Below are 114,857 nucleotides of genomic sequence, written 5' to 3' on the forward strand. Positions count from 1 at the left end.
CAACCGGACGCGCTCATCGCCTTGCCCACCGCAAAGCCTGCGCTGATGGGTCCCGATGCCGCAGTCAACGGTATTCACTTCAACCGCATCCAGGCGATCGAGGATCCCGACGAGCGTGCCGCGTTCATCGCTGAGAAGCAGGCCGAATACGCAGACGGCATCGACGTCTTCAAGATCGCCAACGAGAACGCTGTGGAGGCCGTGGTGCCTGCCAACGAACTGCGCGCCGAGCTGACCGCACGTCTGGCGCTCTATGTCCGTCGAGACCGCACCGCACCGGCCCGTCGCAACGGCGTGACCCCGGTCTGACGTGAACTCGTCGGCCGTCAAAGGAATGTGAGCAATCATGAGACCACTGAGATCACTGCTGTTTGTGCCCGCCCATCGAGCGGGATGGGCTGAGAAGGCCGCTCGGACAGGCGTTGACGCCATCATCCTGGACCTCGAGGACTCGGTGCCCGAGGACAGCAAAGCCGAGGCGCGAATCGAGGTGGCGCAGTCGATCGAGTCGCTGCGCCGCGACTTCCCGCAGACCACGATCCTGATCCGGCCCAACCCGCTGGACACCGAGCACTTCGGCGCCGATCTGGGTGCCGTGGTAGGGCCTGGGGTGTCCGGACTACTGCTTCCAAAGGTCTACGACGACCGTGAGGTGCTCGATTTCGCCGCCCTGCTCGATCATTTCGAGATCGCCGCAGGCATACCGCGGGGAAGTACTGAGCTGATTCCGACTCTGGAAACCGCGCGGTCCCTGGTGAACTGTGAGCGTATCGCGGCCTGCCATCCGCGTGTCGCATCATTGATGGTCGCCGCTGCCCGGGATGCCGACGTCTCGCGCGAGGTCGGCTTCGAATGGACCCCCGAGGGGCTCGAAACCCTGCACTACCGCAGCAAAGCGGTGCTGGCCTGCCGTGCAGCGGGTCTGGCGCATCCGATCGTCGGACTGTGGCAGGAGATCAAGGACCTCGACGGATTGCGCGCATTCGCTGAGCAGAACCGCCGCCTGGGTTTCGCCGGGCAAGTCCTGATCCATCCGTCGCATGTCTCGACCGCCAACGACGTCTATGCGCCCGATCCCAAGGCGGTGGAGCGATTCCGGCGGATGATCGACGCGTTCGAGGACGCCCGACGTGAGGGATCAGCAGCGGTGATGTTCGAAGGTGAACACGTCGACATCGCGCACATCAAGACCGCGCGAGGGGTGGTCGACCTGGCCGACTCCATCGCGAACCCGTGACCGCGGACCACTCAGCTCGTCCACCAACCTGTTGTCTTAGGAGCTCATCATGGCCGGACTCTACTTCGAAGAACTCGAACCGGAGCTCACGCTCAAGCACGATGTGACCAGAACGGTCACCGAGACCGACAATCTCTTGTTCACCACGCTGACGATGAACGTTCAGCCGCTCCATCTCGACGCCGATTTCGCGAAATCCACCCAGCACGGCCAGATTCTCGTCAACAGCGTCTTCACCCTCGGTGTGGTCGTGGGCATCCCGGTCGGCGACACCACACTGGGCACCACACTCGGAAACCTGGGGTTCGAGGAGATCACCTTTCCCAATCCGGTGTTCATCGGGGACACCTTGCGTGTGGAGACCGAGATCCTGTCCCGCCGCGAGTCATCGTCGAAGCCGGATCGCGGAGTCGTCCGGTTCGAACATCGAGGACTCAATCAGCGTGGCGAGGTGGTCTGCACCGTTCGCCGCGCCGGGATGATGCTGCGCCGCCGGCCGGCAGAGTCCTCCGCTGCCGTCTGACGGCTCACCAGATCAGGAACGCCGACCCAGTGACACTGGGTCGGCGTTCCTGTTGTCGCGGCGCAACAATCAAGTCGTGGAACACCATTGACGCCGAGAGTGTTGTCGGTCACAATCAATTAACGAGCAAACGTTCGTCTGTATTGAGAGTCGAGGAAACCGATGAAACTGTTCACTCGTCGTCGCCTGGTGGTGGCGGCACTCGCAGCGGTCGCGGGCATAGGGATCGTGGGTTGTACGACCACCCCGCCTCCCGAGGCTGCCGGTGGTGGAGCGGCCTCCACGGGCGACGGCGGGGAAGCGCTGCCGATCGAAGAGCTCTGCGGAGACGGCCCGGTCAAGATCGCCCATGTCGCGGGGTTCGGCGCCAACTCCTGGCGCAAGATCACCCAGGCCGAGTTGACCGATGAGCTGTCGGCCTGCCCGAACGTGTCGCTGGATTACACCCAGGCCGATGGCGATCTGCAGAAATACATCACGGCCATCAACTCCTACGTCGCGCAGGGTTACGACGCGATCATCACGTACGACGACTTCGGCAGCCAGGCGCTCAGTGCTTTGCAGAACGCACATCGTTCAGGGGTGGCAGTCGTCCCTTACATCGCCGATCCCGGCGGTCAGGTGGGGGTGGACTACAACGGCTATGTCCAGTACGACTTCGACACCGAGGGCGACACGATGGCTCGGTGGTTGCAGCCGCAACTCGACCAGGGTGGGCAGGTTCTCTTCTCCGGCGGCCTTCCGGGCGGCAGTCCTTCGACCGAGGCCCTGTGGGATGGGTTCTGGGAAACCGACAAAGAGATCGGCAACCCCTTTGACTCGCTGACGCAGAACCCGCAGCCATCGAACTGGGATCCCGCCTATGAGCAGCGCGCGATGTCGGGCGCTCTGGCCAAGTATCCGCAGATCGATGCGATGGTGTCGGACTACGGCGTGGCCTCGAAGGGTGGGCTGCGTGCATTCATCAACGCGGGCAGGCCGATTCCTCCGCTCGCGACATCTGCTACCGACAACGAGCTCGGATGCATGTGGCTTCAGAATCACGAGGCGAACCCGCAGTTCCAATTGCTCACGCTGGACGGCACGACCACCGTAGTGCGAATTGCGGCACGAAAGGCCCTCGCTGCCGTCAACGAACTGCCGGACAACGAGCCGGAGCAGTTCGAACTCGAGACATTCGTCGACACCGTCAACGGCAAGCTCCCGACATGTGAGCCCGATCTGCCGCCGGATGCCGATCTGTCCTCGGACCTGTCGCCAGACGAGCTGGCCGCGGTCTTCCAGTAGGTCGACCTTGTGGCACGGGCTGCTTCGTATAGCTCGGTCACACGCCGCCGCCCCGGATTCGCATTGTCGGATCCGGGGCGGCGGCGTCGGTTTTGCGGCCCACAACGGTGTGGTGCGCGATTCGGCGCGATCGCTACAGCTCACATGTTGACGTGGCGAGTGTGCTGAGTCACAATCATTGAGAAACGAGCAAACGTTCGTCTGTAAACATCGGGTATGGCTTCCGCCGATCCGATTGCGGCGCCGGGAAGCCGGCGGCCTTCGACACCTCGGAGATAGGACAAGAACATGGTCGACATGTTGCGCGACGGCCAGACCACGGGCGCCGCGACCGCGATGTCGCCGTCTGCGGTCGAACCCGCGGTCGGCGTCGCGGACGAAACGTCCGGCAGGACTGTGCTCAGACTGGACCAGGTCGACAAGCGGTATCCCGGTGTGCACGCGATCAAGTCGGTGTCCCTCTCCGTTCGGGAGGGGCAGATCCATGCGCTCGTCGGTCAGAACGGCGCAGGTAAGTCGACCCTGGTCGGTATCGCTGCCGGCTCGGTCCACGCCGACTCGGGAACCGTCGAGATCGACGGCGAGAGCACGCAGTCGCCGACGCCGACCTGGTGTCGCGAACGGGGGCTGGCGATCGTCTATCAGGAGCCGGCTCTGCTTCCCGATCTCACGGTGGCAGAAAACATGCGGCTCGGTATGCCAGTCCATGCCCGCCCGGCCATTGGCGACCAGATCGCCTGGGCAGAGGAGATCCTGGCGCGATGGAGTTCGGTCGCGAGTATCGACGCGCGTACACCGGTGCGTGAGCTTCGCCCGGATGCGAGGTTCGTCGTGGAGATCGCGCGAGCCCTGGCCGAGCGGCCGAAGGTCATCGTGCTCGACGAGCCAACCGAGCATCTTCTGCCCCCGGCCGTGGCGGAGTTGTTCACACTGATCGCCGAACACACCGCCGCCGGCGGTGCCGTCGTCTATATCTCGCATCGCCTCAACGAGGTGAAGCAGATCGCCGACACGGTCTCGGTGTTGCGGGACGGTGCGCTCGTCGGCAGCTTCGACGCCGAGGATGTCACCGAGCAGGACGTGGTGAACCTCGTCGTCGGACGTGAACTCGACCGAACGTTCACCCGCGTCACTGGTGCCGATAGGATCATGGGCGAGGAGTTGTTCGCGGTCACCGACCTGTCGGGCAAGCGATTCGACGGGATCGACCTCACCGTGCGGGCCGGCGAGATCGTCGGGTTCGCCGGTGTGGAGGGGCAGGGGCAGCGCGACGTCCTCCGCGCACTCGGTGGCCTCGGCGGGCACTCGGGCACGGTCCGGGTCGGGGATCGCACGATCGATCCGTCCAGTCCGGCGGCCGCTCTGCACGGGGGTGTCGCGTATCTGACCCACGACCGGCATGTCGAAGGTGTGCTCTCAGGTCTGAGCCTGCGCGAGAACGCATCGCTGTCGGCTCTGGGACGGATCTCGACCGCCGGCGTCGTGTCCCGCATGCGCGAGCGCAAACTCACCGGAGAAACTTTCCGGTCGATGCGGGTCAAGGCTCCCAACGACGAGGTCGACATCGCCACGCTGTCCGGTGGCAACCAGCAGAAGGTGGTGCTCAGCCGGGTTCTGCTCAGCGACTCCGACGTCATCCTCGCCGATGAGCCCACCCAGGGCGTCGACATCGGTGCGCGCGAAGAGATCTACTCGATTCTGCGCAAGGCCGCTGCAGCCGGGAAGGCGATCGTGGTCTTGTCCTCCTCGGCGGCCGAACTCGAGCAACTCTGCGACCGTGTGTTGGTGTTCTCTCGGGGACAGATCGCCCGCGAGCTCGTCGGCGACGACGTGAACGAACACGCGATCGCGCAAGCCGCCCTGAGCGCCACGCACAGTCGCGAGAAGGCCGGCACCGGCACCGGCCGGGTGAACTTCTGGCATCGCATGTCGCGCAGCGACCTCACGCCCGGCGCGATCCTGTTGATCGCCACGATCATCCTGGGCATCATCGCTGCCACTCAGAGTGACACCTACCTCACCGGTCGCAACTTCAGTCTGGTCCTACCCCTGCTCGCCACCCTCGCCTTCTTCGCCATCGCACAACAGGTGGTGATGATGATCGGCGGTATCGATCTCTCGGTCGGTCCACTCGCCGGCTTGCTGGTGGTGGTGGCCTCATTCATTCTGTCCGCCTACCGAACACCGGTGGGAATGATCCTGGGTGTGATCGTATTGGTGGTGGTCGCCGCGGTGGTGGGTGCCGTCAACTGGTCGCTGATCACCGTGGTCCGGATCAATCCGCTCATCGCCACCCTGGTCACCTTCACCGCCCTGCAGGGACTCGCACTGTTGATGCGCCCCTTGCCCGCCGGGCAGATCGACCCGTTCTTCCTCTCCTACGTCTCCGGCGTGTGGGGTTTCGTCCCGGTGATGGCCGTCGTCGCCATCGTGGTCGCGGTGGTACTCGAATACTGTCTCTTCCGAACAACCTTCGGGATCAAGTTGCGGGCGACTGGCTCTGCCGGACCGACCGCCGAGCGCAACGGTGTGCGCACCCGTTGGGTCACCCTGGGCGCTTATGTGGGGTGCTCGGTGTTGATCGTGCCCGCGGCGATCCTGTTGATGGTGCAGTCGGGTACGGGCAACGCCAGCATCGGCGACAGCTACACACTCGCCAGCATCGGTGCCGCGGTCCTCGGTGGAGCATCGATCTTCGGCGGCCGTGGTTCCTTCATCGGCGCGTTCCTGGGCGCGGTCCTCGTGACTCAGATCAACACTGTCGTGCAGTTCCTGGGGCTACCCCTCTACTGGCAGCAATGGCTGCTCGGCGGCCTGACGATCGTCGCGGCTGCGTTCTACTCCAAGTCCCGAACCCTCACCGAGCGGAGCTGATCAGACATGTCCACCTCCACCCAGCCGACTAGCGAGTCACGCACCCGGTCACTGGATGACCTCCGCCACCGACTCCCGTCGAACCAAACGACCTCGGTCATCGCGGTGACCATCGCGCTGTTCGTCCTGAGCTGGTTCCTCGCCCCGGGAACGTTGTCGGGCAGTGCGATCGACTCACTGTTGCCCTACGCCGGCATCCTTGCGATCGCAGCAATCGGGCAGACCATCGTCGTGATGCTCAAGGGTATCGATCTGTCACTGCCCGGGATGATGACGCTTGGCGCGCTGGTGAGCAGCAAGTACGCCAACGACCACGGCAGCATCCTCATCGCTCTGGTACTGGTGGCCGTGATCGCGGTCGTCGTCGGAGCGGTCAACGGGTTCGTGGTCTCGGCGTTCTCGGTGTCGCCGTTGGTGGCGACCCTGGCGATGAATGCAGTTCTGTTGGGTGCCGCGCTGGCGTACTCCGGTGGTACCCCGACGCGCGTACCCGATGACGTCGCGCGTTTCTCGTTGGAGAAGTCCCTCGGGGTCTCCCACACGGTATGGCTCGCCCTACTCCTGATGGTCGTGATGATGTTCGCGACCGGCCGCACCACCTGGGGCCGACGAATCATCTCGGTGGGCGCCAACGAACGCGCCGCACGCGTAGCCGGTGTGCGTACCTCCGGCATCAAGATCAGCGGATACAGCGCTGCCGCACTGTGTTACGCCGGGGCCGGTGTGCTGCTGGCCGGGTACGTGAGCACGCCCAATACCGATGCCGGCAACAGCTACCTGCTTCCTGCGATCGCGGCGGTTGTCGTCGGCGGAACCGCGCTCACCGGCGGGCGGGGCAACATCCTCGGGACCGCGGTCGGAGCGTTGTTCCTGAGTCAGCTGACCCAACTGGTGTTCTCTCTCGGCGCGCCGTCGTCGACGCAGTATCTCGTGCAGGCCGCGGTGATCGCGGTCGCGGTCGCGGTCCAGCAACAGGATGTCGGCCGGCTGATCCAGACGCTGCGCGGCAAACAGTCCGCGTAAGACGAACCTCCAACTCGAGAAAGGCGAGAACCATGGAAATCGGAGTTGTGTACTTCTTCACCGATAGAGGGCCGGACCCGATCGAATTCGCTCAGGCTGCGGAGTCGTACGGATTCGAGTCGCTGTTCGTGCCCGAACACACACATTTCCCGGTGTCGCGACGCACCGAGTACCCGGTTGCGTATGGCGGACCCGGATTGCCCGAGTTCTATCTGCGCACCTACGACCAGATGACGACACTGTCGATGGTGGCGGCCCGCACCGAGACGCTGAAGGTCGGCACCGGCGTCTGTCTGCTGGCTCAGCATGATCCCATCGCCAAGGCCAAACAGTTTGCCACCCTCGACCACCTGTCGAACGGCCGCGTGATCTGCGGTGTCGGATTCGGCTGGAACGTCGAAGAGGCCGAGGCGCACGGCGTCAACTGGAAGAAGCGCTACTCGACCGTCCGCGACAAACTCAAAGTGATGCAGGCACTGTGGTCGCAGGACGAGGCCAGCTACTCCGGCGACATCGCATCGCTCGAGCCGTCGTGGGCGTGGCCCAAACCGTTCCAGGGTAGGGAGATCCGCACCTACCTCGGAGGAGCAGGGCCGACCACCATGCGCCATGCCGCCCAGTGGGCGGATGCCTGGTACGTGGTTCCGCCGGTGGCCGATCCGACATTGGAGGACACGATCCCCCAGTTCCGTCGTGTCGTGGAAGAAGCGGGGCGCGATCCCTCGTCCGCGGGTATCGCGGTGGCGTCAGCGCCACCAGATGCGGCGGTGCTGGAGAAGTACCGAGCGCAAGGCGTCGAGCGCGCCGTGCTGTGGGTCGATCCCGCGGACTCCCCGGCCGAGGGCATGCGCAACCTGGAGACCGTATCCAAGGTTCTCGCCCAGCTCGGCTGATGAGCACCTGACGTCACCGAATCACCATCAACAACAAAGGAGTACATCATGACTGCTGCAGACACCATCGACCTGACCGATCTCGCTGACCGACTCGGCCGACTCGAGGACGTCAAGGCCATCGAGGATCTGAAGTATCGCTATGCGAGCTTGTGCGACAACAACTACGACCCCGAGGGCATTGCCGCACAGTTCGCGCCCGACGGGCGCTGGGTCGTCGACGGGGAAGGCGGCTCAATGGTGGGCCGCGACGAGATCAAGGCACATTTCCGCGCTTTGAGCGAACGCATCACCTGGGCCCTGCACTATGTCATGGCGCCGCGCATCGAGGTGTCGCAGGACCGCAACACCGCGATCGGATACTTCTACCTGCTGTGCCTGTGCACCATCGAGAAGACCGACAACCCGGCCGAGAAGGACGCGGTCATCCTGACCATCAACTACACCGACCAGTTCGTCAAGCTGGATGGCAAGTGGTACTTCCAGGAACTCCTCGGCAAGACCCATCAGGTGTCCAACTGGGAAGAGGGTTGGGTCAAGCAGCCGTTTCGTGACTGACGTATCCAGTCGACTGATTCGGTCTAGGACCCACCACGTGGGCCCGACGCCTGGTCCGGCGGAAGTAGATGTGGCTGACCCAATCCTTCTGCCGGACCAGGCGTCTGTCTGTGACCGGCGCTGCCAGCGCACCTACGTCACAGATGTGTCAAGCCGCCAAGCGGTGCTGCTCGTACGTGAGATCGAGAGAGTTGCCGCAGACCTGAGATATCAGATCTCCTTGCGTGGTCGGCCGGCCCGTGAGACGTTCGCAGAACGAGAATGGCTTGACGAAGCGCAACAGCACGTTGCTCGGCTTCGTGAAAGCTACGGACTCGGTTGTAACCTTCACGGACAGTAGAGGGCTGATAGATGCTGTGGACCGTGGCCCAAGACCCCAAAACCGGGTGAAGCGAGTTCGCTACAGCGACATGCCTCCGTCGATGGGGAGGACGGCTCCGGTGATCCAGGAAGCCTCGACGGCGAACCGACCGATCCAGTCCGCGATCTCGTCAGGCTGGCCGAGCCGGCCCATCGGGTTGGCTGCAGCGCGGCTCGCGAGCATCGCGGACTCTTCGGTGTCGGTCATGCCCGCGGTGCGGAACAGCGGGGTGTTCGTCGGTCCCGGGGCCACCGCGTTGACACGTACGCGTGGTGCGAGTTCCCGTGCCCAGCAACGTGTCAGGTGTGCCACCGCAGCCTTGGATGCGGAATAGTGGGAGTTCGACGCCGATGATCGAATGGCCACCGTGCTGGCGATGTTCACCACGCTGCCGCGACTGGCTTGAAGCGCAGGAAGCAGCGACTGGGTGACGATGGAGGTGCCGACGACGTTGACGTCGAAGAGAGTCTTCACCTCGGGGATCGGCACCGTGGCGAGTTCGTCCAGCAGGAACATGCCCGCGGAGTTGACCAGAAAGTCGATGTCTCCCTCGGCCATCGCGGCCGCAGCGGCGGTGCGTACCGAGTCCTCGTCGGTGACGTCGACGGTTCGCCGGGTGACTTCTGACAGACCGTCACTTTCAAGTCGGTGCTCCGGCTGCAGATCCCATGCCTCGACGAGAATCGAATGGCGAGAGAATAATTCAACGCATGACCGGCCGATTCCGCTGCCGGCACCGGTCACGACACCGCGCATCCGCGCGTGGTGCGGACGAAGCGAGCTCTCGGTCACATGGCCTCCTGTGCTCGGGCGGGGTCAGTGGGTCAGCGTTTTCGTGGTGTCGAGACCAGCGCCAGTCAGAGCGCGCACCTGCATTTCGTCGAATGCGAGCTCGTCGGGCTTCTCGCGGCTGAGGTAACTGCCGATCACGCAGCCGAGGAACCCGGCCGGAACCGAGAACAGGATCGGGAACGCGAGAGGAAATGGTGCGGTGGTCGACAGCGAATCGGATACCAGCGGAGCCAGGCTCGGCCACACCAGGGGGCCGGTCACGATAAGCACCAGCGATGTGACGAGTCCCGACAACGCACCGACGACCGCACCGAGAGTGCGCATCCGACGCCAGAGCATCGTCATGATCAGAACCGGGAAGTTGGAGCTGGCGGCGGTTGCGGTGGCCAGTGTCGCCAGAAAGGTGACGTTTTGTGCACTGCCGATGACCAGCGTCACTCCGACGGTGATGAGGACCAGCGCCACGGCAGCGACGCGGCCGACCGTGATCTCCTCGCGTTCGGGCCGATGAAACGACTTCGCCCACAGGTCGTGTGCGACTGCGCTGGAGGCGCTGAGGACGAGCCCGGAGGCCACGGCGAGGAGCGTCGCGATCGAGATCGCCACAACCAGTGCCAGGAGTAGGTCGGCGGCGAAGCCTTCACCGCCGCCGAGCCACACGGTCAAGGCGGGAAGGGCGAGATTGCCGCCCTTTCCCGCGACTTCCTCACCGCCGGTGCCCAGCGCCGCACGCGCGGCGATCCCCAGAAATGCGATGAGAACATTGAAGCCGCCGATCAAACTGATGGCCCAGATCGCCGAGCTCCGCGCCTGCACGGCGTCGGGGACGGTGAAGAATCGCATCAGGACATGGGGGAGGCCGACGGCCGACAAGGTGACGGCCACCGCCATCGAGACGATGTTCCACGCGCCACCGAACGAGTTGCCGGTCGCGAGGTATTCGTCCAGGTAGGAGCTCTGCGCAACCGCGGATTCGATGATGTTCAACGGGTTGGGGTCGATGCGGATCAGCACCAGCAACACCAAGAGTGCGACGACCGACATCAGGGAGACGGCCTTGATGATCTGCAGCCACGTGGTCGCCAGCATTCCGCCGAAGAGCACGTAGGTCAACATGAGGACTGCGGCAATGACGACGCCCCACGTGAAATCGATGCCGGCGAGGGCCTCCATCAGGACGCCACCGGCCACCAACTGGGCAAGCAGGTAGAAGATGCAGATGAAGAGCGTCGAGATGGCCGAGACTATCCGGACAGGACCGGAACGCAGTCGGGTCGCCAATGCGTCCGCGAAGGTGAATCTGCCGAGATTGCGCAACTTCTCGGCGATCAGGAACAACACCATCAAGAAGATTCCGCACGCGAAGACGGCGTACATGACCCCATCCATGCCGTACATGTAGGCGAGCCCTGCGTAACCGAGCAGCGAGGCGGACGACAGGAAGTCGCCCGCAATGGCAATCCCGTTCTTGCGTCCGGTCATCTGACCGCCGGCAGTCCAGAATTCGGCGGATGTCCGGGTGCGGCGGGAGGCGTAGTAGGTGGCAACGAATGTGATGCACAGGAGTCCGACAGTCACTACGACCGCGGTGAAGTTGAAACCATCACGCATCGGGGGCACCTGTCTTCCGAATCTCGGTGAGACCTTCCGTCTGTGTCAGCACGTCGTCGGCGAGTTGATCCCAGCGTCGTGCGCGCCGCACGTACCACGCGCCCAGTGCCATCACGGTGACGACATACAGCAGGCCCAGCATGATGCCGATGCTCAAACCAGGGATGGGTCTGCGAGACACGATGTCGGGTGCGAACGCGACGAAGCCCAGAAGTAGGCAGAATGCTGTGGAGAACACCGACCATGCCAGTGCGAAGAAGGACCTGCGGTCATCGCGGAGGCGCCGCATCGGCGTCCCTTCCCAGATCTCACTCCAGTTTGGCTGTGGTGCGGTGGTGTCGTCCATGTCCGTGCTGCTCCTCGTGTGGGCGATGTCCAGCGACCGGCTTGCAACGGGTTTTCGTCCCGCATGTGACCGGGTTCGGTTCTGGAAGATGGCGTTGCCTTCGTCACGATAACGAACGTGCGTTTGTTTGTCGAGTGTTGGTCGAAGGCGACGTAGGACAGAGCGCACACGACCGCGGCACCCGAGTGAATCGGGTGCCGCGGTGGTGGAGGTGGTCAGCGAACAGACAGCCTCGCTGTCACGGCTGTTGCTGCGGCGGAACCACGCTTACCGGTTCCGGATCGGTCAACTTGCCGTCTTTCATGGTGAGCACGATCATCTTGTTGCCGCAGATGGCCTGCATGCCCGGGATCGCGGTGCCGTTACAGGTGAAGGTGATTCCGTCGCCTGCGGGCAGTGGTACGTCCTTGGCGTTGCGCAGTGCGTCGCCGACGGTCTGCTTGGTGACCTCACCGTTGAGTCCCTGAACAGCCCGCACGAAGCCGAGCATGCTCTGATACCCGGTGACGGCGAACCCCTCGATGGGGGTGTCGGGGGCGTATTCGGCCATGATCTCGCGGAACAGGACCGACTCGGGGTTGTCGGAGACCGAGTCGCCGCTGCTGAAGATCTTCATGTCCTCCACCGCGGCCGGGCCGACGGCCGAGACGACCTCGGGAGCCGCACACGTCTGCGGTGAGATCGGCTGGGCCGTCGATCCCAGTGTGCTCAGGGCCTTGAGGACCGAGGTGCAGACAGTGGATTCACCGTAGACGAGCACCCCCTGAGGGTCCTTGTCGAGGCCTGCGCTCACCTGCGGGGTGGCGTCGGGAGAACCGAAGGGGATGGTGATGAGCTCGAACTCCATACCGTTGGCCCGGAAGGCCGGACCGCCCATGCGTTCCAGCGATCCGGTCGCCGCCGGGCTGTCGATGCTGTAGGCGACAGCGGTCTGCCAGCCTTGTTCCTTGCCGTAGGCGGCCATCGCCTGCGACGTGTTGGACCCGGCGGTCCACACAAAGGAGTTCTCGCTCATGATCTCCGCGGGACTACCGCCGAGGGCGGTGGCGTAGGGAATGCCCGCACCGGTGATGATGGGGTTGATGATGCTGCCGAGCCCGGTGCTGGTGACCACGACTGCAGGCAGGTTCTGCTCGACCATCTGATTGGCGCAGTTGCGTGCGGCCGTGGGTTCTTCTTGTGTTTTGCACACCACCAGTTCGATCGGGCGGCCGGCGATTCCACCGAGGTTAGCATTCGCATACTCGGTGGCTGCTTCGGCAGCCTCTCGTGTTTCGGGCTGTGAGATGGCCTGCCCGCCCTCGTTGGTGATGAGGCCGATCTTCACCGGTTCACCTGAGGCGGCGTTGCCGGCGTAGGCGCCGGAGGGTACTGCGGCGCTCGATTCGCCACTCCCGCCGTCGGCGGAGCTGTCCTCATCGTCGCTGCTGCACGCGGTCATGGTCGCGAACACCACTGTTGCGGCCGCGACGGCTGCGGCCAGCCGCAGTCTCCTGGTTCGACGAGCGGTCTTCATGGGTTTACCTTTCGACGGACGGCACATGCCGTGTTTCATCTGTCATCTGGACTTGTCGTTCCGTGTGCATGCGCGAAATGAACTGCTTCGCTGGTTCTTCGGGCCAAGGTTTCTCAGGGGGATCAGGTGACGGTGTCGGCGGTGGCGGACGCGGGCACGCCGCCCTCGGGATCTGTGTCGTCCCCGAGGTAGGCCTGTTCGATCCGTAGGGGATCTGCTTTGAGCACGTCGGCGTCGTCTTCGAGTACTTTTTCTCCGTGGCGCAGAACCATGGCGGTGTCGGCGACCTCGAGCGCGAGTGCGACGTGTTGTTCCACCAGGACGATTGCCGTGTCGGTGTCATCGGCAACCTGTCTCATCACCGGGAGGAGACGTTCAACGATGACCGGCGCCAGGCCCATGCTCATCTCGTCGATGAGCAACACATTCGGATTCTGTGCCAGCGCACGGCCGATGGCCAGCATCTGCTGCTCGCCGCCCGACAGTGCACCGGCGGCGACTTTCAGTCGATCACGCAAACCGGGAAAGTAGTTGAGGATTCGGTCCCGCTCACTCGTCCACCTGCGACGACTCGACACGGCCAGCCGCAGGTTCTCGGCGACCGTCAGCGTAGTGAACAACGCCCGATTGTCGGGAACGAGAACCAGACCGGCACGCGAGGTGCCCCGCGCGTCGCCGCTCTTGAGTGCCGTGCCATCTACCTCAACCGAACCCCCGAGACTCGGGATGAGACCCGACAGGGTGAGAAGCACGGTGGTCTTGCCGGCGCCGTTGGGGCCCAGCATCGCCAGGATCTCTCCCTTGTTCAGTTCGAGATCGAGGCCGCGCACGCAGGGCCTGCCCTTCGTGTAACCGGCGGCGAGATCGTCGCATCGAAGTACCGTGGTCATGCGTGCAACTCCTGTCCGCTATGGGTGGCGCCGAGGTAGGCACGGGTGACGTCCGGATTGCGGCGTACCTCGTCGGGTGTGCCGACGGCGATGGGTCGTCCGAGATCGAGCACCACGATCCGGTCGCACACGTCGAGAACCAGTTCCATGTCGTGGTCGACCATCACGATGGTGGTGCCGTTGTCCCGGATCGCTCGGAGACGTCGGCCGAGCCACTGACTTTCGGTGGTATCGAGACCGGCTGCGGGTTCGTCGAGGAGCACCACGCGTGGCCGCCCGGCCAGAGCTCGTGCGACGGAAACCAATTGCCGCTGTCCCTGGGAGAGTTCGCGGACCGGCCGATCGATCACCTTGTCGAGGTGCAACACCTCGAAGAGTCTGGTCATCTGAGCAGAGTCCAGTGGTGGTCGACCGGATCGCCGATGCCGTGATGCTGTGGTGCCGACCTCGACGTTCTCGCCGACCGACAGGTCGTCGTACAGATCGATACCCTGGAAGGTCCGACCCAGACCGGCTCGGCTCCGTTGATGCGGCCGCATCTTCGCGAGCGGTCGGCCCTCGAGACTGACTCGGCCGTCGGAATCCGCGAACCCGCTGACCGCGTCGATGAAGGTGGTCTTACCGGCACCGTTGGGCCCGATGAGGCCGATGATCTCGCCCTCGCGCACCTCGAATGACACGTCGTCGAGTGCGGTGATACCGCCGTAGTGGACCCCGACGCCCTGGGCGGCGAAGATCACCTCGCCGACTTCGCGAGCGGGCCCCGAAGGCGTGACATCATCGGCCGCGAGAGTCACGTCGAGATCGGTGTTCGTGTCTGCGTCCGTCGACCTGCCGAAGCGCGCCTTCACCTGGTCGATCCGCTTGTAGACATCAGAGATGATGCCCTCTGGGCTGGCGATGATGGTGACCACCAACAGGATTCCCGTGATCACGTGGTAGTACTCACCGACGTTGGCCACACGGTCGAGGAACACGAACATGATGCCACCCGCACCCATCACACCCGCCAGCATGGCGCCGGATACACAGGTGATGCCTGCCAGGTAGCAGATCGCGAACATCGCGATGCCGCCGATCGCGGTGAACGCTTCCGGGACCGCCATGGTTTGTTGATAGGCCATCAGCGAGCCGCCGATACCCGCGATGAAGGCGCCGATGGCGAAGGCGACGAGCTTGATGCCGGACACGTTGATCCCCGACGCGGCGGCGGAACGCTCGTTCGCTCGAACCGCGAGCATCGACGCGCCCAGACGACTGGTGCGCAGTGCCACCACGGCCAGCGCGAGAACCACCAGGACGACGAGGCAGACGATTCCGAACGAGATACGCGGGTACGAATCGCCGACGCCGATGCCCAAATCGATGCCGAACAGCGACGGAGGTTCGACTTTGGCGCCGTCGATGCCGCCATTGAGGCTGTTGTTGCGGAACCAGAAGGCTTCCAAGAACACCGCCAGGCCCAGCGTCACGACAGCCACCGGCAAGCCCCGGATCCGTAGCGCCGGAAGGCCGACCACGACGCCGACAATCGTCGCGACGAGCGCGGCCAGAATCGGGGCGATGGGGAACGGGATACCCATGTCCATGGTGAACCTGCTGAGCATGAACGCTGCAACACCACCGAGAGTCAACTGTGCCAGCGAGATCTGCCCGGCGAACCCGGTCACGACGACCTGCGAGAGGGCGATGATGGCCAGCGTGAACGTCATGATGATCGCACCGCGATAGCTGCCCTCGGTGAACAGCAGGAATCCGAGGGCGACAATGGTCCATACGGCGGCGATCACCGCCACATTTCTCGGCCTGCGCGCGACGCCCAGGGTGTTCTGGATGATCGCTCCGCGGGTGGGCAGCGGCTTTCCGCGGAACACCAGGAACACCAGCATGATGACCAAGGGGATCAGTTCGGAGACACCCGATTGCGGAATCCAGTCGACCGTGGACTGCAGATGCGTCATCTCCGACTGCAGCACGCCGATACCGAGTCCCGCTGCGACGGCCGGTCCGATTGCGCTGAAGTTGCCGACCAGCGCGGCGGCGAGAGCCGGCACGATGAACAGCGTGTACGAGACCGGGATGAGCGGAACGATCGGGGCGATCAGGATACCCGAGAGGCCCGCGACCATCGTGCTCAACGCCCAATTGGCATAGGCGATCCGCTCCGGTGACAACCCGGTGACCAGCGCGCCGGTCTCGGTCTCTGCTGCCGCCCGGGTCGCCAACCCGAAGCGGGTGAGGCGGAACGCCAGGATCAGCAGGATGGTGATGACCACGATGAGTCCGGCGAACCAGAGCCGATCGGCCGGCACCCGGATGTCACCGATCTCGACGATGCCGGTCGGCAGGATCGGGTCGACGGTGACCGGTGTGGTGCCGATGCGTGCGGCTAGCAATGCCTGGATGGCCAGCATCAGCGCGATCGAGGCGACCGCTTTCGCGGTGGCAGGTGCCGTGCGCAGCAGTCGGAACACCGCGAAGTAGAGCAGAGCGCCCAGTCCGGCCGCGATCAGCAGCGAGATCACCATGGCCGGGAACAGACCCAGCGGCCCACCGAGATCGAGTGTGGTGGGGAACCCCGGGATCGGGATCAGCAGTTCACCACCGCGAAGGTAGGCGTAGGTGTAGGCGACATACAGTGCGACCGCACCGGTGGCGAAGTTGACGACCCCAGAACTGCGGTAGGTCATCACGAGGGCGAGAGCAAGCGCTGCGTAGACTGCGCCATTTCCCAAGCCCAGCAACAGGAATTGGATGTCTTGTGTCATCGGAACCTCTTTGAGGCTGGTAACTGGATGGGGTGTGCCGGTGTGTTACTGGCCACCGACGACCGAGGCGTCGGTCAAGGTGCCGTCCTCGAGGGTGGCGACCACCGAGCCCTTGCCACACACGGCGGGCAGTTGCGGGTTCGCGCTCCCGTCACACGTGAATGTCAGGCCGTCACCGGCCGGCAATACCACGTCGCGCGCCGACCGGATCGCGGCCGAGACCGCCGCGGGTGAGGTGTCGGTGCCGTCGAGGGACGCCGTCGCACGGACCAGTCCGAGGACGCCCTGGTAGCCGACGTAGGCGTATCCGGAGATGTCCGTATCGGGGTTGTACTGCTCGATGACACTCCGATACAGCTGGGCCTCGGGGTCGTCACCACTGGTCATCGCGGCGGTGAAGATCTTCGTTCCGTCGATGGACGGGCCGACGGAGGCGACGATGTCCGGCGTCGCGCAGGCCTGAATGCCCATCTTCTCGCCGCTGTATCCCAGTGTGCCCAAGGACTTCAGCGCCGACGTGCACAGCGTTCCCTCGCCGACGATCACGACCCCTTCCGGTGAGTCGGCCAGTCCGGCACTGACCTGCGGGGTGGAGTCCGGGGTACCCGGCGGAATCGTGACGATCTCCAGCGCCACGCCGTTCGCCTCGAAGGCGGCCTTGCCGAACGACTGGAGACCGCTCACGGCGGCCGGCACATCGATGGTGTACGCGGTGACGTTCTGCATGCCCTCGCTCTTGGCGTGTTGGGCCATCGCTTGCAGGCTCGACGGGAAGCCACCCGACCACAGGAAGGAATTGTCGCTGGTCAACTCCTGCATGCTCTGGCCCGCCGCGGAGACGTAGGGGATGTCGGCGCCGGTGATGATCGGTACCAAGATGTCGCCCTGTCCGGTCGTGGTGACCACCACGGCCGACACCTCGCTCTCCACCATGCGGTTGGCGCAGTCACGGGCAGATGCCGGTTCCTCGGCATTGAGGCAGGTGACGAGTTCGATCGGGTGACCACCGATGCCGCCGAGCTGATCGTTGGCGTACTCAGCGGCCGCCTCGGCGGCCATCCGATTGTCCGGCTCCGAGATCGCCTGCCCACCTTCGTTGTTGATCAATCCGATCTTGATCGGTGTGCCGGCTGCGGTGTTGCCGGGGAACGACGCGGACGGTTGGGCGACACCGGACTCGCTCGACGCCGAGTCGCTCTCGTCGGTGCAGGCGGCCAGGAACGTCAGCGCCACGGCCGCCGTGGTCGCGGTCAGCACTTTGCCGGGACGAAGTCCGCGAAGGGGATTCATCTGATTCCTTTTCGATTCGCCAGGTCGGACGGGCTGCGAGTCGGCGAGGCGTTGCGCGCCTCTTATCTCGCGTAGATGACCTAGATAACTATGTGTGATGAGTCACTATGGCACAACGGGCGTGAAGATGTCACCACTTTGCGCGACTTTCGCGATCTCGAACTACTTGTCGATGCCGGTGTATGCGGGGCCGAGGGTGTTGTTTCCGACGTAGCGGAAACCGGCCCCTGCTTGAGTTGTTGCAAGTTAACGTAGTCATACATGTATTGCTGAGTAGGTAGGAGTGAGACCGTGACCACAAGTGAAATCCCAGCCGTTCAGTCGGTGCAGGTTCCGTCGGGCCCGGTGGACCGACGATTTGTCGGAAAGGTTGCGCTGGTGACCGGTGCTGCTCGGGGTCAGGGTCGCGCCGTGGCGGTACGACTGGCCGCCGAGGGTGCTGATGTGATCGCGATCGACATCTGTGCGGATCTGCCGACCACGCAGTATCCGGGGTCGTCCCCGGAGGATCTGGCCGAGACGATGCGTTTGGTCGAGGAGCGCGGCCGCCGAATCGTGGCCTCGCAGACCGATGTCCGTGACTTCGCGGGCATGCAGGACGCGGTACGGCGCGGGGTTGCCGAACTCGGCCGGCTCGACGTCGTGGTGGCCAACGCGGGGATGACGACCGCTGCGCAGGCCTGGGAGATCACCCCGGAGAACTGGGAGGCCTCGATCGGGGTGAACCTGACCGGCGCCTTTTATACGGCCAAGGCCGCCATTCCGTCGATGATCGCACAGGCCACCGGGGGGTCGATCGTGTTCGTCAGTTCGACGGCGGGCCTGCGCGGGCTGCCCTTGCTGGCCGACTACGTCTCGGCGAAGCACGGGGTGACCGGCTTGGCGAAAGTGCTGGCCAACGAACTCGGTCTGTATCGGATCAGGGTGAACTCGATCCATCCGTTCGGCGTGGAGACCGGTCTCAAGGTAACCGAACTGCACCCTCAGCTCGAAGCGACTCCGGCCTACGCGCCCTTTTATCAGGGGACGCTCCCGGACCGCATCAGTCAGGCCGAGGACATCGCCGCCGCGATCGCCTGGCTGGCGTCGGATGAAGCGCGGCATGTCACAGGCGTCCAGTTGCCTGTGGATCTCGGTCGTGCCAATCGGTAGGCAAGGCAAGCTACCCAGCGTCGACCCAACGGTCTGTTGAAACGCCTAACATAGTCAACTATGTTAGCTATGTAGCTTGCCTTTGCCCGCGTCAGGAGTCATCCATGCTCACCACACGTTTCACCGAACTTTGCGGGATCGAACATCCCATCGTCCAGGGCGGGATGATGTTCGTCGGGCGCGCCGAACTCGCGGCGGCGGTCTCCAACGCCGGTGGTCTCGGGATCATCACCGCGCTGACCCAGCCGACCCCGGACGACCTCGCCGCGGAGATCGCGCGCTGCCAGGCGCTCACGGACCGGCCGTTCGGCGTCAACATCACACTCACGCTCTCCATCAACCCGCCGCCGTTCGAGGAGTACCGGCAGGTGATCATCGAGTCGGGCGTGACCATCGTGGAGACCGCCGGGTCCGATCCAACGGTTCACATCGAGCACCTCAAGCAACACGGGATCACGGTTATCCACAAGTGCACCAGCGTCGCGCACGCGCTCAAGGCGGAGCGGATCGGCGCCGATGCCGTCAGCATCGACGGGTTCGAATGCGCCGGGCACCCCGGCGAAGACGACATACCCGGTCTGGTGTTGATCCCGGCCACCGCGGACGCACTGAACATCCCGTTCGTCGCGTCCGGCGGTTTCGCCGACGGGCGGGGCCTGGCCGCCGCACTGGCACTCGGAGCAGACGGGATCAACATGGGGACGCGCTTCATGTGCACCGAGGAGAGCCCGGTGCACGACAACATCAAGCAACTCATCGTCGAGGGCACCGAGAAGGACACCCGCCTGATCATGCGCCAGCTACGCAACAGCATGCGGGTCTCGCGCAACACGGTCAGCGACGAGGTGATCGCGATCCTCGGGCAGGGTGGCCGATTCCGGGACATCAAGGAGTTGGTGGCGGGTGTGCGTGGCCGTCGGGTCTTCGCCGAAGGAGACCCCGAACTCGGCGTGTGGACGGTCGGCCTGAGCCAAGGCCTCATCCATGACATCCCCTCGGCGGGTTCCCTGGTGCAGCGGATCGCCGCCGATGCGGAGTCGGTGATCCGCGGCCTGGAGAATCGCGTCGTGGTGGCGGAAACCGCGGCCGGCCGGGGGGTGCGCTGATGCCCGACGGACCGTCGAGCGACACCGAGATACCGCTGCTCGTCGAGCGTGACGGCACCGTCGCCGTGCTGACGTTGAACCGTCCGGATCGACGCAACGCCATCAACCGCGCGATGCGCAAGGCGATCAAGAAGGAACTATGGCGCGCCGATACCGATGACGACGTGCACGCAGTCGTGATCACCGGTGCCGGAACGTCGTTCTCATCCGGAGTGGATCTGCCCGAGGCGCTGTCGGGACCGTCGCCGAGAACCGAGGGGCCCACCCCGACCCAGGTGCTGCGCGCTATCTCCAAACCCGTCATCGCCGCGGTCAACGGACCCTGCTACACAGGCGGTTTCGAATTCGCGACCAATTGCTCGTTCATCATTGCCTCCGAGAAGGCCGTGTTCGCCGACACACACGCACAGATCGGTCTGCTCAACGGATGGGGCGGCAGCGCCATGTTGCCGCGCACGGTCGGGTTGGCGGCCGCGATCCAGATCATTCTCAGCGGCGAACCCTTCGACGCGCACACAGCACTGCGGATCGGGTTGGCCAACGAGGTCGTCGACCATGAGCGGCTGATGGTGCGGACCCTCGAGATCGCTCACGCGATCGCCGATGGACACCCCGGTGCAGTGCAGCGCATGCTGCGACTGCTGAAAGACGGTGCCGGCGCGTCGGTCACCCAGGCCCTCGCGCTCGAGGCCGAGGCCGCCGTGTCGTTTCGCACCAGCGGCAACGAGATCGGAGCGCGCTACGGCAACCAACGATCGACGGCAGGAGAGTCGGCCCGATGACCGCACAGCAGGTGGCGTCGGCCGGGGAATCGTCGGCAACCGAGGTGGATTCGGGTTCCTCGTGGCGTGCGCGCCTGGCCGAACTCCTCGACGACCATCGGCGACGTCCGAGGCCGACAACGTCACAGGACCGGTTCGACGCCGCGATCGCCTGGCAGTCCGAACTGGTGGACGCAGGTCTCGCCGCGCCGGGCTGGCCGACGTCGGTGGGCGGTCTGGGCCTCGACGTCACCGATCAGCTCGATTACCACCGGATGATGACCGCGGCCGGAGCGCCGAAACATCCGTGCAGTCTGTCCTTCATCGTTGCGCCGACGCTCATCGTGCACGGAACCCCGGAGCAGCGCCAGCGCTACCTCGAACCGCTGCTGCGCGCCGAAGAGTTCTGGTGCCAGGGCTTCTCGGAACCCGGAGCAGGCAGCGACCTCGCGTCGCTGTCGACTCGTGCGGTGCGCGATGGCGACACGTATCGGGTGACCGGACAGAAGATCTGGACGACGATGGCCGACCGGGCCGACTGGATGTTCGCGCTGGTGCGCACCGGGCCGGCGGGGCGGGGAACCGCCGGGATCACGTATCTGTTGATCGCGATGGATTCCCCGGGGGTCGAGGTCCGGCCATTGCGAGATGCCGCCGGCGGTCGACACTTCGCCGAGGTGTTCTTCGATGACGTCGTGGTCCCCGTGGCCAATCGGGTGGGTGCCGAGGGGGAGGGCTGGTCGATCATGCGGACCTCACTCGGGCACGAACGCGCCACCGCCTTCCTCGCCGACGAGGTCAAGTACCGCACCACAGTGGACAAGGTCGCCCGGCTCGCGGTTGCCCGGGGCTACCGCGACGATGCGCTGGTCCGCCAAGAGCTCGCGGCCCTGGAGACCGACGTCCGCACGATCACGACCAACAGCGCGCGTGCGTTGAGCGCAGTGCTGCGCGGCGAGGATCCGGGTGCGATCGCGTCGATCAACCGACTGGTCAAATCCGAGTTCGAGCAGCGGATGCATCGACTGGCGTTGCGCCTCACCGGGGCCGGTGCGGTCCTCGGGCGTCGTTCTGCCGGCGCGGTCGACGGTGGTCGGTGGACCCACGGCTACCTGATGACGCGGGCGTCCACCATCGGTGCGGGCACCGCGGAGATCCAGCGCAACACGATCGCGGAATCGGTACTGGGGCTCCCGTCGCATCGTGGTGAAGGTCGCCGTGCCCCGACCGTGTCACCGGGCAGGCCGCTGGCCGCACCGGGTTCCGACGAGGCCGCCGTGCGCTCTGCGGTGGGCGACGTCGTCTCCTCGCTGGTCGAGACGGATTCGCTCTTGTCCGGTCGGATCGACAGGACGCAGGTGTGGAGATCGCTCGTCGAGTTCGGACTGCCCGGCTTGGCGTTTCCTGAATCAGTGGGCGGAGGTGGGGCACCGCTGGGGCTGATGTGCGCGGCGGTCGAAGAGGCAGCACATCATCTCGCACCGGTGCCGCTGGTTCCGACCATCTCGGCGCTGGCGCTGTTGTCGGCCGTCGGTGCGACTGATGCCGCCACGCGGGTGATCTCGGGGGCGCGTGCCGCGGTGGTGGTTGCACCCCAGGAGACGGTCTGGAACACCGCAGGTCCTGCCGAAGCAACGGGATCGGTGAGAATCGACGACAACGGTGTGCTGTCGGGAACGGTGAGCTGTGTTGTCGGTGCGCCCGACGCGGAGCTGTTGGTCGTGGTGGCGGCGTCGGCGGAGGCCGGAGATGCCGCGGTGGTCGTGGTGGAGCAGGCGGACGCCCGGATCATGGTGGAGGAACCTCTCGACCTCACGGCATCAGTTGGTGCGGTCGGTTTCGATGGCGTCCGCGGCGTGCTCGCCGCCACGGGTGACACCGCGAAACGTGCTGTCGCCGAAGCAGAGCGGATCACTTTGCTGGTGCTTGCCGCCGATTCTATCGGCGTGGCGACCCGCGCGGTGGCGATGGCCGTCGACTGGGCCGGGCAGCGCGAACAGTTCGGACGCCCGATCGGATCGTTCCAGGCGGTGTCGCATCGTTGTGCCGACATGCTCGTCGACGCGGAGGGTGCTCGCAATCAGGTTCAGGCGGCTGCCGCGGTTGATCCGGCATCCGACGATGCCGACATGCTCGCACGCCTGGCTGCCGCGCATGCGTTGAGTGCGGCTGTGCGTGTGAGCGAAGCGTGCATCCAGGTACACGGTGGGATCGGGTTCACCTGGGAGCACCCGGCGCACTTGCTACTGCGCCGAGCTCTCTCCAACGAGGCGTGTCGCATCAGACCCGAGGCCCTGCGGGACGAGGTGGCCGAACGGGTACTCGCCAGGATTGAATCGGAGTAACCGGTCACGACGACAATGGGGGCCGGTCGGCGATCACTCGCCGGCCGGCCCATTGCCAACCGCCCCTGTGAGAGAGGGCAACCCGGGGAACCCCTCAGTCTCCGGAAGTCGGTTCGCGGTAGAACGCCGCGAGCTGAGCGGCGGCCGCACTCAGGCCCAGCGCGAGAGATGTCAGCAGGGCACGGTCACCGGCAAGCCGCCGATCCCAGCCGAGGGCTCGGTCCACACTCCACCGTCCGGGTCCAGTACCCGCGAGAACGGCCGATGCCACCGCGAGATTGGTGACATACTCCCATCCTTCGGCGGTGATGAAAAAACCGTTGCGCAGGTGCACCGACCGAGCCGCCACCGCCATGGTCCCGATCCCGGCGGCAGCGGACACCGGTGTGGCGAGACCGAGTACGAGTGCGCCGCCGGCGCCCACTTCGACCACCGCACTGGACACCGCCTGTAACCGCGGCCGACGAAACCCGATGGAGCCGAACCATCCTGCGGTACCGCCCAGAGATCGAGCGTGCTTGATGCCGTGCGCGATCAGTGTTCCGCCGACGGCGCCGCGCAGCAGCAGCGGCGCGATCGCTCCGACACCGGACGTGGGCTCGGATCGCCGCAGGGTACTGCGCAGCACGCTCAGACGTCCCACTCGAGGAAGATGTTGCCGTTCGGACCGAGCTGTCCACCGGACTCGGTGGGATGCGAATCGGCCGCCAACCGGTAGTTCGGAATGTAGCGATGCCATTCCTCCAACGCGATCCGCAGTTCACGGCGGGCCAGGTGCGAGCCGAGGCAGCGGTGCGGACCGGCGCCGAACGCGATGTGGTTGTTGGGGCTCCGGTCGAGCTGAACCTCTTTCGCGTCATCAAATGCGGCCTCGTCCCGAGTGGCCAGGTTGAGCGGTAGGCAGACCATCTCGCCGGCCTTGACCGGACAACCGGCGATTTCGACGTCCTCCAACACCTTTCGGGAGGGGATCACGATCGCGAACGCACGCAGCATCTCCTCTATGGCCGAGGGGATCAGATCGGGGTCGTCGACGATCGCCTGCCGGTCTTCCTGGTGCGTCGACAGATGTAGGAAGGTCGTGCCCAGCGTCGCGGTGACGGTGTCGAGCCCCGCCATGAACATCAGGATGCAGAACGACTCCAGATCCTCCTGCGTCGCAGGCTTACCGTCGATCTCGAAATCGATGGCCTTGCTGATCAGGTCGTCCTGCGGTTCCTTGCGGCGTTCGTCGATGAGAACGCGGAAGTATTCAGTGAGTTCGACAGTCGCCACGCCACGGCGCCTCGCGGTCTCCTCGGCATCGCCGGAGACGTGCAGGATCTCGTCCTCCCAATGCAGGAACTTGTCGAGGTCCTCGAAGGGCATGCCCATGAGTTCGAGGAAGATGAACGACGGGTACTGCAGCGCGAAATCCTGCATGAAGTCGCAGCGGCCCTTCGTCGCGATCTCCTTGATCAGGGTCACGGCGCGTTCGCGGACCTTGTCCTCGAGGCGTTCGACGTGCTTGGGCGAGAACAACGGATTGAGCTGTTTGCGCCACTGCTTGTGTTCGTCACCGTCGAGCATCTGGGGTATCCACCGAAAAGTCGGGTTCGGATTGAACACCGTCACCGCGGTGTTGGAGAAGACCTTGGCGTTCTGATACGCCTTGATGATGTCCTCGTAGCGGGTCACGATGTAGTGCCCGTTGGCGAACTCGTTGCGGATGACGGGAGCTTCGTCGCGGAGCCGGTCGTAGCGGGCCAACTTCTCGCCGAAGTCCAGCTCGGCGTAGTGATTGAAATTGTGGACCGGGCAGGTCGGTGCCTGGTCGGATGTCTGTTCTGCGGTGCTCATGAACTCCTCCTCGTTGTCGGTTGTCTCGGTGGGCTGAAATCGGGGGGTCAGCGCACGTCGGCGGATGTAGGCGTGGGTTCGGTGCACAAGTGCATGGGGCCGAGACGTGTTGCGGCCAAGAGGTTGTCGATGTCAACTCCCAGGTCCTCCGCTGCTGAGCGTGCGGCAGCCAGGTCTTTCGCGAGGTAGTGCGTGATGCGCTCGGCGTAGGCATCGGAGTCTTCGCCGGATGTGGCGATGTAACGCGCCGCGGTCGTGCCGCCACTGGCGTCGGCGAGCACGTCGAGCAGTGTGGCTTCGCCGATGCCCAGCTTCTCCGCAGACCGCAATGCGGACAGCGTCAGTTGAGTGCATGCCGCGAAGAGAGCGTTGTTGATCAGCTTCGCCGACAGGGCGGTACCGAGTGTCCCGGTGCGATGGATCCTGGACGCGTAGGCCGCGATGACGTCGGCGGCACGATCAACCGAAGTGGCGTCACCGGCCAGGAGCACAGTCAGTTCACCCCGGCGGATGATGGCCGGGGTGCCGCTGAAGGGGGCCTCGACCACCGACACCGACCGGCGCTGCCCTGCACGTTCGAGTCGTCGGAGGGTACTCGGGCTACCCGTGGTGTGCGAGACGAACACCGACCCCTCGGGCATTCTGTCGATGATCTCCGGCGCGACGGCCAGCAACTGCGTGTCGTCGAACACGCAGGCGATGACGAAGTCGGTGTCGGCGACGGCTTCGATGGTCAAGGGTGTCTGGGCTCCGAGCTCGGCGAGACGCTCGCGAACTTCGGGTCGCCTGGCGTAGACGGACGTCGGATGACCGGCAGCGAGCAAACGCTCGATCATGGGCTCACCGATCTTTCCGGGGCCGATGAATCCGATGCGAGGGAGGTCCATGGTGTCCTTTGGCTGGCGTGGTCGGTGTGGTCGGTGCGGTCGGTTGCTACCCCGAGGCGACGCCCCAGATCATCGTCTTGGTCTGGAGGAACTCGTCCATGCCGGCGCCGCCGCGCTCGCGGCCGAGCCCGCTCTGTTTGTATCCGCCGAACGGCCCTTCCGGATTGAGGCCTCCACCACCGCCGTTGATCGTGACGTATCCCGTGTGCAGCTGCTGTCCGATCTGGTACGCCCGTACCGGGTCCTTGGCCCATACGCCACCGGCGAGGCCGTAGTCGCTGTCATTGGCGATGCTGACCGCCTCATCGTCGTCATCGAAGGGCATGACGATCATCACCGGTCCGAAGAACTCCCGGCGGGCAATGGTCATGGAGTTGTCGACATCGACGAACAGGGTCGGCTCGACATAGAAGCCTCGATCCAGATGTGCCGGACGACCACCACCGAATGCGATGGTTGCCCCCTCCTCGACACCGGTGGCGATGAGCGCCTCGACCCGCTCGCGCTGCGCGGCGCTGCCCAGCGGGCCCATCGTCGTCTCGGGCTGTGCCGGGTCCCCGACGACGACCCCGGCCAATGCGCTCTTGAGCATCTCGACCAGCTCGTCGTAGCGGGAGCGGTGGACCAGGGTTCGGGTGAGGTAGGCGCAGCCCTGTCCGGCGTGCAGAATGGTGTCGCGCACGACGCCAGTGATGGCCCTCGTCAGGTCCGCGTCGTCGCAGATGATGTTGGCCGACTTTCCGCCGAGTTCGAGTATCACCTTCTTGAGGGTCGGGGCAGCCTGCTCGAAGACCTTGCGCCCCACGGTGTCCGAACCCGTGAAGCTCACGACGTCCACCATGGGATTGGCGGTGAGTTCCGCGGCGGCGTCGGGGTCGCCGGTGATGATGTTCAACACCCCGTCGGGCAGTCCTGCCTCCTGCGCGATCTCACCGAGGATGAATGCCTCCAGCGGCGTGTTCGGTGCGGGCTTGAGGACGGTGGTACACCCGGCGGCAAGCGCCGGACCGAGCTTCATGAGGTTCAGATAGAACGGAAAGTTATAGGCCGAGATCAGTGCCGCCACGCCGAACGGCTCACGCCGGACGACGCCCTGGCCGATGCCCATGCCGACGTGCGGCGGCAACGGGCTCTCCATCGGGAAGCTGAGCAGCACCCGCTCGGCCATGTCCCGGAAATGGGCGATGGGGATCCCGGTCTGGAACGACGCGGCACCCGCGCGGGTACAGCCGGTCTCGGCGATGTTGAGGTCGACGATCTCGTCCTGGCGCTTCTCCATGATCTCGGCCATACGGACCAGCACTGCAGACCGTTCGCGTGTCGACATGCGCGGCCACCGGCCGTCGTCAAAGGCCGTGCGGGCGGCCTCGATCGCACGGATCGCGTCACCCCGACTGCCCACCGGTGCCACCCCGATGGCTGCCTCCGTTGCCGGGTTGACGACCGGCGCCACCTCACCGAGTTCGCTGTCGATCCAGTCGCCGCCGATGAACAGCTTGCGGTACTCCTTGAGCATTCGGGTCCTCCTCACACTGTCGCGGTGCCAACGAGACTGAGTCGTAGGTCTTTCGGGTCGTCGCCTACTTCAGCGAGTAGGCATTGGTGTGTACGAGCGCAGCGCCGGCGTCGACCTTGAGTTGCAGGCCGGTGACGAACTGCGAGTCGTCGGAGGCCAGGAAGAGGACCGCCTTGCTGATGTCGGCCGGCTCCACCCACGGCACATTCATCGGCTGGGTGGTCGCGAACGCGGCTACCGCGTCGTCGGCCTGCGGGGATTGGAGATCGGGGCGGAACACCTTGTACATCGGCTCGCTCTGCAGCATGTCGGTGTTGCAGTTGGTGGGATGGACACAGTTGACCCGGATCTTCTCGGGGGCCAGGGCCAGGGCACAGTCGTGGACGTAGTTCGCGACCGCGCGCTTGGAGTGGCTGTATCCGAATCCACCGGCGCCGAGGGCTTCTGTGCCGCTGCCCTTCATGAGCGCGGCCACCGAACCGGTCGCGATGATCGAGGCGCCGGAGGTCAGGTGTGGGTAGGCGGCGCTGACGGTGTTGAGCACGCCGACCAGATCGACGTCCACGGCGTCGATGAACGCCTGCTTGGGGACGTCCCCGAGTGGGCAGATACCGGCATTGGCCACCACGATGTGCAGACCGCCGAGCTCTGCGACGCCCGCGCCTATTGCCGCCCGAAGCTGCTGCGGGTCACGGACATCGGCGACTTCGGCCACACACCGACGACCCTCCTTCTCCACGAACCGTTGGGTCTCGTCGAGATCGGCTCGGGTGGCCAGCGGGTAATCGTTGGTCGGGATGTCGGCACAGAGGTCGAGCGCGATGATGTCGGCGCCTGCTGCCGCCAAGGTGATCGCGTGGCTGCGACCCTGCCCGCGTCCGGCGCCGGTCACCACGGCCACTTTTCCATCGAGCTTTCCCATTCTCGTCTCTCCCGTTCTCGTGGTCGTGTTCGAAGTCGGTATTGGTGGTCGGGTAAGCCTCAGTTGACCCATCTCCAGATATATAACTTAGTGCTTGTTCATACTCTGTGAGAGCGATCACTGCAATTCGTTTGGCAGCGTCAGAATCGCAACGCTGGTCGCTGATGTCCGCGATGGTCCCGGTCATCGAGACATGCAGGCGAAGGGGGTCGCATGATCGGGCAGCCTGGCTTCTTGACGCCGGTGCGGCCAGCCGTGTCAGGGCGCACCGTTGCCGTACATAGTTATCTAAGTTAGCGTAGATGCGACAGTTCAGGAGGCTTCGAATGCCACTTCGGGATCACATGCACTTGATCTCCACCGACGATCACCTGATAGAGCACCCGCGGCTCTGGCAGGACCGGCTGCCCAAGCGTTTCGCCGACACCGGACCCAAGATCATCGAGAAGGAGATGCCCAAGTCGATCCACTCGGGTGACGGTGGCCGGGACTCCGGTGAGACGAAACTCGCCGAGGTGTGGCAGTACGAGGGCCGGATCTATCCGTACATCGGGCTCAACGCGGTGGCCGGCAAGAAACCCGAGGAGTACGGCGCCGAACCGACTCGCTACGAGGACATGATCCCTGGCTGCTACGAGCCGAAAGCGCGTTTACGCGACATGGACATCGATGGTGTGCAGGCAACTCTGTCGTTTCCCTCGTTCCCGCGGTTTGCCGGGACCGTTTTCCTCGAGAGTGAGGACAAAGAACTGGCGCTACTGTCGGTGCAGGCGTGGAACGACTACGTACTCGACGAGTGGTGTCCCACCGACCCGGAACGCCTGATCCCGCTGGTCATCTTGCCCCTCTGGTCGATCGAGGAGTCGGTGAAGGAGATCTACCGCACCGCCGCGAAAGGCGCGCGGACCATCTCCTTCCCGGAGAACCCGCACCCGTTGGGTCTGCCGTCGTTCCACACTGACCACTGGGACCCGGTGTACCGTGCGGCAGTCGAGACCGGCCAGCCGTTGTGCGTCCACTTCGGCACGTCCGGCAAGCCGCCCATCACCTGTCCCGAAGCGCCGATGGCGGTCATGACCGCACTGTTCGGCTGCAACTCGATGTACGCGACCGTTGACCTACTGTTCTCGCCGACATTCCACAAGCATCCCGATCTGAAGTTCATGCTCTCCGAAGGCGGGATCGGGTGGGTGCCCTACATTCTCGAGCGCATGGACGGGGTGTGGGAGAAGCACCGGTACTACCAGAACATCAATCAGTCGGTCCGGCCGTCGGAACTGTTCGCCAAGCACATCTTCGGTTGCTTCATCGACGACGACTTCGGCGTCGCCAACCGCCACCTGGTCGGCATCGACAACATCACCTGGGAGGGTGACTATCCGCACTCGGATTCCAACTGGCCCAACAGCCGCAAGATCGTGCACGACACCATGGTCGACGTGCCCGACGACGAAGTGCACAAGATCGTCGAACTCAACGCACGACGTCTGCTCAATTTCCCGCGGACGTCGTAGGACGAACGGATGTGATGATGGAAGAACCCATCGAGCAGATTCCCGAGGCGGACTGGGTGGACCAGGATCTACTCACCCGTACCCTGGCAGGCTCGCTTCTCGACGAGGAGATCGCTGCCGAACGCGGCCGGATCGACCGTCTCGATCGGGGTGTCGGCGGTGACGACATCGTGATGAGCCGCGCCGACATGGTGCGCAGACTTGCCGCGATGGAGGAGATCCGTGCGGGTGTCCACGACGAGGCGACCATCGAGTTCTGAACTGTCGCGCCCGCGACCGACACGAAGCGGCATCTCGAAATGCCGTGATACTTGGCTTTGCGAAAGGCATGGATCTGTGAGCATTGAGGCGGCTTCAAAGGTGCAACGACCCTCGGAGGCGGACAAGCCTGCGGAGGTTTTCACCTTCAAGGACGAGGACATCGCGCGTGCCCGCGACATCGTGGGCGTCTATCATGCAGTGCGCAAGCGTGAACAGTTCTCGCGGGCGACACCAGATGTGATGCGTGCCTTCGCTCGGAGCTACGGTGACGACAACCCGCTCTTCGTCGATGAGGACTATGGTCTCGACACCCGTTGGGGCGCCCAGATCGCGCCGCCGATGATCAACATCGCGGTCACCAAAGATCTTCTCGCCGATCCGATTCCGAAAGAGCAGCGGCGACCGCCGTTCCGTGGCATCCACGTGTTCGTCTCCGGGAGCACCACCGAGTGGTATCGACCGGTGTACGACGGCGACATCGTCTACTCCTTCGAGGGTTTCGACGACGTCGAGTTCAAGGAGTCCGAGTTCGCCGGCCGGTCGCTGCTGGTGACCAGGATTCACGTCCAGTTCAACCAGCGTGCCGAGATCGTGCAGATCCAGCGGGTGCTGACCATCCACACCGAGCGGCACGAATCCAAGAAGCGCAAGAAGTACGACAAGATCGAACGCGCCACCTACACGCCCGAGGACATCGCGGCCATCGACGAGATCTACGCCGCCGAACAGCGTCGTGGTGCGCAACCGCGATACTGGGAGGACGTCACGGTCGGTGAGCAGTTGCCGACGATGGCGAAAGGGCCGCTCACGGTCACCGACATGGTCGTGTTCCATTCGGGCGGATACGGTTTCGCGCCCTACACGCCGTGCACCGGGCGTCTGTGGTTTCAGAATCGACAGCGGATCGGTGCCTTCTACATTCCGAACGAACAGGGCATCCCCGATGTGGCGCAGCGTATCCATTGGGATGCGGAGTACGCGCGCTCGATCGGTATCCCCGCGTCGTACGACTACGGGATGATGCGCGACTGCTGGCTTACCCACTATCTGACGGACTGGATCGGTGACGATGGCTGGATCGAGTCGATGTCGAGCCAGATGCGCAAGTTCAACTATCTCGGTGATGTGCACACGTTCACCGGCGAGGTCGTCGGCAAGCGCCAGGAAGGTACGCGGCACCTCGTCGACATCGAGTTCCGGGGCACCAGTCAGCGAGGTGAGGTGACCTGTCCGGCCACCGCCACCGTGTCCCTGCCGAGCCGCACGACTGGGCTCGCCACACTCCGCACGCCACCCGCCGAGCTGGAGGCGATCGCCGCGAAGATGCTCAAGCGGCATGGTGAGTTGCGCGCCGCCGCACGTCGCGGACAATGACGAGACGCTTCAGACACCTGTAGGACCTCGGTGACACTCGTCGCCGGGGTATATCGCGAGAGGACATCGTCGGACATGCAATTGAGGGGCAACACATTCCTCGTCACAGGTGGGGCCTCCGGGCTCGGCGAGGCGACCGCGACGGCGATCGTCGCTGCGGGCGGCCGGGTGGTGATCGCCGACCTGCCGTCGTCCGACGGTAAGGTGACCGCGGAGAAGCTCGGTGCCGCAGCGGTGTTCGCGCCTGCCGACATCACCGACGAGGACAGTCTGACCGAGGCTCTCGACGCATCGGAATCCCACGGGCCGTTGCGCGGCGCGGTGCACTGCGCGGGACGCGGTGGCGACCGCCTCCGAATACTCGACAAGTCCGGTGCGCCCGCAGCGCTGCAGAGTTTTCGCGACGTGCTGGAGGTGAACCTGATCGGGACCTACAACGTGCTACGGCTCGCGGCAGCTCGAATCGCGCGCAACGAATCGATCGACACCGAGCGTGGGGCCATCGTCCTGACCGCATCGGTCGCCGCCTTCGATGGCCAGATCGGGCAGACCTCCTACACCGCGTCCAAGGCGGCAATCCACGGCATGACACTGGTGGCCGCGCGCGACCTGGCCAGCGTGGGCATTCGTGTCAACACCATCGCGCCGGGCACCTTCGACACGCCGATGCTCGCGCGCCTGCGCGACGACATCCGAGAAGGGTTGGCTGCCTCGGTACCGTTCCCGAAGCGTCTCGGTCTGCCCGATGATTACGCGGGTATGGCACTGACCCTCCTGCAGAATGCGTACGTCAACGGCGAGACGATCCGTCTCGACGGATCGATCCGGATGGCCCCACGATGACCGGGCCAGATCACGCCACCTCGACCACCGCTGCCGAGGATGAGATCCTCGCCGATGTCGCGGATGGCGTACTCGTCATCACCATCAACCGACCCGATCAGCGCAACGCGATGACGAAGAGTGCTGCCGAGCAACTCGCTGTGGCCCTTGATCGCCTCGACTCCGATCCCGAGCTGACGGTCGGCGTCCTCGCCGGCCGGGGCGGAACATTCTGCGCCGGAATGGACTTGAAGCGCTTTCAACTGGGCGAACGCCCGGTCGTCGATGGACGCGGGTTCGGTGGGTTGGTGCAGCGACCACCGGCGAAGCCGCTGATCGCGGCGGTCGAAGGCTGGGCACTCGGTGGCGGATTCGAGATGGTTCTGGCCGCCGACCTCGTCGTCGCCGGTGCGAGTGCGAAATTCGGCCTCCCCGAGGTGAAGCGAGGACTGGTTGCGCGGGCCGGCGGGATCTTTCGAGCTCCCCGGGTACTGCCGCAGGCGGTGGCGCTCGAGCTGCTGCTCACCGGGGAACCGATGACTGCTGCGTCTGCCGAACGCCACGGTCTGGTGAATCGCGTGGTCGACGACGGTGCTGCCGTCGACGCCGCGCTCGAACTGGCCACGGCAATCGCGAAGAATGCGCCGCTCGCGGTACGGGCCAGCAAGGCACTGGCCTACCACTCGCGCACCTGGACCGATGACGAGGCGTTCGAGCGGCAGACGGCCTATACCGATCCGGTGTTCGCGTCGGACGATGCGCGGGAAGGGCCTGCCGCCTTCGCCGAGCGACGCGCGCCCCGTTGGAGCGGGCGCTGAGGCGTCACCCCTGATCCCTGAGGAGCCCGGAGCGCCAGCTGTAGCTCTTGGGGAGGGCGTCACCCTGATCCCTGAGGAGCCCGGAGCGCTAGCGGAGGGCGTCACGAAGGGCGGCCCCTCGTGACATTCGCTCGGCCGGCGCCACGCTCTCTCCTCAGCCTCAGGGAGCCGGCGCGGGAGCCGAGGCCGACCTCGGTGTGTTCGCCGCTGGGGTGCCGGCTGTGTTCCTACTCGGGCCAGAATCCGCTCGCGAGGGCCTGATTCGCGCGCGGGACCGAACCGGCGGTCAGTACCGGAGATGGCTGTCGAGGAGCAGCTGCGCCGTTGAGGTGTAGTCGCCGTACCCGCCACGGAAGAACAACAGCGGTCGCTTGACCGAAGCCACGTTCAGGTCACCGATGAGACCGACGACCAGGTAATGGTCGCCGAGCTCGACGGTCTTGTCGATGGTGCAGTCGACCCACGCAACCACACCATCGAGGATGGGATTGGCGTGGGCCGACTGCTGCCACTGGACTCCGGTGAAGCGATCCGCACCCTTCTTGGCCATCTGCCGGCACAGCCACTCTTGATCGGAGGCCAGTGCGTTGGCGCAGAATCGACCGGCTGCCAGAATCTTCGGCAGCGTCGAAGACGACCGATCGACGAGGAACGACACCATCGGTGGGTCGAGCGACACCGAGGTGAACGACCCCACCACCATTCCGACCGGCACGTCGTTGGGGTCGCTGGTGGTGACCGCGACGACACTGGTGGGGAAGTTCCCGAGAACGTCGCGCAGGTGTCGAGCCTCGAAGAGCTTGGTGGAATCGGTGTCGGTCATCGCCTGTTCCTTTGTGCCGGTATCGCGTTCAGATGGTGACGAGCATCCCGGGGGGTGTCTCGAGGCCCATCTTGTGCAGTGCGTTCGAGTGGTACGGGGCCCCATCGACGTGGATCATGTGCTGGAGGCCGACATGGGCGTCACGCCAATACCGTTGCATCGGGCTGCTCTTACGGATGGCGACACCACCGGATCGTGCGAAGATCTCGTCGAGCGCCGAGACCGCACGCCATGCACAGCGAACCTGGTTGCGACGCTGGTTGGAACGGTCCTCGATGCTCGGTTCGATACCGTCCTCGATCATGTCGTGCAGTCGACTGATGCCCTCGATCAGCTGGACCCGCGAGGCCTCGATCTCCGCCGCCGCCTCGCCCGCGGCGTGCAGCACGTAGGGGTCGTCACGCACCTGGACGCCGGTGACCGCGACGCGGTCCTTCTGTATCTCGAGGTGCGTCTTCAGTGCGCCCTCGCAGATCCCGACCACGGCTGCGGTGATGCCAAGCGGGAACATCACGCCGAACGACAGCTTGTACACCGCCTCGGGGCGGCCGGACCGTGCGGACGCCGTACCGTCCGAGATGTCGGCCTGGGTGACGGTTCGGTAGGCGGGGATGACGGCCTGATCGACGACGACGTCCTTGCTCCCGGTTCCGCTGAGGCCGACGACATCCCACGAGTCCTCGACAAGCTCGTAGTCCGAACGGGGCAGCACGACGTGCATGACCTCGGGCGGCATGATCGGCGCGCCGGCGCCGGTGCCCTTGAGTGCGCCGAGGAAGTCCCACTGGCAATGGTCGGACCCGGACGAGAAGGGCCACCGGCCGCTCAGCACGTACGAATCGTTCTCGATGGGGTCCGCGACACCGTTGGGCATGTACGGAGATGCCACCCAGGTGTCCGGATCCTCACCCCAGATCTCCTGCTGGAGCTTGCGATCCATTTGCGCCAGCTCCCACGGGTGTACACCCACGACACCGGAAACCCACCCTGCGGCGGGGTCGTTCGCGGCGATCGCCATGACCGCAGCCGCGAAGTCACGCGGATGTGCCGCGTACCCGCCGAAGTCGGTCGGTTGCAGCAGCCGGATGACCCCGGTCTGGCGGAGCAGCTCGGCGGTTCTGTCGCTGAGCTTGCCGAGCCGCTCGTTCTCCTCGGCGAGCGACGCCAGCTCCGGGCCGGCTTCCTCGATCCGTTTGATCACTTCGTGCGCCATGCCGTGACACCTCTGACTTCCTTGTTGAACGACCCGCCGACGGGCGGATGCCTGTGATTGTGTTGAATTCGTGGTCGGCACAAGGAGTGCTTTCCACTCAGTGGGAAAGGGTCGTCGGGTACGCGGCCGGTCAGTCCGGATCCCGGGTCAGGAACTCCAGGACGACGCGCTCGAACTGCTTCTTCTTCTCGACCTGAATCCAGTGTCCGCAGTTGGCGAAGGTGTGTAATTCGATGTTCGGGACCCACCGGTTGGCCAGGTGGGCCTGGTCATACGGAAGCATGCGATCGTCGCGCCCCCACAACATGAGCGTCGGGGTGGTGATCGACTCCAGCCGCTTCCACAAGGGGGTGTAGGTCTCCCTCAGGGTGGGATCGAACATCGCACCGAAGATGGCGCGGGTCCGGTCGAGAACCCCCTCGGCGGTCGCGTTGCGCATGCGCTCGTCGATGAGTTCGGGCGTGACCAAAGACTTGTCGAACACCATCGTGTGGATCCACTCGGTCATGCGTTCCCTGCTCGGCTCCTGCAGGAAGGCGAACAGGCGCTGGAACCCCTCACTCGGCTCGGTCTGGAACAAACCCACGGAAAGCCCGCCTGATCCCATGATCGCCATCCTCTCGATGCGCTCGGGCAGATGGCCCGCGACCTCGGCCGCGACCGCCCCGCCCATCGAATTGCCCACGATCGGCGCCGATTCGATACCGAGCTCGTCCATCAGCCGCGCCACCCACCGTGCACCGGCGAGGGTGTAGACCTCCTTGAGCTCTGGGAGCTCTGACGCGCCGAAGCCGGGCAGGTCCGGCATGATCACGCGAAAATGCTCGGCGAAGACTGGGAGGTTGTTTCGGAAGTTCGACCACGCGCTGACGCCGGGACCCGATCCATGGAGCAGGATCAGGGGTCGTCCGGAACCGCCCTCGTGGTAGTGGACCGCGTGACCATCGATCGTCACTGTCCTGCTGGTGGATTCGAACGTGAATGTGTCGGTCATGTGCGGCCTTCCGATTCTGCAGTGGATTGCGTACGGGGTTGTGCGTCCAGGTGGTCGTCCGAGGCAGTTCTCAGCGAACGCTAGGCGTCGCCGTCGGGTCGGTCGGGCGTGGTTCCGCACAGTGAGATCAGTCAGATCCAGAGCTGTACGACGCGACCTCGCTGCCTACGGTCGCGTGACGCTTGCCGAGATCGCGATCCGCATGTGACGCACACCCCTACACTTATGTCACTTATACAACTATCTTTTGTTCGGCCCTGCGTGCCGGTGCGATCTCGCTGAGTGGAAGTGGGGCAGTGCTCGGAGCGAGGCCGCGGTCACACTGAGGCCTTCGGGGGTCGAATGCGACCGTCCGGCGCAACCCGCGAACATCGAATGCTTGCGAACGGCGGCTGCCACCCCTCACGGGTCGATGGGCAGGAGAGGTCAGACGGGCCGGCGATGACGACGAGAGAAGGTGACGCAGTGGGTCCCACCGATGCCGGTAGCGAGGTGGACGACGCGATTTCGATGTCGGACGCGGCGGTCTGTGCCGATCGGACGGAGCCGCAGCGGGTGCCCGGCGAGCCGGGGCTCTGGGTCTTCTTGCTCGGCGACATGGTGGTGTTCGCGATCATGTTCGTAGCGTTCCTCGTCGACCGCGCAAAGGACCCGGAAACGTACCGGGCCGCAAGGGAATCCCTGGACCTGACCGTCCCGTTGACGAATACGATGGTGCTACTGGTGAGTTCGCTCGTCGTGGTGGTCGCGCTGAACCACGTCCGGGCCGGGACTTTCACACGAGCAATGTGGGGATTTGCCGGGGGAGCGGCGTGCGCGGTCGTGTTCATTGCGCTCAAGAGTTTCGAATACACCCATCTCGTTCACGAAGGCCACGGACCGGGGACCGATCCGTACTTCATGTGGCTGTTCATTCTCACCGGAGTGCATCTGGCACATGTTGTTCTCGGATTGGTGGTCCTGGTCGTGTTGATGTTGCGAGCGCGACGTCACGAGGCTTCGGAGGGATCGGGTCGGGTCTTCTACGAGGGAGGAACATGCTTTTGGCACCTGGTCGATCTTCTGTGGATGATGCTGTTTCCGCTCGTGTACCTGGTGGCGTGATCGTATGACGCTCAGCGGGCTTCTCCGCGAACGCTATGTGCGAACCTGGATCATCCTTGTGCTGCTGGCAGTCGTTGGTCCGATCCTCAGCGTCGAGACGCACGTCGGTTCCGGTGTCGCGGTCGTCGTGCTGGCATTGGCCGCCTACAAGGTGCGGTTGGTCGGCCTCGACTTCATGGAGATCCGCGAGGCGCGCAAGGAACTCCGCTGGATCTTCGAGGGCTACTGCGTCGCCCTCTGGGCTGTTCTCGCCGGCGCTCTGGTCGTGTTGTGAAAGGCGTCGGCGACCAACGGCTCGTCGCCGGACCGTCGAATTGTAGCCGTGGCCGGAGGCGCCACGGTGAAGAGAATCCGAAACACAGGAGGAAACTATGTCTGTCAACGAGGAGACCTTCGACGTCGTCGTCGTCGGATCCGGGGGCGGCGGGATGATCGGCGGCTACCTCGCCGCCGCACGCGGCCTACGGACCCTGATCATCGAGAAAACCGATCAAGTCGGTGGCACAACATCGTATTCCGGTGCCGGCCTGTGGTTCCCGGGCAGTTCCCCGGTGACACGGGCCGGCATCGAGGAGTCTGACCGACAGGCGGCACGGGAGTACCTCCGCGCCGTGGTCGACGACGCGAGCCGCGAAGACCTGCAGGACGCCTACCTGACGGCCGGCCCTGCCCTGATCGGCGAACTGGAGAAGAACCCCTGGTTCGGCGAGTTCACTCATATGCCGGTGCCCGACTACTTCGCGAGCCTGCCCGGAGCAACCCCGCACGGACGCACCGTCTTCCCTTCACCGATCAGCGTGGCGGAACTGGGTGACAAAGCGGACCTGGTCCGCAGGTCCATCTACACCGAGCGCTACGGACACACCGAGGACGACACACTCGTCGGAGGCCGAGCATTCATCGCGCGCGCGCTCGCCGCGTTCCTGGACACCGGCAACGGCGAGATCCGGGTGAATACAGCGCTGAGACAGTTGATCACCGAGAACGGGCGTGTCGTCGGAGTCGAGGCCGAGCGCGCTGGCGACATCGTGACGGTGAGAGCCGAACGCGGCGTCCTCCTGGCAGCCGGCGGGTTCGAGCACAACGCCGAACTGCGCGCCAAATACGGCGCCATCCCGTCGACCGGCGACTGGTCGGACGGCGTGGATTCCAACGTCGGGGATGCGCTGTTGGCCGGTATTGCCGTGGGCGCCGACACAGACCTGATGGACGAGGCCTGGTATGTGCCCGGTGTCGTCCAGCCGGATGGCAAGCCGGTGTTCAACCACGCGTCGCGCGGCGGTATCTGGGTCAATGCAGAGGGCAAGCGCTTCACCAATGAGACGGCGCCGTACGACCAGGCCGGTCATGCCATCCGCAACGGCGAACGCGACACCGACGTCTCGCACACCCCTACGTACTGGGTGTTCGACCACAAGCAGTTGTCCCGGGACGGGTTCGGCGGCAAGTCGCCGGAGTCGCCGATAGCCGACGAGTGGTTCGAGTCGGGTGCTCTCAAGAAGGCGGACACTCTCGAAGAACTCGCCTCACTCATCGATGTGCCGAGCGCTGAGCTCATCGCGTCGGTGCAGACGTTCAACGGGTACGTAACCGGCGGGGTGGACGAGGAGTTCCGCCGCGGGGAGACCCCGTGGGACCAGATGTGCCAGTTCATCGTCGGATATCCGGCACTGCCCGAGCAGAACTTCATCGTTCCCATCGAGGCGGAAGGACCCAACCCGCTGATCGTCTCCATCGATTCTCCGCCGTACTACGCCGCGACGCTGTTGCTCTCGGACATCGGCACCAAGGGCGGGCTGAAGACGGACTCGACTGCGCGGGTCCTGAACGCCGAGGGGGAGCCGATCGGGGGACTCTACGCCACCGGAAACACGATGGCGGCGATGTCTGGCAAGGTCTATCCAGGCGCCGGCACGCCGATCGGCTCCGCACTGGCCTTTGCCTACCAGGCCGTGAGCGACATCGCGCGCGGCGACAGCGCGGCCGGCGAGCTCGTGGAGAGCGGCTCGGCGACAACCGAAACCGACTGAGCGGACGGCTGACATCGCCCGGGAGGGCGATACTCGACAGGAGAGCCACGGCGACACCGTCGCCGTGGCTCTCCTGTCGCGGGTGGGAGAACTCCGTTTGTGACACCACGCCATCATGAGTGGGAAGTCGAGAACGGGGCGTCGACCGCGATGCGGTCGACGCGCGTGGGGGCCCCCGCCCCGGCATGCGATGCGGGTACGGCGGTCCTGATCCTCAGATGAGCACGGGTGCGGGCTTTTCCGCGCTCTCCGCCTCGGCCTCCTCCTGGGTGACCGCCTTGAGGAGCAGCAGTGGGGTAGCCACCTTCCAGATGAAGTACGCGAGGCACGGCAACCAGAAGGCGAACAGGCCGTTCCAGGCCAGCGGGCCGGAGGTGAACAGGTAGATGAATGCGCCCGGTGCCAGAACAACCGCGAGGAAGAAGTTCACATAGGCAAACCAGCGCGGGAACACCGGATCCCGGCGTGTGTCGACCAGCGTCGCGATACCGAGAACCACCACCTGTACGCAGAACACGAAGGCGAATCCGACGTAGGAATAGTAGAAGATGTCGGTCATCAGCTGGATCAGCTCTGGTGAACGCTCCTCCACGCGCAGTGCGGCAGCGGACAACATGAACATTGGATAGAGAAAGCCGATGGGAGCGACCACACCGGTGAGCACCTGGGTCATGCTCAGCACGCCCCAACCGCGTTCGATGCGTCGCATCTGCCAGCTCGTGGTCACCACGAACAGGTACTCCAGCGGGATGATGAACGAACAGATCACCATGCTCCACAGAATCCCGGTGCGGTTGTCGATCATCCACTCCTGAACCTGGAGTGCCGACCACTCGGGATCAATCGGCGGTTGCACCTTGGCCAACAGGAAGAAGCACACGCCCTGCACAGCCATGACGAGAAAGCCCGACCATGCTGCTAGTCGCTGAAACTTATAGAGGTAGGCCTTTTTTGGGTCCACTTCACCGATCTCCTTTGAACTGGGTGTGACTGTGTCGCTGCACACGAGCGACAACTGACGACGTTCACAGTGTGAGCAAGGGCGGATACGTCATCATCAGGGCATTCCGGTGACCGGGACCACATTCGAGTCCTGAGTTCGGCCGCCGTGGTCGCCTCCGGAATCCGTTTGCAGGGCCGATGTTCCGGTGAGCGAGATCAGAATCCCTGCGCGTGTGGGCCGTCCATAGGCTGCTGCGCAGGTTTCATCGATCGTAGGAGGAGCAGACCATGACCGCAGCACCCTCGGAGCGGCCGCAGATCGCGCAGTGCGGCGCGATCGCGCTGGGCACACCACATCTCGAGACGTCACTGACGTTCTTCCGCGACACGCTCGGGATGGAGGAGGTCGAGCGGGTCGGTGACACCGTCTACCTCCGTGGCTACCAGGAGATGAAGCACCATTCCCTGGTGCTCTTCCAGAGCGACACGGCGATCGTGGACTCACACAGTTTTCGCGTCAAGCGACCCGAGGACGTCGAACTGTTCTACGAGCAGTTCAGCAAAGATGGTGTCGACGTGGTCGAACTGCCGGCCGGCCATCAAGCAGGTCGTGGCACCGCCCTTCGTTTTGTGGTGCCCTACTCGGGACACGCCTTCGAGCTCTACTACGACATCGATGCGCCCAAGGCGCCGGCCGAGATCAGCTCACGTCTGCTGAGCAACTCGTCGCGGCGACGCGGACTCGGCGTGCGTCGACTCGACCACTTCAACATCCAGGCGTCCCCGGAGTACGTCGGGGATGCCGAGAAGTGGTTGCGCGACGCCATGGGATTCAAACGTCGTGAATACGTCTACGTGCCCGACAATGACATGCTCATCGCCTCGTGGACCTCGGTGACTTCTCAGGTGCACGACCTGGCCATCGCGATGAGCCTGACCGGTCAGAACTCTCAGATGCACCATGTGGCCTTCAACCTGGAGAATCACAGTGACCTGATCGTCGCCGCGGACACATTGCGGGATCTGGATGTGAAGTTCCACTGTGGTCCGGGTAAGCACGGGATCGGCCAGGCCATGTATCTCTACGTCGAAGAGCCCGGTTCCGGCCACCGGATCGAGCTCTACTCCGGCAACTACCACATCTTCGATCCGGACTGGGAGGCGCTGGGCTGGACTCCGATGAACCCGGACGGCATGACGTGGTTCGGTCAGGAACTCGATGTCACGCAGGACGGTTCGATGGCATCGGCGACTTCGTCGGCGACATCGCTGACCTCACTCCTCGGTCAGCCGGCGGCATCTGGCCAGGCGTGATCTGAGCGGGGCCCGCGCGCGACATCAGACCCCGCCTTCTGCTGCCGCACAACAGGTGTGCGCAGGGGAAGGCGGGGTCGATGTGTGTCCGGGCTTCTCGTGGCGATCGTCCACGTCAGAGGGGTCTCATCCAGCGGGACGTCTTCCCAACCGCCACTCGCGCGCTCATAGCGTGGGCAACAGGTCGGCGGGCCGTCGGTGCCCGGTTCCACACGTTCGAGTTCGATCCGAACGAAAGTCGAAGACGGAGAGCAGATGTCAAACAAGCGCTATCTACACTTGAATCTCGTCGGGAACGAGATCAACCACCACCAGGGTGCGCCGGCATTCGAGCGCGATCATGGTGGTGGCCCCGACCGGACCAACGCCTACCAGCCGATCCTGGAGATGGGAAAACTCGCGGAGGAAGGACTCTTCACCGCGATGTTCCTCGGCGACATCGCCGGGACCGCGGGGTCGCCGGCGTTCGACGGTGGTCCGCCGGAACCGATCACCGCATTCGCCGCTCTCGCCACCCAGACGCGCTACCTGGGGCTGATCGCGACCGCGTCGACCTCGTTCTACGATCCCTACAACCTGGCACGCCTGCTCGGATCGCTCGATCAGATCTCCAATGGCCGTGCGGGATTCAACGCCGTCACCAGCGTCAGCGAGGAATGGGCACTCAATTACAGCAAGGAAGGCCATCCGGATCGCAACACCCGCTACCAGATCGCGGACGAGTTCCTCGATGTCGTCAAGGGGCTCTGGGAGAATCGTGAGCTGAGATTCGATCCGGACGGCATCCGCCGGTTCTACGCCGACCCGATCAACCACCAGGGCAAACATTTCCAGGTTCTCGGACCGCTCAACGTCGCCCCAAGTCAGCAGTTGCGTCCCCTGATCGCTCAAGCGGGTGGGTCCGGCCCGGGTATCCGGGTCGCCGCCAAGCATGCAGAGATGGTGTTCACCAACGCGAACACCTACGCGCAGGCTGCCGACTATCGTGCACAACTCGATGCCGCGCTGGCCGAGGCCGGACGCCCCACCGACAGCGTCCCGGCGATCCCCGGCCTCATCCCGTACCTGGGACGGACGAGGGGGGAGGCCGAGGAGAAACTCAAGGCCCTCGATGATCACGTCCCGTACGAGGTCTACGCACCGTTCGCCCTGATCCAGTTCGGCCTGGAGTACACATTCGACAGCATCGACGATCCGTTCCCGCTCGATCAGATCCCGAAGCCAGAGGACGTGAAGGACACGATCAAGAGCACCTACGGCAACTATGTCGGTCTGTACACCTGGATATCGGACAACCCCGGCGTCACCGTGCGCGACGTCACCGCGCAGTCGCTCGCCCGCGGAGGCGCTCAGCACCGGAAGTTCGTGGGTTCCTACGACGACTTCGTCGACGACCTCGCCGGCTGGCATGCCGAAGGCACCGTCGGCGGCTTCAACGTGATGTTCCCGTCCGGCGTCATCGACATCCGCGACTTCGTCGACGAGGTGATCCCACGCCTGATCGATCGTGGAATATATCGCGGCACACCGGATTCCCGCCCGCTGCGGGAGCGGTTCGGCAGCGAGATCCGACTCAAGGGAGAGAAGTAGCTCGACATGACCGTTTCTCTGAAGGACCCGGGACCACAGCCAGATTCCTACGATCCGGATTGGGTACGGGCCAAGCACGCCTTCGAGCGCGCAAAGCGCCTCCGCACCGATGCCGTCGACCAGTTCATCGAGGTGACCGCGGAGTTCTCGCACTACGCTGATGACCCATACACCGATTACGTCGAGCGTGACCCGCTGTCCGACGAGGTGGAGGTGCTCATCGTCGGCGCGGGTCTGGGCAGTCTGCTGGCTGCGGTCCGTCTGCGCCAGGCCGGTTTCGACGATATCCGGATCGTCGACAAAGCCGGCGACGTCGGTGGAACCTGGTACTGGAATCGGTATCCCGGTGCACAATGCGACATCGAGTCGTACATCTACATGCCGCTGCTCGAGGAACTCGATTACATCCCGTCGCGTCGGTACGCGTTCGGACCGGAGATCCGCAAGCACTGCATTGCCATCGCCGAGCACTTCGACCTCTACGACAATGCACTGTTTCAGACTGCGGTCACCGGGATGACGTGGGATGAGCCGGCCCGGAAGTGGTCGGTGAGAACAGACCGAGGTGACACGATCACCTCCACGATCGTGCTGGTGTCGCCGGGACCGCTCAGTCGGCCAAAGCTACCGGGAATCCCGGGGATCAACGAGTTCGAGGGTCACACCTTCCATACGAGCCGGTGGGACTACTCCTACACCGGCGGTGACGAGTCCGGCGAGCTGACAGGACTGAGCGACAAGGTCGTCGGCATCATCGGTACGGGTGCCACGTCGCTGCAATGTGTTCCACACCTCGGGAGATGGGCCGAGAAACTCTACGTGTTCCAGCGGACACCTGCGGCGGTGGATACACGTGGGGACCATCCGACAGATCCCGAGTGGGCGGCGAACCTGCAGCCAGGATGGCAGCGCGAGAGGATGGAGAACTTCACCCGGATGACCGCCGGCGCGGGCGCCGACGTCGATCTGGTCAACGACGGATGGACCCAGGTGTCCGACGAGTTGACTGCACCCGCCGTGATGCGAGAACTCGAGCGCCGTGGTGGCAACATGACCATGGAGGAGATCGGGGACTTCCTCTTCGAGGAGGATTACAAGTCCATGGAGAAGGTCCGTGACCGGATATCCTCCATCGTCGCGGACCCGGAGACCGCCGAGAAACTCAAGCCCTGGTACAAGCGGTTGTGCAAGAGGCTCAGCTTCCACGATGCCTATTTGCAGACCTTCAATCGGGACAACGTCGAACTCGTGGACACCGACGGCAAGGGGCTGGATCGGCTGACCACCGACGGTGTGGTCGTCGGTGGGGTCGAGTACAAGGTCGACGCACTCGTGTTCGCGACCGGATTCGAGGTGGGCACCAGTTACACCCGGCGATCCGGTTTCGACATCGTCGGTCGCAACGGCACCAGGCTCAGTGACAAGTGGGACAAGGGGCCGAGAACCTTTCACGGTCTGCAGTCCCACGACTTCCCGAACTGCTTCTTCCTCGGTTACACCCAGACCGGAATCGCACACAATTACGTGCACACCGCCGAGGAACGTGCCCGTCATCTGACCTACATCCTGACGGAGTGGCGTAACCGCGGCGGAACCTTGGTGGAGGCCGACCAGGAGGCGGAGGACCAATGGGTCCAAACGATGACCGAGAGCACTGAGATGGGCAAGCAGTTCTTCGTCGACTGCACTCCCAGCTACCTCGATTCCGAAGGTGACACCGGCAATCCCGACAGCCTGCTCTCGGCCGGCTACGGCGGTGGTCCGGTTGCCTTCTTCGAGATCCTGGAGAAGTGGAGGGCGGCGGGAACTCTCGACGGTGTCACGATCGCGTGACGCGGACGGTTTCGGTCACTTGAGAACCGGGCGATCGGGGGTCATCCCCGATCGCCCGGTGACCGCCGACGTCACAGACCTTGTGCCGGTCCGGCGCGTTGATTCGGCCGCCGCCGGACCGGGCACCGACATCACTTCACCGAACAAGGATCGACACACACGATGGGGCAGTCCGGATACGTCGTCCGACGCACACGACGAACCGTCCGCGGTCATCGGCCGCGGACAGGTTCCTCGTGTCCGTCAGGTTCTTTCGGGACTCTGTGTCCTGCTCAACTCGTCTTGCGGGCGGTGCCGGTGAGTCGGCCCGAGATGGTGTGTGCGGCGCGCAGGACCATCGGCGCCAGGGGCTCGAGCGGGTTCTCGCGCCGGGTGACGATCGAGATACCGCCGACCGGACCGTCATCACCACGGATGGCCGCACCGACGCATGCGAGGTCAGGGAAGCATTCACCGCGTTCGAGCGCGAGGCCGTTGCGACCGCGCACCCGCGCGAGTTCCTGGTGGAGCCGATTCACGTCCCGGATGCTGTGCATGGTTCGCACGTTCGCAAGGGAGTTGGCGTATTGGGTGTCCACGTACTCCGGTGTGAGAGCGGCCAGGACCGCCTTGCCCACGGCGGTGCAATGCGCGGGGGCCCGGCGGCCCACCGGCGATGCGACTCGTTCCCCGTTACGACCGCCGAACATCTCTAGGTAGAAGACCTCGGCGCCGGCGAGAGTGGCGATATGCACGTACGTTCCGGTGCGAAAAGCGAGTGCTTGCGCGATATCGGAAGCTGCGGAACGCAATTCGTGTTGAGCTCGTTCACGGCCGCCGAGGGTCAGGGCGCGACTGCCCAGGCTGTAGTGAGTCTTGGTGTGGATGAGCCACCCGCACCGCACGAGCTGATCGAGAATTCGATGCGCTGTCGACCGTGGCAGACCGGTGTGCTGGGTCACCTCGTCGAGCGTGAGGCGTGACAGCGGTCGGTCGAAGGCCTCCATGATCAGGGTCATACGTTCGACCATCGACAATGGCAGGGAGGTCTGCACAGTGGCAGGCGAGGAGTCCGACAACAGTGTGGTCATGATTCACCGTCCATGGTTAAACGTGCCCAGGGCATCTGGGTCAGTGGATGTGACACGGTCGCGACGCGATGCTCGGGAGGGCGAATGCGCGTGGCCCCGACGACGCGTTCCGGGCTGCAGGGAAGGCCTACCTGCGAGTGAGGGGTGCAACTCAGGCTCGATCAGGCGGACCGCGCGTGGGCGACCTGAGCGTGACCGATTACCGCCAGCCCATGGCGCGCTGCGAAATCCGCGGACTGGAGATGCGTCGGCAAGCCGGCGAAGTCCTCGCCGGAACCGACCACGGTGGCCAGCACGGCTGCCACCGAACCGCACATCTCCACCAAGGTCAGCGCCAGTGATGCCGCGTCATGGCGCTGCGGCCGGCTGGCCACCCGGATGGGAACGACATGGCCGGGGCGGTTGAAGTCGGTCGGCGCCGCGTCGGGTGAGCCCAGTAGGTTGATCGTCCGTGTGCGATCGGTGGCCGAGATCCCGGTGCCGACGCCGACCGCGGCATCAACCGCGACGCACTGTTGTGACGACATGCGGTCGGCGTTCGGCGCCACCGGTGGGATCTGGAGACGGTCGCACACGGGGTCGCGGAGTGCGACCTGTAGGAAGCCGGACGTGTGCCGGACCATGAATGCGGCACGAGCCGTGGTCAACCGATCTGCGGCACACACGAGGTCGTACGTGTGTGCCGAGGCGGAATCGTCGCACACCATCACGATTTCGCCCGCCCGCAATCGGGTGATGGCGTCGAAGACCGGGCAGGAGTCCGCCCGCGACCGATCATGATGGGCTATGTCGATCAGAGATCCCGTTGACATGGCATCAGTCCGATGCCGGTAGCGGAGTTGCGGACTTGATCCCCAATGCCACGCCGCCGACGGCCAGCTCGCCGTCTCCCGGCTTGGTGCACAGCAACTCGACGGAGCCGTCCTCGGTCGTATAGCGTTTGCCGAGCGCGGTGGCGGCGCCCATCGGCCCGCTCGGGGCGATTTTCGGGTCTGTGTCGACCATCGGCGAGCCACCGCAGGTGAGGTCGAGCTCGGAGTCGCCCCAGCGGATGACCACGACTGTGGTGGAGTCGATGGTGCTGAAGAGCGACTGTCCCGGAGTGGGTTTCATCTGTCAAACCTTTCTGATCTGTGGCTGATGGTCTAGAAGGCCAGTTTCCGGCCGATGACCTTGTCGTTCTCGAGCTGCTCGAAATCATCTGTGGCCACTCCGATCCCGGAGAGGATCTCGGTGTTGTGCTCGCCCAACAGAGGGGCGGGACGCATCTCGAACTGTTCGGGTGCCGAGGAGAACCGGATCGGCAATGTGGTGTGTCGGGCGGTGCCGTTGACAGGATGCTCGACCTGGGCGAAGAACCTTCGCGATGCGAGTTGATCCAGTTCGGTCTGCCGGTGCGGTTGCATGACCTTGGCAACCGGAACTCCTGCCCCCCATAAGGTGTCGACGATCTCGTCGTCATTGCGCTCGCGGCACCACTGCTGGAGTTGTTCGTCGATGAGGTCGTGTGCAGCGCGACGGCCGTCCGAGGACTCCAGGTCGGGGTCGAGCGCCCATTCCGGGGACCCGATCGCCTCCCGCAGAGCCGACCACTGATCGTCGGTGGCGACCGCGATGGCGACCCAGCAGTCGTCGCGGCCGAACTCGTCGATCCCTGCGGTCTGGTACAGGTTCTGTGGCGCCGCCACCGGTCCCCGGTTGCCGTCCCGGTTGAGGAAACTGCCGTACGCCGAGTACTCGATGACCTGCTCCGCGGAAACGTTCAGCGCCGCCTCGATCATGCTCGCTTCGACCAGGGTTCCCTCGCCCGTCCGGTCGCGGTGGGCCAGTGCGATCAGCAGACCATTCAGGGCGTGGATACCGGCGTTCGGATCACCGATCGAATACGGCTCGATCGGATTCTGATCCGGATGGCCGGTGAGCCAGGTCAAACCGGAAGCGTCTTCGATGACGTACGCGAATGCGGCCTTGTCGCGCCACGGGCCGTCGAGTCCGAACCCGGGCATCCGCACCATGATGATGTCCGGGCGAAGCCCCTTGACCGACTCGTAGTCCAGCCCGATCTGGTCGAGCACCCGTGGGGTATAGTTCTCGACCAGCACATCGCACGTCTTCACCAATTCTCTGAGTAGTTCCTGACCCTTCTCGGTCTGGATGTTCAGGGTCACGCCCTTCTTGTTGGTGTTGAGTCCGGCGAAAATCGGTGACTTCTCCCACCAACTCTCGTCGGTCATGGGCACGCCGGCGATGAATCGGGTCATGTCCGGTCGTGTCGACGACTCGACGTGGATGACCTCGGCGCCCAAGGTCGCCAGGATGTGGGTGCACGAGGGCCCGGCCCAGAACGCGGTCATATCGAGCACCCGCATTCCCGCGAACGGCTTGGCGCCGTGTCGGTTCTGTGGCCGGTCGCGCTCGGGCGCGGTTGTGTCGAGTTTTGCGAAGATGGCCTCGGAGTGTTCGCCGAGTCGCGGGGCCGGCTCGGGTTGGTGAAGCGAGAACGAACTCATGCGGTACGGGTGGCCCGGCTGGGTGAAGCCGTGAGTCGGGTTCTTGACATAGGAGCCGCGCTGTTCGTGCTGGGCCAGCTCGGGAAGATTCGCACCGTTGCCGACCGCGGCATTCGGGATTCGGAAGGCCGTCGCTGCCTCACATACCTCGTCCACCGTTCGCTCGGCGATCCACTCGTAGATCTGCGGGGCGAACTCGGCGGCCCGTGCGGTGATCTGGAGCGGCTGGTCGTTGTCGATCCACTCCGGGTGGCCGACCATGATGCACAGGTCGTTCCATTGCTGGGCGGTCGCACATCCGAGCGCGACCATTCCGTCCGACGCCTGGGAGACCCCGGGGACGAAGATGGAGCGCTCGGCGCGGAACGGCCGATCGCGGAGCTCCTGAAAAGTGACGGAATGATAAGTCAGTCCCTGGATCTCGGTCTCGAGCATCGAGAGGTCGATGAGCTCTCCCGACCCACCGCGCAGCAGCGAGGTCAGTGTGGCGGCAGCCGCATAGGCGCCGGCGAACCACTCTCCGATCCGTCCGCCGACGTGGACCGGCGCGCGGTCGGGAGCTCCACGACCGAGGCCGACGATTCCGCCCGACCAGGCCTGGAGCGTGAACTCGGTGGCTGCCCGATCGCACCATGGTCCTTCGAGGCCGAAGGGCGTGATGGCGGTGACGACAAGGTGTGGATGCGCATCGCACAGCGCCGACGGTGCGAGGCCGGGAACACCGGCGAGCCGTGACTCCGGTGACCATACGACGGCGTCGGCCCGGGCCAGCAGGCGGTTGAGGATCTCTATGTCGCCGGCGTCGTCGGGATCGGCGACGAGGCTCTTCTTGGAGCAGCCGAGATAGCCGAACAGCGCGCCATCACCGTCACCGGCTGACACGGAGCCCGACGCAGACCAGGTACGTAACGAATCACCTTCCGGTGGTTCGACCGTCACGACCTCGGCGCCGCCATCAGCGAGCATCTTGGTGCAATAGGGGCCGGCGATCCCGTCGGACATGTCCACCACGAGGTAGTTGTCCAGGGGGGCTGGTACGGACATCGGCAGACCTGGCCTTTCGAAAGCAGTTGGGGAGTGGGGGGTGGCGATGGTGAGACGCGTCAGGGGCGTCGGCGGCCGGACTTGCTGAGGCGAAAGTCCGGCGGGAACTGGTCGTCGTTGCTCTTGACCGCGTTGTTGATGCCCGCCGAGAGGGTCTCCTCGTCCAAGCTGAGGTCTTGGGCGTCGGGTTGTGCTGTCCCACCGAGGGATTCGAAGAGGGCGGTGATCATGCTGCCCATGTACTCGCCCTGCTGTTGCTTCATCAGTTCGAAGAAGATCTTCTGCATGAAGACGGTGTCGGTGGGTCGAGTTCGCGAGCATGCCAATGCGTACTTGTCGACCTCGGCCTCGAGTTCGTCGCGGGGGACGACACGGTTGGCGAAGTTGCAGTCGTACATCTCCTGCGCGGTGAAGGGCCGTCCGGTGAAGACCATCTCCTGGAACTTGCGGATACCCATGGTCTGCGCCCACGTCCACATGCGTGGACCGAAGCCGATGTAGCGAAACGCGGGATGCCCGAAAAGGGTGTCCTCGGAGGCGATCACGATGTCGGCGTCCGCGGCCTGGTAGAAGTGCCAGCCGTAACAGTAACCCTTCGTCTCGACGATGCTGATCTTCTTGAAGTCCTGCAGGCTCCGGCAGCCTGCGGCGGAGTTCGCATACCACTGGGTGATCGACGCGCCATGCCGGTAGGAGCCGGGGGGCGGGAAGTTGATCGAGTCCGCGTCGTCGACACGCAGCTCTCGGATGCGACCGGCCGAAGTGGGGTCCATCTCCATCTCCATGGCCTCGGGAATGTCTGCGCCCGAACCGAAGTTGGAGCCCACGCCGCGGACCACGACGACCTTGACGTCGTCGTCGACCTCCGCGCGGTGGAGAAGATCCGCATAGCGCAGGCGGGCGTCGGAGGTGGGTGCGTTGAGGTGATCGGGGCGGTTGAAGGTGATCGTGGCGATCTTGGTCTTCGGGTCCTTGTCGTAGAGGATGATCTCTTCCGCCGAGGGCCGCTCATCGTGGGTCACCGCGGTTTCTGTCACCTAACTACCTCCGTCTCGATCGGGATCTGGTCGGCTACTGCAGTCGGTCGCCGGGCGAATCCGCTCATTGTCTGCTCAGGGTGCTCGCATCGTCGGGGTCGATGAAGTACATCGCTGAGCCGAGACGCCGACCGCCGGCATTCCGGTGCGATTCCGACCGATGCATCGCCCTCTCGCGGATTCCGGTGAATCCGAGGTCTGAGGTCGGCCGAGCTGTGGTCTGACCGACCCCGCCTGTAGACAGTGAAGCGCATCACACGAGCAAAGTCAATCAACTGCTTGATTTAGGTGAGAATTGGCTGTCGGCGCAGTTCGACGCGTCGCCTGCACGCCACTGCGCTGGATGTGCGGGCGTCGATTCACGGAGGTGGGCGACAGCTCTGCGCCACGCCTCGAGTCGCCGCAGCGGCTACGGGCGGCCCGCTGCGGCCCGGTTCGCCGGTGGCGGGCTCAGGCGGGGGTGACCGGTGCGGTCCAGACGCCGACCAGGGCGTCGACGAGCCCGGTGGCCATCTCCGACCAGGTCGTGCGAATCAGCGGAATGCCGTCTGCCAGAGCACGTTCGCGCTGCGCACACATGTGGATGATGAGGAACATCGCGCAGTCCATGCGTTCCGGCTGGACCTGAACCGGTAGGAAGGGGAGGCACTTCAGGAGCCCCTCCTGTGACTGGTGCAGCGACACGGATTCGTTCCAGGACTCCTCGAGCAGGACATTGCGCATCTCGGGGTCGGCGATCAGTTGTGCGCCAAAGCGCGCGAACCACGTGGGGGAACCGAGTTCGTCGAATCGGGCTGTGATGGGCCGGACCTGGCAATCGATCCAGTCACGGATATCGGTGGAGCCGCTGATCTGTTCGAGTTGTGCCTGCCGGAGGGGTTCGACGCCCTGGTGGAAACGTCGGACCAGGGCGCGAATGAGGTCAGTTCGGCTTCCGAAGTGGTATCCGACCACCGCCGTATTGCCTTGACCTGCAGCTTCAGCGATCTGACGATTCGAGACGGTGTAGATACCGTTCTCGGCGAACAACCGTTCGGCGGTGTCGAGGATGAGTTCCTGCGTCGCTTCCTTTTTGCGTTGGCGAGTGGGCGGCGCTACGACCGTTTCGTCGGACGTGGTCGATGCAGTCGCCATGTCTCTGTGACCTCGCTTTTGTCTGTGCCTGTCTGCGCCTGCCGTCGTCGGTGTGAGTGCGGTAGTCGCGACGTGCATCGGTGCGATGAACCCTTTGATCAGGTTCAGGTTACCGCACTTGTAAAGCGCACGATTGAGCAGATTGCCGCGACTCGGGCCGGCCATGAGGGGGATGCGCGGATATGTGCGCGTCCGTGGACCTACGTGACCTGCCGTTTTGTTTGGGGGTCAATGGTGTGCGGCAAACGTATCGCCGGCGCGCCGAATTGCGCAGCGTGAATTTCAATCAATCGCTTGACAACTTTGTGTGACGCTGACAGTCTGGTCGCCAGAGTGAGATAGAGCACACATGGTCGACGCTGTGGCTCTCGTCTTCTCCCAGCGGGCCAGGAGGTTCGTTGGCACTACGGGTTCGAACGACCCTCTGCTCGTACCGAACGTGGTCCGTGCCCTACCCGGCGCGGATCTCCAGAACGTGCGCGTGCAAACAGAATTCGCCTCGATTTGCCGCGCATCGACGTCATCGACATGTATCCGCATTCCGAATCAGATCCCGAAGGGTGTCCACAATGACCAACGAGTTGTCAGGAAAGATCGTCATAGTCACAGGCGGCGCGTCGGGTCTCGGTCAGGGCATCGTCGAGAAATTCGTCGCGGAGGGTGGACGGGTCGTCATCGCCGACGTGGACGAGGAGGGTGGTCGGGCGTTGGCCTCCGCACTCGGCGACAATGCGGAGTTCGTCCGCACGGATGTCGCGGTGCCGGCCGAGATCGCTGCCGTGGTGGATCACGCGGTCGGCAAGTACGGTCGGCTCGACGTCATGGTCAACAACGCCGGGGTATCCGGCACGATGCACCCGAGTTTCCTCGACGACGATCTGGCCGATTTCGAGATGGTGATGAACGTCAACCTGCTCGGAGTGATGGCCGGAACGAAGTACGCCGCCGCACAGATGGCGAACAGCGGGGGCGGATCCATCGTCAACATCTCATCGATCGGTGGAATCCAGGCGGGCGCCGCGGTCTTGACCTACCGCGCGTCGAAGGCTGCCGTGATCCACTTCTCGAAATCGGTCGCGCTCGACCTGGCGCAGCACGACGTGCGTGTGAACTGCATTGCCCCAGGGAGCATTCCCACACCGTTGCTGGCGAAGTCGGCGGTGAAGATGGGTGCCGACGCGGATACGTTCATTGCGATGGTGCGTCAGATGATGGCCGCGAACCGGCCGCTGCAGCGCGAGGGTTCCGAAGAAGATGTCGCCGAGGCCGCACTGTTCTTCGCCTCGGACCGGTCCCGCTACGTGACGGCGACCCTGCTTCCCGTGGACGGTGGCACCTCGGCCGGGCAGCCCAACAAGGCTGCGGTCAACGCGCAGGACAAGAAGGAGGACGAGTCCGAGCTCGTCGGCTCTGGTCAGGGCAAAGAGGCATGACGACCCGGACGGGTGTCTTGATCGTCGGCGCATCGGCCGCCGGCCTGTCCACCGCGGAAGCATTGCGGCGCGGCGGATATGAGGGCCAGATCACCATGATCGGTGCCGAACTGCACGCTCCGTACGATCGACCACCCTTGTCGAAGCAAGTGCTGTCGGGCAGCTGGACACCCGACCGCGCCGTACTCCGTCCCGAGGACCACATCGCCGCGCTCGGTCTGGACATCGGCCTCGGTGAGGTGGCGACCTCGCTCGACGTCGACGCACGCACAGTTCGGACGTCACGACGCGTCATCACGGCCGATCACATCGTGATCGCCACAGGGGCCCACCCTCGGACCCTCCCGGGCCAGCCGGCGATCGACGGCTTGCATTCGTTTCGTTTCGTCGACGATGCGGCAGCGCTTCGGACGGACCTGTTGTCGGCGTCGCGCCTCGTGATTGTCGGCGATGGGGTCCTCGGCGCCGAGATAGCGGCGACCGCACGTGGGATGGGACTCGAGGTCACCATCGTCGGGCCGCAGACGGGCTTGATGGAGTCACAGCTCGGTCCCGGGGTCGCCGGACACTTGACGGAACTTCATGCCTCGCAGGGAGTTGGGCTCCGCCTCGGAGAACAGGTTGTCGGATTCGCCGAGACGGATGGTCGGACGTCAGGAGTCGAACTGGCCTCGGGCGAGACGCTCCCAGCGGACGTCGTCGTGGTCGCGGTGGGCGCCATCCCGGCCACCGGCTGGCTCGAGGACAGCGACCTCGAGGTCGCCGACGGTGTCGTGTGTGACGCGAACTGCCGGGCCGCCGAAGGTATCTACGCAGCAGGAGATGTCGCGCGCATCCGGGATGCGGCGACCGGGAGCAGTCGTAGGCTGGAGAATCGCACCAATGCCACAGAGCACGGTATGACGGTCGCCGCCGCGATCCTGGAGCAGCAGACCCGGGGTGCCGTCACCATTCCGTACTTCTGGACCGATCAGTTCGCGACCAAGATCCAGGTCGATGGGTTCATCCCGCGGGGAGCGGAGATGTCGATCGTGGACGGTGATCCGGCCACCGGACGTTTCGTCGCCGCCTACGTCGCTGACGGTGTCGTCACCGGGATCGTCGGATGGAACATGGCCAAGCAGTCCCGCCGACATCGCGGCCGGATCGGTCAGGCCGTCGCGGACCAGCCGGTGGGTGTCCTGTGACACCCGGACACCACGAATGTAGAAGACCTGGCCAGCGTTCTCCGGAGCTGCGCTGTGTCAAGTGTTTTGGATACGGATACCAGCCCTACACGTCGACCGTGCCAGCAGATGGCATCTAGGAGAATCCCGTGAAGATCACCATCGATCAGGACAAATGTATTGCGTCGGGCCAGTGCGTCGCCGCCGCCGACGCCGTCTTCGATCAGAGGGACGACGATGGCATCGCTTTCCTCATCGACGAGGATCCGCCGACTTCGGAAGCCGACGACGTCCGACACGCGGCAGCCGTCTGCCCCGCCCTGGCCATCGTCGTCGAGGACTGACCGGTTTCAGCGCCGCCGCACACACCCTGTCCCAGTCACAGCCGACTCATGAAGGATCACATCTGATGTCAGAAACTGCCACCGAAGCGCCCAACGAGACCCCCTATTTCCCGATGGATCGGGATTCGCGCTGCCCCTTCGCCCCACCTGAGGGCACAAAGATCCTGCGCGAGATCAACCCAGTCAGCCGGGTCAAGATCTGGGACGGCTCAACCCCTTGGCTGATCACCGGATTGGATGCGCAGAAGACCCTCCTCGGCGACCCTCGGATCAGTGTGGACGAAACGCTCGCGGGCTTCCCGCACTGGAATGAGGGCATGAAGGCGAACGTGAGCATTCGCCCGAAGTCGGTGTTCAATTCAGATGGCGAAGAGCATGCCCGGTTCCGCCGGATGATGACGCGAGCGTTCACGGTCAAGCGCGTCAAGGCGCTGCGTCCGTTCATCCAGCAGACCGTCGACGAACTGATCGACGCGATGACCGAGGGGCCCAAGCCCGCGGATCTCGTGACCGCACTGGCCCTTCCGGTTCCGTCGATCGTGATCTGTCAGATGCTCGGCGTGCCCTACGAGAACCATGACTTCTTCCAGGAGAACTCTGTTCAGGCCGTCGACCGATACGCGACACCGGAAGAGAACATGCAGGCATTCGCCAACATGTTCATGTTCATGCACGAGATCGTCGAAAAGAAGATGTCCGAGCCGGCCGATGACGTCCTCAGCGACTTCGCGGGCTACGCCAGAGACGGTGACATCGACGCTGCCGAAGCCGCGCAGATGGGCCTCGGCATGCTGATCGCCGGACACGAGACCAGCGCCAACATGATCGCCCTCGGAACCCTTGCGCTGCTGGAGAACCCGGATCAGTTGAAGCTCATCCGCGATGCCGAGGACGACAAGGTCGTCATCAACGCTGTCGAGGAGATGATGCGCTACCTGGGAATCATCCACAACGGCCAGCGGCGTATCGCCCTCGAGGACATCGAGATCTCCGGACAGCACATCAAGGCGGGCGACGGCGTAATCGTCGAACTGAGCTCCTCGAACTGGGATCCGGAGGCCTTTCCGGAGCCGGAGAAGCTGGACATCACTCGGTCGGCCCGTCTGCACACCGGCTTCGGGTTCGGGCCGCATCAGTGCATCGGCCAGCAGCTGGCGCGCGCCGAACTGCAGATCGTCTACAACACGCTGTTCAAGCGGCTGCCCGACCTGGCGCTCGCAATCCCGGCCGAAGAAGTCGAGTTCAAGTCCGACCGCCTGGCCTACGGTGTGTACTCCCTGCCGGTGACCTGGTGACCCGGCGCGAAACCGCCGTCGTCCGCATCGATTTCGTGAGCTGAGGTATGGCTATGCAGGAGTGGGATCACGTCACCGACATGCTGGTCGTCGGATCCGGCGGAGGACTCGTCGGTGCCTTGCGTGCCGCGGCGCTCGGGATGGATGTGGTGGTCGCGGAGAAGTCTGACATGGTCGGCGGATCCACCGGGATGTCGGGTGGTGTGGTCTGGTTGCCCGACAATCCCGTCATGGCCCGGGCGGGAGTCCCCGACTCCCGTGAGGCCGCGGTCGCCTACTTCGATTCGGTCGCCGGGCCGGCCGCGCAGTGCAGTCCGGCGTCGTCGACCGCTCGCCGCGAGACATATCTCTCCGCCGGAAACGAGATGCTCGAGTTCCTCGAGGCCGAGGGCGTGGAGTTTCTCCATTGCGCGGGCTACAGCGACTACTACTCCGGCGTTCGCGGGGTCACGGGTGGGGTGGCCCGGTCGCGCTCGGTCGAGGCGACAGCCTTCGACACGCGTCAGCTCGGCCAGTGGGCCGCTCGGCTACGTCCTCCGGTCGCCGGCAACATGACGCTCTACACCTATGAGGCGGCATACGTCTCGAGTCTGTTCACGCGCAAGGGTGCGGGCACGATGACGCGCGTGATGGCCCGTACGGCGTTGGGGAAGATACGTGGGCGCAAGAACGTCACCAACGGCGCGGCGCTCATCGGCTATGTCCTGAAGGCGCTGCTCGACCGTGATGTGCCCATCTGGACCGACACCGCATTCGTCGATCTCGTCATCGAGGACGGCGAGGTGCGCGGGGCCGTGCTGGAACGCGACGGCGTGGAGATCCGCGTCCGCGCGCGCCGGGGCGTCCTGCTGTCCGCCGGGGGCTTTTCGCGGAACCAGACGATGCGTGAGGAGTTCTCCCGAGATCAGCCCGGCCGCGTCGAGTGGACCAGCGCCAATCCGGGTGACACCGGCGAAGCGTTGCAGATCGCGATGAAATACGGTGCGGCGACGGACATGATGGACGAGGCGTGGTGGCTGCCGTCGTGGATCATGCCCGACGGGGTCCCGTCGATGTGCATCAGCGAGCGCAGCAAACCGGGTGCGATCATGGTGGATGCGCAGGGGCGCCGATACTTCAACGAGGCGATCGCCTATCAGGAGGCGGGACAGTGCATGTTCGCCCACGAGAAAGCCGTCGGCGGCGCCCTGCCGACATGGTTGATCATCGATTCGCGTCATCGCTCCCGCTATGTCTTCGGGATGGCTCCGCCGGGACGTACCCCCAAGGAATGGCTCTCCAGCGGCGCGATGAAGAAGGCCGACACGCTCGAGGACCTGGCGGCACAGTGCGGGATCGATCCACACACGTTGGCCGACACCGTGGCCCGCTTCAACGGATTCGCGGCGACCGGCGTTGATGCGGACTTCCACCGCGGTGAAGGTGATCACGAGAAGTACCAAGGGGATCCGTCGCACAAGCCGAACCCATGTCTGGGGCCGGTGGCCAAGGCTCCGTTCTACGCGGTGGCCATGTACCCCGGTGACATCGGGACCAACGGGGGGTTGCTCTGTGACGAGCACGGTCGGGTGCTCACCGAATCCGGCGCGCCGATCCCGGGCTTGTACGCCGCCGGGAACATCACCGCGTCGGTGATGGGTCGCAAGTACCTCGGTGCCGGTGCGACCATCGGTCCATCGGTGGTGTTCTCCTACGTCGCGGCGGGCCACGCCCAGGCTCGCGACGCCGGCGAGCGCCACGCCGAGACCTCGCGCGGGGAATCCACCGGAAACTGATCCGCACCACGGTGGACAGACGTCTGCGCGCCTACACGAGAGATGACTCCGTGTAGGCGCGCAGCTTTCAGATGTGGCGCTCAGATGTGCCCAGCCGGTCGATGGCGTCGGGAGCGGTGTGGCCGCATTTTGACCGTCAGTCGGTGAGGGAGATCGCCCGCCGTGGGCACTGGCGGACCGCCTCGTGGACCTGATCCTCGTTGTCCGGCGTCACCCTGTCGTTCAAGACGTGCAGATTGTCGTCCTCGTCGAGGTCGAATACCGCCGGCGCGGCACCCGCGCACAGGCCATTGCTCTCGCAGATCGCGAAGTCCACATCGACCTTCATGATTCACTCTCTCTCGACCGATGACGCCGGTGTGCCACCCACCGCACGAACAAGGTGGTGGAACACCGGCGCACATATCGGATTACTTCAGGCAGGCGCCCGCGTCGACGGGAAGGGTGACACCCGTGATGTACCGGGATTCGTCGGATGCCAGGAACAGCACGGCGTTGCTGATGTCCTCCGGCTCCACCCACGGGACCGGCAGCGTGTTCATCATCTGCGAGAGCGGTGCGAAGTCGTCGGGACCGGGATTCTCGAGATCCGGGCGGAACATCTTGTAGGTCGCATCGTTCATGATCATCGCCGTGTTCACCTGGGTCGGGTGCACCGAGTTCACGCGGATGTTGTTCTGCGCGAGTTCGATCGCCAGGGTCCGCATGATCCCGATGACGCCGTGTTTGGCGGTTACGTAGTGCCCGCAGAACGGATAGGACTTCAGACCGCCCACGGAGCTGGTCAACACGATCGAGCCGCCGCGCCCGCCGGCGACGATGTGCGGGATCGCGACTTTCGCGGTGTGCCAGACACCGGTCATGTTCACGTCGATCATGTCCTGCCAGGTCTTGACATCCATGTCTTCCAGTGAGGAACCGCCGGTGGCGATTCCGGCGTTGGCGGCCACGATGTCGAGCCGGCCGAGTTGTTCGACGCCGGTCTGGACGGCCTTGGCCATCCCGTCGAGGTCTCGGACGTCGACCTTGGCCGTCACGACTCGCCGGTCGTGGGCCTTGACCAGTTCGGCGGTCTCGGCGAGGTCATCATCGCTGGCGAGGTCGAACGGTACGTTGTCGATCGGTTCGCAGATGTCGATGGCGATGATGTCGGCGCCCTCGGCGGCCAGCCGGACGGCGTGACTGCGTCCCTGGCCGCGTCCGGCGCCGGTGATGAAGGCGACCTTGCCCTCGACTCTTCCGGTCATGAGTACTCTCCTCGATTCATGTGGTTGTGGTGCAGGATCAGGTGGTTGCCGATCAGAAGGTGGCGGGCAGTGTGTCCCAACCGCGCACCGTCGACGTCGGGGACAGCGAGGCCTCCGAGAGGTTGACCTCCCATTCCGGGATCCTCTTGAGGATCTCTTCGAGCGCGATGCGTCCTTCGAGTCGCGCGAGAGCCGAGCCCAGGCAGAAGTGTGTGCCCACACTGAAGGTCAAGTGCTGCTTGGTACTGCGGTGGATGTCGAAGGTGTCGCCGTCGGGGAAGCGGCGGTCGTCGCGGTTCGCTGCGGCGATCAGTAGCATCATCACACTGCCTTCGGGGACCGTCGTCCCGTAGTAGTCCACGTCGCGCGTCACGTAGCGGGCAACATGCGGCGCAGGCGGTTCGAATCGCAGGAGTTCCTCGACGGCGTTCGGGATCAGGTCGGGGTTCTCGACGAGCTGGCGCCGCTGGTCGGGGTGTTCGGCGAGCACCTTTCCGGCCCAGCCGATGAGTCGGGTGGTCGTCTCGTTGCCGGCACCCGACACGACGTTGACATAGGTGAGCAGCTCGTCGCGAGTGAGCTTGCGGCGGGTGCCGGTCTCGTCGTCGAACTCGACGTTGAGCAGCTCGGTCATGATGTCGTCGGACGGATGCTCGGCGCGCCAATCGATGTAGGCCGCGAAGATGTCGCCGGTGGCCATACCTTCCTCGGCCGCGCGCATCGGTTTGCCCTCCTCGGTGCGCATCTGGTCATTGGCGAAGTCCCGGATGGACTCCTGGTCCTCTTCCGGAATGCCGAGCAGCATGCCGATGACCTTCATCGGCATCTGGGCGCCGAGGTCCTTGACGAAATCGAACCGTCCGCTGCCCAGCAGGGGATCAAGCGATGCGGCGCAGAACTCCCGCACCAGCGGCTCGAGGGCGAAGATCTTGCGAGGAGTGAACATCCGCGCCAGCAGCTTGCGGTGGATGTCGTGGATCGGAGGGTCCTCGAAGATCAGCACGCCCGGCGGGATGTCGATGTTGGCCTTGATGAGTTCGAGGATCGCGCCGCGGCTGGAACTGAACGTCGCGTAGTCGTTCAAAGCGGCGGTGACATCCTCATGCCTGCTCAGGGCGAAGAAGTCGTGCTCGGAGTTGTGATAAAGCGGTGCTTCCTCGCGGATCAGCCGGAACATCGGGTACGGATCTGCATTGAGTTTGACGTCGTAGGGGTCGTACCGGATGTCACTCGTCGTACTGCTCGTCACGGATGGGTCCTCTCGCAGGACTGTGCGGAATGAATCTGAGGGCATCGACGTGTGCTCAACGCGATCGATGCTGCGTTCAGTGTGGAGAACTCTACAGGAGTTCGCAACTCGTGATTGCAGTTTTGGAGAGTGTAATTCTCGCTAGTATGGGTCGACATGGATGCATATTCGCTGTGAGAAAGCCTGCCGATCTTGGTATTTCGCGCGGCACGTCGACCATCTCCGGTGGGGATCGACGCGTTCTGTTGTTCGCGGCGGCGTTGTGTGAGTATTCTGGTCACTCGTACAGAGAACGTCATTTCCGACTCAGAGAATTGTGATGATCATGACCGATCTCGGGCTGCCGCGGTACGGCCGGTCCGGCGCTCGCGTGGAGGCGCTGCGATGACCAGCACGCGTGGCCAGCAGCCGAGCGGTGCAGTGTCCGGAATGGTGGCGCGCTACTCCTCGGGTCCGCTGAAAGCCGTCGGTGGACTGTTCATGATGGGCGCCGATGCCTTCTCGTTCGCCTTTCGGCGTCCGTTTCAGCGTCGCGAGTTCATCGAGCAGTCGTGGTTCGTCGCCAAGGTGTCCCTGATGCCCACGCTGCTGGTCGCGATCCCGTTCACCGTCCTTGTCAGCTTCACCCTCAACATCCTGCTTCGTGAACTGGGTGCTGCGGACCTCAGCGGAGCGGGTGCCGCCTTCGGGTCGGTGACCCAGGTGGGGCCGATGGTGACCGTGCTCATCGTCGCGGGTGCCGGCGCCACCGCGATGTGCGCCGATCTCGGTTCGCGGACCATCCGAGAGGAGATCGAGGCGATGGAGGTACTCGGAATCAACCCGGTCCAGCGGCTCGTGACACCCCGGGTGCTGGCGTCGGGATTGGTCGCATTGCTGCTGAACAGTCTCGTCTGCGTCATCGGAATCGTTGGCGGATACATCTTCTCGGTGTTCGTCCAGGGCGTGAACCCCGGTGCGTTCGCGTCCGGTATCACCTTGCTGACCGGTACCCAGGAGGTGATCATCTCGTCGGTGAAAGCCCTTGTCTTCGGTCTGATCGCGGGGGTGGTGGCCTGCTATCGCGGGCTGATCGTCTCGGGCGGCGCCAAATCGGTCGGCAACGCGGTCAACGAGACGGTGGTGTATGCGTTCATGGCCCTGTTCGTGGTGAATGTCGTGATCACGGCAATCGGCGTCCAGTTGACGGCGAGGTGACCAGAATGTCGCACGCGACCTCTGCGCGGAACGCACGTCATTCGGCGACGCCCAGCGTCCCCTACCACCGACTGCGTCGTGAACTGCGCAGGCCGGTCGGCGCGCTCGGCCGCATCGGCGACCACGCCATCTTCTATGCCCGCGCGCTGCGGAGTGTGCCGCACGCCGCGGTGCACTACCGGCGCGAGACCATCCGCCTCATCGCCGAGACGAGCATGGGTGCAGGCAATCTGGCGCTGATCGGAGGCACCGTGGTCATCGTCGGCTTCCTCACGCTCGCCACCGGCAGCACGCTGGCCGTGCAGGGCTACAGCACGTTGGGCGACATCGGGATCGAGGCGCTCACCGGGTTCCTGTCGGCCTTCATCAACGTGCGCATCGCCGCGCCGGTGGTGGTGGGTATCGGCCTGGCGGCGACCTTTGGCGCAGGCGCGACCGCGCAACTGGGAGCGATGCGGATCAACGAGGAGATCGACGCATTGGAGTCCCTGGGGATCAACCCCGTGTCATACGTCGTCGGTACCCGGATCGCCGCGGGAATGATCGTGCTGGCCCCGCTCTACGCGATCGCGCTGATCGCGTCGTTCGCCGCCTGCCACTTCACCACGGTGGTGTTGCTGGGGCAGTCCACCGGTTTGTACGCGCACTACTTCTCGACGTTCCTCAACCCGCTGGACCTGGTCTGGTCCTTCGTCCAGGCCTTCGCGATGGCGTTGCTGATCCTGTTGATACACACGTACTTCGGGTTCTTCGCCAGCGGGGGACCAGCCGGTGTGGGCATCGCGGTGGGCGACGCGGTACGCACCTCGCTGATCGCGGTGGTCACCGTCACGCTGCTGGTGTCCCTGGCAATCTACGGGTCCAACGGCAACTTCAACCTTTCCGGCTGACCGATGGCGATGTCGAGCGCCGTTTCGCGGCCCCTGGCCGGAGGTCTGCTGGTCCTGGTGGTGGTGGGGGCCATCGTGCTGTCCGCAGCGATGTTCACCGGCGCCACCGAGAAGTCGTCGACCGTGACGGTGGTGGCCCCGCGGGCCGGACTCGTGATGGATGCCGACGCCAAGGTGCAGATGCGTGGAGTCACGGTCGGGAAGGTGTCGAAGATCGCCTACGACCAGCCGGGCACGGCGACCCTGACGCTTGCGATGCAGCCCGATCAGATGACCCGGATCCCGGAGAACGTAGGGGTCCACATCGCCGCTCCGACGGTGTTCGGGGCCAAGAGCGTCGAACTCGTAGTTCCCGAGGATCCGGCGCCGGAGCGGTTGCAGGACAACCAGATCCTGTCCGCCAACCAGGTCGAGGTCGAGATCAACACAGTCTTCGGCGAGCTCAATGAGGTTCTGGCGCAGATTCGTCCGGCCGAACTGAACGCCGCATTGAGTGCGCTGTCGACTGCGCTCAGCGGCCGCGGAGAACAGTTCGGGCAGATGCTGACGGATTTCCATGAGTTCCTCCGCGACGTCGACCCGACGATGCCCGCGCTGCGGGCTCTGCTGCGCGACACGCCGCAGATGCTCGATGTGTACGCCGACACCAGCGCACCACTCCTGGACACCGTCGACCATGTGAGCAGCATCAGCGACACCCTGGTGGCCGAGCAACACCATCTCGACGCCTTTCTTACCAGTGTGATCGGATTGTCGAACACCGGCACCCGGGTGCTGGCCGACAATCGATCGGCATTGGCGCGTGCACTTCATCTCCTGGTCCCCACCACGGCGTTGACCGATGAGTACAACGAGGCACTGACCTGTGCGCTGAACGGGTTCGCCGATCTCGCCGTCTCGCCACCCGCCGACGTGCCCGGACTCGGGTTGTCGGCCAACTTCCTGTGGGGGGCCGAGCCGTATCACGCGCCCGAGGACCTTCCGAAGGTGGCCGCCACGGGTGGCCCGCAATGCTCGATGCTGCCGGTGGGATTCCAGGAGAAGCCCCCGTATGTGGTCGCCGACACCGGAGCGAATCCCTTCGATCCGAGCCGACGGACGGTGGAACTCAACGTGAAGAGCTTGCAACAGGCACTGTTCGGACCGATCCCCGACGGGGCGCCGCGATGAGGAGGGCCATCGACTCGACCACCCTGAAGTTCGCGGCGTTCACCACGGTGATGCTGATGGTGGCGGCCATGTTGATGCTGGTGTTCAGTGACCAGAGGGCCGGCGACACCACGGGATACGGCGCGGTGTTCACCGATGCGTCAGGGCTCCGGTCGGGCGACACCGTCCGGATAGCCGGTGTGCGTGTGGGTACCGTGGGCGATGTCTCGCTGGCATCGGACAACCGAGTCCATGTCGACTTCGACGTGGACAACCAGATCGCTCTGCCCGGCGACACCGGCGCCGCGGTGCGGTATCTCAATCTCGTCGGTGACCGCTACCTCGAGCTCACCGAAGGCAAGGCGTCGTCGACCATGTCGCCGGGCAACGAGATTCCGGCCTCGCGAACCGATCCGGCCCTCGATCTCGATGTGCTTCTCGGCGGGCTCAAACCGGTGATCGACGGACTGGAACCAACCCAGGTCAATGCGCTGAGTTCGGCCGTGCTCGACATCATGCAGGGCCAACGTTCAACGGTCCGTACGCTGTTCGAGAACAGTTCGACGCTGTTCGCCACACTGGGGGACAACGTCGACGTGATGGATCAGCTCATCGACCAGCTGTCGCGCCTGATGACGACGCTGTCGAAAGACCGGGATCGTTTCGGTGAGACCATCGACCGGCTCGGCAGCCTCGTGGGTGAGCTGGCACGGCAACGAGATCCCATCGGGGCCGCTATCAGTTCGTTGGACACGGGAACCGCCACGGTGGCGAACCTGTTGACCCAGGCGCGGCCGTCGTTGTCGGGCAGTATCGATCAACTCTCCCGGCTCGCGCCGGCGCTCGACAGCGACAAACCCACTCTCGAGCACGCTTTGCAGCGGGCGCCGGACAACTTCCGCAAGCTCGTCCGGACCGGAACCTACGGCAACTTCATCCAGTACTACGTGTGCGCGGTGACCGTACGTGTGTCGGATCCGTCCGGCCGGGTCGTCGTACTCCCCTGGATCGAGCAGAAGAACGGAAGGTGTTCGGACTAGATGCTCAAGTATCGCGGCGCGGGTCTGGTGCGATTCGGTTGCGTGGGACTCGCTCTGATCGTGCTCGTGGTCATGGTAGGACTCAACTTCGCCAAATTCACCATGTGGCTCACCACGGTCACCTACCAGGCCGATTTCGTCGAGTCCGCAGGGTTGTCCGGGGGTGCGAACGTGATGGTGTCGGGGGTCCGGGTGGGTGCGGTCACCGGCGTGGAGCTGGTCGACGGCACGGCGCGTGTCACATTCACGGTGGACCAGGACACCCGCCTCGGCGACGCCACGACCGTGCAGATCCGAACCGGTTCGCTGTTGGGGCAGCGGATCGTGACCGTGGCTCCTTCGGGGTCGGGTGTGCTCGGACCCGACGACGTGATCCCGGTGGAGCGCACCTCGTCCCCGTATTCGCTCAACGACGCGGTCAACGATCTCACCACCAACGCGTCCGGTATCGACACCGCAGCGCTCAACAAGTCGCTGGACACGCTCTCGACGACGCTGACCGACGTGGCGCCCGACCTCGGACCGACATTCGACGGCCTCGCCGAGATCTCGCGTGGACTCAATGATCGCAACGGGACACTGCGGCAACTGCTGTCGACGACCAGCGAGGTCTCCGGGGTGCTCGCGGCGCGCGCCGACCGTGTCAACAGCTTGATCCTCGACTCGAACCTGTTGCTCGACGAACTCGTCCAACGGCGACAGGCCATCGCCTCACTGCTCGCCAACACAGCGGCGGTCGCCGACCAACTGAGCAAACTCGTGGCCGACAACGAAGAGCAACTCGCGCCCACCCTGACTCAGCTGAACTCCGTCGCCGCGATGCTGGAGCGCAATCGGGACAACATCGCCGCGGCGTTGCCAGGCCTTGCGAAGGTCTCCCAAACGCAGGGTGAGGCAGTGTCGGGCGGCCCGTTCTATCAGGCCTACGTGGCCAATCTGCTCCCCGGGCCGCTGCTGCAACCGTTCATCGATCAGGCCTTCGGTATCGAGCCGAAGGCGAAGTTCCCGATCCCGGGAGCCGGTGGCTGATGAGAAGTCGACGCACTCGATACCTCATCGCGCTCGTGGTGCTCGGCGCGATCGTTCTGGTGGCGGCGGTCACGGGCTACCGGGAGGTCACCCGGCCCACCACGATCACCGCGGAGTTCGCGACGACCACCGGCATCTATGTCGGTGACGACGTGCGGGTCGCCGGTGTCAAGGTCGGCACCATCTCCGGGATGGAACCGCAGGGCGAGACCGTGCGCATGACGATGCACGTCGATCACGGCGTGCCCATTCCGGCGGATGCGCGGGCCATCATCGTTGCGCAGAACCTGGTCGCCAACCGGTTCGTGCAGTTGGCGCCGGCGTATGCGACGAGCGGACCGGTCATGACCGATGGCGCGAACATCCCCCGCACCCGGACCGCGGTTCCGGTGGAGTGGGATGAGGTCAAGGAGCAACTGACCAGGCTGGCAACCGACCTCGGGCCGCGCGGCGGCGTCGAGGGAAGCAGCGTGGGCAGATTCATCGACAGCAGTGGGCGCGCGCTCGCCGACAACGGTGACACGCTCGGCGATGCGCTGCGCGAACTGGCCGGGGTGGGGCAGGTGCTGTCGGAGAACAGTGGCAACATCTCCGACACCATCGCCAATCTCCAGACCTTCGTCACCGCCGTAAGCGACAGTGGTACGCAGATCGTGCAGTTCGAGAGTCGGCTCGCCACGTTGTCGACGGTCCTCGACGGAAGCACGTCGGATCTCGATGCGGCACTGACCAATCTGGCCCAGGCCGTCGGTGACGTTCAGCGTTTCGTGGTGGAGAACCGGGACCAGGCGTCCGAGCAGGTCAGACGGCTGGCGGCAGTCACCCAGAATCTGGTCGACAACGACGACGATCTGGAACAGCTGCTGCACGTCTTCCCGACGAATATGGCGAACTTCTACAACATCTACAATCCCGACACCGGCACGGAGGCAGGTGTGTTCACTGTCAACAACTTCAGCAACCCGGTGCAGTTCATCTGCTCGTCGGTGGCGAGCATCGAGAATCTCACCGCGGCCGAGGGAGCACGCCGGTGCGCACAGTATCTCGGTCCCATCGCTCCGATGCTGACGTTCAACTACCTACCGGTGCCGCTGAATCCGGTGCTGGGACCCACCGCTGACCCGGACAACCTGATCTACACCGAGGACAAACTCAAACCTGCCCAGACGCAGGGGGAATCGACAAACGCTACATCCCGCCAGGGTGCGGCGTCCCAGAAGAAGCCAGCCGACACGAGGGACGATCTGTTGCTTCCAGGGCGCGCACAGGGGACACCGTGACAGCCCCCCAGCGACCCTCGCACCTCGTGCGGATCATCCTCGCCATGTGTTCGGTTCTCGTGTTCGGCGCCGGATGTCAGTGGGACGGCGTCAATTCGATGACCTTACCCGGTACGGTCGGCACCTCCGGTGACGACTTCGAGATCGTCGTCGAGATGGCGAATATCGGTACGCTGTCCGAGAATTCGCCGGTCTTCATCAACGATGTGGAGGTGGGCAGCGTCGGACCCATGCGTGTCCGGGGCTGGCATGCCGAGGTCTCGCTCAAGTTGAAGCAGTCGACGGTGGTTCCGGCGAACGCGATCGCCACCGTGGGTCAGACCAGCTTGCTGGGATCGATGCACGTCGCGCTCGACCCGCCCGAAGGAGTGGCTCCGCAGGGACGGTTGGAAGCGGGGCAGACGATCCCGCTCGACCGGTCCTCGTCGTATCCGTCGACCGAGGAAACCCTGGCATCGGTGTCCTCCGTCGTCAACGGCGGCGGTCTCGGCCAGCTCGGCGGGATCATCCGCTCACTCAACGAGGGATTCGACGGGCGTCAGGACGACGTGCGGGACCTACTGGGACAGGTGTCGACATTCGTCGGCACCCTTGATCGTCAGCGCGGTGACCTGGTGGACCTGCTAGACCAGGCCCGTCGTCTGTCCACCTCGTTCGCGGAGCAGGACCAGCTGATCAGCAAAGCCTTGCACGAGATCCCACAGGGCCTCGCCGTCGTCGACGAGCAACTGCCCCGTATCATCACCGCACTCAATCGGCTCCGGGTGTTCAGCGACACCTCGACCGGAGTGATCAATCAGGTTCAGGACGACCTCCTGTCGAACCTCGAGCACTTGGAGCCGACCCTGAGGTCACTCGCCGACGTCGGTCCACGGATCAATTCCGCGCTCGCCTACGCGACAGTGTTCCCATACGGCCAGAAGGTGATCGACCGCGCGGTGCGCGGTGACTACATCAATCTGCATGCGACCGTGGACCTCACGGTGCCCCGTCTGCAGCGCGAGCTGCTGTTGGGTACTGCCCTCGGAGATCCGAACGCAGTGGTGCCCTTCGCGCCCGGCGACCCGGGATACAGTCGCCAACCCACACACGATCCGCTGCTCGGTCCGCTGCGGGCGGCTCAACGAGGTGGACGATGATCCTATCGCGAATGGTCAAGATTCAACTGGCGATCTTCACCGTGGTCGCCCTTATCGCCACATGGTTGATGCTGTTCTCCTACATGCAAGTACAGACGCAGCTGGGCGTCGGCCGGATCACGGTGACCCTTCAGGCCCCGGAGACCGGTGGCCTCTACCGATTCGGCAACGTGACCTATCGAGGTGTCGACGTCGGAAAGGTGACCGATGTGCGGCTCACCGACAGCGGAGTCGAGGCGACACTGTCGATCGACAGTGAAGAGCAGATCCCGGCAGACCTGCAGGCCGGGATTCGCAGTATGTCGGCGGTGGGCGAGCAGTACGTCGACCTGCGCCCACGCAGCGACGATCCGCCGTTCCTGCGCAACGGATCGGTGATCTCGTCCGGCGACGTGCAGATCCCGCAGCCGGTGGCGCCGATGTTGGAGAAGCTGAATGGGCTCGTGACGAGCATCCCGAAGGATCAGCTCTTCGGCCTGGTGGACGAGCTCAACGACAGCCTCGGCGGACACGGATATGACCTGCAGAGCCTGCTCGACTCGTCGTCGACACTGGCGGCGAGTCTTCGGGGGGTCGGTGACGAGACCGCCACGCTGCTACAGGATTCGGTGCCGTTGGTCGATTCCCAGGTGGACAGCGCCGACGCGATCCGCATGTGGACGTCCAACCTGTCCGGCTTCACCGGGCAGTTGGTGCAAAACACCCCGGAGATGCGTCGAATCCTCACCTCCGGGCCGGGATTCGCCGACGAGATCACCAAGACGCTGGACTCAGTGAAGCTGACCCTGCCGGTGCTGTTGGCCAACGTGACGACCATCGGACAACTCGCGGTGACCTACAACGCCGGCCTCGAACAGATCCTGGTTCTGTTGCCACCGGCGATCTCGATGATCCAGGCCGTGCAGCCGAACCGTAACGGCACCCAGTGGGGGCTGGGCGACTTCCGCATCAGCGGTATCTCCGATCCACCGGCATGTACGGTCGGGTTTCTCCCGCCATCGCAGTGGCGTCCGCCCGAGGACGTCCGCGTCATCGATACCCCTGATGACTTGTACTGCAAGCTTCCGCAAAATAGTGACATCGGGGTCCGAGGGGTACGTAACATCCCGTGCGCCAACAAGCCGGGCAAGCGCGCCCCGACGGCGGCGATGTGCAACAGCAATGAGGAGTTTCACCCGCTCGCCACACGGCAACCGCTGGTCGGGCCGTACCCGAAGGACCCCAGTCTGATCCGTCAAGGGATCGTGGCGCCTTCCGCGGGTCCTACGTCCGCCGGTGGTGGTCCGACAGTGGCTGCCGCACAATATAACCCGGAGGACGGGAGCTACATCGGGGGTGACGGACAGAAGTATCGACAGGCTGATCTGACCAGTCCCGCGTCGTCCTGGCAGGGCATGCTGCCGCGCTGACTGCTGAGTCGGACGAGGCAGGCGCGGAAACTACACCGGGTCGAATGACGAGATCAGCCAGCGACCTCCGACGCGCTGTAGCGTGATTCGCACACTGCTGGAGGTGAGTTCGGGGTCGGGCTTGGTCTTGCTGGTGGTGCTCTGGTTGACGAAAGCGAGCACCTGGGCGTCGTTCTTCGAGAGCTCTGACACCGCCGACCGCACGATCTGGGCTTCCGTGTTCACATCGTTCTCGGTGGCCGCGGGCTTGACCACCTTGTCGGTGAACTCCTGATAATAGGTCAGGAAATGACCGGTGAGATTACCGCGAGCGTCTTCGAAGTCGGCATCGAGCGTCTTGGGGGAGTAGGACAACACCGATACCGCGCCGTCGTTCGCGGCTTGCAACACCGAGTGTGCGACCTCGTCGTCGACGGCGGTGTCGTCGCGGTACACGGTGAAGTAGGCGGATGCCACGGTGGCCACGGACAGCACCGCGACGGCTCCCGCGGCGCCCAGCGCCACCCGACCCCGATCGCGCTGAGCAGGGCGGCCGCGCAGTCGCCATCGCCGTTGAGGCTGGGTGGACACGTCGTCAGACACCTCGGACACGTTGTCGTATGCGTCGGCGGAATCGGGTGCATCCTCCGGTTGCGTGGGGGTCGGCAACAGTTCGGTGCGCACTTCGAGGTCGGTGTCGGATTCGACCGAAGGAGTTCGGTGGTCGTCGGACTGATCGTCGTGCTCTGCACTCATGGTACGAAATCCACCTTTGAGATCTTCATCGTTCCGTCGTCATCGGACACTGTGACACGCAGTCGCCAAGTTCGGGGCTCTTCCTGCGCGCCTGCGGCATTGGTCACCTCAGACCGTGCGGACACCAGCACGACGGCGGAGTCGGCGTTCATCGATTCGACGGCCGACCCGGTCACCTCACCCTTGGTGGTCACCTTGGACTGCTCGATCACCGATGTGAAGTCTTCGGCGCGACCGGTGAAGTCGTTGCGAAATTCACCTGTGGACTGGTTGACGATGCGCTCAACGTCGCGCTCGGCGTTCTTGTAGTCCAGTGACGTGATGGCGGTAACCCCGCGCTCGGCGACCGCTGTGAAGTCGTTCGCACGAGTCTCGTCCGCTTGCGTCTGGCGATGATGCAGGCCGATCAGCGTGGTCGCGGCCAGTGCAATCAGGGTGATCGCGACCAGCACCGCGAACGCGACGGCACGTCTGCTCGGCCGGCGGGGCGCCCTGAGGAGGCGTTTCATCCGCGAGCCGGTGTGCGCGACCCCATCTGGACGCGATCGGGCGGGTTCTGTTTCGGCATCCGACCCTGACGGCGCCTTCTCGGGGAGCGTGTCGGTATCGGACGTGTCCGGCACGTCGATCGGGACTCTTGTCGTATCCGTGGCAGTTGTCTCTGCCGCGTCGTCGCTGCTGGACACCTCGCGTCGCAATGACGTCGCTCGGGCTCGGGCTCGGGCTCGAGCGGCCGCTGCACGCGCGTGTGCCGCCTCGGCTTCCGCCTCCGCTGCGGCGGCCTCCGCTTCCGCGAGCTCGAGGTCGTAGTCGGACTCGGCAACATCTGTGGATGTCTGCACCAGCACCTCCAACGCGGGCATTCGTGAACGTGAGAGCCAGGATACCACGTGCGGAAATAGCGACAACCGATTATGAGAATGGTATTCTTGCTCCACCGCGCAGGCGGTGCGCGGCACAGATGCCGATCGGCGTCGAGATCTCCGCCCTTCTCCGCTCAGCGGTGCGGGCGACGCGACCCGGGTTCCGGCCGAGGCGTTCGAATCGAAGCGATGCCGAGAAGTCGAAGGGAATGACATGTCAGTGAAGTCCGTACTGGACGAGATCCGAGAACTGCCGGGGACGGGGGAGGTGATCCCGATCGTGGACCCGGCCACCGAGGAGCAGATCACCGAGTTCACCGATGCCGGCCCCGAGGCGATCGACGCAGCGGTGGCGCGAGCGAAGGCGGCTGCCGACGCGCGAACCTGGTCTGCGGTTCCCGATTACGATCGGGCCAAGGTGCTGTGGAGAGTGGCCGACCTCATCGACGAGAACTCAGGTTTACTGGCCGAACTCGAGTCCATCAACGCCGGGATACCACCGGGACAGGCCGAGGTGATCACCAAGGTCGGCTCGGAATGGTTCCGGTACTACGCCGGTTGGTGCACCAAGATCGACGGCATCGCCCGAGACGTGAACACCGGGGGTCTCACGGGGGTCGAGTCCCACATGCATGCGTACACGCTGCGTGAGCCCTACGACGTGGTGGGACTGATATTTCCGTGGAACGGCCCGGTGTTCAACTTCTGTGCCAAGCTGGCGCCGGCGCTGGCGGCCGGGTGCAGCACCGTCGTCAAACCTGCTGAGGAGACGCCGCTTTCGGCGCTGGTGTTGACACGCATCCTGGCCGAAGCGGGGGTGCCCGAGGGTGTGGTGAATCTGGTCAACGGCTACGGTCACACCGCCGGCGCGCAGATCACGGCGCATCCCGACGTGGACAAGGTGGCCTTCACCGGCTCAACCGAGGTGGGCCGGGAGATCGTGAAGGCATCGGCCGCCAGCAACCTGAACAAGGTCACGCTCGAGCTCGGTGGCAAGTCGCCGGTCCTGATCTTCGACGACGCGGACCTCGACACGGCGATCGCGATGGCCGGCTTCGGATGTTTCCTGCACTCGGGACAGGTCTGTATGCTCGGGTCGCGAATCTTCGCTCAGCGCAGCGTGTATGAGCGAGTGGTGGAGGGCGTCTCCACCATCGCGAACAACCTGCAGCTCGGTGGGCCGCGCGACGACGGCGCAATGATCGGCCCGCTGATCAGCGAGAAACAACTCAACCGAGTCATGGGCTACCTCGACCAGGGGCGGTCCGATGGGGTCGAACTGGTCACGGGTGGGCACCGGATCGATCGGAAGGGCTATTTCGTCCATCCGACAGTGGCGACCAACGTGAATCCCGCCACCAGCCGTCTGTTCCAGGAGGAGATCTTCGGACCGGTGGTGACGGTGTTGCCGTTCGACGACGAAGATGAGGCGGTCGCATTGGCAAATGACACCGCCTACGGGCTGGCAGGAACGGTCTGGTCCTCGAATCTCGGTCGCGCCCACCGTCTTGCCAAGCGGCTCAAAGCTGGGACGGTGGGACTCAACTGCCAGCTGCAGTTCGACCATTCGATGCCATTCGGCGGCTACAAGCAGTCGGGATGGGGGTACGAGGCGGGCAAGGCCGGGATCGAGACCTATCTTCAGTCGAAGACGGTGTGGGCCCAGATGTGACCAGATGCCCCGGGTTCCGGGCGCTGTGCCAGGGTGGTCAGCGGCCCGGCATCCGCGGGTCAAGACCGCGTCCTGTCGATTGGGACAAACGTCCATGTATAGTTTGGAGAATATCATTCTCGGGAGTGGGGAACCGGACAAAGCGGGTTGGCTATGATGACCCCGTGAGAATGATGAGCCGGAGCGAAGGTGGCCGGTGGTGACTGCAGGGACTGAAGAGCCCGCGTGGAAGCAGCGAGCCGTCGAACGCTCTCTGCGCACCGCCAAGGAACGGGCCGGGCAGCGCGTCCAGAAGTTCCTGGACGCGGCGCAGGAGATCATCGTCGAGAAGGGGAGTACCGACTTCACCGTTCAAGAGGTGGTCGAGCGGTCCAAGCTATCTCTGCGTAGTTTCTACCTCCAGTTCGACGGCAAGCACGAACTGCTGCTGGCGTTGTTCGAGGAGGCGGTCGTCCGGATGTCGGCGCAGATCCGCGCGGCGACAGACAACGAGGATCAGCCCGTCGAGCAACTGAAGGTCGCAGTCGAGTTGCTGTATGAGCTGTGCCAGCCGGACCCGGTGGCGCGGCGGCCGCTGTTCACTGAGTTCGGTACGCAATTGCTCATCTCACACCCCATCGAGATGCGCACCGCGTATTCGTCATTGTTCGGTCTGTTCACAGAACTCTTGGAACGTCTCCGGGACGCACAAGGCTTGCGAGACGATGCCGATCCGCAAAGGATCGCGTCAATGATGATGCAGTCGATCATGTTCATTGCGCAGCCGACAAGCGCCGACATGTTGCCCGAGCCCATCAGTGCCGAGGAAGTCTGGGAGTTCTGTGCGCACGGGATCGTGCGCTGAGCGTCAGCCGGCGGGGACAAGGTCACTGTAGGACACCTTTGAAGTCCGAAAAGTCTCGTGCCTACCGACGATGGTCGGACGAGAGCCCACCGCTGCGAGGGCCTGCGCCTTGAAGGCGCGGGCCGCGACGCTGAGCCGGTGGGAGACTGCACCACGCGCGAGGTCGTCGTCGACCGTGTCGCCATCGCCCCACAAGGTGATCTCGGTGTCGTCGCGGTAAGCGTCGGTGAGCATGGCGGCCAGCCGCGCGTCTCGGCGACACATCGCGACCGATGTCGCGATCGCGGGCCGTGAGCATGGCAGCCGATCGCGACTGAGGTCGAGAAGGGTGGTGTGGGCGCCGAGGATCTGGATGGGCCGACGATCCACGCCGAGCGGCAATGAGACGGTGACCTCCCAACCGGCCGTGGCCCGGTCGTAGATCCAACCACCTGCGTGTTGCACCAGGTCATCGACACAGTCGCTGATGATGTCAAGTTGGTATTTCATGCGCGCTCCCCTGCGGTGAAGTCGTTCTCGAGGCATTGGACGTACTCATCGAAGATCTCGATCAATGGAATGGACGGGTCGAGCAGCCAGGACATCTCGACTCCGTTGATGAACGCAACGATCTCCATCGCGCGAACCCGGGCGTTGACGTCGGACCGATATCGGCCCGCGCGCTTGTTGTGTTCGATCACGTCGTCGACTATGTCGACGGCGGTATGCCATCGCTGCAAGAGGCGATCATGCAAGGGTGCATCGGGCGAAAGGTTCTCCACGAGCAGGACGGTGAAGGTGCCCACCAGTTCAGGTGAACGCTGAATGCGTTCGGCGACACGGCGAATTTGTACGAACAGATCGCCGTCCAGGTCGGCCTCCGCGAGGTCTGCGTGGTCGCGGGCATCGATGACGGCATGTAGCAGTTGCTCTTTGGACTGAAAGTGGTGGAGCAGACCGGCTGCGGTCATCCCGGCATCCGCGGCGATCTGGGCGAGCGTTGTGCTCCTCCAGCCTTGGCGGGCGAGGCGCCTGGCGGCATGGTCCAAAATGCGCTGACGGCGTTCCTCGCCCTTGGCGAGCAGGGTGGCGTACGGACGATTCTCGACCACGGTGATGGCTCCCTCGTAAACCTAGTGAACGTACAGTAGGTTGGTTCACCGGTATGTGACAAGGGTCTCACCGAGAATTTCCGTCTCCGTCGGGAGACGCCCCGGGTGTGGTGGGCATTTTCGATGTACCCGGATCTCACTGAGCGAGATGCACACTCAGGCCAGGCGGCTCGCGGGCCTGCCGTTGGCGCTGGTCGCGCGAGTACGTTGGTGCCCGCGCCGATGGGGTGGCGGAGGTCGATGGCGCGTCACGGATGACGGACGCCTCGAACAATGAGCGTCGTCAAGCATCGGTCGCGGATCGCCCGAGGCGACCCGCGATCGACGTGCTGCTACCCGTCCCACCCCGCCGGCGGATGCCCGAGGCAGAACACCGCACCGAACGGGTCGGTGACGGCAGCGAGTGTGCCGTAGGGGGTTTCCTCACCGGCCATCATCACCCCACCCCCGAGCGACTCGACCTGCTTCACGGTCGCGGCCACATCGTCGACGGTGATGTATACCTGCCAGAACGACGGCACCTCGGCCGGAAACAGCTTGGACGCATCCATGATTCCGGAGTACGAGTCCTCGCCGACGAAGACCTGGCCGTAGAAGTCGGGACCGACCGTGTCCGGGTCGCCGCCGGTACCGACCTGCTCGACGCGGGCACCGATGACGTCGGTGTAGAACTCGATGGACTTCTTGTAGTCCTTGCTCTGGCATTCGAACCAGTAGGGGGTGCCATGGGTGCCCCACTCGAGGAAGCCGGGATGGGTGTTGGGTTTCCACCACCCGATCACCGCACCCGCACTGTCGGTGGCGACCATCATCGTGCCCATGTCACCGACGTCCATCGGCGGAACCATCATCGAACCGCCGGCCTTCTCCACGGCCAGAACGGTGGCGGCCGGGTCGGTGGTGTGCAGGTACACCGACCAGACGTCGGACGGGCCTGCGGGGTCCATGACCGGACCGCAGCCGGCCACACGTTTGCCGTTCTTGAGGAAGTTCCGGTAGCCGCCGAAATCGGCATTGGCCTCCTCGGCCTCCCAGCCGAAGATCGCGCCGTAGAACTCGGCGGCCTTGTCCGGGTCACTGCTCATCAGGTCGAACCAGATCGGTGCGCCCACCGGCGCCGAGTAGTCGCTCATCGCGAGTCCTTTCAACAGGGTTGGGGATCGGTCACCACTGCTGACATCAAGCGTGGCCGAAAGTCATCGGTGACGTGCGCCGAACGGGCACACCGATGAAAAACAGTCGGCCAACCGGTCTACACCTGCGAGTGAACCCGCCGACCGAAAGGCAGTCACATGCCCACCGACGTCACCCAGGCCCGTCAGATCGCGACCGCCGCCGATGAGATGCTGGCGATGACCGCGACCATCACCGACGACATGCTCGACCGGCCGACACCATGCGACATGGATCTCGCCGCGCTCCTCGGCCATGTCGACGGACTCGCCCAGGCGTTCGCCGCCGCCGCTCGAAAAGAGTTCGGGCCCTTGACATCCACACCGCCCGAGCCTTCGCAGGCCGAGTTGCCCGCGAACTGGCGAGACGACCTGCGACGCCACGTCGGTGACCTGGCCGACGCCTGGGACGATCAGTCGGCCTGGGAGGGGATGAGCCAGGCCGGCGGTGTCGACCTCCCCGCCGAGGTCTTGGGCATGGTCGCGCTGTCCGAACTGGTGCTGCACGGCTGGGACGTCGCGCGCAGCATCCGGGTCGCTTATGCCCTGCCCGACGAGGTCCTGGCGGCCGTTTTCGACTTTCACTACCCGCCACAGCCGCAGAGTGAGCGCGACGGCATGTTCGGGCCGGTGGTGGAGGTGCCCGCCGATGCCGCCCTCGTCGACCGGCTCGCCGGTCTGACCGGCCGCGATCCCTTCTGGCCGCATGGCACCCTGGAGGAATGAGCGACGGAACCGATCGTGCACGCGCGACGGTCCGGCGATTCACCTGGCCGATCGCCGCGGTCGCCGGCCTGCTGCTCGTCGCGTTCAGTCTGGTGCCGTGGGGTGTGTCGGATGCCGGCGTGCAACCGTCCATCACCGGCCTCGGCCGGGTGCGCGTGCCCGGGGCGGCCCCCGAGGATGTGGCGTTCCTGGAAGAGCACACGATGCGGCCGGGTCTGTGGACGGTGGTCCTCGGTGCGCTGATCGCCGTCGTGGCGCTGGTCGCGTGGTGGCGACCGGCTCTGCGGTGGCCGGCGGTCGTCATCGTCGGATTGTGCGCGATCGGTGCGCTGGCGGTGGCGATTCCGTCGCTCGCCGATCCGGGCGCCCACCTGTTCGATCAGCGGGTGCAGGAGGCGGTCCGGGTCGAGTCACCCCTCGTCGATGTCGGCTACGGGCTGCTCGGCGTGTTGTTCGTCGGGATCGCGCTGATCGGCCTCGTGGTGGCCGCGGCGATCACCCCAGCCGACGGATCGTCTTGATGTAGGACCAATGGTTCAGCGGGGTGAAGCCGATCGGTGCGCCGTTCGGGCCGTAGGCGTTGAACACCTGGCCGAATCCGGCGTAGATCCCGACGTGACTCGCGTCGCGATAGAAGATGATGATGTCGCCGGGTGCGAGCGCCGAGAACGGGATCGCCCGCCCTGCGTATTGCTGTTGCTGACTGACACGCGGCACCTTGACGCCGGCTGTCGAGAACGCCCATTGCACCAGACCCGAACAGTCCCACGACCATGGTCCGGTGCCGCCCCATTGGTACGGCCGGCCGATCTGGGTCATCGCCGCCGACAGTGCCTGCATTCCCGCGGGTGTGGGCACCGGGAGATGAAGGTCTGCCGACCCCGACGAGCCCGCGGAACCGGCGGAACCGGTGTCGGCGACGGCGGGGCCGACCGAGCCGATCGCGACGCCGGTGGCGAGGGCGGCAGCGCACACTGCGCCGACGATGCGGCGTCGAAGAGCGAACATGTCACCACAGTGACGGACGTGGCTCCACTTGTCTCAAGTTTCGATTGAGTGTGGTGAAGAAGTGACGGAAGTGAAGACTATTCACCAGCCGTACGGATTTGTCCCCGATTTGTACGACACCAGTCACCAATATCCGTCGGGATCGGACTCCGGGGACTCCGACGGAATGATCCCCTCGGCGACGCCGTGGTCGATGCTCGCCGACAACCGCGGGCAGGTCGGCATCATGGCTCCGGGCAGGAGTGCCTTTCCGGAGTCATCGGCACGCTCGAGGTGGTTGCACCGTGTTCGGGCATCCGCGGTCCACTGCACGCTGGTGTGAAACGCGCTGGTCTTCTTGACGAGCACGCAGGCGTGGCACGAGCGGCACTCGATCTCCCGCATCCCGCCCCGTAGGTAATGTTCGCGGTCGCGTTCGGTGGCCGCGTGCACGGCAGCGCGCCGTTCGGGGTCGCCGTGGAAGTCGGGCGCCTTCGCCCAGCCGTCCACCCCAGCGCGCGTCATCGTTCTCAGACCTCGGCCTTCTCCGACGCCTCGGTGTCGTCCGCCTCGGTGTCGTCGTCGGCTTCCTCTTTCTGTCGCCGCAGGTTCTCCTCGATCTCCACACCCCAGCTCTCCAGTGCCTTCGAGGTGTCGATCTCGTACTCGAAACGCTGGGTCATCTCCTCGGTGACCTCGGCCTTGTCGACGTAGAACTGGTCGTACCACCGCCGCAGTTGGTAAACGGGTCCGTCCTCTTCGACGAGCAGCGGATTGTCGATGCGGGTCTTGTTCTTCCAGATCTCGACGTCCTGGAGGAATCCGACCTCCACGCCCGCGGTGATCTTCTTCGCCATCTTCGCGGCCTGCTCGGAGGTGAGGCCTTCGGGCACCTTGGCCATCACGCCGTACATGAGCACGAACGAGTTCGAGTCGATGGGGTAGTGGCAGTTGGTGAGGATGGTCTCCACCGCGAATCCGCCGTAGTACTGCACCATCGGATTCAACATGTAGGCCGGGCCGTAGTATGCGGCAATCGATTCCAGCCGGCTGTCGCCGTAGTTGGTGCCCAACGTGACATCGGGTCGGCCGTGCGAGTTCATGTACTGCGCGGCGACTTCGCCTTCGAAGACGTTCTTGAAGTAATCCGGAAGGGCGAAGTGCACGTAGTAGAAGTGCGCCATGTCGACGACGTTGTCGATGATCTCGCGGCAGTTCGAGCCCTCGATGACGATGCTGTTCCAGGTCCACGGCGTCCACTCGTCCGAACCGACCTCGTCGAGTTCGGGGATGATGCACTCCTCCGGCGGCGCATTGCCCTCGGGATCGTTGTAGACGAACACCTGACCGTTGCGGGTCATCGTCGGCCACGCGCGGGTCTTCGCGAGCTTGGGATTGCGCTTCGCGTACGGGACGCCTGCGCATCGACCATTGCCCTTCCACTGCCACCCGTGGAACGGGCACGCGACATTGTCGCCCTTGACGCTGCCCTGCGAGAGGTCGCCACCCATGTGGCGGCAGTACGCGTCAAGGACGTTGATCTCGCCCTTCGAATCGGCCCACACCACCAGCTTGGTGCCGAAGATGTGCACCGAATGGGGCTTGCCGTCGGTGAAATCCGAGACGAGACCCAGGCAGTGCCAACCGCGCGCAAACCGCTCCGGCGGCGCCCCGGTGTCGATCTCACGCACGTCGACGTCGTCACCGGCGGGGGTCGTGCTGCCGATGGTCGTCTGAGGCGTCGCTGACATCCGTTACTCCTGTTCTGGCGCGTGATTCGCTCGTTCGGTGCGAATCGGCTCACTCCCAATACTAGAACATGTTACAAAAATGGCGAGTCGATCGAGCCACTCGGTGATGATCGGTCCAGGAAATGGGCACAAAGTCCCAGTGCTCGACAGAAATGAGAACGTGTTCTAATCTCAACATCAGATGAGAACCAGGGGCGGCCACGGTGCCGTCGAGCAACGAGTAGGAGCGGGCGAGATGCCAGCACAGCCACAGCGGAGCGAGGCGGCCGAGCAGGTCCTGGAGAAGATCAACGCTCTTCTGCCGGAGATCGAACAGCGTGCGCAGCAGACCGAAGATCTGCGGCGTATCCCGGACGAGACCGTCTCGAGCCTCGAGGGCGCGGGATTCTTCAAGCTGATGCAACCCGAACAATGGGGTGGCTACCAGGTCGACCCCGTCACCTTCTACGAAGCGGTACGCCGCATCGCCTCGGCGTGTGGTTCCACGGGCTGGGTCTCCGGCATCATCGGCATCCACAACTGGCACCTCGCGCTCTTCGACCAGCAGGCGCAGGAGGACGTGTGGGGCAAGGACACCAACGTCCGGATCTCGTCCTCGTACGCACCCATGGGTGTGGGTGAGGTCGTCGACGGCGGTTACAAGGTCAACGGGAACTGGGCCTTCTCCTCCGGCTGCGAGACCGCCGACTGGACGTTCGTGGGCGGCCCCGTCCTCAAGCGTGGCAAGCCCGTCGACTTCGTCACGTATCTGCTGCCGCGCGAGGACTACACGATCAAAGATGTGTGGCACGTGGTGGGTCTCAAGGGAACCGGGTCCAACACCCTCGAGGTCAAAGACGTGTTCGTCCCGCAGCATCGCGTGCTGAGCATGCGCACCATGGGTGCTTACCAGAGCCCGGGTCTCGAGCAGAACACCGCGCCGGTCTACAAGATGCCCTGGGGGACGATCCATCCCAGCACCATCGCGACGCCGATCGTCGGTATGGCCTACGGCGCGTACCAGGCGCACGTCGAGCATCAGGGCAAGCGTGTGCGAGCAGCGTACGCGGGTGAGAAGAGCAAGGACGATCCGTTCGCCAAGGTGCGCATCGCAGGCGCCGCCAGCGACATCGATGCCGCGTGGCGTCAGCTCGCGGGCAACCTGCAGGCCGAGTACGACCTCATCCTCGCCGGTGAGGAGATCCCGATGGAACTGCGCCTCGCCGCGCGAAGGGATCAGGTGCGCGCCACCGGTCGGGCCATCGCGTCCATCGACAGTCTCTTCGAGAACTCGGGCGCCGGAGCGCTGAACAACGACTCACCGATCCAGCGTTTCTGGCGCGACGCCCACGCCGGCCGCGTACACGCCGCCAACGATCCGGAGCGGGCATACGTCGCATTCGGCAACGGCGAGTTCGGGATTCCCATCGGCGACACGATGGTGTGAGTTCGGGTGTTTTCGGTGGTGACGAGCGCCGGCAACGACAAACCGGCCCCTGAGGAGGTCCGGAGCGCTAGCGGAGGACCGTCACGAAGGGGCGCCCTTCGTGACACTCGGCTGGCGCCTCGTTCCTCAGGGATCGGGGTAGGTGCGCGCTCGCCCCACGCGACGCCAATTATGAGGAGTGAGAACACATGAGTGACAGCCCGATCCGATCCCTCGGGTACATGAGGATCGAGGCCACCGACATGGACGCGTGGCGTCAGTACGGGTTGAAGGTCCTGGGCATGATCGAGGGCGCCGGACTCACCGAGGGGGCGCTGTACCTGCGGATGGACGACTTCCCGGCGCGGCTGGTGATCGTTCCCGGCGAGCACGACCGACTGCAGGTCTCCGGTTGGGAATGCGCCAATGCCGAAGCCCTGCAGGATGTGCGCGATCGCCTGTCTCGAGCGGGCGTGGTCTTCCGCGAGGCCAAGGACGAGGAACTGGCCGACCGTCGTGTCGTCGAGATGGTCATCTTCGACGACCCCGCGGGCAACACCCTCGAGGTGTTCCACGGTGTCGCACTGGAACATCGCCGGGTGGTGAGCCCGTACGGACACAGGTTCGTCACCGACGAACAGGGCCTCGGGCACGTCGTGCTCACGTGTGACGACGACAAGGCCGCGCTGGCCTTCTATCGTGACGTCCTCGGTTTCAGCCTGCGCGACTCCATGCGGCTGCCCCCGCAGGCCGTCGGTCGCGAGGAGGGTGACGAGTCGCCGTGGCTGCGGTTCCTCGGCTGCAATCCCCGCCATCACTCACTGGCGTTCCTGCCCATCCCCAACAGCACGGGCATCGTGCATCTGATGGTGGAAGTGGAGAACTCCGACGACGTCGGGCTCTGCCTGGATCGGGCGCTGCGCAAGAAGGTGAAGATGTCAGCCACGCTGGGTCGGCACGTCAACGACCTGATGCTCTCGTTCTACATGAAGACCCCGGGTGGATTCGACGTCGAGTTCGGTTGTGAAGGCCGAACTGTCAAGGACGACGAGTGGATCGCGAGGGAAAGCACGGCAGTGAGCTTGTGGGGGCATGACTTCAGTGTCGGATTCCAGTGAGATGACCCGTACCCCCTACGGTTCCGCAGATTTCGACACCCGACAGTTCCGCACCGCGATGGGACAGTTCTGCACGGGCGTCACCGTCATCACGACCATCGACGACGGCGGTGCGCCGGCCGGCTTCGCCTGCCAGTCGTTCGCAGCGCTGTCGCTCGATCCACCGCTTGTGCTGTTCTGCCCGAAGAAGACCTCGCGGAGCTGGAAGGTGATCGAGCACAGCGGAAAGTTCTGCGTCAACGTTCTGTCGAACCGGCAGCAGGACGTCAGTGCCGCCTTCGGTGCACCGGGCGACGACAAGTTCCGGCACGTGACATGGGATCCGTCGCCGGCGGGCCTTCCGGTGATCCGGCACTCCCTGACCTGGGTGGAGTGCGACGTCGAACGAGTGACCGACGGCGGCGACCACCACATCGTCATCGGTCGCGCGCTGACCCTCGGTGACGTGTTGCAGGACAAGCCGTTGCTGTTCTACCGCGGCGGGTATCTGTCCACCGAACATCCGCGGGTCACGCCCGCGCAAGCCGAACTGGAGAACTTCCTCACCTGGACCGGAGGAGACACCTGGCTATGAGCTCACCGATGAGCGGGGCGACCACCGAGAATCAACCCGGTGTCACGCCACCACCAGATGTCACACGGCCACTCACAGACGCGATCGCCGAGGCCGAGAAGCTCATCGCATCAGCGGAATTCGTCGAGTCCGAGCAGGATCTCGCCGAGGGCTACGACTACCTTGCCGGAAGTATCGCGGCGATCGTGCAACTCGTCCGTTCCCGGCAGAAGAGTCACCCGAACTTCATCACATCGACCGGGCCGATGACGAAGATGGGGCTCGACAATCCCGACACGCTCTACTACCACGCCGATCTCGAGCCGACCGGGACCTACATCGTCCGCGGTCGTCGTGGCGGGACCGTCGACCTCAGCTTTCAAGTCCTCACCGGCGACTACACGCCGTCGTCGGTACCCGGCGGTGACGACGCATTCGACGATCGGCGCATCCCCATCGACGCGGACGGAAACTTCGAGATCACGTTCGGCCCACCCATCGACGCGGAGCGCGCCGACTACTTCACCCTCGCCGAGGGCGCGTCGATGCTGTCGGTGCGGGAGGTGTACGGCGATTGGGATCAGCGCAAGGGCACCATCTCGATCGAGCGCATCGACACCGCCGGAACCGCGCCCGACGAGCCCGACCTCGCGCGGGTGACCCGACGCTATGCCACAGCAGGCAAGATGCTGGCCTCCCGGATCAACACGTGGTTCAACTTTCCGAAGTGGTTCTATCTGGACGAGCCGGTCAACACGTTCACTCCGCCTCGCCTGACCCCCGGTGGGCTGGCCACCCAGTACTCGTCGGTGGGTCACTACCGGCTCGCCGACGACGAGGCGATGATCATCACCGTCCCGAGATCCGATGCGCCCTACCAGGGATTCCAACTGGGCAGCATGTGGTACATCTCGCTGGATTACGTGAACCACCAGACCAGCCTCAATTCGGCTCAGGCGCAGGTCGATCCGGATGGCATGATCCGGATGGTCGTCTCGCGCCGGAACCCGGGTGTCGCGAACTGGATCGAGACCACGGGCCGCACCACCGGGATCATGCAGTTCCGGTGGCAGCGAACGGACGAGCCGATAGCTCCCGACCAGGGGCCCAGTGCGCAGGTCATCGACATCGGCGATGTCGCACAACACCTCCCGTACCTGTCGGACAATGTCATCGACGAGGCGGGATGGTCGACGCGGATCGCGGGTCGCCAACGTGCGTTCGCGGAGAGGATGTTGCTGTGACGAACTCGGGTCTGCTGGCCGACAAGGTCGTGGTGGTCTCCGGCGTCGGTCCAGGGCTGGGCAGATCCATCTGCCTGCGGGCGGCGGCGGCCGGCGCGAAGGTGGTCCTCGCGGCCCGGACCGAATCGAGGTTGAAGGAGGTGGCCGCCGAGATCGACTCCGCCGGCGGAACATCCTTCGTCGTACCGACCGACATCACCGACGACGCGGCCGTGGACGCGCTCGTCGACGCGACTCGCGCCGAGTTCGGCGGTGTCGACGTCGTCGTCAACAACGCCTTTGCCCTGCCGTCGATGAAGCCGTTGGCGCGCACCGACTTCGACCACATCGCGGCCAGTCTCGACCTCACTGTGCTGGGCACGTTGCGGGTGATCAAGGCGTTCACCGAATCGCTGGCCGAGGTGAAGGGATCGATCGTCAACATCAACTCGATGGTCATCCGGCATTCCGAACCCCGCTACGGCAGCTACAAACTCGCGAAGTCGGCGCTGCTGGCGATGTCGCAGACCCTCGCGACCGAGCTGGGCGACAAGGGTATCCGTATCAACACCGTCGCGCCCGGATACATCTGGGACGACCAACTGAAGTGGTACTTCGGTGAGGTCGCCAAGAAGTACGAGATCACCTCGGAGCAGGTGTACGCACAGACGGCGAGCAAGTCCGACCTCAAACGGCTGCCGGAACCGGACGAGATCGCCGAGGCGGTGGTGTTCCTGGCATCGCCGATGGCCAGCGCCATCACCGGCCACACCCTCGACGTCAACTGTGGGGAATACCATGACTAGCGCCGCGCCCCGTCTCAACGTCGGGACAGTCGACGATCTACACGAAGCGGCCACCCGCGCAACGGGTCTCGATGACTTCGGCGACCAGGACTATCTACCTGGGCTCGAAGTGCTGCTCGAATCGTACGCCCGCGACGCCGACCTGACCGAACTCGGCAGCAAGATGTTCCGGTTCTTCCTCAAGGGCGCGCTCATCGCACGCTTGCTGTCGGAGTCGTCCTGGCGGAACAACCCCGGCTACGTCGACGTACCGATCACCCGGCCGATCTTCGTCACCGGACTGCCACGCACCGGCACCACCGCCCTTCACCGTCTGCTCACCGCCGACCCCGCACATCAGGGACTCGAGATGTGGCTGGCCGAGTTCCCGCAGCCGCGACCCCCGCGTGAGTCGTGGGAGTCCAACCCGGTCTACGAACAGATCAACGCCGGACTCGAACAGCACCACGTCGACAACCCGGAGTTCATGGGACTGCACTACATGACCGCTGCGGAGGTCGAGGAGTGCTGGCAGCTGTTGCGGCAGAGCCTCATGTCGATCTCGTACGAATCACTGGCCTACCTGCCGACCTACTCACGATGGCTCGCCCGGCAGGATTGGACACCGGCCTACCAGCGGCACCGACGCAACCTGCAGATGATCGGTCTGAACGATCCCGACAAACGCTGGGTTCTGAAGAACCCCAGTCACATGTTCGCCCTCGATGCGCTGATGGCGACCTACCCCGATGCTCTGGTGGTGCAGACGCACCGGCCGCCGGAGACGATCATCGCGTCGATGTGCAGTCTCGCGGAGAACGCCACTCCGGGATGGTCGAGCACCTTCGTGGGCGACACGATCGGCCGAACGCAACTCGAACTGTGGTCGCGCGGACTTCGCGAGTTCGAGTCCGCGCGAAGCAACTACGACCCGGCGCAGTTCGTGGACGTCGACTTCGCCGACCTCCGACGCGATCCGTTCGGAACCGTCGAGCGCGTCTACCGTGCGCTCGGTGCGGAGTTCACCGATGACGCACGCGCCGCGATGGTCACCCTGGACGACGAAAGCGCCTCGGGTGACCGCAAGCCACGGCACCGCTACGACCTCGCCGACTACGGTCTCACCGAAGCGGCAGTGGCAGAGGCATTCGCCCGCTGATCGCTCGAACGGCTTCTCTCCGCAGAGCAGAGGCCGGTGATTCACCCCTCCCTGACACCCAGCGTCGATGCCCGCGCGACCAATTCGGGTTGGAACACCGGATTCGCGGGCGTGTGGCCGTCGGGAGAGTCGGCAGCCGCCGACAGCAGCAGGTCCACCGCGGTCGCGCCGATACGGGCGGTCGGCTGTCTGACCGACGACAGGGCGACGACCGCTGACCGCGCGAAATCGATGTCGTCGTAACCGATCAGCGCGATGTCCTCGGGCACCCGGACACCGCCACCCATCATCGTGAACGCCTGCAGGACGCCCATCGCCACGAGATCGTTCGCGCAGAAGACGGCGTCGGGGCGTTCCCCGGGCTTCCGGCGCTGCAACCGTTCACCGACCTCACGGCCGGCGAGCACCGTCAGCGACGGCGTCTCGATGACCTCCAGCGCGGCCCCGGGGACCTGCGCGATGGCCTCTTCTGCGCCACGACGCCGATCGGTCACCTGGCGCAGATTGGTCGGCCCCCCGACGTACGCGATGCGTCGTCGGCCGAGCCCGCACAGGTGTTCCGCCGCGAGGCGGCCACCGGCGATGTCGTCGACCGCGACGGAGTCGAACGGCGAACCCGTCGCGTCGCGATCGACCAGGACCACGGGAGTACCCCGCCGGCGAAGGGCGTCGAGACGCTCGAGATCGTCGCCGATCGGGGAGACCATCAAGCCGAACACCCGTTGTTGGTCGAAGGCGTCGATGTAGGCCGATTCGCGCAGGACGTCCTCGTCGGAGGTGCCGAGCAGGACTGTCAGGTCGTGGTGGCCCGCCTCCCGCTCGGCCGCCCGCGCTATGTCGGTGAAGAACGGGTTCCCGACGTCGAGGACGACCAGGCCGACGCAGCGTGAACGCCCGGCACGCAGCTGTCGGGCGGCGTCGTTGCGCACGAATCCCAATGACTCGATCGCCGCGTGCACGCGTGCGACGGTCGCGGGCGCCACCTTCTCGGGTGCGTTGAGCACGTTGGACACCGTCCCGACCGACACCGATGCCGCTGCAGCGACGTCTCGCATGCTCACACCCATGAGTTCATCTCACCAGAGGAGGCGACGAGTTCCGGTCAGGATGGCCTCGAGTCGGTTTCCAGCGGACGATCGGGATCGGCGGTCCACGCGTTCATCGATCCGTCGTAGACGGCGCTGTCATCTCGTCCGGCGACGTGCAGCGCGAATGCCGCAGCCGTGGCGGCGATCCCACCTCCGCAGTACGTGACCGGGCGAACCGACTCGTCGAGTGCGCCCACCGCGTCGAAGATCTCGCGCAATTCCGCCACCGGCTTGAGCTGTCCGGATTCGTCCACGAGATCGCCGAACGGGACGTTCACGCTGCCGGGGATGCGGGCGGCGGCGAAGGCGTCCCGGTCGAGGGCGTTGATCAAGAGGACCGCCGGATCGTCGACGGAGGTGGCGACGTCGGTGGTGGAGTAGATCCGATCGGCGCGGCGTCGGGCGGTGAACGAGGCCGCGGGAACGTCGACATCGCCGGTTTCGGTGGGGAACCCGGCGTCGACCCATGCTGCGAGTCCGCCGTCGAGGACGGTGACATCGTCGAATCCCTCGAGCCGGAACTGCCACCACAGGCGCGTGGCCCAGATGCCGTTCACGGTGTCGTAGACCACGACCTGCGTGTCGTCGCCGACACCGAGCGCGCCGACCGCCGCCGCGAAGCGGTCCGATGGGGCAGCGGCAAAGGGCGCCTCGCCGTTCGGGTCGGAGAGTCCGGCGATCTGGTCGGCGAAGACGGCGCCGGGGATATGGCCGTCGAGATACGTGGCGCGCCCGGACTCGACGTGAGCACCGCCCTCGTCGAAGCTCAGGTGAACGGTGGCGTCGATGATGCGCACTGAACGCTCTTCGAGTCGTTTGTGCAGGTCGGTGGCGCTGATGACGTGTGGCGTTGTCATGAGTCGAGCCTACCGACGCGTTCCGATGTCATCGTGATGTCGTGCGGCTGGGCAGATCGGGCCACGGTTTCGAGAGGACGGAGAACGATGAGCGACGACGACATCACGATCAGGATCGGGCGTGACGAGTTGATGATCCGGCAGCGGTGGGAGACCGCCAGCATCGCCAACGACGTGCTGATCGCCATGTGGTTCGTGGCGGGCAGCATCTGCTTCTTCTGGGAGAGCACCACCGTGATCGCGACCTGGCTGTTTCTCATCGGCAGCATCGAGTTCCTGGTGCGTCCCGCGATCAGGCTGGCGCGGCGAGTACAGATCCGGCAGGTTCGACCGGTTGCGACGGGCTCCGACAGCGCGTTCGACTACTGACGAGACGCCACCGTGGACTCATGGTCACGGTGGTCGGCCTGGGTCGCCTGTCATGACGAGGGCCGGCGACGCCAGACTCCGTCCAATACGAGATCGGTGATGCGAGCGCTGGTCGACTCGGGGTCGATGTCGTTGATGTCCCCGGCGGACATCCGCGCCAGCAACGGGGACACCAGCATTTCCGCGACGAACTCCACGTCCACATCGCGGCGGATCTCCCCGCGGCGCACCCCCCGATTCAGCACCTCGACCATTGTCCGGCGCCGGGGCGCGACCACCTCATCGAAGTAGCGCCGGTGCAGATCGGGGAAAAGCGCCGACTCGGCGGTCAGTGCACGCACCATCGCGGTCGCGCGGCGGTCGACGATGCGTTCGGCGAGCACCCGCAATAGCGCGATCAAGGCATCCCGCGTCGAGTCCGCGGCAGACACCGTGATCGGGAGATTGATCGAGTCGAGAACGTCCAGGTACAGCTCGTCTTTGGAACTCCACCGGCGATAGAGGCTGTTGCGGGAGACGCCTGCGCGGCGAGCGACGCTGACCAGTGAGAGCCCACTCAAGGTGGCGCCGTCGGCGATGCTGTCGAGTACCGCTTCCCGGATGGCCACGTCCGCGGCGGGGTCTCGTCGCCGGCCCGCGCCGTGCACCGGTGCTGCGGGCGACTCCATGGGAATACGATACAGGTCTGTTCCGTTTTGGAGTGGTCACGACTTATCCGAAAGGGGCCGCATGGCGAGCGCACTGTCCGACAGCGACGACACCTATCAGCCCGACCCGCGGCGTTGGAAGGCGTTGGGCGTCTGCCTCATCGTCGGCTTCATGACGCTCCTCGACGTGTCGATCGTCAACGTCGCGCTGCCGTCGATCGAACAAGGTCTGGGCGCCACCGCCGCCGACCTCTCGTGGGTCGTGTCGGGCTATGCGCTCTCGTTCGGCCTGTTCCTGATCCCGTCCGGCCGCATCGGCGACGCCCGTGGCCGCAAGACCATCTTCCTGGTCGGCCTCACCCTCTTCGTGGTGTCGTCGGCAGCGTGCGGCCTCGCGCAGGGGCCGTTGGCGCTGGTGATCTGGCGGCTCATCCAGGGTGCCGCCGGCGGCATCCTCACCCCGCAGGTCTCCGGTCTGATCCAACTGCTCTTTCGCGGCGCCGAGCGCGGCAAGGCGTTCGGACTGTTCGCGGCCACGATCGGTATCTCGACGGCCGTCGGTCCACTACTCGGTGGACTTCTCATCCAGGCCGGCGGTGTCGAACATGGTTGGCGCTGGGTGTTTTTCGTGAACGTGCCGATCGGAGTGGTGGCCTTCGTCGCCGCGTGCAAGCTGCTGCCGGCGCGTCCCGCCGAGCACAAGCAGCCGGTGCGCGGAACCTTCGACCCGCCCGGCGTGGTGCTGCTCGGTGCCGGCGTGTTCACCCTGCTCCTGCCGATGGTCCAGCAGGAACAGTGGGAGGGCAGTGCCAAGTGGTTGCTGCTCGTCGTCGCGACGGTGCTGCTGGTGACCTTCGTGTTCTGGGAGCGCCGGCAGGAGCGGGTGGGAAATCCTCCGCTCGTCGACCTGTCGTTGTTCTCTCTACGGTCCTACTCGATCGGTTGCATGATCGCGCTGGTCTACTTCGCCGGGTTCACCACCATCTTCTTCATCTACACCCTGTATGTGCAGCAGGGGCTGGGGTACACAGCTCTGCAGGCGGGACTGTCGTTGACGCCGTTCGCCATCGGCTCGGCGATCGCCGCCCGGTTCGGCGGCAACGTCGTGCATCGGTACGGTCGTCGGCTGGTGATCGGGGGTCTGGTGTGTGCGGTGATCGGCATGCTCGGCACCATCCTGGCCGCGCACCTGGCGTCGGGTCACGCGGTCGGATTCGCCACCGCGGTGCCACTCCTGGTCGCCGGTGTCGGTTCCGGCCTGGTGATCTCGCCGAACCTCACCATCAGCCTCGACGAGGTGCCGGTGACGCGCGCGGGCATCGCCGGGGGAGTGCTGCAGACCGGTCAGCGGATCGGCTCGGCCGCCGGCATCGCCCTGGTCGGGGCGGTGTTCTTCGCCCAGATCGGCGACACCGGCGACTGGGCTCGAGCGTTCGAACTCGGTCTCGCCACCGCGACGTTGCTGGTGGCCGTCGCGCTGGGGCTGGGGCTCATCGACGAGTTCGGACATCGGCGCCGGGCCAAGGCGGCGGCCGGCGCGCCGGTCTGACGGGTGCGTGCGTCGCCCCCGCCCGCACGCGGGAGTCAGGAGCGGGCGCGGGGAACCAGGCGTTCGAGTTGCGTGACGTGGGCCGGCGTCAGCTCGTCGAGGGATGCCACGCCGAGTAACCGCATGGTGCGTGAGATCTGCGCGGAGAGGATCTCGATCATGCGGTCGACCCCGGCTTCACCGCCGGCCATCAGGCCGTAGAGGTAGGCCCGGCCGACCAACGTGAAGCGGGCACCCAGCGCGACCGAGGCGACGATGTCGGCGCCGGAGGAGATGCCGGTGTCCAGGATGACCTCGGTGTCCTCACCGACTTCGCGTGCGACGTCGGGCAGCAGGTGAAACGGGATCGGCGCCCGGTCGAGCTGGCGGCCGCCATGATTCGACAGCACGATGGCATCCGCGCCGAGGTCGGTGACCGCCTTCGCGTCGGCGACGGTCTGGATGCCCTTGACGACAAGCTTGCCCGGCCACTGCGACTTGATCCAGGCCAGATCGTCGAAGGTCACGGTGGGGTCGAACATGGTGTCGAGCAGTTCGGCGACGGTTCCCGACCACCGGTCGAGTGACGCGAACGCCAGCGGCTCGGTGGTGAGGAAGTCGATCCACCATTGCGGTCGCGGCATCGCGTCGAGCACGGTCTTGGCGGTGAGTGCGGGCGGAATCGACATGCCGTTTCGCTTGTCACGAAGGCGTGCTCCGGCCACCGGAACGTCGACGGTCACGAGCAGCGTGTCGTAGCCCGCTGCCGCCGCGCGGTCGACCAGCGCCATCGACCGTTCCCGGTCCTTCCACATGTAGAGCTGGAACCAGTTGCGGCCGTGCGGGTTGGCGCCCTTCACGTCCTCGATGGACGCCGTGCCCATCGTCGACAGGGAGAACGGGATACCCGCCCGCCCGGCCGCACGGGCCCCGGCGTACTCGCCTTCGGTCTGCATCATCCGGGTGAAACCGGTCGGCGCGATCCCGAACGGCAGCTCAGAGCGTCCGCCGAGGACCGTGCACGACGTGTCGACCTTGGACACGTCCCGCAGTATCGCCGGATGGAACTCGATGTCGGCGAAGGCCTGTCGTGCCCGTGTGATGGATAGCTCGGCCTCGGCTGATCCGTCGGTGTAGTCGAATGCGGCCTTGGGGGTCCGGCGCTTGGCAATTCGGCGCAGGTCCTCGATCGTCAATGCCGAATCGAGCCGACGCTTCTTCGCATCGAACTGCGGCGTCTTGAACTGCATCAACGGCGCGAGGTCGCGGACCTTGGGAACTCTGCGTTGCATGGTCATGCCTTTCATGTCCCGGCCGCCGCGAACCCGATCGAGGAACGGGCCGGGCGGGGAACGTAGTGTTGGGACGGAAACCGTTCGGCCACAATGGCTCGCATAGCTGCCAGGTCGCCGTCGATCAGCTCGTGTGCCCGAGCGGTGATCAGCACGTTGCCCAGCGCCGTCGCCTCGACCGGTCCGGCGAGGACCGGAAGACCGAGTCGGTCGGCGGTCAGCTGACAGAGCAGTCGGTTCTGCGAACCGCCGCCGACGAGGTGCACGGTCCGCACATCGGTCCGCGACAGTTCCGCCGCCTTCCGCACGCTGTCGGCGAAGGCCGCAGCCAGGCTTTCGACGATCGCCCGTACCAGCTCCGGACGGGTCATCGGTGGCTGCATGCCTCGTTCCGTGTACCACTCGCGGATGCGCCCGGGCATGTCGCCGGGTGTCAGGAACCGGGCGTCGTCGGTGTCGAAGACGTCGAACGCCGGGGTGACCTCCGCCGCCTGGGCCAACAACTCCGAGAGGTCGGCACGGTACCCGTCGCGCTGATACTGCCGGACCGTCTCGCTGAGCAACCACAGCCCCATCACATTGTGCAGGTAGCGGATTCGCCCGTCCGCACCCACCTCGTTGGTGAAGTTGGCCTTCCAGCCGTCGCGGGAGACGTTCGGCGACTCCAGCTCCACGCCGACGAGTCCCCAGGTCCCGCAGGAGATGTAGGCCGACGACGACGGGTCCATCGGGATCGCCGCGACGGCCGAGGCGGTGTCGTGGGACGCGACCGCGGTGACATGCGGTGTGCCGGACAAGCCCAGACGCTCGGCGACATCGGGGAGCAGCGGGCCCTGGTCGGTGCCGGTCTCGACGATGTCGCCGAACAGCCCCACAGGCAGGCCGAGGCGCTCGGACATCGCGGTGTCCCATCGCCCGTTGATGCCGAGCAGGCCGGTGGTCGACGCGTTGGTGCGTTCGGTGCCACGAGTGCCGGTGAGCCAGTAGGTCAGCAGATCCGGGATCAGCAGCGCGCTGTCGGCCTGGTCGAGCAACCCGTCCTGCTTCTCCGCTGCCAGTTGATACACCGTCGTGAACGGCAGGAACTGGAGTCCGTTGCGGGTGTACAGATCCGCCGGACCGAGTTCGGCATGGACAGCGGCTACACCGTCTGCGGAACGTGTGTCGCGATAGTGGTGGGGCAGACCGAGCATCCGGCCGTCACGCATCAACGCGTAGTCGACCGCCCACGAATCGATGCCGATCCCGACCAGGTCGTCGGCGCGGCGTCCGGCCTCGGCCAACCCTGCGCAAGCCTCGCGGAACAGCCCCGGCACATCCCAATGGAGCGCGGTCCGTCGACCGTTCCAGATGTGCACCGGATCGTTGGCGAAACGTGCGACCTGCTCGAGTTCGAGTCGGCCTCTCGAGATGTCGGCGAGCATCACCCGGCCGCTGGTCGCGCCCAGGTCGATTGCGGCGACCTGGGCGGACCGGGTGGAGCGGCTCATCGTAGGAACGCGGCGGCGACGCCGGCGTCGACGGGCACGTGCAGGCCGGTGGTGTGTGAGAAGTCCGACGAGCACAGCGCGAAGGCGGCGTTGGCGATGTTCTCCGGCAACACCTCGCGCTTCAGCAGTGTCCGCTGCGCGTAGAACTTGCCGAGGTCCTTCTCCTCCACGCCGTAGACGGCGGCGCGCTTGGCGCCCCACCCGCCGGCGAAGATGCCCGAACCGCGCACCACGCCATCGGGATTGATGCCGTTGACCTTGACGCCGTGCTCACCGAGTTCGGCGGCCAGCAGCCGCACCTGATGGGCCTGATCGGCCTTGGTGGTCGAGTAGGCGATGTTGTTCGGACCGGCGAACACCGAGTTCTTCGACGAGATGTAGAGGATGTCGCCGCCGAGCTTCTGGTCGATGAGCGCTCGGGCGGCCGCCTTCGACACCAGGAACGAGCCGCGGGCCATCACATTGTGCTGCAGGTCCCAGTCGGCGGCGGTGGTGTCCAGCAACGACTTCGACAGCGACAGACCGGCGTTGTTGACGACGAGATCGATGCCGCCGAATGCGAGCACGGTGGCATCGACGGCTGCCTGCACGGCTGCCTCGTCGGTGACGTCGGCGGCCACACCGATCGCCACGTCGCTCGACCCGATCTCTTTCGCGGCGGCCTGTGCCTTCTCGGCGTCGAGGTCGGCGATGACGACGCACGCGCCCTCGGCGGCCAGGCGTTGCGCGATGGCCTTGCCGATACCCGATGCGGCCCCGGTGACCAGCGCGATGCGCGTGGCGAGCGGTTTGGGCTTGGGCATCCGGGCCAGCTTGGCCTCTTCGAGCGCCCAATACTCGATACGGAACTTCTCCGACTCATCGATGGGGGCATACGTGGAGACGGCCTCCGCGCCGCGCATCACGTTGATGGCGTTGAGATAGAACTCGCCGGCCACGCGTGCGGTCTGCTTGTCCTTGCCGTAGCTGAACATGCCGACGCCGGGGATGAGCACGATCGCCGGGTCGGCCCCACGCATGGCCGGGCTGTCGTCGGTGGCGTGGCGCTCGTAGTAGGCGCGGTAGTCCTGGCGGTACGTCTCGTGCAGGGTCGCCAGCCGTTCCTTGCACTCGTCCACCGTTGCCGATGCGGGCAGGTCGAGCACGAGTGGCTTGACCTTGGTGCGCAGGAAGTGATCAGGGCAGCTGGTGCCGAGTTCGGCCAGACGCGGATGTTCCTCGGCGGCAAGAAATTCGAGCACCGGGTCGACATCGGTGAAATGGCCCACCTGCGCCTTGTCGGTCGACGCCAGGCCGCGGATGAACGGTGCCAGAGCGGCCGCCTTGGCGCGGCGCTCGTCGCTCGGCAATGCACCGAACCCGTCGAGGGGCTTGCCGAACGGCTGCGAACGTCCGTTGGCGGCGATGAACTCCTCGGCCGCTCGGATGATCTCCAGGGAGTTGGTCTCGGCCTGCTCGGACGTGTCACCCCACGCGGTGATGCCATGGCCGCCGAGGATGCAGCCGATGGCCTGCGGGTTGGCCTTCTTGATCTCGGAGATGTCGAGGCCGAGCTGGAAACCGGGGCGCCGCCACGGCACCCACACCACACGGTCGCCGAAGATCTTCTGCGTCAATGCCTCACCGTCAACGGAGGTGGCGATGGCGATACCGGAATCGGGATGCAGGTGATCGACGTGGGCGGCATCGACGAGCCCGTGCATGGCGGTGTCGATCGACGGTGCCGCGCCGCCCTTTCCGTGCAGGCAGTAGTCGAACGCCGCCACCATCTCGTCCTCGCGGTCGAGGCCGGGGTAGACGTCGACCAGGGCACGCATACGGTCGAGTCGCAGGACCGCGAGGCCCTTTTCGGCCAGCGTGCCGAGGTCACCGCCAGAGCCCTTCACCCAGAGCAGGTCGATGTTCTCACCGGTGACGGGATCGGTGTCGGTGCCCTTGGCGGAGGTGTTGCCGCCGGCGTAGTTGGTGTTCTTCGGATCGGAGCCGAGGCGGTTGGACCGCGAGATGAGCTCAGCAACAGTCGGGTTGGTCATGAGTTGTTCTCCTCGAGATGTGGTCGGAAGGTCAGGCGCCCCAGGAGGACTGGGTTCCTCCGACGCGTTCGGCGGCAATGGTGTCGGCGTACCCGGATGCGGCGTAGGCGGCCAGCGGATCTGCGGGGAGTCCACGCTTGGCGCGTCGTTCCGCGAGCATGGGACGGACGTCGGTATAGAAGGCGTCCATCATGATGGCGTTGGCGCCCAGCACATCTCCGGCCTCCTGAGCGGCGGTCAACGCGTCCGTGTCGACGAGCGCGACGCGGGCCGTCATCTCCTGCACATTGAGTACGGAGCGGATCTGGCCGGGGATCTTCTCCTCGACGTTGTGGCACTGGTCGAGCATCAGCGCCACAGGTGACCCGGCGTCGAGCCCGCCACCGCGGACCACCTCGAACAGGATGCGGAACAACTGGAAGGGGTCCGCTGCGCCGACGATGAGGTCGTCGTCGGCGTAGAAGCGCGAGTTGAAGTCGAAGGAGCCGAGCTTTCCGAGGCGCAGCAACTGCGCGACGATGAACTCGATGTTCGTCCCGGGCGCGTGGTGCCCGGTGTCGAGGCATACCATGGCGCGCTCGCCCAGGGCGCTCACGTGGGCGTAGGAGGTTCCCCAGTCGGGGACGTCGGTCACGTACGTGGCGGGCTCGAAGAACTTGTACTCCAACACAAGGCGCTGGTCGTCGCTGATGTGCTGGTAGATGGTGGCCAGCGACTCGGCCAACCGGTCCTGGCGCCCACGGATGTCGCCCTGGCCGGGGTAGTTGGTGCCGTCGGCGAGCCAGATCTTGAGGTCGCGTGATCCGGTCTCGCCCATCACGTCGATGCAGGCGAGGTGGTGGTCGATGGCCTTCTGCCGCACCGTCTTGTCGGTGTGGGTGAGGCTTCCGAACTTGTAGTCGTCGTCCTGGAAGGTGTTCGAGTTGATGGTGCCCAGACGCAACCCGTGGTCACCTGCGTAGCGGGCCAGCTCACGGTAGTCGTCGACGGTGTCCCACGGGATGTGCAGGGCGACGGTCGGTGCCAGCCCGGTGAGTTCGTGGACTTTCGCGGCGTCGGCGATCTTCTCGTGGATCGTGCGTGGGGTACCCGGTGTGCCGAACACCTTGAACCGGGTACCGGAGTTGCCGAATGCCCAGGAGGGTAGTTCAATCTCGAGATTGTCGAGGACCGTGTCGTCGAATGTGGTCATGAGTGAGGGGTCTTTCGAGGTTGGGGTCCCCGCCGCCGGCGTCGAGGAGGATGCACCGGCGGCGGGGAGGATTGTGGAACGTTTCAATCTCGCGTGGCCGGACTCAGGCCGGTGTGCGAGCCGACGAGGCCGAGACCGTGACGTCGCCGGTGGCCGGTCCGTTCGGCTCGGCCAGTTCGGGTGACATCGGCGCGCCGTAGCGCTCGACCTCGATCTCCTGCAACGTCTTGCCCTGGGTCTTGGGTGCCCAGATCGCGCCGATGACGAGTGCGATCGTGAGCAGGGCGACCAGCAGGATGCCGACCGAGGTGAGTCCGGTGGCGGCCAGCATGGTCGGGAAGAAGTAGCTCAGCAGACCGGTGGCGGCGCGGACCGCGAAGAACATGATCCCCTGTGCGCTGGCGCGATATGGGGTGGCGAACAGCTCGCTGGCCCACAGGCTGTAGAAGGCCTGGGCGCCGATGCCCGACGAGATGCCCCAGAGGACGGCGAAGATCAGCATGGTCGCGATGCCGCTGTCGGTGAAGGCGACCAGGACGATCCATCCGAGGATGCCCAGTGCGGCGCCGAACACGTACAGGCCGCGCTGGGAGACCCGGTCGGCGTAGCGCATGAAGCCGAAGTAGGTGGCCAGCACGGTGCAGCCCCAGACCAGCACCTGCAGCAGGTTCTGCTGGACCTCGCTCTCCAGACCAGCGGTCTCGTAGACCCGCGGCATGAAGATCCCGGCCTGGCCGGCGACGGTGTTCCAGAAGAGGTAGATGCCGCCGAGCAGCAGCAGTGCGGTGATGTTCACCTTGCGGGAGAACAGGCCCTTGACACCGCGCGCGCCGACCGATGTCTTGATCGCCGCGGGTTCGCGGGCGGCCTCGTCGCGCCAGATCTTGGATTCCTGCAGACCTTGGCGAATCCACCAGACGATGGCCGCGACGACGAACAGGTGCAGGAAGATCAGCCGGGAACCGAGCAATCCGAGTGGTGCAAGTGCTGCGGCCAGCGCGAACCCGACCAGCGGACCGACCGACCAGGCGAGCTGAGCGGTACCGACGTGTTTCGCACGTTCGACCGATGGCGCTTCCTCGGCGATATAGGTCCAGGACGCGGGTACGCCGGCGCCCACTGCGATGCCGGTGATGATGAATGCGGCCAGCAACATCGAGTAGTTGACCGCGAAGGCGGCGAGCAACACACCGGCCATGTAGACGAGCAGATCGTAGGTGTAGATCTTCTTCCGCCCGAAGCGGTCACACAGCGGCCCGCCGATCGCCGCGCCGATGGCGGCGCCGAAGGCATTCGCGCTCAGCGCTGCGAGCAGGCCCACGGCGAAGTTGCTGATGCCGAACTCGTCCTGCCAGAACGCCAGGCTCGTGGCGATGGCGATGATGGAACCGGCCTCGATGTAGTTCGACATCGCGACCGCGATGGTCGCCCGCCAGCCGGTGGTGGAGCGTGCTCCTACTTTCATGCTGCTTCCTTGCGTCGGATCTCAGTAGAGAGGGTGGGATCGGGGAGGTCAAGCCAGGTTGGGATGGGGAGTCTCCGATCAGTCGAGGTGGAAGTACTCGATGAGTTCGCTGCGGACGGTGTCCGGGTTGGCGCCGTCGTCGGTGGACGGGTCGGACGTCCGCGCGGGGAGGAAGTACTGCGACATGTGGGCCTGCCAGCGGGCGTTGATGTCGGTGGCCTCCATCGCCTTGGCGGCCTGCTCGAAATCGTCGGTCTCGAGGTAGCCGACGATCATGCTGTCGTCCTCACGGAGGAACAGCGAGTAGTTTCGCCACCCGCTCTCGCGCAGCGCGTCGAGCATCTCGGGCCAGACGGTCGTGTGGGCATCGAGGTAGTCGTCGACGCGTTCGGGCTTGAGGTGCATCACGAAACAGACGCGTTGTGTGTCGGTGTGCGTGCCGGCGGTGGCGGACATCGGTGGCCTCATTCAGTGGTCGTTCTGTGTCACGTTGCCGACGATGACAGTCGGACGTCGTTGTTTTGAAACGTTTCAAAACGTGATTGGGCTGACACTAAGGCATGGAATGTGGGGTCGTCAAGCGTCCGGCTGGTGGTATTAATGGAGTGTGCGTTCCACTAATGAGCACGTGCTCATCGACGAAGGTAAACGGCTTTCGGTGGTCGAGTCCCGCGGGTCGACGCGAACGACGGCATCGTTGCGAGTCGATGGTGCGGAGGTCGGTGACGTCAGTGGCTCGATGCTCGACACCAAGGACATCGAGGCCGACGACATCAAGGTCCGGATTCGGTTCGGCCTGCGCCGTGAGGTGAAACGTGCGGAGCTGATCGGCGGTGGGGCCGAGGTGATCGGGGGCGACTGGTTCAAACCACCGGACGGGACTGCTTCGCATCGGTTGTGGCAGTTCCGGGACAAGCACCCGGGTCTCTACGCCGCGCGCCGCGTTGTCACGAGCGCACTCGGAGCAGTGGTGGCGGTCTTCGGCATCGGCGCGCTGGTGCGCGCCATAGTCGAGCGATACAGCCCCGATATCGACCTACCCGACGTGACCCTGCCGAGCGTTGACCTGCCTGACTGGATGCAGTACCTCAATCCGATGTACTGGTTGCGCGCACCGATCGACGCGATCAGGGCGTGGATGCCGTCGATGAACATCGACCTGCCGCCGTGGTTCGGAATCATTGTCCCCGTTGCCATCTCGGTGGCGCTGGCCTGGCTGGAAACCCGCCGTCAGCGCCGACGAAGATCACGATCGGCAGAGGTTGCCGGCGACCCCGACGACGAGAAACCCACGGGACGCGACGATGCGGACCGTTGATCCCGTCCGTCACGCGCAACGACGCGACGCGATCCTCGACCGGGCCGCCGTCGCGTTCGCCACCAAAGGTTTCGAGCCGACATCGGTCAAAGACATCTGCGCCGCGGCCGGCGTGGGATCGGGTACCTTGTTCCACTACTTCGCCGACAAACGCGCAATCTTGCATGCGATCGTCGAACGTGACGGACGGCGTCGTGCGGACGTTCTGGCGGGCCTCGATGAGGCGGACCCGGGCCGTCGGCTCTGGGCACTCGTCGACATCCTGGCCGCCGATCTCGCAGACCCGCTCGCTGCCGGAATGGTCGCATGTCTGTTGCCGCAGATGATGATCGACGAACGACTGGCGCAGACCATGCTGGCCGACGACATGGCCGTCCACCGGCACCTTGTCGACACCATCGACCGCCTGGACACCGACATCGTTCCCGACGTGGCGGCGACCTGGATCATCCAATTCGTCGACGGGCTCTACCTGCGCTGTGGGGACGAAGGATTCGACGTGGTCACCGAGTCAGACACCCTTCGGCTGGTGATCCGCCGTTTCCTCGGTCTCGACCGAGTTGGGTGAGTGTTCGTCCGGTGCACCGCTGGCCATGGTGGCCTGCTTCGGACCGCGCACCAAGACCGCGGCGACGATCAGGACGATCGACAGGCACCCCGCCACCAGGAACGCGGTGTGGACGCCGTCGGCACCGGCCTGCAGCGGGTCGGAGCCGTCGGCGATGGCGGATTCCGTGCCGCGCGTCATCAGGGTGATGAACAGTGCGGTACCGGCGGCACCGGCCACCTGCTGGATGGTGCTGACGGTCGCGCTGCCGTGCGAGTAGAGTTCCGGCCCCAGCGACCCGAGCGCCGAGGTCATCAGAGGTGTCAGGCCGAACGCGATACCGGTGCTGAGGACGACGTGGGCGGCGATCACCATCCACAGCGACGAGCCCGCGTCGAGGGTGGTGAGCAGCCAGGTTCCCGCGCTGACCGCGACGGTGCCGGGCAGCACCAGTGGCCGTGCGCCGAATTTGTCGAAGAGGGCGCCGACGAAGGGGGCGAGCAGCCCCATCACGAGGCCGCCCGGCAGGAGGACGAGGCCGGTCGTGAGCACGTCCTTGCCCAGCACGTTCTGCAGATACAGCGGAAGGATGATGAGTGCGCCGAACAGGGTCAGCATGAAACCGGCCATCATCATGATCGCCAGCCGGAACGGGCCCACGGCGAAGGTGCGCAGGTCGAGCAGCGCCTGGCCACGGCCGGCGAGTTTCAGCTGGCGGACGACGAACAGGGCCAACGCGACCACGCCGACGACCAGCGGAACCCACGGCGGGACGGGCGCGTGACCGCCGGCCGACTCGCCGATGCTGCTGAGGCCGTAGACGATGCCGCCGAAGCCGAGCGCCGACAGCGGCACCGAGATGAAGTCGAGGTGCGACGGACGTGGTTCGGTGACGTTGCGGACAAAGAGCCCGCCGAGTACCAATGCGCCGACAGCGATGGGCAGCACGATCCAGAACATCGCCCGCCAACTCAGGGATTGCAGGATCAGGCCGGATGTCGTCGGGCCGATCGCGGGGGCGACCGAGATGACGATCGCGACCAGACCCATGGTGCGACCCCGGGAGTGCTCGGGGATCACGTTGAGGATCGTGGTCATCAGCAGCGGGACCATCAGGGCGGTGCCGCTCGCCTGGACGATCCGCGCGGTGAGCAGTACCTCGAATCCGGGAGCGAGCGCTGCGAGCAGCGTGCCGGCGGCGAACAGCGACATCGCCGTGATGTAGACCGACCGGAGCGTGAAGCGTTGCAGGATGTAGCCGGTGGTCGGGATGACAGTGGCCATCGTGAGCAGAAAACCGCTGGTCAGCCATTGTGCGGTCCCGGCGGTGATGTCGAGATCGGTCATGAGGGTCGGTAGTGCGACGCTCAGGATCGTCTCGTTGAGGATCATCACGAACGCCGCGATCAGCAGCAGCCCGATCAGCACGACGGCACTTCGATCGGCCGTCGTCTCGGTGCGTTCGGTGGTGGAACCACCGAGTGCCACGTCCTCGCTCACAGTCGACTCCCACTCAGCTCTTCGGCAAACACAGCGAGCATAACCTAGATGTCACTGACTGCCATATTGGCAGTTCATGAAGCACGGGGGGATCGGGAGCGGCTACGCTGACCGCCATGATCGACACGTCGCAGCAGGTCGGGGACCTACGGGCTCGGCGACGGAATGCCACCCGCATCGAGATCCAACAAGCCGCATTGGAGCTGTTCGAGGAGAACGGATTCGAGGCCACCACGGTCGACGAGATCGCGGCTGCCGCCGGTGTCTCCCCGCGGACGTTCTTCCGATACTTCCCGACCAAAGAAGAATGCGTGCTGTTCGATCTCTACGGCTTCGATGAAGCGCTCGAGTCGTGTCTGCGTGCGGTCGATCCCGCGGACTTCGCTCTCGCCGATATCGAGTCGGCCTACCGCGATGTGATTGCAGGATTCGATGATCAGCGCAGCGAAGTCGCGGCGAACTTCAAGCGCATTCAGAAGCTCGTGCTGGCCACGCCGGCGCTCAGTCGCGCAGCGCTGGGGAGATATACGGACAAGTCGCGGCAACTCCCCGAGATGATCGGCGCGGGCACGTCGGCACGAAGCCGCGTTCACGTGCGGATGATCATCGAGATCGCGAACCTCGAGGTGCAGTGCGCCTTCGAGGAGTGGGCCGAGTCTGACGATGTCGGCGACGAGGGCGAACGCGAGCTGTTGGCGATCTATGACGACGTGTGTGCTCGGATGCGGACTCTCGGAGGAGTCGCTACCCGCTCAGCCGAGAACGCGTGATCCGAGGTCCGCGACGACCTCATGCGGTTGACCGAACAGCTGCGCGCTGCCGTGCGCGCGCTTGAAGAACAGCGAGATGTCGTGTTCGGCAGTGATACCGATTCCACCGTGCAGCTGGATACCCTCGCCGGCCACATGCGCGAACGCCTCGGAACAGTGCACGTGGGCGGCAGCCGCCAGATCCGCGGCGTCGGGCGATCCTGCGACGACGCCGGCCACCGCCGCACGCGCGATCGACCGTGACGTCTCGACCAGTGCGTACATGTCGGCCATCCGATGCTTGAGGGCCTGGAACGAACCGATGGTGCGCCCGAACTGCTTGCGCGACTTGGTGTAGTCGACCGTCAGATCCAGCGCGGCGCCGGCACCCCCGACCTGTTCGGCGGCCAGCAGCGACCGGGCCAGCGCGCGCAGCCTGCCGGGCACGTCGGGGCCCGACGGGATCGTGGTCGCCGGTGTCTCGTCGAACGTGACACGCGAGAGGGCGCGGCTGGGATCGACCACCGGCAGGGGAGTGACGGTGATGCCGTCGGCGTCCGTGTCGACAGTGTGTACGGTGATGGTGTCACCGCCTCCGGCGAGCACCACCAGCACGTCGGAAGATTCGGCATCCAGCACGTACTCGGCTGTGCCGGAAAGTAATCCGGCGTCTGCGGCCACGCCGGGTTCGGCCCAGCCGCGTTCGTCGGCCCAGCAGACGGTGGCGATGCGTTCGCCCGACGCGATCGAGGGCAGCAACTCACGGCTCGTCGTCTCGTCATCTGCGATGAGGATCGCCGCCGTTGCCAACGCGGATGCGAAGACCGGGACCGGACTCAGTGACCGGCCGAGTTCCTCGAGGACCGCAGCGGTTTCGACGAACGATGCCCCGCCACCGCCATAGGCCTCCGGGATGGGTAGCGATGCCACGCCGATCTCGGTGCACAATGTGTCCCACAACTTCCGATCCAGGCGGGGTGTGGACCGCATGGCGGCCCGCGCGCTCGCGGAATCGGCTCGGCGCGAGACGAGTTCGCGGATCGCGTCGGCGAGCGCCTCGCGTTCCTCGGCGGAGATGGCGGGAGTGGAGGTCATGGCGGTCACAGCGACTCCAGAACGCGTCGACGCAGATCGGCGGGGGTACCCCACGCCGTGAGCAGGGCGCGGGTCTTGGTCAGATGCAGCGACAGGTCGTGCTCGGTGGTGTATCCGATGGCGCCCAACACCTGCAGGGAACGTCGCGACGCGAGATGTGCCGCGTCCCCGGCGGCGACCTTGGCCGCGGCGACATCACGCCGGACGTCGGTGTCCTCGGGCACCAGACCGTCGATGCCGAGGGCAGCGGCATACACCAGCGGGCGTGCCATCTCGATGGCGATCGCCACATCGGCGAGGTGATGCTTCACCGCCTGAAAGGAGCCGATCGCACGGCCGAACTGCTTGCGCGCCTGCGCATAATCGGCCGCGAGCGCGAGCATCGCACCGGCCGAACCCAGCAGTTGTGCCGCCGTCGCCAGGGTTCCGATGTCGACTGCATCATCGATGGCGACGTCGTCGGCCAGCGTGGTATCGGGCAATAGTTCGGCGAGGACCCGCGACGGGTCGACCGTGGCGACGAGCTCGCCGGCGGTGGCCGTGCTGAGCACACCGTCATGCACCACATACGAGGTCTCCGCGATTGGTGCAAGAGGCGCGACCGGCGGGATCGCAACCGTGGCGATCTCGCCCTCGGCGAGCGCGCTGACCCGTTCCCCGGACACTCCGGCCGAACGGAACAGCACCGGAAGCACCGCGATCGTCTCGACGATCGGTCCGGGCAGCGCGTGACGGCCGATCTGTTCCATCGCGACGACCATCTCGATCCCCCCGGCCGATGCGCCGCCGCATGATTCGTCGATGAGCAGTCCGTTGACGCCCGTCTCTGCGAGCGCCGTGATGACCTGGGCGACCGGTTGGTGGTCGCCTTCGATCCACGCCCGCGCACGCGACGGGATGTCGGCCTTCGTCAGTAGAGCGTCGACCGTCGACGCGAGATCGTCATGGACGTCGGAGAGAAGGAATTCCATGGTGTCACCTGTCTCCACGCGGCAGGCCGAGGAGCCGTTCCGCGATCACGTTGCGCTGGATCTCGTTGGTACCGGCGTAGATCGGTCCCGACAACGAGAAGAGATACCCGTCCATCCACGCGTCGTCGATCTCGGCGTCGACACCCTGCAGGTCGAGTGCCGTTTCGTGGGCGGCGATGTCCCACTGCGACCAGAAGACCTTGTTGATCGACGACTCCATGCCGAGCTGTCCGCCGGCCGCGAGCCGGCTCACGGTCTGATAGGTGGACAACTCGTAGGCCCGTGCGCCTATCCATGCATCCGCCACGCGGGCATCGACATTCGCGGTCGAATACAGGCCGTCCCGGTTCTGTTTCCACAGCTCGACGAGCCGGTCCGTCGTGGCCAGGAAGCGCCCGGGAGAGCGCAGCGACAGACCGCGTTCATTGGCGGCGGTGCTCATCGCGACCTTCCACCCGTTGTCGACGGCCCCGATGACGCCGCTGTCGCCGGGCGCCGCCGGATCGTCCGGGACGAAGACGTCCTCCAGGAACAATTCGGCGAATCCGGCCTCGCCGTCGAGCTGCTCGATCGGCCGGACGGTGACCCCGTCGGCGCGCAGGTCGAACATGAAGTAGGTCAGCCCGCGGTGGCGTTGGGCCTCCTTGTCCGTGCGGAACAGGCCGAACGCCCAATCCGCGAAACTCGATCGCGAGCTCCACGTTTTCTGACCGTTCAACAGCCAACCGCCGTCGGTGCGGGTCGCCGTCGACCGCAGGGACGCGAGATCGCTACCGGCTTCCGGTTCACTCCACGCCTGCCCCCAGATGTCGTCGGCGCGGGCCATCCGGGGCAGGATGCGGGCGAGCTGATCGGGGTTCGCGTGCTCGAAAAGCGTTGGTGCGAGCAGGAAGATACCGTTCTGGCTGACGCGCCCGGGCGCGCCCGAGCGGTAGTACTCCTCTTCGAAGATCACCCAGTGCAGCAAGCCGACGTCACGGCCGCCGTACTCCTCCGGCCAGCTCACCACCGACATACGGTCGGCGGCCATCGTGCGTTCCCACTCCCGGTGCGCCTCGAACCCGTCGGCCGTGTCCATCGACGGAAGAGGTTGGGCGGGAACGTGGTCGGCGAGCCAGTTGCGTACCTCGGTACGGAACTGCTCGGCGTCGTCGTCGAAGAAGAGATCCATGTCAGCTGCCGCTCCCGTTGGAGCCGGCGCCGCCGGAACTACCCGAAGAAGCCTTCATCGACTTGGCATCCATCCCGCCGAGAGAATCCCCACCCGACTCGGCATTGGCCGCATGCGCGAAGTGATGCCACCCGAACACCGAGTCCATCGAGTTACGCAAACCCATCTGGTCCTCGCAGATGTTGACGGCCTTCTTGGACAAGAACAGCCCCTGCATCGGCATCGCGACCATCTTCTCGGCGATCGTGTGCACCTTGGTGGTCAGCTCGTCGCGGGTGACGACGTGGTTGACCATGCCCCATTCGGCGGCCTGGGTGGCGGTGAAACGTTCGCCGGTGAACAGGATCTCCTTGGCGCGCCGGGTTCCGAGCGCGAAGGCATGTGCGAAGTACTCGACGCCGGGGATGCCCATCCGCGCCACCGGGTCTGAGAAGAAGGCGTCGTCGGAGGCGACGATGAAGTCGCAGATCCAGGCGAGCATCAGGCCGCCCGCGATGCACGCGCCGTGCACCTGCGCGATGACCGGCTTGGGGATCTCCCGCCACCGGCGACACATCCCCATGTACACCTCCATCTCGCGGGCGAGGCGTTGGTCGGCGCCGGACTTGTCGGTGTGATCCCAGTGCAGAACCGCGACGTTGTCGTAGTAGGTGTCGAAGTCGCGCTCAGGCGTGCCGATGTCGTGACCGGCGGAGAAATGCTTGCCGTTGGCCCGCAGCACGATGACCTTCACCGCGGTGTCGTCGACGGCCTTGCGGAACGCCGCATCGAGCGAATAGGTCATCACCGAGTTCTGCGCGTTGCGGTACTCGGGACGGTTGAGCGTCACGTACGCGACGGCACCCTCGGGGCCGGCCACCTCGTAGGCGACCGGCGACGATTCCGGACCGAGGTCGTCGGGGCCGAGGACGGGTGGGATGACGGCATCGCTCATGCCCCGAGCCTAACCTAGCAAGTGCTTGGTTGGTAGTCGGGTGAGGTGGCCATGCGATCAGTCGCCGTGACGACCGCACGGTGGTCACGAGAGTTGCGTGGAGATCGAACTCGCAGCCGCGCGCGTCTCCTCGGCCAGAGTGCACAGGTCAACAGCCGACAACGTCGTGTTCGGGCACAGGACGATCGATGCGACGACGAACCCCGACGAGTCGAAGATCGGAGCGCCGATGGTCACCGCCGCGACATCGCCCTCGAGTTCGGCAGGCAGGTAATCGATCGCCGACAATTCCGTCAGCAGGTCGTCGACCCGTGATCGAAGCCGATCGGGCACGCTGTCCAACGTGCCCAGCGCCTCGATCATCGCGACATGGTCGTCGGTCATCCGCTCGATCGAGTACCCGCGTTCGGCAATCGTGTGCAGCACCGTCTGCAGTCGAGGGCGGATCGTGTCCGGAGCCTGCGCCAGCCATGCGGCCTGGGTCTCGGCCGATTCGCAGGCGATGAACTCACGGCAGATGGGTGGCCGGAGCCGGACCTGACGGCCGTGCCGAAACCACGGCGAATCGTCTCGGTCGCGAACTCGTGCCGGGACGATGTGGTCGGTCACCGTGATCAGTTCAGACCCGATCCGTTGGGCGACGAACGCGGCCATGTCGAATCGTTCGCTCAGTTCACGTGCGCATGCGCTTGCCCACCGGGCGACGTTGTCGGCCGAGCCGGCAGCTCGTGCCAGGGCCGCGAACGCCGGTCCGACGGTGTACGCGCCGGTCTTCACGTCACGGAGCACCCAACCGTGGTCGATCAGTTCGCCGACGATCGCGTGGGCGGTGGCCCGGGACAGTCCGGTCCGCCGGACGATCTCGGCAAGGGGCAGGGCCTGCTGCTCGGGGCTCGCCAGGAGTTCGATGATGCGGATCACGCGACTCGTCGGGGGAGAATGTGAAGACCGGTCGTGGGGAGGGCCCGACGCGCGCGCGGGTTGTTGACGCGCATCCGCCGACTCACCTACGGTCTGTGTCACATAGTCAATGCTTAGTGTCGAGTATTCGACATGTCAAGGAGTTCGAATGGTTTCGAGCGCTACGGGTGCTAAAGATCGGCGAGCGCACCACGGATACGAGTTGACCCACCTCGAGGCACTCGAGGCCGAGTCGGTGCACATCATGCGTGAGGTGGCGGCGACCTTCGAGCGCCCCGGGCTGCTGTTCTCGGGCGGCAAGGACTCCGTGGTGATGTTCCACCTCGCGCAGAAGGCATTCTGGCCGGCGCCCGTCCCGTTTCCCCTCATGCATGTCGACACCGGCCACAACTTCGACGAGGTGATCGACTACCGCGACCGGGTGGTGGCCGAAACCGGAGTTCGCCTGGTGGTGAGTTCGGTCCAGGACGACATCGACGCCGGTCGGGTCGTCGAGAGCACCGGCCCCGGGGCCAGCCGCAACCGACTGCAGACGACGGCGTTGCTGCGCGGAATCCAGGAGAACCGCTTCGACGCGGTGTTCGGCGGAGCGCGGCGCGACGAGGAGAAGGCCCGGGCCAAAGAGCGGGTGTTCAGTTTCCGGGACGAGTTCGGCGCCTGGGACCCGCGGGCGCAGCGCCCCGAACTGTGGCAGCTCTACAACGGTCGTCATCACAAGGGTGAGCACATCCGGGTGTTCCCGCTGAGTAACTGGACCGAGCTCGACATCTGGCAGTACATCGGCGCCGAGAACATCGAACTGCCGCCCATCTACTACGCGCATGAACGTGAGGTGATCCCGCGCGACGGGATGTTGCTCGCGAAAACCCGTTTCCTGCAGCAGTATCCGGGGGAAGCGTCACATGTGGAGATGGTGCGGTTCCGTACGGTCGGTGACGCGACGTGTACCGGGTGCGTCCAGTCCACCGCGGACACCATCGACAAGGTGATCGACGAGATCGCGATCACCCGTGTGACCGAGCGGGGTGCCACCCGCGCCGACGACCGGATCTCGGAATCGGGGATGGAAGATCGCAAGAAGGAGGGCTACTTCTGATGCCCAAGGAACTGTTGCGGTTGGCCACCGCCGGCTCGGTCGACGACGGGAAGTCGACCCTGATCGGCCGACTTCTGTTCGACTCCAAGACGATCTTCACCGATCAGCTCGAATCCATCGAACGCACGAGCGCCGAGCGCGGGGATGAATACGCCAACCTGGCGCTGCTGACCGACGGCCTGCGCGCCGAGCGTGAACAGGGCATCACCATCGACGTGGCCTACCGCTACTTCTCCACCCCCAAGCGCAAGTTCATCATCGCCGACACACCCGGGCACGTGCAGTACACCCGCAACATGGTGACGGGTGCGTCGACGGCCGATCTGGCGATGATCCTCGTCGACGCGCGCAAGGGTGTGCTGGAGCAGACCAAGCGACATGCCTTCCTGTCGTCGTTGCTCGGGATTCCGCACCTCACGATCTGTGTCAACAAGATGGATCTCGTCGACTGGTCGCAGGAGCGGTTCGACGAGATCTGTGACGACTTCATCGCTTTCGCCGCGAAACTGAATGTCACCGACCTCACCTTCATCCCGTTGTCGGCGCTGCAGGGCGACAACGTCGTCGACCAGTCCGTGAACATGCCGTGGTACGAGGGCCGTCCTCTGCTCAATCACCTGGAGAACGTCTACATCGCGTCGGACCGCAACCTCATCGACGCGCGAATGCCGGTGCAGTACGTGATCCGCCCACAACGCAGCGACGGCGCCGACCATCGCGCCTACGCCGGGACGGTCGCGGGCGGTGTCTTCTCCCGCGGCGACGAAGTGGTGGTCCTGCCGAGTGGGTTCAGCACCACCATCGCCGAGATCTGGGGCCCCGGCGGCGTTCCGGTGGACGAGGCCTTCGCATCGATGGCGGTGTCGATGGAGCTCGCCGACGAGATCGACATCATGCGCGGCGACATGTTGGCACGCCCGAACAACCGGCCGTTCGTCGGCCGCGACCTCGACGCCATGGTGTGCTGGTTCTCCGACGACACCGAGCTGCGACCGGGAAACCGCTACGCGATGATGTGTGGAACACGCGCCACCCGCGCCCAGATCAGCGGTCTGAACTACCGGCTGGACGTGAACACCCTGCATCGCGATGAAGAAGCGAAAACGTTGGAGCTCAACGAGATCGCCCGCATCACGCTGCACGCTCAACAGCCGGTCATGTTCGACCCGTACCGGAAGAATCGCGAGACCGGAAGCTTCATCCTGATCGACGAGGCGACCAACAAGACCGTCGCGGCCGGGATGATCACGGCGCCGGTGAGCAAGGACAGCCATGTGGTGTGGCAGACCACCAAGGTGACGCGCGAACAGCGCACCCACCAGGGGGCGACCATCTGGTTGACCGGGTTGTCGGGGTCCGGGAAGTCGTCGCTTGCCGTTGAACTCGAGCGGCGGATGGTCGCCGAGAGCCGACCCGCGTATCTGATGGACGGCGACAACCTTCGCCATGGGCTCAATGCCGACCTCGGATTCTCCGACGACGACCGTCGCGAGAACATTCGCCGGACCAGTGAGGTGGCGGCGCTGTTCGCCGATGCCGGGGCGATCGCCATCGTCTCCCTGATCAGTCCGTTCGCCGAGGAACGCCAACGGGCGCGGGAGATCCATGCCGAACGGCGGCTGCCGTTCTACGAGATCTTCATCGACACACCCATCGAGATGTGTGAACAGCGAGACCCGAAGGGGCTCTACGCGAAAGCGCGACGCGGCGAGATCAGCCAGTTCACCGGCATCGACTCACCGTACGAACGTCCCGCCGACCCCGACATCGTCGTGACACCATCGGATGGCTCACCCGCCGAGGTGGCCGAATCGGTCATCCGCAACCTTGGACTGTAGGAGACAGCGTGTCGGACGATCGGGACCTTGCCGGTGACCTCGCCACCGACGCAGGTCGACTGCTGATGGACATCCGCGCCGAGAGCGGCTTGCGCGGCAAGGAACTCGGCGCGGAGGGTGACCGGCGATCCAACGACCTGTTGCTGGCGCGTCTGGCAGCCGAACGGCCCGACGACGCCGTGCTCTCCGAGGAATCCGCCGACGACAAGCGCCGACTCGACGCGGAACGCGTGTGGATCGTCGATCCGGTGGACGGCACACGGGAATACGGAACCGACGATCACGCCGACTGGGCGGTGCACGTCGCGTTGTGGCATGCCGACCGGGGGCTGATCGCGGGGGCGGTGGCATTGCCGGCGCTCGGCATCACCTATGTCGACGACTCCGAACCCGTGGCCGCGACGACCGGCTTGGCGGCGACCCCGAGAGGTGATCGTCCCCGCGTGGTGGTGAGTGCCTCACGCGCACCGGCCTTTTCGCAGGCTGTCGCAGACGCGGTTGGCGGGGAGGTGCTACCGATGGGCTCGGCGGGGGCCAAGGCGATGGCCGTGGTGCGCGGCGAGGCTGACGCCTACGTGCATGCCGGCGGACAGTACGAGTGGGATTCGGCGGCTCCGGTGGCGGTCGCCGCGGCGAAGGGGCTGTGGTGCGGGCGGATCGACGGCAGTGAACTGGTGTACAACCAGGACGACACCTATCTGCCGGATCTGATCATCTGCCGACCGGAGTTGCGTGACGCGATTCTCGGGGCCCTGCTGGTTGAGTAGCGTTGTGCGAGCTTGCGAGCCCATCGCGTATCGAAACCTGGTGTGCCGGATCTCGATACGCCCTTCGCTAGCGCTTCGGGCTACTCGATCATCGGAGGGGGATCTCGATACGCCCTCCGCTAGCGCTCCGGGCTACTCGATCAGCGGAGGAGAGGTCTCGATCAAGGCCTTGCTGGTTGAGTAGCGTTGTGTGAGCTTGCGAGCCCATCGCGTATCGAAACCTGGTGTGCCGGATCTCGATACGCCCTTCGCTAGCGCTCCGGGCTACTCGATCAGCGAAGGGAGATCTCGATACGCCCTCCGCTAGCGCTTCGGGCTACTCGATCAGCGGAGGGTGATCAGGGTGAGCGCTGAAGTCCGGCAAGGACATTGCGGAGGGCGGTGCGGACGTCGTCGACCTCGATACGCATCAGTTCGTCCTCGGAGAGCGCCGCGAGATCAGGAGACGTCGACAGTCGATACTCGCGTTCCTCCTCTGCTGCCTCGACGATGTTGCGGATGAACCGTCCGTTGCCTGCGACGTCGCTCGCTCTCCGGAGACCCGAGGGTCCTTCGCGCACATCGTGATACAGCGGCGTGCAGGCCTGCTCGAGCATCGAGACGGATTCCGGCGTGAGCAATGAGTCACGCCTACGCGCGATGAAGTCGCCGATCCGCGCGAGTTCGTCAGGGGTGTAGGACTCGAAGCGGACCCGCCGGGCGAACCGGGACGCGAGACCCTCGTTGGAGGACAGCAACCGGTCGATCTCGGCGTCGTAGCCCGCGATGATCACCACGAGGCGATCCCGGTCGTCTTCCATGCGGGCCAGCAGGGTGTCGACGGCTTCCTTGCCGAACGCGTCGCCGCCGGAGAGTCCTTGCTGGATGAGTGTGTAGGCCTCGTCGATGAACAGCACGCCGTCCATGGCTGAATCGATCACGGCCGATGTCTTGGGAGCGGTGGAGCCGAGGTGTTCACCCACCAGGTCACGGCGCGTCGCCTCGATCACCTTGTCGGTCTTGATGAATCCGAGTCCGCAGTAGATCTTGGCGACGATCCGCGCGACGGTCGTCTTGCCGGTTCCGGGCGGACCGGTGAAGGCCAGGTGCAGGCTGCGGGCCGCAGTGTTCAGACCGCGATCGGCGCGCACCTTCGCCAACGTTGCGGCCGACTGGAGTTTCGCCACCTGCTCCTTCACCGACTCGAGGCCGATCTGGTCGGAGAGTTCGCGCTGTGCCTCGCTGACCATCTCTGTCATCTCGGGGTGTTCGACCGCGTCCGAGACCAGGGATTCGGCCGGGTCGTCGACGGACTTGGGGTCCCACGGATCGCGACGTTCGGCGATCTGGTCCGGCGAGGTGATGATCAATCGGAAGTTGAGCGACTTCAACGCCTGACCGGCCGGAGAGTTCGGATCACGGGCGTAGGCCTGCTCGAACATCGTGCGCGCCTTGTCCTCATGTCCTTGCTCGCGCAGGGCCATGCCATGCGTGAACATCGCTCGTGTGGCGAGCGCCGGGATCGGTCCGTCGATCACGTTCTGCAACCGCCGGATGCCCTCTCCGAACATGCCCATCTGCACGCACGCCGTGCCGACCATCTCGTCGGCCGCAGCCTGGAGAAACGTGTCGTTCCACCGGTCCGACCGTCGGAGCGCGGTCAACACGTCGGGCCACCTCTGTGTCGACACGTAGAGGAACGCCTGGACGAACTCGACGATCGAGGTCCGGTGTGCCGCCGGGATCTCGTCGAGAACGTCCTGTGCGCCGGCGTAGTCCTGGCCGCGGGTCAACGACGCCGCGTAGGCGGCCGCCGCCTCGGTCGCATCGGTCATCGGGTAGTTGATGTGTGCGACGGTCCAGCGACCGGACAAGGTCCGCGGCGGCAACCCGAGACGCCGCTGCTCATGCCCGATACCGGACCGGTTCCGGTAGAGCGCGAGCAACACCTCGTCGGTCTCCTCGCCGCACACCAGTCGGCCGAGCCATGCGTCTGCCATCGACGGGTCCCATTCGCTGGCGCGGGTGAAGGCCTTGGTCGCCTGTTGAGGATTGTTGATCGGCTCCTGGCCTTCGACGGCGATGCCCAACGACAACACCCCGAGCTCGAACAACTGCCTCGCTTTGCGGACGTCAGCCATCGGGTCCCCCAGTCCGTGCTTTCCTGCATGGCCTCCGTGTAGGTCCGTGGTGTGCGACCTGCCGGTGTCAGGTGATCAGCGTAGCGGTGCGCCCGGTCACGCCCGCACGCGCCCGCATCGGCGACTGACATACACTCGTCAGAGTGAGTGCGCAGGTGGATACCGTTTCAGCCGCTGCCGGCAGCCCCGACCAACCGCAACCGTTCCGTGAGCTCGGACTCAAGGAGGACGAGTACGCGCGGATCAAGGAGATCCTCGGTCGTCGTCCGACCGACGCCGAACTCGCGATGTACTCGGTGATGTGGTCTGAACACTGCAGCTACAAGTCGTCGAAGGTGCATCTGCGCTACTTCGGTGAGACCACCACCGACGAGATGCGCGCGAGCATGCTCGCCGGCATCGGCGAGAACGCCGGTGTCGTCGACATCGGCGACGGCTGGGCCGTCACTTTCAAGGTCGAATCGCACAATCATCCCAGCTACGTCGAGCCCTACCAGGGTGCGGCCACCGGCGTCGGCGGCATCGTCCGCGACATCATGGCGATGGGAGCCCGTCCGATCGCGGTGATGGACCAATTGCGCTTCGGGCCGGCCGATGCTCCCGACACCCGCCGGGTCGTCGACGGCGTGGTTCGTGGCGTCGGCGGCTACGGCAACTCCCTGGGCCTGCCCAACGTCGGCGGCGAGACCGTCTTCGACGCCAGCTACGCCGGAAACCCTCTGGTCAACGCCCTGTGCGCGGGGGTGCTGCGCACCGAGGACCTGCACCTGGCGTTCGCGTCGGGTGCGGGCAACAAGATCATCCTGTTCGGTGCGCGCACCGGGCTCGACGGCATCGGCGGCGTGTCGGTGCTGGCGTCGGAGACCTTCGATGACGACGGGGAGACATCGGGTCCGAATCGCAAGAAGCTGCCGAGCGTGCAGGTCGGTGACCCGTTCACCGAGAAGGTGCTCATCGAGTGCTGCCTCGAGCTCTATCACGCAGGCCTCGTCGTCGGCATCCAGGATCTCGGTGGTGCCGGACTGTCGTGCGCCACCTCTGAGCTGGCCGCCGCGGGCGACGGCGGCATGCACATCGACCTGGAGAAGGTGCCGATGCGCGCCGAGGGCATGACCCCGGCCGAGGTGCTCTCGAGCGAATCACAGGAGCGCATGTGCGCGGTGGTGACGCCGGAGAACGTCGACGCGTTCCTGGCAGTGTGCAAGAAATGGGATGTGCTGGCGACCGTGATCGGAGAGGTCACCGACGGAGAGCGCCTGGTCATCACCTGGGACGGCGAGACCGTCGTCGACGTGCCGCCACGCACCGTTGCCCACGAGGGCCCCGTCTACGAGCGCCCGGTCGCCCGTCCGGACTGGCAAGACGGTGTCATCGGGTCGACCACCGCTTCCTTGAATCGGCCCGCGACGGCTGACGAACTGCGCGCGACCGCGCTCGCGCTGCTCGCGTCGCCCGCCCTGTGCAGCCGCAAGTTCATCACCGAGCAGTACGACCGCTACGTGCGGGGGAACACCGTGCTCGCCGAGCACGCCGACTCCGGCATGGTCCGGATCGACGAGGCGTCCGGCCGGGGCATCGCGTTGGCCACCGACGCATCCGGTCGCTACACCTATCTCGATCCCTATCGGGGGGCGCAGCTCGCGCTCGCCGAGGCGTACCGCAACGTCGCGGTGTCGGGCGCGTCGCCCAAGGCCGTCACCAACTGCCTCAACTTCGGGTCACCCGAGGACCCGGCCGTGATGTGGCAGTTCCAGCAGGCGGTGCGCGGCCTCGCCGACGGATGCGCCGAACTCGGCATCCCGGTGACCGGCGGCAACGTCAGCTTCTACAACCAGACCGGATCGACCGCGATCCTGCCGACACCGGTCGTCGGTGTGCTCGGCATCATCGACGACGTCCACCGTCGGGTGCCGACGGGATTCGGCACGGAGCCGGGGGAGACGTTGATCTTGCTCGGCGAGACCCGCGACGAGTTCGACGGTTCCATCTGGTCGCAGGTCGCCCATGATCACCTCGGTGGCGTGCCGCCGCAGGTCGACCTCGCCCATGAGCGGCTGCTCGCCGAGATCATGGTCGCCGCGTCGCGCGACGGACTGGTCTCGGCCGCCCACGACCTGTCCGAGGGCGGTCTGTTCCAGGCAGTCGTCGAATCGGCGCTGGCCGGTGAAACCGGTTGCCGCATCCTGCTTCCCGAGGGCGCAGACCCGTTCGTGTGGCTG

General features: G+C 65.1%; 104 protein-coding genes (2 of these 104 only partly in view). 55 read left to right on the top strand and 49 right to left on the bottom strand.

Annotated elements, in window-relative coordinates; genetic code table 11:
* From V1Y59_RS09815 to V1Y59_RS09850, 8 genes are all read left to right on the top strand, one after another.
* On the top strand, nt 1–309 hold the final stretch of the coding sequence (locus tag V1Y59_RS09815) for an acyl-CoA carboxylase subunit beta (protein WP_330504664.1). It extends 1,260 nt beyond the left edge of the window; 309 of the gene's 1,569 nt are visible here — the last part of the coding sequence; its start codon lies beyond the left edge, outside the window; it ends in the stop codon at nt 307–309.
* Nucleotides 310–346: 37 nt separating this feature from the next.
* Nucleotides 347–1,237, top strand: coding sequence for an HpcH/HpaI aldolase/citrate lyase family protein (locus tag V1Y59_RS09820; RefSeq protein WP_330504665.1), 891 nt, complete (start codon nt 347–349; stop codon nt 1,235–1,237).
* A gap of 49 nt (nt 1,238–1,286) precedes the next feature.
* Nucleotides 1,287–1,760 carry a MaoC family dehydratase gene (locus tag V1Y59_RS09825; RefSeq protein ID WP_330504666.1) on the top strand — a complete coding sequence of 158 codons (474 nt, stop codon included), beginning with the start codon at nt 1,287–1,289 and terminating at the stop codon, nt 1,758–1,760.
* Between the two features lie 162 nt (nt 1,761–1,922).
* The gene (locus tag V1Y59_RS09830) at nt 1,923–3,047 is read left to right on the top strand and encodes a substrate-binding domain-containing protein (RefSeq protein ID WP_330504668.1); all 1,125 of its coding nucleotides are present in this window, start codon (nt 1,923–1,925) and stop codon (nt 3,045–3,047) included.
* Nucleotides 3,048–3,383: 336 nt separating this feature from the next.
* Entirely contained in the window at nt 3,384–5,921 is a 2,538-nt protein-coding gene (locus V1Y59_RS09835; protein ID WP_431309148.1) for an ATP-binding cassette domain-containing protein, read from the top strand.
* A gap of 105 nt (nt 5,922–6,026) precedes the next feature.
* The gene (locus V1Y59_RS09840) at nt 6,027–6,944 is read left to right on the top strand and encodes an ABC transporter permease (RefSeq protein WP_330504670.1); all 918 of its coding nucleotides are present in this window, start codon (nt 6,027–6,029) and stop codon (nt 6,942–6,944) included.
* 32 nt (nt 6,945–6,976) lie between these two features.
* Nucleotides 6,977–7,837, top strand: a complete 861-nt coding sequence (locus tag V1Y59_RS09845) for an LLM class F420-dependent oxidoreductase (protein ID WP_330504671.1) — start codon at nt 6,977–6,979, stop codon at nt 7,835–7,837.
* 48 nt (nt 7,838–7,885) lie between these two features.
* Entirely contained in the window at nt 7,886–8,395 is a 510-nt protein-coding gene (locus V1Y59_RS09850) for a nuclear transport factor 2 family protein (RefSeq protein ID WP_330504672.1), read from the top strand.
* Nucleotides 8,396–8,795: 400 nt separating this feature from the next.
* Here the strand turns inward: V1Y59_RS09850 and V1Y59_RS09855 are convergent, their stop codons facing one another.
* The 7 genes from V1Y59_RS09855 to V1Y59_RS09885 form a co-directional block, all read right to left on the bottom strand.
* Nucleotides 8,796–9,548, bottom strand: coding sequence for an SDR family NAD(P)-dependent oxidoreductase (locus tag V1Y59_RS09855; protein WP_330504674.1), 753 nt, complete (start codon nt 9,546–9,548; stop codon nt 8,796–8,798).
* 24 nt (nt 9,549–9,572) lie between these two features.
* The gene (locus V1Y59_RS09860) at nt 9,573–11,159 is read right to left on the bottom strand and encodes a solute symporter family protein (protein WP_330504676.1); all 1,587 of its coding nucleotides are present in this window, start codon (nt 11,157–11,159) and stop codon (nt 9,573–9,575) included.
* Entirely contained in the window at nt 11,152–11,505 is a 354-nt protein-coding gene (locus V1Y59_RS09865; RefSeq protein WP_330504678.1) for a DUF485 domain-containing protein, read from the bottom strand. The genes V1Y59_RS09860 and V1Y59_RS09865 overlap by 8 nt, the downstream gene beginning before the upstream one ends.
* Nucleotides 11,506–11,743: 238 nt before the next feature.
* On the bottom strand, nt 11,744–13,021 hold the full coding sequence (locus V1Y59_RS09870; RefSeq protein ID WP_330504680.1) for an ABC transporter substrate-binding protein: 1,278 nt from the start codon (nt 13,019–13,021) through the stop codon (nt 11,744–11,746).
* A 122-nt stretch (nt 13,022–13,143) separates the two neighbouring features.
* The gene (locus V1Y59_RS09875) at nt 13,144–13,911 is read right to left on the bottom strand and encodes an ABC transporter ATP-binding protein (RefSeq protein ID WP_330504681.1); all 768 of its coding nucleotides are present in this window, start codon (nt 13,909–13,911) and stop codon (nt 13,144–13,146) included.
* Nucleotides 13,908–16,679 (bottom strand): branched-chain amino acid ABC transporter permease/ATP-binding protein, encoded by a 2,772-nt coding sequence (locus V1Y59_RS09880; protein ID WP_330504683.1) that lies wholly within the window; start codon nt 16,677–16,679, stop codon nt 13,908–13,910. Before V1Y59_RS09880 ends, V1Y59_RS09875 begins: the two co-directional genes overlap by 4 nt.
* Before the next feature lie 45 nt (nt 16,680–16,724).
* A complete protein-coding gene (locus tag V1Y59_RS09885; protein ID WP_330504684.1) occupies nt 16,725–17,969 on the bottom strand; it encodes an ABC transporter substrate-binding protein in 1,245 nt (414 codons plus the stop codon).
* A gap of 345 nt (nt 17,970–18,314) precedes the next feature.
* Here V1Y59_RS09885 and V1Y59_RS09890 point away from each other — a divergent pair, with 345 nt between their 5' ends.
* The 4 genes from V1Y59_RS09890 (at nt 18,315) to V1Y59_RS09905 (ending at nt 23,333) form a co-directional block, all read left to right on the top strand.
* On the top strand, nt 18,315–19,121 hold the full coding sequence (locus V1Y59_RS09890) for a mycofactocin-coupled SDR family oxidoreductase (RefSeq protein WP_330504948.1): 807 nt from the start codon (nt 18,315–18,317) through the stop codon (nt 19,119–19,121).
* Between the two features lie 104 nt (nt 19,122–19,225).
* A complete protein-coding gene (locus V1Y59_RS09895; RefSeq protein WP_330504685.1) occupies nt 19,226–20,227 on the top strand; it encodes an NAD(P)H-dependent flavin oxidoreductase in 1,002 nt (333 codons plus the stop codon).
* Nucleotides 20,227–21,009, top strand: coding sequence for an enoyl-CoA hydratase-related protein (locus V1Y59_RS09900; protein WP_330504686.1), 783 nt, complete (start codon nt 20,227–20,229; stop codon nt 21,007–21,009). The genes V1Y59_RS09895 and V1Y59_RS09900 overlap by 1 nt, the downstream gene beginning before the upstream one ends.
* Nucleotides 21,006–23,333, top strand: a complete 2,328-nt coding sequence (locus tag V1Y59_RS09905; RefSeq protein ID WP_330504688.1) for an acyl-CoA dehydrogenase family protein — start codon at nt 21,006–21,008, stop codon at nt 23,331–23,333. Before V1Y59_RS09900 ends, V1Y59_RS09905 begins: the two co-directional genes overlap by 4 nt.
* Nucleotides 23,334–23,427: 94 nt before the next feature.
* On the opposite strand, the gene V1Y59_RS09910 is transcribed toward V1Y59_RS09905, so the two are convergent.
* The 5 genes from V1Y59_RS09910 to V1Y59_RS09930 form a co-directional block, all read right to left on the bottom strand.
* Entirely contained in the window at nt 23,428–23,967 is a 540-nt protein-coding gene (locus tag V1Y59_RS09910; protein ID WP_330504949.1) for a DoxX family protein, read from the bottom strand.
* Nucleotides 23,964–25,172 carry a cytochrome P450 gene (locus V1Y59_RS09915; RefSeq protein ID WP_330504690.1) on the bottom strand — a complete coding sequence of 403 codons (1,209 nt, stop codon included), beginning with the start codon at nt 25,170–25,172 and terminating at the stop codon, nt 23,964–23,966. The genes V1Y59_RS09910 and V1Y59_RS09915 overlap by 4 nt, the downstream gene beginning before the upstream one ends.
* A 47-nt stretch (nt 25,173–25,219) precedes the next feature.
* Nucleotides 25,220–26,059 carry an NAD(P)-dependent oxidoreductase gene (locus tag V1Y59_RS09920; protein ID WP_330504692.1) on the bottom strand — a complete coding sequence of 280 codons (840 nt, stop codon included), beginning with the start codon at nt 26,057–26,059 and terminating at the stop codon, nt 25,220–25,222.
* Nucleotides 26,060–26,105: 46 nt separating this feature from the next.
* Entirely contained in the window at nt 26,106–27,575 is a 1,470-nt protein-coding gene (locus V1Y59_RS09925) for an aldehyde dehydrogenase family protein (RefSeq protein WP_330504694.1), read from the bottom strand.
* 64 nt (nt 27,576–27,639) lie between these two features.
* Entirely contained in the window at nt 27,640–28,497 is an 858-nt protein-coding gene (locus V1Y59_RS09930) for a mycofactocin-coupled SDR family oxidoreductase (protein ID WP_330504697.1), read from the bottom strand.
* A 326-nt stretch (nt 28,498–28,823) separates the two neighbouring features.
* On the opposite strand from V1Y59_RS09930, the gene V1Y59_RS09935 reads away from it, so the two are divergent.
* The 5 genes from V1Y59_RS09935 to V1Y59_RS09955 all read left to right on the top strand — a co-directional run bounded on the left by V1Y59_RS09935 (nt 28,824) and on the right by V1Y59_RS09955 (nt 33,286).
* Entirely contained in the window at nt 28,824–30,011 is a 1,188-nt protein-coding gene (locus V1Y59_RS09935; RefSeq protein WP_330504698.1) for an amidohydrolase family protein, read from the top strand.
* Nucleotides 30,012–30,025: 14 nt separating this feature from the next.
* Complete coding sequence (locus tag V1Y59_RS09940) at nt 30,026–30,271, top strand: hypothetical protein (protein ID WP_330504700.1); 246 nt, start codon at nt 30,026–30,028, stop codon at nt 30,269–30,271.
* 100 nt (nt 30,272–30,371) lie between these two features.
* Nucleotides 30,372–31,646 carry an FAS1-like dehydratase domain-containing protein gene (locus V1Y59_RS09945; protein ID WP_330504701.1) on the top strand — a complete coding sequence of 425 codons (1,275 nt, stop codon included), beginning with the start codon at nt 30,372–30,374 and terminating at the stop codon, nt 31,644–31,646.
* 75 nt (nt 31,647–31,721) lie between these two features.
* Nucleotides 31,722–32,489: an SDR family oxidoreductase gene (locus V1Y59_RS09950; protein ID WP_330504703.1), complete on the top strand. Its 768-nt coding sequence runs from the start codon at nt 31,722–31,724 to the stop codon at nt 32,487–32,489.
* The gene (locus V1Y59_RS09955) at nt 32,486–33,286 is read left to right on the top strand and encodes a crotonase/enoyl-CoA hydratase family protein (RefSeq protein ID WP_330504705.1); all 801 of its coding nucleotides are present in this window, start codon (nt 32,486–32,488) and stop codon (nt 33,284–33,286) included. The genes V1Y59_RS09950 and V1Y59_RS09955 overlap by 4 nt, the downstream gene beginning before the upstream one ends.
* Nucleotides 33,287–33,572: 286 nt before the next feature.
* On the opposite strand, the gene V1Y59_RS09960 is transcribed toward V1Y59_RS09955, so the two are convergent.
* From V1Y59_RS09960 to V1Y59_RS09970, 3 genes are all read right to left on the bottom strand, one after another.
* Nucleotides 33,573–34,109: a flavin reductase family protein gene (locus V1Y59_RS09960; RefSeq protein ID WP_330504707.1), complete on the bottom strand. Its 537-nt coding sequence runs from the start codon at nt 34,107–34,109 to the stop codon at nt 33,573–33,575.
* Nucleotides 34,110–34,137: 28 nt separating this feature from the next.
* Nucleotides 34,138–35,322, bottom strand: a complete 1,185-nt coding sequence (locus tag V1Y59_RS09965) for an acyl-CoA dehydrogenase family protein (RefSeq protein WP_330504709.1) — start codon at nt 35,320–35,322, stop codon at nt 34,138–34,140.
* A 130-nt stretch (nt 35,323–35,452) separates the two neighbouring features.
* Nucleotides 35,453–36,316: an alpha/beta fold hydrolase gene (locus V1Y59_RS09970; protein ID WP_330504711.1), complete on the bottom strand. Its 864-nt coding sequence runs from the start codon at nt 36,314–36,316 to the stop codon at nt 35,453–35,455.
* 465 nt (nt 36,317–36,781) lie between these two features.
* Between V1Y59_RS09970 and V1Y59_RS09975 the strand changes: the two genes are divergently transcribed.
* The 3 genes from V1Y59_RS09975 (at nt 36,782) to V1Y59_RS09985 (ending at nt 39,450) form a co-directional block, all read left to right on the top strand.
* The gene (locus tag V1Y59_RS09975; RefSeq protein WP_330504713.1) at nt 36,782–37,420 is read left to right on the top strand and encodes a cytochrome c oxidase subunit 3; all 639 of its coding nucleotides are present in this window, start codon (nt 36,782–36,784) and stop codon (nt 37,418–37,420) included.
* Nucleotides 37,421–37,424: 4 nt separating this feature from the next.
* Nucleotides 37,425–37,694, top strand: coding sequence for a cytochrome C oxidase subunit IV family protein (locus V1Y59_RS09980; RefSeq protein ID WP_330504715.1), 270 nt, complete (start codon nt 37,425–37,427; stop codon nt 37,692–37,694).
* A 97-nt stretch (nt 37,695–37,791) separates the two neighbouring features.
* On the top strand, nt 37,792–39,450 hold the full coding sequence (locus V1Y59_RS09985) for an FAD-binding protein (protein ID WP_330504717.1): 1,659 nt from the start codon (nt 37,792–37,794) through the stop codon (nt 39,448–39,450).
* 214 nt (nt 39,451–39,664) lie between these two features.
* Here the strand turns inward: V1Y59_RS09985 and V1Y59_RS09990 are convergent, their stop codons facing one another.
* A complete protein-coding gene (locus tag V1Y59_RS09990; RefSeq protein WP_330504719.1) occupies nt 39,665–40,456 on the bottom strand; it encodes a hypothetical protein in 792 nt (263 codons plus the stop codon).
* Nucleotides 40,457–40,680: 224 nt separating this feature from the next.
* Here V1Y59_RS09990 and V1Y59_RS09995 point away from each other — a divergent pair, with 224 nt between their 5' ends.
* The 3 genes from V1Y59_RS09995 to V1Y59_RS10005 all read left to right on the top strand — a co-directional run bounded on the left by V1Y59_RS09995 (nt 40,681) and on the right by V1Y59_RS10005 (nt 45,129).
* Entirely contained in the window at nt 40,681–41,706 is a 1,026-nt protein-coding gene (locus tag V1Y59_RS09995) for a VOC family protein (RefSeq protein ID WP_330504721.1), read from the top strand.
* A 255-nt stretch (nt 41,707–41,961) separates the two neighbouring features.
* The gene (locus tag V1Y59_RS10000; RefSeq protein WP_330504723.1) at nt 41,962–43,296 is read left to right on the top strand and encodes an NtaA/DmoA family FMN-dependent monooxygenase; all 1,335 of its coding nucleotides are present in this window, start codon (nt 41,962–41,964) and stop codon (nt 43,294–43,296) included.
* 6 nt (nt 43,297–43,302) lie between these two features.
* Nucleotides 43,303–45,129: a flavin-containing monooxygenase gene (locus V1Y59_RS10005; protein ID WP_330504725.1), complete on the top strand. Its 1,827-nt coding sequence runs from the start codon at nt 43,303–43,305 to the stop codon at nt 45,127–45,129.
* A gap of 272 nt (nt 45,130–45,401) precedes the next feature.
* On the opposite strand, the gene V1Y59_RS10010 is transcribed toward V1Y59_RS10005, so the two are convergent.
* The 6 genes from V1Y59_RS10010 to V1Y59_RS10035 form a co-directional block, all read right to left on the bottom strand.
* Nucleotides 45,402–46,199, bottom strand: coding sequence for an IclR family transcriptional regulator (locus V1Y59_RS10010; RefSeq protein ID WP_330504727.1), 798 nt, complete (start codon nt 46,197–46,199; stop codon nt 45,402–45,404).
* Between the two features lie 161 nt (nt 46,200–46,360).
* Nucleotides 46,361–47,011, bottom strand: coding sequence for a 3,4-dihydroxy-2-butanone-4-phosphate synthase (locus tag V1Y59_RS10015; protein WP_330504730.1), 651 nt, complete (start codon nt 47,009–47,011; stop codon nt 46,361–46,363).
* A 4-nt stretch (nt 47,012–47,015) separates the two neighbouring features.
* Nucleotides 47,016–47,312, bottom strand: coding sequence for a hypothetical protein (locus tag V1Y59_RS10020; protein ID WP_330504732.1), 297 nt, complete (start codon nt 47,310–47,312; stop codon nt 47,016–47,018).
* Nucleotides 47,313–47,344: 32 nt separating this feature from the next.
* Nucleotides 47,345–49,753, bottom strand: a complete 2,409-nt coding sequence (locus tag V1Y59_RS10025) for a CaiB/BaiF CoA transferase family protein (RefSeq protein WP_330504733.1) — start codon at nt 49,751–49,753, stop codon at nt 47,345–47,347.
* A gap of 59 nt (nt 49,754–49,812) precedes the next feature.
* Nucleotides 49,813–50,790, bottom strand: a complete 978-nt coding sequence (locus tag V1Y59_RS10030; protein WP_330504734.1) for an enoyl-CoA hydratase/isomerase family protein — start codon at nt 50,788–50,790, stop codon at nt 49,813–49,815.
* A gap of 450 nt (nt 50,791–51,240) precedes the next feature.
* Nucleotides 51,241–51,924 carry a TetR/AcrR family transcriptional regulator gene (locus V1Y59_RS10035; RefSeq protein ID WP_330504736.1) on the bottom strand — a complete coding sequence of 228 codons (684 nt, stop codon included), beginning with the start codon at nt 51,922–51,924 and terminating at the stop codon, nt 51,241–51,243.
* Nucleotides 51,925–52,493: 569 nt separating this feature from the next.
* On the opposite strand from V1Y59_RS10035, the gene V1Y59_RS10040 reads away from it, so the two are divergent.
* The 5 genes from V1Y59_RS10040 to V1Y59_RS10060 all read left to right on the top strand — a co-directional run bounded on the left by V1Y59_RS10040 (nt 52,494) and on the right by V1Y59_RS10060 (nt 57,937).
* Nucleotides 52,494–53,357 (top strand): SDR family NAD(P)-dependent oxidoreductase, encoded by an 864-nt coding sequence (locus tag V1Y59_RS10040; protein WP_330504738.1) that lies wholly within the window; start codon nt 52,494–52,496, stop codon nt 53,355–53,357.
* Entirely contained in the window at nt 53,354–54,544 is a 1,191-nt protein-coding gene (locus V1Y59_RS10045) for an NAD(P)/FAD-dependent oxidoreductase (RefSeq protein ID WP_330504740.1), read from the top strand. The genes V1Y59_RS10040 and V1Y59_RS10045 overlap by 4 nt, the downstream gene beginning before the upstream one ends.
* A gap of 128 nt (nt 54,545–54,672) precedes the next feature.
* Nucleotides 54,673–54,867: a ferredoxin gene (locus V1Y59_RS10050; protein ID WP_330504741.1), complete on the top strand. Its 195-nt coding sequence runs from the start codon at nt 54,673–54,675 to the stop codon at nt 54,865–54,867.
* Between the two features lie 65 nt (nt 54,868–54,932).
* Complete coding sequence (locus V1Y59_RS10055; RefSeq protein WP_330504743.1) at nt 54,933–56,162, top strand: cytochrome P450; 1,230 nt, start codon at nt 54,933–54,935, stop codon at nt 56,160–56,162.
* 53 nt (nt 56,163–56,215) lie between these two features.
* Entirely contained in the window at nt 56,216–57,937 is a 1,722-nt protein-coding gene (locus V1Y59_RS10060; RefSeq protein ID WP_330504746.1) for an FAD-binding protein, read from the top strand.
* Nucleotides 57,938–58,073: 136 nt separating this feature from the next.
* On the opposite strand, the gene V1Y59_RS10065 is transcribed toward V1Y59_RS10060, so the two are convergent.
* From V1Y59_RS10065 to V1Y59_RS10075, 3 genes are all read right to left on the bottom strand, one after another.
* On the bottom strand, nt 58,074–58,265 hold the full coding sequence (locus tag V1Y59_RS10065; protein WP_330504748.1) for a ferredoxin: 192 nt from the start codon (nt 58,263–58,265) through the stop codon (nt 58,074–58,076).
* Between the two features lie 82 nt (nt 58,266–58,347).
* Entirely contained in the window at nt 58,348–59,184 is an 837-nt protein-coding gene (locus tag V1Y59_RS10070; RefSeq protein ID WP_330504749.1) for a mycofactocin-coupled SDR family oxidoreductase, read from the bottom strand.
* Between the two features lie 52 nt (nt 59,185–59,236).
* The gene (locus tag V1Y59_RS10075) at nt 59,237–60,433 is read right to left on the bottom strand and encodes a cytochrome P450 (RefSeq protein WP_330504751.1); all 1,197 of its coding nucleotides are present in this window, start codon (nt 60,431–60,433) and stop codon (nt 59,237–59,239) included.
* A 429-nt stretch (nt 60,434–60,862) separates the two neighbouring features.
* On the opposite strand from V1Y59_RS10075, the gene V1Y59_RS10080 reads away from it, so the two are divergent.
* From V1Y59_RS10080 to V1Y59_RS10115, 8 genes are read left to right on the top strand one after another with little or no spacing between them, the layout of a single operon-like run.
* Nucleotides 60,863–61,630, top strand: a complete 768-nt coding sequence (locus V1Y59_RS10080; protein WP_330504950.1) for an MlaE family ABC transporter permease — start codon at nt 60,863–60,865, stop codon at nt 61,628–61,630.
* Between the two features lie 5 nt (nt 61,631–61,635).
* On the top strand, nt 61,636–62,520 hold the full coding sequence (locus tag V1Y59_RS10085; RefSeq protein WP_330504755.1) for an MlaE family ABC transporter permease: 885 nt from the start codon (nt 61,636–61,638) through the stop codon (nt 62,518–62,520).
* A 9-nt stretch (nt 62,521–62,529) separates the two neighbouring features.
* Nucleotides 62,530–63,690 (top strand): MCE family protein, encoded by a 1,161-nt coding sequence (locus tag V1Y59_RS10090; RefSeq protein WP_330504758.1) that lies wholly within the window; start codon nt 62,530–62,532, stop codon nt 63,688–63,690.
* A complete protein-coding gene (locus tag V1Y59_RS10095) occupies nt 63,687–64,709 on the top strand; it encodes an MCE family protein (RefSeq protein ID WP_330504761.1) in 1,023 nt (340 codons plus the stop codon). The genes V1Y59_RS10090 and V1Y59_RS10095 overlap by 4 nt, the downstream gene beginning before the upstream one ends.
* A complete protein-coding gene (locus V1Y59_RS10100) occupies nt 64,710–65,738 on the top strand; it encodes an MCE family protein (RefSeq protein WP_330504763.1) in 1,029 nt (342 codons plus the stop codon). It begins immediately after the preceding gene.
* A complete protein-coding gene (locus tag V1Y59_RS10105; protein ID WP_330504766.1) occupies nt 65,738–67,018 on the top strand; it encodes an MCE family protein in 1,281 nt (426 codons plus the stop codon). Before V1Y59_RS10100 ends, V1Y59_RS10105 begins: the two co-directional genes overlap by 1 nt.
* A 26-nt stretch (nt 67,019–67,044) precedes the next feature.
* Nucleotides 67,045–68,157: an MCE family protein gene (locus V1Y59_RS10110; protein WP_330504768.1), complete on the top strand. Its 1,113-nt coding sequence runs from the start codon at nt 67,045–67,047 to the stop codon at nt 68,155–68,157.
* Complete coding sequence (locus tag V1Y59_RS10115; protein WP_330504770.1) at nt 68,154–69,566, top strand: MlaD family protein; 1,413 nt, start codon at nt 68,154–68,156, stop codon at nt 69,564–69,566. The genes V1Y59_RS10110 and V1Y59_RS10115 overlap by 4 nt, the downstream gene beginning before the upstream one ends.
* Before the next feature lie 30 nt (nt 69,567–69,596).
* On the opposite strand, the gene V1Y59_RS10120 is transcribed toward V1Y59_RS10115, so the two are convergent.
* Both V1Y59_RS10120 and V1Y59_RS10125 read right to left on the bottom strand, forming a co-directional pair.
* Nucleotides 69,597–70,301 (bottom strand): hypothetical protein, encoded by a 705-nt coding sequence (locus V1Y59_RS10120; RefSeq protein ID WP_330504772.1) that lies wholly within the window; start codon nt 70,299–70,301, stop codon nt 69,597–69,599.
* A complete protein-coding gene (locus V1Y59_RS10125) occupies nt 70,298–71,260 on the bottom strand; it encodes a hypothetical protein (RefSeq protein WP_330504774.1) in 963 nt (320 codons plus the stop codon). The genes V1Y59_RS10120 and V1Y59_RS10125 overlap by 4 nt, the downstream gene beginning before the upstream one ends.
* Nucleotides 71,261–71,378: 118 nt before the next feature.
* Here V1Y59_RS10125 and V1Y59_RS10130 point away from each other — a divergent pair, with 118 nt between their 5' ends.
* The gene (locus V1Y59_RS10130) at nt 71,379–72,836 is read left to right on the top strand and encodes an aldehyde dehydrogenase family protein (protein WP_330504776.1); all 1,458 of its coding nucleotides are present in this window, start codon (nt 71,379–71,381) and stop codon (nt 72,834–72,836) included.
* 199 nt (nt 72,837–73,035) lie between these two features.
* Nucleotides 73,036–73,680, top strand: coding sequence for a TetR/AcrR family transcriptional regulator (locus tag V1Y59_RS10135; protein WP_330504779.1), 645 nt, complete (start codon nt 73,036–73,038; stop codon nt 73,678–73,680).
* 3 nt (nt 73,681–73,683) lie between these two features.
* Here V1Y59_RS10135 and V1Y59_RS10140 read toward each other — a convergent pair whose 3' ends face one another.
* The 3 genes from V1Y59_RS10140 to V1Y59_RS10150 all read right to left on the bottom strand — a co-directional run bounded on the left by V1Y59_RS10140 (nt 73,684) and on the right by V1Y59_RS10150 (nt 75,904).
* On the bottom strand, nt 73,684–74,169 hold the full coding sequence (locus tag V1Y59_RS10140) for a hypothetical protein (protein ID WP_330504781.1): 486 nt from the start codon (nt 74,167–74,169) through the stop codon (nt 73,684–73,686).
* Nucleotides 74,166–74,771 (bottom strand): TetR/AcrR family transcriptional regulator, encoded by a 606-nt coding sequence (locus V1Y59_RS10145; protein ID WP_330504783.1) that lies wholly within the window; start codon nt 74,769–74,771, stop codon nt 74,166–74,168. Before V1Y59_RS10145 ends, V1Y59_RS10140 begins: the two co-directional genes overlap by 4 nt.
* A gap of 332 nt (nt 74,772–75,103) precedes the next feature.
* Nucleotides 75,104–75,904 carry a VOC family protein gene (locus V1Y59_RS10150; protein WP_330431194.1) on the bottom strand — a complete coding sequence of 267 codons (801 nt, stop codon included), beginning with the start codon at nt 75,902–75,904 and terminating at the stop codon, nt 75,104–75,106.
* Between the two features lie 159 nt (nt 75,905–76,063).
* Here V1Y59_RS10150 and V1Y59_RS10155 point away from each other — a divergent pair, with 159 nt between their 5' ends.
* Nucleotides 76,064–76,669 carry a TIGR03086 family metal-binding protein gene (locus V1Y59_RS10155; protein ID WP_330504785.1) on the top strand — a complete coding sequence of 202 codons (606 nt, stop codon included), beginning with the start codon at nt 76,064–76,066 and terminating at the stop codon, nt 76,667–76,669.
* The gene (locus tag V1Y59_RS10160) at nt 76,666–77,190 is read left to right on the top strand and encodes a hypothetical protein (protein ID WP_330504787.1); all 525 of its coding nucleotides are present in this window, start codon (nt 76,666–76,668) and stop codon (nt 77,188–77,190) included. Before V1Y59_RS10155 ends, V1Y59_RS10160 begins: the two co-directional genes overlap by 4 nt.
* Here the strand turns inward: V1Y59_RS10160 and V1Y59_RS10165 are convergent.
* The 3 genes from V1Y59_RS10165 to V1Y59_RS10175 all read right to left on the bottom strand — a co-directional run bounded on the left by V1Y59_RS10165 (nt 77,165) and on the right by V1Y59_RS10175 (nt 79,407).
* The gene (locus tag V1Y59_RS10165; protein ID WP_330504789.1) at nt 77,165–77,677 is read right to left on the bottom strand and encodes a C40 family peptidase; all 513 of its coding nucleotides are present in this window, start codon (nt 77,675–77,677) and stop codon (nt 77,165–77,167) included. The two genes, V1Y59_RS10160 and V1Y59_RS10165, sit on opposite strands and share 26 nt — an antisense overlap.
* A 123-nt stretch (nt 77,678–77,800) precedes the next feature.
* Nucleotides 77,801–78,181, bottom strand: coding sequence for a hypothetical protein (locus V1Y59_RS10170; protein WP_330504792.1), 381 nt, complete (start codon nt 78,179–78,181; stop codon nt 77,801–77,803).
* Between the two features lie 5 nt (nt 78,182–78,186).
* Complete coding sequence (locus V1Y59_RS10175) at nt 78,187–79,407, bottom strand: 3-ketosteroid-9-alpha-monooxygenase, oxygenase component (RefSeq protein ID WP_330504794.1); 1,221 nt, start codon at nt 79,405–79,407, stop codon at nt 78,187–78,189.
* Nucleotides 79,408–79,642: 235 nt separating this feature from the next.
* Between V1Y59_RS10175 and hsaA the strand changes: the two genes are divergently transcribed.
* The 6 genes from hsaA to V1Y59_RS10205 all read left to right on the top strand — a co-directional run bounded on the left by hsaA (nt 79,643) and on the right by V1Y59_RS10205 (nt 85,650).
* Entirely contained in the window at nt 79,643–80,833 is a 1,191-nt protein-coding gene (hsaA, locus tag V1Y59_RS10180; protein ID WP_330504796.1) for a 3-hydroxy-9,10-secoandrosta-1,3,5(10)-triene-9,17-dione monooxygenase oxygenase subunit, read from the top strand.
* A gap of 188 nt (nt 80,834–81,021) precedes the next feature.
* Nucleotides 81,022–81,930 carry an iron-dependent extradiol dioxygenase HsaC gene (hsaC, locus tag V1Y59_RS10185; RefSeq protein WP_330504798.1) on the top strand — a complete coding sequence of 303 codons (909 nt, stop codon included), beginning with the start codon at nt 81,022–81,024 and terminating at the stop codon, nt 81,928–81,930.
* A gap of 1 nt (nt 81,931) precedes the next feature.
* Complete coding sequence (gene hsaB, locus V1Y59_RS10190) at nt 81,932–82,504, top strand: 3-hydroxy-9,10-secoandrosta-1,3,5(10)-triene-9,17-dione monooxygenase reductase subunit (protein ID WP_330504951.1); 573 nt, start codon at nt 81,932–81,934, stop codon at nt 82,502–82,504.
* A gap of 8 nt (nt 82,505–82,512) precedes the next feature.
* A complete protein-coding gene (locus V1Y59_RS10195; protein WP_330504952.1) occupies nt 82,513–83,727 on the top strand; it encodes a hypothetical protein in 1,215 nt (404 codons plus the stop codon).
* Nucleotides 83,670–84,512: an SDR family oxidoreductase gene (locus V1Y59_RS10200; RefSeq protein WP_431309142.1), complete on the top strand. Its 843-nt coding sequence runs from the start codon at nt 83,670–83,672 to the stop codon at nt 84,510–84,512. Before V1Y59_RS10195 ends, V1Y59_RS10200 begins: the two co-directional genes overlap by 58 nt.
* On the top strand, nt 84,505–85,650 hold the full coding sequence (locus V1Y59_RS10205) for a sulfotransferase family protein (protein ID WP_330504804.1): 1,146 nt from the start codon (nt 84,505–84,507) through the stop codon (nt 85,648–85,650). The genes V1Y59_RS10200 and V1Y59_RS10205 overlap by 8 nt, the downstream gene beginning before the upstream one ends.
* A gap of 41 nt (nt 85,651–85,691) precedes the next feature.
* Here V1Y59_RS10205 and V1Y59_RS10210 read toward each other — a convergent pair whose 3' ends face one another.
* The gene (locus tag V1Y59_RS10210; RefSeq protein WP_330504806.1) at nt 85,692–86,717 is read right to left on the bottom strand and encodes a LacI family DNA-binding transcriptional regulator; all 1,026 of its coding nucleotides are present in this window, start codon (nt 86,715–86,717) and stop codon (nt 85,692–85,694) included.
* 35 nt (nt 86,718–86,752) lie between these two features.
* Nucleotides 86,753–87,595 carry a sulfurtransferase gene (locus V1Y59_RS10215; RefSeq protein ID WP_330504810.1) on the bottom strand — a complete coding sequence of 281 codons (843 nt, stop codon included), beginning with the start codon at nt 87,593–87,595 and terminating at the stop codon, nt 86,753–86,755.
* A gap of 87 nt (nt 87,596–87,682) precedes the next feature.
* On the opposite strand from V1Y59_RS10215, the gene V1Y59_RS10220 reads away from it, so the two are divergent.
* The gene (locus V1Y59_RS10220) at nt 87,683–87,964 is read left to right on the top strand and encodes a YrhK family protein (RefSeq protein ID WP_330504812.1); all 282 of its coding nucleotides are present in this window, start codon (nt 87,683–87,685) and stop codon (nt 87,962–87,964) included.
* Between the two features lie 50 nt (nt 87,965–88,014).
* On the opposite strand, the gene V1Y59_RS10225 is transcribed toward V1Y59_RS10220, so the two are convergent.
* Complete coding sequence (locus tag V1Y59_RS10225; RefSeq protein WP_330504814.1) at nt 88,015–88,632, bottom strand: TetR/AcrR family transcriptional regulator; 618 nt, start codon at nt 88,630–88,632, stop codon at nt 88,015–88,017.
* 61 nt (nt 88,633–88,693) lie between these two features.
* Here V1Y59_RS10225 and V1Y59_RS10230 point away from each other — a divergent pair, with 61 nt between their 5' ends.
* Nucleotides 88,694–90,160 (top strand): MFS transporter, encoded by a 1,467-nt coding sequence (locus V1Y59_RS10230; protein WP_330504817.1) that lies wholly within the window; start codon nt 88,694–88,696, stop codon nt 90,158–90,160.
* Nucleotides 90,161–90,195: 35 nt separating this feature from the next.
* Here the strand turns inward: V1Y59_RS10230 and V1Y59_RS10235 are convergent, their stop codons facing one another.
* From V1Y59_RS10235 to V1Y59_RS10260, 6 genes are all read right to left on the bottom strand, one after another.
* Nucleotides 90,196–91,431, bottom strand: a complete 1,236-nt coding sequence (locus V1Y59_RS10235; RefSeq protein ID WP_330504953.1) for an alpha-hydroxy acid oxidase — start codon at nt 91,429–91,431, stop codon at nt 90,196–90,198.
* A gap of 11 nt (nt 91,432–91,442) precedes the next feature.
* Entirely contained in the window at nt 91,443–92,921 is a 1,479-nt protein-coding gene (locus tag V1Y59_RS10240) for a rhamnulokinase (protein WP_330504819.1), read from the bottom strand.
* Nucleotides 92,918–94,954 carry a bifunctional aldolase/short-chain dehydrogenase gene (locus tag V1Y59_RS10245; RefSeq protein ID WP_330504822.1) on the bottom strand — a complete coding sequence of 679 codons (2,037 nt, stop codon included), beginning with the start codon at nt 94,952–94,954 and terminating at the stop codon, nt 92,918–92,920. The genes V1Y59_RS10240 and V1Y59_RS10245 overlap by 4 nt, the downstream gene beginning before the upstream one ends.
* A 31-nt stretch (nt 94,955–94,985) precedes the next feature.
* Nucleotides 94,986–96,146 (bottom strand): L-rhamnose isomerase, encoded by a 1,161-nt coding sequence (gene rhaI / locus V1Y59_RS10250; RefSeq protein WP_330504825.1) that lies wholly within the window; start codon nt 96,144–96,146, stop codon nt 94,986–94,988.
* A gap of 103 nt (nt 96,147–96,249) precedes the next feature.
* Complete coding sequence (locus V1Y59_RS10255) at nt 96,250–97,611, bottom strand: MFS transporter (RefSeq protein WP_330504827.1); 1,362 nt, start codon at nt 97,609–97,611, stop codon at nt 96,250–96,252.
* Between the two features lie 78 nt (nt 97,612–97,689).
* Complete coding sequence (locus V1Y59_RS10260) at nt 97,690–98,067, bottom strand: L-rhamnose mutarotase (RefSeq protein ID WP_330504829.1); 378 nt, start codon at nt 98,065–98,067, stop codon at nt 97,690–97,692.
* 151 nt (nt 98,068–98,218) lie between these two features.
* Here V1Y59_RS10260 and V1Y59_RS10265 point away from each other — a divergent pair, with 151 nt between their 5' ends.
* Both V1Y59_RS10265 and V1Y59_RS10270 read left to right on the top strand, forming a co-directional pair.
* On the top strand, nt 98,219–98,929 hold the full coding sequence (locus V1Y59_RS10265) for a hypothetical protein (RefSeq protein WP_330504831.1): 711 nt from the start codon (nt 98,219–98,221) through the stop codon (nt 98,927–98,929).
* On the top strand, nt 98,916–99,497 hold the full coding sequence (locus tag V1Y59_RS10270) for a TetR/AcrR family transcriptional regulator (RefSeq protein ID WP_330504833.1): 582 nt from the start codon (nt 98,916–98,918) through the stop codon (nt 99,495–99,497). The genes V1Y59_RS10265 and V1Y59_RS10270 overlap by 14 nt, the downstream gene beginning before the upstream one ends.
* Here V1Y59_RS10270 and V1Y59_RS10275 read toward each other — a convergent pair.
* Nucleotides 99,441–100,976 carry an MDR family MFS transporter gene (locus V1Y59_RS10275; RefSeq protein ID WP_330504834.1) on the bottom strand — a complete coding sequence of 512 codons (1,536 nt, stop codon included), beginning with the start codon at nt 100,974–100,976 and terminating at the stop codon, nt 99,441–99,443. The genes V1Y59_RS10270 and V1Y59_RS10275 overlap by 57 nt on opposite strands.
* Nucleotides 100,977–101,092: 116 nt before the next feature.
* Here V1Y59_RS10275 and V1Y59_RS10280 point away from each other — a divergent pair, with 116 nt between their 5' ends.
* A complete protein-coding gene (locus V1Y59_RS10280) occupies nt 101,093–101,746 on the top strand; it encodes a TetR family transcriptional regulator (protein WP_330504836.1) in 654 nt (217 codons plus the stop codon).
* On the opposite strand, the gene V1Y59_RS10285 is transcribed toward V1Y59_RS10280, so the two are convergent.
* The 5 genes from V1Y59_RS10285 to V1Y59_RS10305 all read right to left on the bottom strand — a co-directional run bounded on the left by V1Y59_RS10285 (nt 101,729) and on the right by V1Y59_RS10305 (nt 106,817).
* The gene (locus tag V1Y59_RS10285; RefSeq protein WP_330504954.1) at nt 101,729–102,820 is read right to left on the bottom strand and encodes an acyl-CoA dehydrogenase family protein; all 1,092 of its coding nucleotides are present in this window, start codon (nt 102,818–102,820) and stop codon (nt 101,729–101,731) included. The genes V1Y59_RS10280 and V1Y59_RS10285 overlap by 18 nt on opposite strands.
* A gap of 5 nt (nt 102,821–102,825) precedes the next feature.
* Nucleotides 102,826–103,791 carry an acyl-CoA dehydrogenase family protein gene (locus V1Y59_RS10290; protein WP_330504839.1) on the bottom strand — a complete coding sequence of 322 codons (966 nt, stop codon included), beginning with the start codon at nt 103,789–103,791 and terminating at the stop codon, nt 102,826–102,828.
* A gap of 4 nt (nt 103,792–103,795) precedes the next feature.
* Nucleotides 103,796–104,962, bottom strand: coding sequence for an acyl-CoA dehydrogenase family protein (locus tag V1Y59_RS10295; protein ID WP_330504841.1), 1,167 nt, complete (start codon nt 104,960–104,962; stop codon nt 103,796–103,798).
* 1 nt (nt 104,963) lies between these two features.
* Nucleotides 104,964–105,896 carry an enoyl-CoA hydratase gene (locus V1Y59_RS10300; protein ID WP_330504843.1) on the bottom strand — a complete coding sequence of 311 codons (933 nt, stop codon included), beginning with the start codon at nt 105,894–105,896 and terminating at the stop codon, nt 104,964–104,966.
* An 84-nt stretch (nt 105,897–105,980) separates the two neighbouring features.
* Nucleotides 105,981–106,817, bottom strand: coding sequence for a helix-turn-helix domain-containing protein (locus tag V1Y59_RS10305; protein ID WP_330504845.1), 837 nt, complete (start codon nt 106,815–106,817; stop codon nt 105,981–105,983).
* Nucleotides 106,818–106,965: 148 nt separating this feature from the next.
* On the opposite strand from V1Y59_RS10305, the gene cysD reads away from it, so the two are divergent.
* Genes cysD through V1Y59_RS10320 form a run of 3 tightly spaced genes read left to right on the top strand, consistent with a single transcriptional unit; the run spans nt 106,966 to nt 110,518 of the window.
* On the top strand, nt 106,966–107,913 hold the full coding sequence (gene cysD / locus V1Y59_RS10310; protein WP_330504847.1) for a sulfate adenylyltransferase subunit CysD: 948 nt from the start codon (nt 106,966–106,968) through the stop codon (nt 107,911–107,913).
* Entirely contained in the window at nt 107,913–109,751 is a 1,839-nt protein-coding gene (gene cysC / locus V1Y59_RS10315) for an adenylyl-sulfate kinase (protein ID WP_330504849.1), read from the top strand. The genes cysD and cysC overlap by 1 nt, the downstream gene beginning before the upstream one ends.
* A gap of 8 nt (nt 109,752–109,759) precedes the next feature.
* A complete protein-coding gene (locus tag V1Y59_RS10320) occupies nt 109,760–110,518 on the top strand; it encodes a 3'(2'),5'-bisphosphate nucleotidase CysQ (protein ID WP_330504851.1) in 759 nt (252 codons plus the stop codon).
* Between the two features lie 338 nt (nt 110,519–110,856).
* On the opposite strand, the gene eccA is transcribed toward V1Y59_RS10320, so the two are convergent.
* Complete coding sequence (gene eccA / locus V1Y59_RS10325) at nt 110,857–112,638, bottom strand: type VII secretion AAA-ATPase EccA (RefSeq protein ID WP_330504853.1); 1,782 nt, start codon at nt 112,636–112,638, stop codon at nt 110,857–110,859.
* A 143-nt stretch (nt 112,639–112,781) separates the two neighbouring features.
* Between eccA and purL the strand changes: the two genes are divergently transcribed.
* On the top strand, nt 112,782–114,857 hold the 5' portion of the coding sequence (gene purL, locus V1Y59_RS10330) for a phosphoribosylformylglycinamidine synthase subunit PurL (protein ID WP_330504855.1). 213 nt of this gene lie beyond the right edge of the window; only the first 2,076 of its 2,289 coding nucleotides appear in the window; it begins with the start codon at nt 112,782–112,784; the stop codon falls past the right edge of the window.

The sequence above is a fragment of the Gordonia prachuapensis genome, from assembly GCF_036350515.1.
Taxonomy (GTDB): domain Bacteria; phylum Actinomycetota; class Actinomycetes; order Mycobacteriales; family Mycobacteriaceae; genus Gordonia; species Gordonia prachuapensis.

Excerpts from the sequence above, each read along its gene's own strand:
- V1Y59_RS09820 (WP_330504665.1), top strand. The coding sequence starts at position 347 with ATGAGACCACTGAGATCACTGCTGTTTGTGCCCGCCCATCGAGCGGGA.
- V1Y59_RS09825 (WP_330504666.1), top strand. The coding sequence starts at position 1,287 with ATGGCCGGACTCTACTTCGAAGAACTCGAACCGGAGCTCACGCTCAAG.
- V1Y59_RS09830 (WP_330504668.1), top strand. The coding sequence starts at position 1,923 with ATGAAACTGTTCACTCGTCGTCGCCTGGTGGTGGCGGCACTCGCAGCG.
- V1Y59_RS09835 (WP_431309148.1), top strand. The coding sequence starts at position 3,384 with ATGTCGCCGTCTGCGGTCGAACCCGCGGTCGGCGTCGCGGACGAAACG.
- V1Y59_RS09845 (WP_330504671.1), top strand. The coding sequence starts at position 6,977 with ATGGAAATCGGAGTTGTGTACTTCTTCACCGATAGAGGGCCGGACCCG.
- V1Y59_RS09850 (WP_330504672.1), top strand. The coding sequence starts at position 7,886 with ATGACTGCTGCAGACACCATCGACCTGACCGATCTCGCTGACCGACTC.
- V1Y59_RS09860 (WP_330504676.1), bottom strand. The coding sequence starts at position 11,159 with ATGCGTGATGGTTTCAACTTCACCGCGGTCGTAGTGACTGTCGGACTC.
- V1Y59_RS09865 (WP_330504678.1), bottom strand. The coding sequence starts at position 11,505 with ATGGACGACACCACCGCACCACAGCCAAACTGGAGTGAGATCTGGGAA.
- V1Y59_RS09870 (WP_330504680.1), bottom strand. The coding sequence starts at position 13,021 with ATGAAGACCGCTCGTCGAACCAGGAGACTGCGGCTGGCCGCAGCCGTC.
- V1Y59_RS09875 (WP_330504681.1), bottom strand. The coding sequence starts at position 13,911 with ATGACCACGGTACTTCGATGCGACGATCTCGCCGCCGGTTACACGAAG.
- V1Y59_RS09880 (WP_330504683.1), bottom strand. The coding sequence starts at position 16,679 with ATGACACAAGACATCCAATTCCTGTTGCTGGGCTTGGGAAATGGCGCA.
- V1Y59_RS09885 (WP_330504684.1), bottom strand. The coding sequence starts at position 17,969 with ATGAATCCCCTTCGCGGACTTCGTCCCGGCAAAGTGCTGACCGCGACC.
- V1Y59_RS09895 (WP_330504685.1), top strand. The coding sequence starts at position 19,226 with ATGCTCACCACACGTTTCACCGAACTTTGCGGGATCGAACATCCCATC.
- V1Y59_RS09900 (WP_330504686.1), top strand. The coding sequence starts at position 20,227 with ATGCCCGACGGACCGTCGAGCGACACCGAGATACCGCTGCTCGTCGAG.
- V1Y59_RS09905 (WP_330504688.1), top strand. The coding sequence starts at position 21,006 with ATGACCGCACAGCAGGTGGCGTCGGCCGGGGAATCGTCGGCAACCGAG.
- V1Y59_RS09915 (WP_330504690.1), bottom strand. The coding sequence starts at position 25,172 with ATGAGCACCGCAGAACAGACATCCGACCAGGCACCGACCTGCCCGGTC.
- V1Y59_RS09920 (WP_330504692.1), bottom strand. The coding sequence starts at position 26,059 with ATGGACCTCCCTCGCATCGGATTCATCGGCCCCGGAAAGATCGGTGAG.
- V1Y59_RS09925 (WP_330504694.1), bottom strand. The coding sequence starts at position 27,575 with ATGCTCAAGGAGTACCGCAAGCTGTTCATCGGCGGCGACTGGATCGAC.
- V1Y59_RS09930 (WP_330504697.1), bottom strand. The coding sequence starts at position 28,497 with ATGGGAAAGCTCGATGGAAAAGTGGCCGTGGTGACCGGCGCCGGACGC.
- V1Y59_RS09935 (WP_330504698.1), top strand. The coding sequence starts at position 28,824 with ATGCCACTTCGGGATCACATGCACTTGATCTCCACCGACGATCACCTG.
- V1Y59_RS09940 (WP_330504700.1), top strand. The coding sequence starts at position 30,026 with ATGATGGAAGAACCCATCGAGCAGATTCCCGAGGCGGACTGGGTGGAC.
- V1Y59_RS09950 (WP_330504703.1), top strand. The coding sequence starts at position 31,722 with ATGCAATTGAGGGGCAACACATTCCTCGTCACAGGTGGGGCCTCCGGG.
- V1Y59_RS09955 (WP_330504705.1), top strand. The coding sequence starts at position 32,486 with ATGACCGGGCCAGATCACGCCACCTCGACCACCGCTGCCGAGGATGAG.
- V1Y59_RS09960 (WP_330504707.1), bottom strand. The coding sequence starts at position 34,109 with ATGACCGACACCGATTCCACCAAGCTCTTCGAGGCTCGACACCTGCGC.
- V1Y59_RS09965 (WP_330504709.1), bottom strand. The coding sequence starts at position 35,322 with ATGGCGCACGAAGTGATCAAACGGATCGAGGAAGCCGGCCCGGAGCTG.
- V1Y59_RS09970 (WP_330504711.1), bottom strand. The coding sequence starts at position 36,316 with ATGACCGACACATTCACGTTCGAATCCACCAGCAGGACAGTGACGATC.
- V1Y59_RS09980 (WP_330504715.1), top strand. The coding sequence starts at position 37,425 with ATGACGCTCAGCGGGCTTCTCCGCGAACGCTATGTGCGAACCTGGATC.
- V1Y59_RS09985 (WP_330504717.1), top strand. The coding sequence starts at position 37,792 with ATGTCTGTCAACGAGGAGACCTTCGACGTCGTCGTCGTCGGATCCGGG.
- V1Y59_RS09995 (WP_330504721.1), top strand. The coding sequence starts at position 40,681 with ATGACCGCAGCACCCTCGGAGCGGCCGCAGATCGCGCAGTGCGGCGCG.
- V1Y59_RS10000 (WP_330504723.1), top strand. The coding sequence starts at position 41,962 with ATGTCAAACAAGCGCTATCTACACTTGAATCTCGTCGGGAACGAGATC.
- V1Y59_RS10005 (WP_330504725.1), top strand. The coding sequence starts at position 43,303 with ATGACCGTTTCTCTGAAGGACCCGGGACCACAGCCAGATTCCTACGAT.
- V1Y59_RS10010 (WP_330504727.1), bottom strand. The coding sequence starts at position 46,199 with ATGACCACACTGTTGTCGGACTCCTCGCCTGCCACTGTGCAGACCTCC.
- V1Y59_RS10015 (WP_330504730.1), bottom strand. The coding sequence starts at position 47,011 with ATGTCAACGGGATCTCTGATCGACATAGCCCATCATGATCGGTCGCGG.
- V1Y59_RS10020 (WP_330504732.1), bottom strand. The coding sequence starts at position 47,312 with ATGAAACCCACTCCGGGACAGTCGCTCTTCAGCACCATCGACTCCACC.
- V1Y59_RS10025 (WP_330504733.1), bottom strand. The coding sequence starts at position 49,753 with ATGTCCGTACCAGCCCCCCTGGACAACTACCTCGTGGTGGACATGTCC.
- V1Y59_RS10035 (WP_330504736.1), bottom strand. The coding sequence starts at position 51,924 with ATGGCGACTGCATCGACCACGTCCGACGAAACGGTCGTAGCGCCGCCC.
- V1Y59_RS10040 (WP_330504738.1), top strand. The coding sequence starts at position 52,494 with ATGACCAACGAGTTGTCAGGAAAGATCGTCATAGTCACAGGCGGCGCG.
- V1Y59_RS10045 (WP_330504740.1), top strand. The coding sequence starts at position 53,354 with ATGACGACCCGGACGGGTGTCTTGATCGTCGGCGCATCGGCCGCCGGC.
- V1Y59_RS10055 (WP_330504743.1), top strand. The coding sequence starts at position 54,933 with ATGTCAGAAACTGCCACCGAAGCGCCCAACGAGACCCCCTATTTCCCG.
- V1Y59_RS10060 (WP_330504746.1), top strand. The coding sequence starts at position 56,216 with ATGCAGGAGTGGGATCACGTCACCGACATGCTGGTCGTCGGATCCGGC.
- V1Y59_RS10065 (WP_330504748.1), bottom strand. The coding sequence starts at position 58,265 with ATGAAGGTCGATGTGGACTTCGCGATCTGCGAGAGCAATGGCCTGTGC.
- V1Y59_RS10070 (WP_330504749.1), bottom strand. The coding sequence starts at position 59,184 with ATGACCGGAAGAGTCGAGGGCAAGGTCGCCTTCATCACCGGCGCCGGA.
- V1Y59_RS10080 (WP_330504950.1), top strand. The coding sequence starts at position 60,863 with ATGGTGGCGCGCTACTCCTCGGGTCCGCTGAAAGCCGTCGGTGGACTG.
- V1Y59_RS10085 (WP_330504755.1), top strand. The coding sequence starts at position 61,636 with ATGTCGCACGCGACCTCTGCGCGGAACGCACGTCATTCGGCGACGCCC.
- V1Y59_RS10090 (WP_330504758.1), top strand. The coding sequence starts at position 62,530 with ATGTCGAGCGCCGTTTCGCGGCCCCTGGCCGGAGGTCTGCTGGTCCTG.
- V1Y59_RS10095 (WP_330504761.1), top strand. The coding sequence starts at position 63,687 with ATGAGGAGGGCCATCGACTCGACCACCCTGAAGTTCGCGGCGTTCACC.
- V1Y59_RS10100 (WP_330504763.1), top strand. The coding sequence starts at position 64,710 with ATGCTCAAGTATCGCGGCGCGGGTCTGGTGCGATTCGGTTGCGTGGGA.
- V1Y59_RS10105 (WP_330504766.1), top strand. The coding sequence starts at position 65,738 with ATGAGAAGTCGACGCACTCGATACCTCATCGCGCTCGTGGTGCTCGGC.
- V1Y59_RS10115 (WP_330504770.1), top strand. The coding sequence starts at position 68,154 with ATGATCCTATCGCGAATGGTCAAGATTCAACTGGCGATCTTCACCGTG.
- V1Y59_RS10120 (WP_330504772.1), bottom strand. The coding sequence starts at position 70,301 with ATGAGTGCAGAGCACGACGATCAGTCCGACGACCACCGAACTCCTTCG.
- V1Y59_RS10130 (WP_330504776.1), top strand. The coding sequence starts at position 71,379 with ATGTCAGTGAAGTCCGTACTGGACGAGATCCGAGAACTGCCGGGGACG.
- V1Y59_RS10140 (WP_330504781.1), bottom strand. The coding sequence starts at position 74,169 with ATGAAATACCAACTTGACATCATCAGCGACTGTGTCGATGACCTGGTG.
- V1Y59_RS10150 (WP_330431194.1), bottom strand. The coding sequence starts at position 75,904 with ATGAGCGACTACTCGGCGCCGGTGGGCGCACCGATCTGGTTCGACCTG.
- V1Y59_RS10155 (WP_330504785.1), top strand. The coding sequence starts at position 76,064 with ATGCCCACCGACGTCACCCAGGCCCGTCAGATCGCGACCGCCGCCGAT.
- V1Y59_RS10160 (WP_330504787.1), top strand. The coding sequence starts at position 76,666 with ATGAGCGACGGAACCGATCGTGCACGCGCGACGGTCCGGCGATTCACC.
- V1Y59_RS10165 (WP_330504789.1), bottom strand. The coding sequence starts at position 77,677 with ATGTTCGCTCTTCGACGCCGCATCGTCGGCGCAGTGTGCGCTGCCGCC.
- V1Y59_RS10170 (WP_330504792.1), bottom strand. The coding sequence starts at position 78,181 with ATGACGCGCGCTGGGGTGGACGGCTGGGCGAAGGCGCCCGACTTCCAC.
- V1Y59_RS10175 (WP_330504794.1), bottom strand. The coding sequence starts at position 79,407 with ATGTCAGCGACGCCTCAGACGACCATCGGCAGCACGACCCCCGCCGGT.
- hsaA (WP_330504796.1), top strand. The coding sequence starts at position 79,643 with ATGCCAGCACAGCCACAGCGGAGCGAGGCGGCCGAGCAGGTCCTGGAG.
- hsaC (WP_330504798.1), top strand. The coding sequence starts at position 81,022 with ATGAGTGACAGCCCGATCCGATCCCTCGGGTACATGAGGATCGAGGCC.
- hsaB (WP_330504951.1), top strand. The coding sequence starts at position 81,932 with ATGACCCGTACCCCCTACGGTTCCGCAGATTTCGACACCCGACAGTTC.
- V1Y59_RS10195 (WP_330504952.1), top strand. The coding sequence starts at position 82,513 with ATGAGCGGGGCGACCACCGAGAATCAACCCGGTGTCACGCCACCACCA.
- V1Y59_RS10200 (WP_431309142.1), top strand. The coding sequence starts at position 83,670 with ATGGTCGACGCGGATCGCGGGTCGCCAACGTGCGTTCGCGGAGAGGAT.
- V1Y59_RS10205 (WP_330504804.1), top strand. The coding sequence starts at position 84,505 with ATGACTAGCGCCGCGCCCCGTCTCAACGTCGGGACAGTCGACGATCTA.
- V1Y59_RS10210 (WP_330504806.1), bottom strand. The coding sequence starts at position 86,717 with ATGGGTGTGAGCATGCGAGACGTCGCTGCAGCGGCATCGGTGTCGGTC.
- V1Y59_RS10215 (WP_330504810.1), bottom strand. The coding sequence starts at position 87,595 with ATGACAACGCCACACGTCATCAGCGCCACCGACCTGCACAAACGACTC.
- V1Y59_RS10220 (WP_330504812.1), top strand. The coding sequence starts at position 87,683 with ATGAGCGACGACGACATCACGATCAGGATCGGGCGTGACGAGTTGATG.
- V1Y59_RS10225 (WP_330504814.1), bottom strand. The coding sequence starts at position 88,632 with ATGGAGTCGCCCGCAGCACCGGTGCACGGCGCGGGCCGGCGACGAGAC.
- V1Y59_RS10230 (WP_330504817.1), top strand. The coding sequence starts at position 88,694 with ATGGCGAGCGCACTGTCCGACAGCGACGACACCTATCAGCCCGACCCG.
- V1Y59_RS10235 (WP_330504953.1), bottom strand. The coding sequence starts at position 91,431 with ATGCAACGCAGAGTTCCCAAGGTCCGCGACCTCGCGCCGTTGATGCAG.
- V1Y59_RS10240 (WP_330504819.1), bottom strand. The coding sequence starts at position 92,921 with ATGAGCCGCTCCACCCGGTCCGCCCAGGTCGCCGCAATCGACCTGGGC.
- V1Y59_RS10245 (WP_330504822.1), bottom strand. The coding sequence starts at position 94,954 with ATGACCAACCCGACTGTTGCTGAGCTCATCTCGCGGTCCAACCGCCTC.
- rhaI (WP_330504825.1), bottom strand. The coding sequence starts at position 96,146 with ATGACCACATTCGACGACACGGTCCTCGACAATCTCGAGATTGAACTA.
- V1Y59_RS10255 (WP_330504827.1), bottom strand. The coding sequence starts at position 97,611 with ATGAAAGTAGGAGCACGCTCCACCACCGGCTGGCGGGCGACCATCGCG.
- V1Y59_RS10260 (WP_330504829.1), bottom strand. The coding sequence starts at position 98,067 with ATGTCCGCCACCGCCGGCACGCACACCGACACACAACGCGTCTGTTTC.
- V1Y59_RS10270 (WP_330504833.1), top strand. The coding sequence starts at position 98,916 with ATGCGGACCGTTGATCCCGTCCGTCACGCGCAACGACGCGACGCGATC.
- V1Y59_RS10280 (WP_330504836.1), top strand. The coding sequence starts at position 101,093 with ATGATCGACACGTCGCAGCAGGTCGGGGACCTACGGGCTCGGCGACGG.
- V1Y59_RS10285 (WP_330504954.1), bottom strand. The coding sequence starts at position 102,820 with ATGACCTCCACTCCCGCCATCTCCGCCGAGGAACGCGAGGCGCTCGCC.
- V1Y59_RS10290 (WP_330504839.1), bottom strand. The coding sequence starts at position 103,791 with ATGGAATTCCTTCTCTCCGACGTCCATGACGATCTCGCGTCGACGGTC.
- V1Y59_RS10295 (WP_330504841.1), bottom strand. The coding sequence starts at position 104,962 with ATGGATCTCTTCTTCGACGACGACGCCGAGCAGTTCCGTACCGAGGTA.
- V1Y59_RS10300 (WP_330504843.1), bottom strand. The coding sequence starts at position 105,896 with ATGAGCGATGCCGTCATCCCACCCGTCCTCGGCCCCGACGACCTCGGT.
- cysD (WP_330504847.1), top strand. The coding sequence starts at position 106,966 with ATGGTTTCGAGCGCTACGGGTGCTAAAGATCGGCGAGCGCACCACGGA.
- cysC (WP_330504849.1), top strand. The coding sequence starts at position 107,913 with ATGCCCAAGGAACTGTTGCGGTTGGCCACCGCCGGCTCGGTCGACGAC.
- eccA (WP_330504853.1), bottom strand. The coding sequence starts at position 112,638 with ATGGCTGACGTCCGCAAAGCGAGGCAGTTGTTCGAGCTCGGGGTGTTG.